The sequence below is a fragment of the Kitasatospora sp. NPDC048298 genome, assembly GCF_043201465.1.
GTDB lineage: Bacteria > Actinomycetota > Actinomycetes > Streptomycetales > Streptomycetaceae > Kitasatospora.
Window position 1 is genome coordinate 54,173 of the sequence record NZ_JBICYZ010000015.1, and the last position, 103,629, is coordinate 157,801.

Consider the following 103,629-nt stretch of genomic DNA (forward strand, 5'->3'; position numbering starts at 1 on the left):
GCCGTGCCGATGACCAGCCCCGGTATCCAGCGGGCCAGGCCCCTGGTCATGATGCCCTCCCCGCGCCGCGCCGAATGCTTCGTACCCCGCCGTATGCTACGGCCGCCGAACCAGCGCCCGCCGCCGCCCGCGCCCCCGCGAGCCCCTGCGCGCCGTCACCCGGGGGAGCGACAGTGCCTTGAGTCGTGCAATGCAGGTGCATCACGCTGCTGCTCGTGGACGGTGACGACGGTGCGGACCTCGAAGCGATTGCCGAGTACTACGAGACGCACGAACTGACCGAGGACGAGATCATGAGCGCCGAGCCGGGGGAACCGGTGGCGGCCGAGTCGGTGATGATCACCACCTCGCTGCGGCTGCCCAAGCCGGTGATGGACGAGGTCCGGCGCCGGGCGCGGGAACGGGGGCTGAAGCCGACGGCGATCATGCGGGAGTGGATCGAGGCCGCCATCGCGGACGCCGACGAGCCGGTGCCGCTCAGTGTGATCACCGCGGCGGTCGCCGAGTACCAGCACCGCAGGGCCTCGTGAGGCTCAGGCGGTGAGCGCGGGGGCCGTTGCGGTGGCGCGCAGGGCCTGGGCGTGGCGTTCCAGGAGCAGTGCGGCCACCTCGGGGCACGCGCCGAGGACGCCGGCCAGGACGTCCGCCCCGGCGGCCCCGGCGGCGGCCGCGATGCGGTCCGGCAGCAGCCCCGGGGCCAGCAGGTACGGGGCGACGGCGGTGCGCCCGGCGCCGGCGGCGCGCAGGGCGGCGAGCGCGTCGGGGACGCGCGGGCCCGCCGCGGAGGCGTAGGCGACCTCGACGCCCGCCCAGCCGCGGGTGCGCCGCCACTGCGCGGCGACCGCGCGGGTCGCCGCGTCGGCGGCCGGATCGGAGGAGCCGGCCGCCGCCAGCACGACCCCGGTACGGGCCCGCACCGCCGGCGAGCCGACCGCCAGACCGGCCTCGGCCAGCCGCCGGTCCAGGGCCGCGAGCAGCAGCGGCGAGGGGCCGAGGACGTCCGCGACCGGCAGCCGGGAGCCGGCGGCACGCAGCGCGGCCGGGATGTCGTGCTTGGCGTGGAACGCCCGGTTCAGCAGCAGCGGCACCGCCACCGCGTCCGCCAGCCGTCCCACCACCTGCGGGATCCGCGGCGCGCAGTGGTCCAGGTAGGCGGTGGCGACCTCGACGCCGGGCCGCCGTGCCCGCACCTCCTCCACGAGCGCGGCCACCGTCGCGGCGTGGCGCGGGTCGCGGCTGCCGTGGGCGATCAGGAGGAGGGCGGGCATCAGCGGTTCCTCACTTGCTCGCGGCCAGCAGCCCGCGGTTGCGCAGCACCCGGCGCTCGACCGGGGTGAACACCAGCAGCTCGATGGCGATGCCGACGAAGAGGATGAGGATGATGCCGAGCAGGACGCCCGACATGTCGGAGAACTCGCGCTGGTCCTCCAGGAAGCGGCCGAGTCCCCGGCCCAGGTCGGGCGAGGACGCGACGAGTTCGGCGGCCATCAGGGAGCGCCAGGAGAACGCCCACCCCTGCTTGAGGCCGGCCAGGTAGCCGGGCAGGGCCGCGGGGATGAGGACGTGGCGCGCCCCGGTGAGGCCGGTGGCGCCGAGGGTGCGTCCGGCCCGCAGGAACAGCGGTGGCACCTGGTCGATGCCGGCCACCAGCCCGTTGGCGATCGACGGGACGGCACCCAGCAGGATCACCGCGTACATCATCGAGTCGTTGATGCCGAGCCAGATGACGGCCGCGGGCACCCAGGCCACCGAGGGCAGCGACTGCAGGCCCTGCAGGACCGGCCCGATCGCGGTGCGCACCGGCCGGACCCGGGCGACGACCAGCCCGATCGGGGTGCCGATGACCACGGCGAGCAGGAAGCCGGACAGGCCCCGCCAGACGCTGGTCCAGATGATCGAGAACAGGGTGCCCTGGTACCAGAGGTCCTGGGCGGAGCGCCACACGTCCGCCGGGCTGGGCAGCTTGTACGAGGACGTGAGCTGCAGGCTGTACGCGCCCTGCCACAGCGCGAGCACCACGAGGACGCCGATCAGCGGCGGCAGGGCCTTGCCGCGCAGCGCCTCGCCGAGGGATCCGCGCTGGGTGGTGACGGCGTCGAGGGCGTCGAGGCCCGCGCCGACGTCGGCGGTGTCGCTCGCGCTCCCGGTGGGCTTGGTGAGCGTGGTGTCAGTGCTGGCCATGGCGGCGGATCTCCCCACGCAGTTCTTCGGTGATCTCGATGGACAGGTCGGCGACGCCGGCGGACTCGATGCGGCGCGGCTGCGGCAGGTCGATGTGCCACTCGCGGGCGACCCGGCCGGGGCGGGAGGAGAGCAGGACGACCCGTTGGGCGAGGCGGACGGCCTCGCGGACGTTGTGGGTGACGAAGAGGACGGACAGCTGCCGTTCGGCCCAGATGCGGGTGATCTCGTCGTGGAGGACGTCGCGGGTGATGGCATCGAGGGCGGCGAAGGGCTCGTCCATGAGCAGCACCTGGCTGCCCTGGGCGAGGGCGCGGGCCATGGCGACGCGCTGGCGCATGCCGCCGGACAGCTCGTGCACGCGCTTGCCGTACGCGCCGGCGAGGCGGACGAGTTCGAGGAGGCGCTCGGCCTCGGCGCGGCGCTCGGGGCGGGGGACGCCGGCCAGCTTGAGGGCGAGTTCGATGTTCCGGCCGGCGGTGAGCCAGGGGAACAGGGCGTGTTCCTGGAACATCAGGGCGGGGCGGCCGCCGGGCACCTCGATGGTGCCGGCGCTGGGCCGGTCGAGGCCGGCGACCAGGTTGAGCAGGGTGGACTTTCCGCAGCCGGAGGCGCCGAGCAGGGTGACGAACTCGCCGGGGGCGACGTCGAGGGTGATGTCGTCCAGGACGTGGGTCCGGGCGCCGGGTCGGCCGAAGGACTTGTGCACGTGCGAGATCCGGACGGCGGGCGCGCCGCCGGGGGCGTCGGCGCCGGGGGCGTCCGCCGAGGTGGTCAGTGCCGGAGTCATCCGGGCACCTCCTGCGTGAGTGGTCATGGGGTCCTCCGGGCGGGAGGGAGAGGTCTGGGCCGGGGCCCGGGCCCCGCCCGTCCCGGTGGGCATCGATCGGGGATCGACCGGGCGGGCGGGGGCCGGACCGCGGAGTCGGGACGGGCGGCGGCGCCGGGCCTGGCGGCGATGCCGCGGCGAACGGCGGTGCCGGTATGAATGGCCTTGCCGCGGGCGCTACTTGGCGCCGAGTCCGGCGTCCGCGACGGCCGGCCGGCCCTGGGCGGCGAGCACCTTGTTCAGCAGGGTGAGGTCGTAGATGCCGTTCAGGTTCGGCTTCTTGAGGAGCCCGGCGGTGACGGCGTGGTCGGCCTCGGCCTGGAGGGTGTTCGCCAGCGGGTCGTCCAGGAAGTCGATGTCGGCCCAGGCCGGGTCGAGGACGGCGGGCTCCAGGGAGTTGCCGGCCTCCTTCCTGATCGCCTCGTTGGCGTCGGCCTTGGCCTTGTCGGAGTTCGCCTTGATGAAGGCGTTGGTCTTCACCGAGCCGCGCAGCACGGCCTCCACCACGTCCGGGTGCTCCTTGAGGAACTTCTGCGAGACGATGATGTTGGTGATCACGAACTGCTTGTCCGGCCAGACGTCCTTCTCGTTGAGCAGGACCTTCGCGCCGAGCGTGACCAGCTTGGAGGCGGTGGGCTCGGGCACCCAGGCGCCGTCGATGGAGCCGGACTTGTAGGCGTCGGGGGTGACCTTGTTGTCGGTGCGCACGACCGAGACGTCACCGGCGCCGGAGGCCGCGTCGACCTTGTAGCCCTTGCCCGCGAGGTAGTTGAGCAGGGCGACGTCCTGGGTGTTGCCGAGCTGGGGCGTGGCGATCTTCTTGCCCCTGAGGTCGTCCAGGGAGGCGATCCTGTCCGGGTTGGCGACCAGCTTGACGCCGCCGGAGGCGGAACCGCCGATGATCTTCAGGGACTTGCCGTCGGACTTGGTGTAGCCGTTGATCGCGGGGGAGGGGCCGATCCAGCCGATGTCGATGGAGCCGGCGTTCAGGGCCTCGATCTCGGCGGGTCCGGCGTTGAAGACCTGGGTCTTGACCTGGGTGGAGCCGAGCTCCTTCTGGAATATGCCTTCCTGGAGGCCGACCAGCGGGGTGCCGTGGGTGAGGTTGGCGAAGTAGCCGATCCTCACCGTGTCCGCGGACAGCTTCGCGCCGGAATCCCCGGCGGTGGCCGCGGTGTCGGCCTTGGTGTCGGAGGACTTGCCGTCGGCCTGCGAGCCGTAGCCGCAGGCGGACAGCAGGGCCACCGCGGTCAGGCCGGCCGCGGCCGCGGCGGCGGGCCGTCTGATCCGCCCGGCGCGGGGGCGGGGGCGGCTATGGGCGGACGGGCCGTGCGGGGGCGTGCCGTGCGAGGGTGCCGGGTTCGGTGCCATGGTGAGTCCTGTTCGCGGACGGACCGTCAGGAGGCGGTCTCGGGCGGAAGGTGCGGAAGGTGGTGCGCGCGGCAGCGGTGTGCCGGGGCAGGCCGGGCGGCCGTGGGGGAAGCCAGCCCGGTGACAGGGCGAACTCAGCCCTGTCGGCCCGCACATCGGGTCAGGCCGCCCTGGCCGCTGCCGAGGACGCCGCTGCCGATGCGGCCGCCTTCCTTGTCCATGCCCGAGAACGCCTCGCTGGGCATCAGACCCAGTCCTCCTCGTCGGGTGTGCCGGTGGTGGGTGCGGTGTCGAAGGCCTCGCCCGCCATGCCGGCGGTGAGGGTGGTGCCGTCGGCCGGGTCGATGAGCAGGAACGATCCGGTGCGGCGGTTGTCGGTGTAGCTGTCGAGGGCCAGCGGCTCGGCGGTGCGCAGCACGATGTGGCCGATGTCGTTGACGTCCAGCCCGTCGGCGCCGGAGCGCTGTTCGAGGGTGTCGATGTCGATCCGGTAGGTGATCTCCTTGACCAGCGCCCGCACCGTCCGGGTGGTGTGCTTGAGCAGGACCTTGTCGCCGGCGCGCAGCGGACGCTCGTTGAGGTGGCTGACGGTGGCCTCGATGTCCTTGGTGGGGACGGGCGCGGGGCCGGCCGCGATGAGGTCGCCGCGGGAGATGTCGATGTCGTCGGCGAGGCGGACGGTCACCGACTGCGGGGCCCAGGCGAGGTCCGTCTCCCGGCCGAGCGCGTCGATCCCGGCCACGGTGGTGGTGTGGCCGGAGGGCAGGACCGTGACGGTGTCGCCCACCCGCAGGACGCCGGAGGCCAGTTGGCCGGCGTAGCCGCGGTAGTCGGGGTGCTCCTCGGTCTGCGGGCGGATGACGTACTGGACGGGGAAGCGGGCGGGTTCGGCGCCCGGGTCGCTGCCGACGGGGACGGTCTCCAGGTGCTCCAGCAGGGTCGGGCCGCCGTACCAGTCCATGTGCGCGGACGGCTCGACCACGTTGTCGCCGGCCAGCGCCGAGATCGGGACGGCCAGCACGTCCTTGACGCCGAGGGAGGCCGCGTAGGCGGTGAACTCGGCGGCGATGGCGGCGAAGACCGGCTCGGCGTAGTCGACCAGGTCCATCTTGTTGACGGCGAGGACGACGTGCGGCACGCGCAGCAGCGCGGCGACGGCGGCGTGCCGGCGGGTCTGCTCGACGACGCCGTTGCGGGCGTCGACGAGGACGACGGCGAGTTCGGCGGTGGAGGCGCCGGTGACCATGTTGCGGGTGTACTGCACGTGGCCGGGGGTGTCGGCGAGGATGAACCGCCGCCGCGGCGTGGCGAAGTAGCGGTAGGCCACGTCGATGGTGATGCCCTGCTCGCGTTCGGCGCGCAGGCCGTCGGTGAGCAGCGCGAGGTCGGGCGCCTCCTGGCCCCGGCTGCGGGAGGCGTGCTCGACGGCCTCCAGCTGGTCGGCGAGGACGGACTTGGAGTCGTGCAGCAGACGGCCGACGAGCGTGGACTTGCCGTCGTCGACGGAGCCGGCGGTGGCGAAGCGCAGCAGCGAGGTGGCGGCGGTGTGCTGGGTGGCGGTGCTGGTCATGGTTAGAAGTACCCCTCGCGCTTGCGGTCTTCCATCGCGGCCTCGGAGAGCTTGTCGTCGGCGCGGGTCGCGCCGCGCTCGGTGAGGCGGCTGGCGGCGATCTCGGCGATGACGGCCTCGATGGTGGTGGCGTCGGAGTCGACGGCGCCGGTGCAGGACATGTCGCCGACGGTGCGGTAGCGGATCAGCCGCCGCTCGACCGGCTCGTGGTCCTTGGGGCCGCCCCAGTCGCCGGCGGTGAGCCACATGCCGCTGCGGGCGAAGACCTCGCGCTCGTGGGCGTAGTAGATCTCCGGCAGCTCGATGCCCTCGCGCTCGATGTACTGCCAGACGTCGAGTTCGGTCCAGTTGGACAGCGGGAAGACGCGCACGTGCTCGCCGACGGCGTGCCGGCCGTTGTACAGCGACCACAGTTCGGGGCGCTGGCGGCGCGGGTCCCAGGCGCCGAACTCGTCGCGCAGCGAGAAGACGCGCTCCTTGGCGCGGGCCTTCTCCTCGTCGCGGCGCCCGCCGCCGAAGACCGCGTCGAAGCGGTTCTGCTCGATCGCGTCCAGCAGCGGCACGGTCTGCAGCGGGTTGCGGGTGCCGTCGGGGCGCTCGCGCAGGACGCCGCGGTCGATGAAGTCCTGGACGTGGGCGACGTGCAGGCGCAGGTTGTGCCGCGCGGCGACGCGGTCGCGGTAGGCGATCACCTCGGGGAAGTTGTGCCCCGTGTCGACGTGCAGCAGGGAGAACGGGACGGCGGCGGGGTGGAAGGCCTTGAGCGCCAGGTGCAGCATGACGATGGAGTCCTTGCCGCCGGAGAAGAGGATCACCGGGCGCTCGAACTCCCCCGCGACCTCGCGGAAGACGTGCACCGACTCGGCCTCCAGCGCGTCCAGGTGGGACAGCGCGAACGGGGCGTCGTCGGTCCGGACCGGGCTGTCCGTCGCGGTGGTCATGCCAGGCCCCTCTCGGTCAGGAAGACGTACAGCTCGGCGGCGGACTCGGCCACCTCGCGGCCCCGGGTCTGCAGGCGCAGCTCGGGGTCCTTCGGTGCCTCGTACGGGTCGTCCACCCCGGTGAGGCCGGAGATCTCCCCGGCGGCCTGCTTCGCGTACAGGCCCTTGACGTCGCGTTCGGCGCACAGCTCGACGGGGGTGGCGACGTGCACCTCCAGGAACTCGGTGCCGTTCGCCGCGTGGCGCTCGCGCACCGCGGCGCGGGAGTCCGCGAACGGGGCGATCACCGGGGCCAGTACCTTGACGCCGTTCGCCGCCAGCTTCTCGGCGACGAAGCCGATCCGGGTGACGTTGGTGTGGCGGTCCTCGCGGGAGAAGCCCAGGCCCTTGGAGAGGAACTCGCGGATCTCGTCGCCGTCCAGGACCTCGACCCGGTGCCCCTCGGCGCGCAGCCGCTCGGCGAGGGCGAACGCGAGGGTGGTCTTGCCCGCGCTGGGCAGCCCGGTCAGCCACACGGTGGCGCCGCGCTCGCAGGGTGCGGCCGTGGGGGCCGCCTCTGCGGCTCCGTCGGCGGCCAGGGTGTGAGCTGTCACGGGTTCTTCCTTACGCAGTGGTTGACGGTTCGTCCGACGGGTTCGTCAGAGGTGGATGCCGCACTCGGTCTTGCCGGAGCCGGACCAGCGGCCGGCCCGGGCGTCCTCGCCCTCGCCGGGCTTGCGGGTGCAGGACAGCGGGGAGCAGCCGATCGAGGTGTAGCCCTCCCACAGCAGCGGGTTGAGCAGCACGCCGTTGGCGGCGACGTAGGCGTCCACGTCCTCCTGGGTCCAGCGGGCGATCGGTGCGATCTTGACCTTGCGGCGCTTCGGGTCCCAGGACACCACCGGGGTGTTCGCCCGGGTCGGCGACTCGTCGCGGCGCAGCCCGGTCGCCCAGGCGTCGTAGCCGGCCAGGCCCCGGTTGAGCGGCTCGACCTTGCGCAGCGAGCAGCACAGGTCCGGGTCGCGGTCGTGCAGGTGCGGCCCCAGCTCGGCGTCCTGCTCGGCCACCGTCTTCAGCGGGGTGAGCGTGATGACGTTGACCGGCATCGTCGCGGCCACCGCGTCCCGCGTCCCGATGGTCTCCGGGAAGTGGTAGCCGGTGTCCAGGAACACCACGTCCACCCCGGGGAGCACCGAGGACGCCAGGTGGGCGACGACCGCGTCCTCCATCGAGGAGGTGACGCAGAACCGCGGGCCGAAGGTGTCCGCGGCCCACCGGAGGACCTCCTGCGCGCTCGCCTCCTCCAGCTCGCGGCCGGCCCGCTCCGCGACCGACGCGTGGTCAGGAACGGTGCTGCTCATGTGACGTACCCCCGTGGTCGGTCGGTGCCAGCAGGCCGAGGAACTTCAACTGGAAGGCGCGGCGGCAGCCGTGGCACTCCCAGGCGCCGTGCCCGGCCTCGGAGGGGCGCAGGTCCTCGTCGCCGCAGTACGGGCAGAAGAAGGGGGCGGCTCGTTCACTCATCGCCCACCTCGCTGCGCTCGGCGTTCGCTTCGCGAACGACACCCTGCTTGATCGGTTCCCTCTCCCCCGGCCTCCGGCCGGGGGTGCCCCCATCGCTCACTCACGACAGCTGCTCCTCGGTCGCCCGGGCCGCCCACTGGGCGAAGCGCTCGCCCTCGGCGCGGTCGGCCTGGTAGCGGGTCAGCACCCGCTCGACGTAGTCGGGCAGGCCCGCGCTGGTGACCTTGAGGCCGCGGACCTTGCGGCCGAAGCCGGCCTCCAGGCCGAGCGCGCCGCCGAGGTGCACCTGGTAGCCCTCGACCTGGTCGCCGTGCTCGTCGGTGACCAGCTGACCCTTGAGGCCGATGTCGGCGACCTGGATGCGGGCGCAGGCGTTCGGGCAGCCGTTGATGTTGATGGTCAGCGGCTCGGCGAAGTCCGGCAGGCGCTGCTCCAGCTCGTCGATGAGCGTGCGGCCGCGCTCCTTGGTCTCGACGATGGCGAGCTTGCAGTACTCGATGCCGGTGCAGGCCATGGTGCCGCGGCGGAACGGCGAGGGGGTGACCCGCAGGTCGAGCGCCTCCAGGCCGGCCACCACGGCCTCGACGTGCTCCTCGGCGATGTCGAGGACGAGCATCTTCTGCTCGGCGGTGGTGCGCACCCGGTCGCTGCCGTGGGCGGCGGCGAGGTCGGCGATCCGGCCGAGCAGCTTGCCGTCGACCCGGCCGACGCGCGGCGCGAAGCCGACGTAGAACCGGCCGTCCCGCTGCCGGTGGACGCCGACGTGGTCGCGCCAGCGGGCGGCGGGCTCGGCGGGGGCGGGGCCGTCGAGCAGCGGGCGCCCGAGGTACTCCTCCTCCAGCACCCGGCGGAACCGCTCCACGCCCCAGTCGGCGACCAGGAACTTCAGCCGGGCGCGGTTGCGCAGGCGCCGGTAGCCGTAGTCGCGGAAGATGCCGATGACGCCGCCGTAGACGTCGGGCACCTCGTCCAGCGGGACCCACGCGCCCAGCCGCACACCCAGCTTGGGGTTGGTGGACAGGCCGCCGCCGACCCACAGGTCGAAGCCGGGCCCGTGCTCGGGGTGGACCACGCCGACGAAGGAGACGTCGTTGATCTCGTGCGCGACGTCCAGCAGCGGGGAGCCGGAGACGGCGCTCTTGAACTTGCGCGGCAGGTTGGAGAAGTCCGGGTTGCCGATGAAGCGGCGCTGGATCTCCTCGATCGCGGGGGTGCCGTCGATGATCTCGTCCTCGGCGATGCCGGCCACCGGGGAGCCGAGGATGACGCGCGGGGTGTCACCGCAGGCCTCGGTGGTGGACAGGCCGACGGCCTCCAGCTTCCGCCAGATCGCCGGGACGTCCTCGATCCGGATCCAGTGGTACTGGATGTTCTGGCGGTCGGTCAGGTCGGCGGTGCCGCGGGCGTACTCCTCGGAGACCTCGGCGATCGCCCGCAGCTGGGGGACGGTCAGCCGGCCGCCGTCGATGCGCACCCGGAGCATGAAGAACTCGGCGTCCAGCTCGTGCGGGTCCAGGATCGCGGTCTTGCCGCCGTCGATGCCCTCCTTGCGCTGGGTGTAGAGCCCCCACCAGCGCATCCGGCCGCGCAGGTCGGCGGGGTCGATCGAGTCGAAGCCCCGGTGCGCGTAGATCGTCTCAATGCGTGTCCGCACATTGAGACCGTCGTCGTCCTTCTTGAACTGCTCGTTGGCGTTCAGGGGGGTGTGGTGGCCCATGCCCCACTGGCCCTCGCCGCGGTGGCGGGTCACCTTGCGGGCCGCCGCGGGGCGGCGCTCGGCGGCGCGGTCGGCCATGGGCTCGACGGTCTCGGGGGAGGTGGCCATGGTGAAGTCCTTCGGGGCAGGTGGCGCTGGCGCCGAATGGGTCGCGGGGCGTGCTCGGCCGTGCGGTGCTGCTCTGACCTGCGGATTTCTCAAGGCCTTGAGGGCAGTGACCGGGACCGGGCGGGCTCCTGCGCATCCGCTGCGGCGGGGATGGCGGGGAAGGTCGACGCCGGGTGCGGTGGTGCGGGCGGCGTTGGGCTCAGGTCACCGGACAGATGGCGCTGGACACGCGAAGGAGATCGACGTGGAGTCGACCTACCAAGGTGGTTCCGGCGCTAGACATGGCAAGAGATTCGCATGGCGCGGGACTCGCGGTCCACTAACATCCGAATAGTGGACGCTGAGGTTTCGTCATATGGGACACCCGGACGTTCCCGCCGCTCCCCGCCCGGACGCCCGGACGCACATCCCCGCCCCGGGGAGATCAACCGCGCGGCCCCGGCCCGATACGGTTGGCCCTGTGCAAGCAGCAGGCGATACGAGCAGACCGAACGCCGAGCGGCCCTCCCGACGCCGGGGCAAGGGCTCCCGGCGCGCGGCCAAACAGGCCACCTGGTACCGCACGGCGTGGGACCTGGTGAAGGACACCACCAACACCTGCGTCGAGTACCGGGTCACCGGGCTCGCCGCGGAGGCGGCCTTCTTCACCCTGCTGTCGATCCCGCCGCTGCTGCTCGGCCTGGCCGGCACCCTCGGCTACCTCGACCAGTTCCTCGGCGCGGAGACCATCGAGCGGCTCAAGCACGACATCGTCTCGGCCTCCGGCACGGTCCTGTCGGACTCCTCCGTCAACGACGTCGTGGTCCCGCTGCTCAACCAGGTGTTCGACACCGCCCGGCCCGACCTCGTCTCGATCGGCTTCCTGCTGTCCCTGTGGTCCGGCTCCAGAGCCCTCTACATCTTCATCGACACCATCACCGTCATGTACGGGCTCGACGGCAAGCGGGGCATCGTCAAGACCCGGCTGATGTCGCTCGGCCTCTACTTCGGCGCCCTGGTGATCGGCTCGCTGGTGCTGCCGCTGCTGATGGCCGGGCCCGGGCTGGTGGAGAACGCCGTGCCGGGGGTGGCCGGGCTGGTCGGCGCCCTCTACTGGCCGGTCGCGATCGTGCTGCTGATCGTCTCGCTGACCACCCTCTACCACCTGGCCGTCCCGGTCTCGACCCCGTGGCGCGAGGACATCCCCGGCGCCCTGGTCGCCCTGGTGGTGCTGGTCTTCTGCAGCGTCGGCCTGCGGGTCTACCTGGTCAGCTCGATCGAGGGCCGCTCGGGCGAGGGCCCCTCGGTGTACGGCTCGCTGGCGGCGCCGGTGGCCGTCCTGCTGTGGATCTTCGTGGTGGCGCTCGCGGTGCTCATCGGCGCCGCGATGAACGCCGCGATAGACCGCCGCTGGCCCACCCTGGAGACCGCCGACGCGCGCGCCGAGAACGAGCGCGCCCACGAGGAGGCGGCCGCCGCCGTGGTCCGCGAGGTCGCCGCCCGGCGGGCCGTCGAACGGGCCCGGCGCGCCCGCGAACTCGGGCTCGCCGAGGGCGTCGAGGAGGAGTGGGGCGAGGACGAGGGCGACGACGTCGACGCGCCCTCCGAGTACCCGGAGCGGTGGGCCGACGTGCTGGCCGCGGACAACGTGCGCGGGCGGCTCACCGCCCGCGGCGGGCCGCACCACCGGCCCGGACCGCCGCCGCCGGACAGCGACCGGCCGGCGGGGCCGCAGCCGGGGGGTGTGCCGGGGCCGCAGCCGGGCGGGCAGCCTGGAGCGCCTGGTGCGCAGCCGGGCGGGCCTGGTGCGCCTGGTGCGGCGGGTTCGCAGCCGGGGCCCGTGCCGGGGTTCCCGCCGCGGCCGCCCCGGCCGCCGTGGGAACAGCGGTAGGCGGGCGGACGACAGGAGACGGGCAGGGCCTCTCCCGCGGGTGCGGGGGAGGCCCTGTCGCGTCGGTGGGTCAGGTGGCCGACCGGGGGGCGGCCTGGTCCGGCGGGAGGCCGTGGCCGGGGTGCGGCTCGGCCGGGGCGGCGGGGGTGTAGGTGGCGGGGGTGTAGGCGGTGCGGGTGTAGGCGGCGGGGACCGGGCCGGTCGGGGCCGCCGGGTCCGTGGGGTCCTGGGCCTGCGGGTTCAGGGCCGGCGGGGTCGGGGCTGACGGGTCGTACAGGCCGTACGGCGACGGGTCGGTCGCGAGGGCCTCCGCCGCACGGCCCTGGGCCTGGGCCGGGAGCGGCTCCGGGGAGGGCTGGGGCGGGTCCAGCGCGGTGCGACCGGAGGAGTCGCTCAGCTTGATCAGCAGCGCCAGCATCAACCAGTTCGCCAGCAGCGACGAACCGCCCGCGGCCAGGAACGGCAGCGCCTTGCCGGTCAGCGGCACCAGCCCGCTCACCCCGCCGACCACCACGAACACCTGGAGCGCCAGCGCCGCCGACAGGCCGGTCGCCAGCAGCTTGCCGAACGGGTCGGTCAGGCCGATCGCGGTGCGCAGACCTCGCTGGATCAGCAGCACGTAGACCAGCAGCACCGCGGTCACCCCGGCCAGGCCCAGCTCCTCGCCGATGGTGGTGAAGATGAAGTCGCTGCGCCCGGCGAAGCCGATCAGCCAGGGTCGCCCCGAGCCCAGGCCGGTCCCGGTCAGGTGTCCGGTGCCCAGGCTGAACAGCGCCTCGGCGGGCTGCTCGGAGATCGCCTGGTCGTGCACCGGCTTGTAGTAGTCGAGCGGGTGCAGCCAGGCCTCGACGCGACCGTGCACGTGCGGCTCCACGGTGCCGACCACCGCCGCGCCGCCGACCGCCATCAGCAGGCCGAGCACCACCCAGCTGGTGCGCTCGGTCGCCACGTACAGCATCACGATGAAGACGCCGAAGAAGATCAGCGAGGTGCCCAGGTCGCGTTCGAAGATCAGCACCAGCAGGCTGACCACCCAGATCGCCAGCACCGGGCCGGCGTGCCGTCCGCGCGGCAGGGTCAGCCCCCAGACCTTCCGCCCGGCCAGCGCCAGCGCGTCCCGGGAGGCCATCAGGTACCCCGCGAAGAAGATCGTGATCGCGACCTTCACGAACTCGTCCGGCTCGAAGGAGAGCCCGAACAGCCGGATCCAGCGCTTGGCGCCGAAGCTGTCGCCCGGGGAGAGCACCGGCGCGGCCAGCAGGACCAGCGCACCCGCCATCAGCAGGTAGACGTAACGCTGGAAGAAACGGTGGTGCTTGACGAGGACGATCAGCGCGAGCGCCACCGCCACCGAGACGAACACCCACATCAGCTGGGACGGCGCGGCCGGGATCTTCTGGTAGTCGCCCTTCGCGGCGTGCGCGGCCTTGTAACTGAAGTCCAGCCGGTCCAGCAGCACCAGCCCGAAACCGGTCAGGAAGACGCCCAGCGGCAGGATCAGCGGATCCGCGTACGGGGCGAACCGGCGCACCGCCAGATGGGCCACCCCGGCCAGCGCGCCCAGCGACAGGCCGTGCACCAGCAGCCCGGGCGGCATCCGGCCGGTGAGCGCCAGGTCGGCGTCGATGTGTCCCGCCAGACAGACGGCCACCGCGAGGGCCAGCAGGCCCAGTTCGATGTTGCGGTGGCGCGCCGCGAGGCGGCGGCCGTCGCCGCGTGCAGTCGTTCGCACCTCTTGTCATCCCCTTGTCGAGCACGTGGCGGGTCTCGCCGACGGCGCATCCTGCCAGACGTTTGTGTCTTCGCCGCGGTTGCCGGAAGGAGCGGCAGGAGGGCAGAACTTTGCCTGGGCAAAGCTTTGTCGGGGTCGGGTAAAGCCTTGTTCAGGTCCGGGTATAGAGGCGGGCCCCGGATGCGGCGGGGCGGCCGCGCAGGGACATCATGGCCGGGCGCCGGGGTGCCCCGGCGCCGGGGCAGCCGACCCGGGGTTGCCGACCGGGCGGGGCCGCCGGGACGAGCGAGGTGAGCGGGCGGATGGACGCAGTGGTGCACGGCGCGGCGGGCGGCCTGGCGGGCGGCCCGGTGGGCGGCCTGGTGGGTGGCCCGGTGGGTGGCCTGGTGGGCGGCCCCGCCTCGGTGCTCGCCTACAGCGGGCCGCCGCCGTGGCGGTGGTCCGACCTGGCGACGTCCTGGACGGCGGAGCCGCTGGTGCTCACGCTGTCGGTGCTGCTCGCCGTCTGGTACCTGGCGGCGGTGCGCAGGGTCGGCCGGGTGGCCGAGGAGCGGACGGGCGGGGAGTGGGCGGCCGGGGAACGGGCGGTCGCGGGGGGCGGCGGAGACCGGCGCGACGGTGCGCGGCGCGTTGGCGGGCGGCCGGGGGCCGGGGCCGGGGGCGGGCGCTGGCAGCCCACCCGTACCGCGGCGTTCCTCGGCGGGCTGCTGCTGTGGATCTGGTGCACCTGCTCCGGCCTCGGCGTGTACGACCGGATCCTCTTCACCGACCGGGCCGTGCAGGTCGTCCTGCTGCTGATGGTCGTCCCGCTGCTGCTCGCGCTCGGCGCGCCGGTCTCCCTGCTGGTCGAGTCGGCGCCGGCGGCCCGGCGGGAGCGCCTCCTGCGGGCGCTGCGCAGCCGCCCGTCCAAGGTGCTGATGTTCCCGGCGGTCTCCACGGCGTTGCTGATGGCGCCGCCGTGGCTGCTCTACTTCACGCCCTGGTACGAGTGGTCGGTGTCCAGCGGGCTCGGGAACACGGTGCTGCACCTGGCGCTGGTGCTGCTGGGCCTCGCGTACTTCTGGCCGCGCCTGCAGATCGACCCGGTCGGGCACGAGTACCCGCACCTGGTCGGGCTGTTCATCACCTTCGCCGAGGTGATCTTCGACGCGGGGCTCGGGATCGTGCTGATCTACGGCGGGCACCTGGTCGCCGAGCACCACTACCTGGCGCTCGGGCGGCCGTGGGGCCCGAGCCTGGCACAGGACCAGACCTGGGGCGGCAACGCGTTCTGGGTGCTGGGTGACCTGGTCGGGCTGCCGTTCCTGGCCGCGCTGGTGCGGCGGATGGTCGTGCAGGGGCGGGAGGAGACCGAGGCGGTGGACGCCGAACTGGACGCCCGCTTCGCGGCGGCGGCCGCGCGGGCACGGGCGGCGGGGCAGCCGGAGGAAGAGGAGACGGGGATGCGGCCGTGGTGGCTGGACGACCCGAACCTCAAGCACCGGTACGGAAGAGGATAGGGCGGGCCAATTTTGGCCCGCTGAAGCCTCCCCGGCGCCCCCCTCGCCACGTTTCCGCAGGTCAAAAATAGGTTGGCCAAAATCCCCCGCCCCGCTAGCGTGTGACACATCCGGTTCGGGGGCCATTGGGCCGCCCGAGGAGTAGAGAGCAGGAGGTGAACCCCAGTGGTCGTTGTCGCCCCGATAGCTGCCCAGGGCAGCACTCGCGTTCACCTCCTTTCCCCGGCCGCCGGCTGAGCCCTTCACGCCAGCCGTAGCCCGCCGGGACCATCTCCTCCCGAAGGGCCACTGCGTTGTTCAACGCTGCCTCCGTTCCGTCGTTCTCTTCTCTCTCTTCCTCGTCCCCCTCGTCCTCCGCTGACGCCTCCGCGCTGGCCGGCTACGGCTGGACGCCCGAGCTCGCAGAGCTGTTCACCCCGTTCGGCGAGGCCGGGCTGCTCCCGGCCCGGATCGTCCGGGTCGACCGCGGCCAGTGCGACGCCGTCATCGCCGACCCGGAGACGGGCGAGTTGCGCACCGTCCGGTTCGACACCCGGCCGGTGGGCGACGCCGACATGATCAACTGCCCGTGCACGGGCGACTGGGCGGCGGTCGACCTGCACGCCCAGCCGATGGCCTCCGTCGCCGCCCTGATGCCGCGCTCCACCGCGATCATCCGCAAGGTGGCCGGCAAGCGCTCCGACGGCCAGGTGCTGGCCGCCAACGTCGACACCGTGCTGATCGCCTCCTCCCTCGCGACCGACCCCGACCTCGGGCGGATCGAGCGCTTCCTCGCCCTGGCCTGGGAGTCCGGCGCCGACCCGCTGGTCGTCCTCACCAAGGCCGACCTCGTCGACGACGCCGACTTCATCCGGTCCGACGTCGAGGCGGTCGCCCCCGGGGTCACGGTGGTCGTGGTGAGCGCCGAAACCGGCGAGGGCATGGACGTGCTCCGCGCCTGCATCCCCGGCACCACCGCGGTGATCGGCCAGTCCGGCGTCGGCAAGTCCACGCTCACCAACGCGCTCGTCGGCATCGACGTGATGACGGTCCAGGAGGCCCGCGCGGTCGACCAGAAGGGCCGCCACACCACGACCACCCGCGAGCTGATCCCGCTGCCCGGCGGCGGCGTGCTGATCGACACCCCCGGGCTGCGCGAGGTCGGCCTCTACGGTGGCGAGGGCGTGGACCTGGCCTTCGCCGACATAGCCGAGCTGGCCGAGGAGTGCCGCTTCCACGACTGCGGCCACCACACCGAGCCCGGCTGCGCGGTGCAGGCGGCGCTGGCCGACGGCACCCTGCCGCAGCGCCGGATGGACAGCTACCTCAAGCTCCAGCGCGAGAACGAGTGGATCGCCTCGCGCTCGGACGCCCGGGTGGCCAAGGCGCGGCTGAACAAGTGGAAGACGATCAACAAGTCGATGCGAGCCGCAGGAGGTCCGGTGAAGCGCTGACCCCCCGGCGCCGACCGGCCGCCGCGCAACGGCCGCCGGCCGGCCTCCGCCGGGCCCGCCCGTCTCAGCGGAGGTCGGCCGTCAGGCGGAAGCGCTGCAGCACCACAGGAGTGGTGTCGTCCACGGTGAACTCCGGGTCGTCGAGGGCGTCGAGCAGCTCCGGGCTGCTCCAGAACTCCTCGTGGGCCGCGCGCCACTCGGCCACGCTGGTGCACCCCTCGCCCTCGTCCAGGGCGTGCTGGAGGTCGACCTCCGCGAGCGGGACCACTCGGACGTCCGTGGTCTCGATCACGGCGACCCTGCGGCCGTCCGAGTCGAGGACCGCGGCGCACTCACCGGGCAGCGGCAGGGGCTCGCCCTCGTGCTCGTAGTCGGCGACCAGGCCGGTGGTGCTGGTCTTGGCGCCGTCGAGGATCGCGGCGACCAGCTGGTCCCGCAGCGGGCCGGGGAACGCGAACTCGGCCGGAGGCAGGGCGACGACGCGCGGGTCGTCCGGACCGGTGTAGGACTGCTGCTCACTCATGGCGCGAGGGTAGCGGCGGGACGGCCTACGGGCTCGCGAATTTCGGGCCCGGCTCCCGCGGCCGGGCCGCGGGAGCCGGTGGCCGGTGGGTCCGGTGGGCCGGGAGCTGGTGGCCGGTGGGTCCAGTGGGCCGAGAGCCGGTGGTGATGGGCTCGTGGGCCATGGGGCTATGGGCCGTAGGCCGTAGGCCGTGGGTTATGGCCCCACCGGGTGGCGGGTGGCGGGTGGCGGGTGGCGGGGCGGGAGGGGTGGGGGCGGGGGGAGGGGGAGGGCCCCCCGAAGTGGCGATCAACGGCAATGTCCGATTTCCGCCAGTCACCCCCCACCCAGTGCCGCAAACTGGACAGCGTGATCGACGACGACATCCGGTACCGAGCCGTGGACAGCCGTGACTCCCGCTTCGACGGGGTCTTCTTCACGGCGGTCACCACCACCGGCATCTACTGCCGTCCGAGCTGTCCCGCCGTGACTCCCAAGCGCGTCAACTGCGTCTTCTACCCCAGCGCCGCGGCCGCCCAGGGCGCAGGTTTCCGCGCCTGCCGGCGCTGCCGCCCCGACTCCGTGCCGGGCTCGCCCGAGTGGAACCACCGCGCGGACCTGGTCGGCCGCGCGATGCGTCTGATCGGCGACGGCGTGGTGGACCGCGAGGGCGTCGACGGCCTGGCCGGCCGCCTCGGCTACAGTGCCCGCCAGGTGCAGCGCCAGCTGACCGCCGAGCTCGGCGCCGGCCCCATCGCGCTGGCCCGGGCCCGTCGCGCGCAGACCGCCCGCCTGCTCCTCCAGACCACCGAACTGCCCGTCACCGACGTCGCGTTCGCGGCCGGCTTCGCCTCCGTCCGCCAGTTCAACGACACCGTGCGCGAGGTCTACGACCGCACCCCCAGCGGCCTGCGCGCCGAGGTCGCCGCCGGCCGCCGCGGCGCGACCCCGGCCGGCGGCCTCACCCTGCGCCTGGCCTACCGCGGTGCGCTCGACAGCGAGCACCTGATCGACTTCCTCGCCCTGCGTGCCGTCCCCGGCGTGGAGGAGGTCGTCCCCGGCGCGCGCCCCGGCGTGCGCGTGTACCGCCGCACCCTCGCGCTCCCGTACGGCCACGGCATCGCCGAGGTCGAGGGCCTGGCGCCGGGCGAGCCGCCCACCCGCGGCTGGCTCGACTGCCGCCTGCTGCTGACCGACCTGCGCGACCTGCCGACCGCCGTCCAGCGCCTGCGCATCCTCTTCGACCTGGACGCCGACCCGCTCGCGGTCGACGAGCAGCTCGGCGCGGACCCGCTGCTCGGCCCGCTGGTCCGCGAGCGCCCCGGTCTGCGCTCGCCCGGCCACGTGGACCCGCACGAGCTCGCCGTCCGCGCCGTCCTCGGCCAGCAGATCAGCGTCGTCGCCGCCCGTACCCTGGCGGGGCGGCTCGCCGAGAAGTACGGCACTCCGCTGCCCGAGCCCAGCGGCGGTCTGCGCCTGCTCTTCCCGACTGCGGCGGCCCTGGCCACCGCCGACCCCGAGGACTTCGCGATGCCCGCCGCCCGCCGCCGCGCGCTCACCGGCCTGTGTGCCGCGCTGGCCGAGGGCGTGGTCCGGCTCGACAGCGGGGTCGACCGGGAGGACGCCGCGGCCGGTCTGCTGGCGCTGCCCGGCATCGGCCCCTGGACGGTCGGCTACCTGCGGATGCGGGCCCTGGCCGACCCGGACGTCTTCCTCCCGAGCGACGTGGGCGTCAAGCACGGCCTGCTCCGCCTCGGCGCCGCCGGGGACCCGAAGTCCGCCGCCCGCGCCGCCGAGGCCTGGGCGCCGTGGCGCTCCTACGCCGTCCACCGGCTGTGGGCCGGTCCCGCCGGAACGGGCCCGGCCGGCACCGGTCCCGCCGGCACCGCCCCCGCGAGCAGCGGCATCAGCATCAGCACCAGCGCCACCGGCATCAGCGCCACCAGCACCGGAACGGAGAACGAACGAGCATGAGCACCACCGTCTACACCACCATGGAGAGCCCCTTCGGTCGGCTGCTGCTCAGCGGGGTGCTGCCGGAGGACGGCGGCCCGGCCGCGCTGGCCACCGTCACCGCGCCCGGCCAGAAGTACGCGCTGGCCGAGCCCGCCGACGACTGGGTGCTCGACCCGGAGGCGCTCGCCGAGCCGGTGGCCCAGCTGACCGACTACTTCGCCGGCAAGCGCACGGACTTCGACCTCCCGCTCGCGCCCGAGGGCACCGAGTTCCGCCGCAGGATCTGGGCCGCGCTGGACGAGATCCCGTACGGCAAGACCGTCACCTACGGCGAACTCGCCGTGCTGGCGGGGCAGGAGCCGCGCATGGTCCGGGCGGTCGGCGGCGCGGTGGGCGCCAACCCGCTGCTGATCGTCCGCCCCTGCCACCGGGTGCTCGGCGCCAGCGGGGCGCTCACCGGCTTCGCCGCCGGCGTGGACCGCAAGCGCTGGCTGCTGGACCTGGAGAGCGGCACCCTGTTCTGACCACCGGGGCCCGAGCGCTCAACCGGAGCACTCAGCTTGAGCGCTCAGCCCGAGCGCTCAGCCCGAGCGTCCAGCCGGAGCGCTCAACTCCTCAGCTCCACCCGCCAGTTGTTGCTGCGCATGAACCGCCCGGGCGGGAACTCGAAGTCCGTCTCGCCGAGCAGCGTGAACCCGGCCTTCGCGCAGACCGCGTTGGAGGCCGGGTTGTCCACGGACGGGAACGCGTGCAGGTGGGGGTGGGCTGCCTCGCGGCGGGCGGCCGCGACCGCCGCGCGGGTGGCGGCGACGGCGATGCCCCGGCCCTGGTGGCCGGGCAGCACGTTCCACCCCATCTCGTGGACGGTCCGCCCCTCCCACGTCCGGGTGCCGTAGCCGACCGACCCGACCGCCTCGCCCTCGGGCAGCAGCACGATCCGGTACATGCAGCCGAGCCCGGACGGGACGAAGTCCAGGTAGCGCCGGTGCCGTACGAGCAGTTGCTCCTCGCTCTCCGGCCCGCCGACGTGCTTCTTCATCTCCGGCGTGTTGATCCGGCGCAGCAGCGCGAGGTCGCCGTCCGCCCAGGGTTCGATCCGTACCTCCGCGGTGCTCATACGGGGACGGTAGTGCCGGGCGAGCCCCGGCGACCATCGGTTTTCACCCGGCCGCGGGCGCCTGCTCGGTCCCGGCGCCCGGCTGGCCGGCGCCCGGCTGGGCGAGGGCGCGGGCGAGCTGGTCCAGCGCGGGCAGGGCGTCGACGACCGCCGCGCGGTCGGCCGGGTCGAGGGTGTCGAGCGCGGCGGCGATCCGGCGCTCGTGGGCGTGCTGCCAGTCGTCCAGCTGCCGGCGTCCGGCCGGGGTGAGGGCGATCCGGGCGGTCCGGCGGTCGCCGGGGTCGGCCTGGCGGTCCACGAACCCGGCGTCGAGCAGCTTCCCGACCAGCCCGCTGACGGTGTTGGGGGCGAGACGCTGCCGCGCGGCCAGCTCGCCGACCCGCAGCGGGGCGGCGGCCAGCGTCTGGAGGAGTTCGACCTGCGCCATCGGCAGGGACTCCCACGGGTAGTCGGTGCGGATGCTGCTGCGCAGCGCGCGGCGCAGCCGGGTGACGGTGTCGGTCAGCTGTCGGGCGTGCTCGACCGCCGGGTCGGGGCTTCCGGTGGCGGGGTCGGGAACGTGTGGTGACGACGGCATGGCGGACAGCGTATCGCCTGGTGCGGGGCGGTTCTGCGGCCGGTTCGGGTCCCGTGGGCGCGCTGGGTCGTGGCTCTGTTGCGGGCCTCGCGGCAGGTGTCCGCCGGGCGCCGTCCGGCACTGTCCGTACCGCACTGTCCGTACCGCACTGTCCGTACCGCACCGTCCGTACCGTGGGACGCTTCCTGTCGCAGAGCGATCTGCTCGTAGCACGAACATATCTGTATCCGATATATTCGTGCCATGAACGCCACCGCCCTTGCCTCGCGGCTGCTCACCGAGCGGCCCCGGCCGCGCGGCATAGCCGGCTGGCGCCACGCCCACTGGCTCGCCGTCGGCACGGTCTGTCTCGGCGCCTTCCTCGGCCAGCTAGACGCCAGCGTCATCGCCCTGGTCTTCCCCGCGCTCGGCCGCCACTTCGACGCGGGCTTCGCCGCCGTCGAGTGGGTCGCCCTCGCCTACCTGCTGGTCCTGGTCGCCCTGCTGGCCCCGATCGGCTGGCTGTCCGACCGGGTCGGCCGCAAGACGATGTACATCGGCGGCTTCGCGGTCTTCGGCCTCTCCTCCCTCGGCGCCGGATTCGCCGGCAGCCTCTGGGTGCTGGTCGGCTGCCGCGCCGTCCAGGCGGTCGGCGCCGCGATGATGCAGGCCAACAGCGTCGCCCTGGTCGCGCGCGGCGTCCCCGGGCACGCGATGCGGCGCGCGCTCGGCATCCAGGCCTCCGCCCAGGGTCTCGGCCTGGCGCTCGGGCCCAGCCTCGGCGGGCTGCTGGTCGAACACGCCTCGTGGCGCTGGGTGTTCTGGGTCAACGTGCCGATCGCGGTGTTCGGCATCCTGGCGGGCTGGTACCTGCTGCCCCGCACCCGGACGGCCGACGCCCCGGCCCACCTCCCCGCCGGCGCCCCCACCGCCGTGCCGGGCCCCCGCCGGACCGATCCCCGAGAGGCCCGAGAGGCCCGAGAGGCCCGAGAGACCCGAAAGACCGGCGAATCCCGCGCCCCCCGAGACCCCGCCGCCCGCTTCGACCTGCCCGGCATGCTGCTGCTCACCGGGGCGACCACCTCGCTGCTGCTCGCCCTGTCCACCGCCTCCGGCCTGCCCCTGCCCGGCTGGGCGGTGGCCGCCCTGCTGCTCGCCTCCGCCGTGCTGGCCCTGGCCCTGGTGCGCCAGGAGCGGCGGGCCGCCCGGCCGATCCTGGCGCCCGGACTGGTCAACACCCCGGGTGTGCGTTCCGGGCTGGTGGTGGCGCTGATCGGCTACCTGCTGCTGTTCTGCCCGCTGGTGCTGGGCCCGGTGCTGCTCACCGGCGCGGGGGTGTCGACGGCGCACGCGGGCCTGGTGGTCACCCTGCTGCCCGCCGCGTTCGCGTTCGCCGCGACGGTCGGCGGCGGGCTGTTGCCCAGGGGCTGGTCGGACGTGACCAGGTGCCGCGCCGGTGCGCTGCTCGCGGCCGTCGGACTGCTGCTGTTCGCCCTGCTGCCGGCCTCGGACGTGTCGGCGCTCCCGCTGCTGGCCGCCGGCTACGGGCTGGGCCTGCTGCTGCCCGCCAACAACGCCCTGGTGATGCGGGCGATCCCGGCGCAGTGCTCGGCGGTCGGCGGCGGCATGGTGAACATGGCCCGCAGCCTCGGCACGGCGCTCGGCATGGCGCTCTCCGTCCTCGGTGTCCACCTGGCGGGCGCCGAGTCCGGTGGGCGGACGGTGCTCTTCGTCCTCGCTGCCGTCGCGGCCGCCGCCGCGCTGCTCACCCGGCCCGCCCGCCCCTGAGCCCCGCGGACCACGCCCAGCGAACCGCGCTCAGCGAACTGAGCCCCGCGAACCGCGCCGGAGCGCCCCGAGACGAGCCGGCAGAACCAGCCCCTAGGCGTCCGTACGGGCGTTCAGGATGTCCTGGGCCCGGTTCAGGCCGCGCCGCACCAGGGTCTCCAGGGCGTCCGCGCAGCGGTCCAACTCGCCCGGCAGGGCGGCCAGTTCCTCCTCCGAGAACTTCTTCAGCACGAAGTCCCCGACGCTCTGGCCCTTCGGCGGACGGCCGATGCCGAACCGCAGGCGGACGAAGTCCCGGGTGCCGAGAACCTCGCCGACCGAGCGCACGCCGTTGTGGCCGCCGGGTCCGCCGGCGCGCTTGAGCCGGGCGGAGCCGAACGGGAAGTCCAGGTCGTCCTGCACCACCACGAGCCGCTCGACCGGGACGCCGTGGCGGCGCAGCAGCGCGGCCACCGGGCGTCCGGACAGGTTGATGGACCACAGCGGCTTGGCCAGCAGCACCCGGTGGCCGTCGACGTCGATCTCGGCCACCCGGGTGGCGATGCCGCGGCGGCGGAACCGGGCGCCGTGGCGCTCGGCCAGGCGGTCCACGGCGAGGAAGCCCGCGTTGTGCCGGGTGAGCCGGAACCACGGGCCGGGGTTGCCCAGTCCGGCGATCAGCCAGGGGGCGTCGGGGGTCATGCGGGGAGTCTCCGGAGGGTGTGGGGGAGGACGGCGGACGGCCGGAGCGCGGCGGGGACGGTACGGGACCGTCCCCGCCGGCGCTCCGGCCGTCCGGGAAACGCACGGAACACGTCGCACGCGCGGCACACACACGGCACGCGCAGCACACACGGCCATCGCAGCACACGTGGAGCACGCGAAACGTGCGGAACATGCGAGGTGCGCGGAACACGCAGAGCGCGCGCCCCGCGGACGACCGCTCAGGAGGCGGGCACGCCGGGTTCGGCGCCGCGCTCCTTGAGCATGTCGGTCATCAGCTGGAGCTCGGAGGTCTGGGCGACCACCATCGTCTGCGCGAGCCGCTTCTCGGAATCGTTCCGGGCCTTGTCGACGTAGCCCTGGGCCATCTCGACGCCGCCCTTGTGGTGCTCGATCATCAGCTGGAGGTAGAACACCTCGGCGTCCCGCCCGCTGAGCGTGCGCAGCTTCGCGATCTGGGTGTTGGTGGCCATGCCGGGCATCAGCGAACCGTCGTGGGCCTGGTAGTCGTGGCCCATCTTCATCCACGCCATCGGCGTGGCGGTCGAGTGCTGGGACAGCCCCCACTGGTCCAGCCAGCCCATCATCATCCCGCGCTGGTTGGCCTGGGTGTTGATGATGTCGAAGGCCAGGGTGCGGGTCGGCTCGTCGGCGGTGCGGTCCCGGACGACGAACGACAGGTCCACCGCCTGCTGGTGGTGGGTCGCCATGTCGCGGGCGAACCCGGCCTCCGGGGAGTCGTCCGCGGGGACGGACAGCGTGGACGAGCCGGACGCGGAGGTCCCGCTCGCCACCAGGGCCGGCACCCCGAGCGCCAGCGCCACGGCGGCGGCCAGCGCGGCCGGCCACCACATGCGGCGGCGGCGCGGGGCCCCGCCCTCCTCGACGGCGTCCGCCGCGGCCGTTGCCGGGGCGGACGCGTCGGGGCGGCCGGCGTCGGCGGCGGTCACATCTGCCCCATGGTGCAGGAGGCGCCCGGCTCCTGGGTCTGCTTGCCCTGGACGTACTTGGTGAAGAACTCCTCCACCCGCGGGTCGGTGGCGCTGTCCACGATCAGCTGGGTGCTCCAGGCGTTCAGGGTGATGGTGCCCTGCTCGTCCGGGTACGGGCTCATCATCGAGTACGGGGTCTTCTTGACCTTGTCGGAGAGGATCTTGAGGTCGTCCGGGGTGGCCTTGCCGTTGTACGTCACCCAGACCGCGCCGTGCTCCAGCGAGTGGACGGCGCGCTCGTTCTCGAGCGGCTGGTCATAGACGTGGGCCATGCAGTCCGCCCAGATCGCGTTGTGGTCGCCGCCGACCGGCGGGGTCATCGGGTAGGTGACCTTGTCCTTGACGTGGGTGCGGCTCAGGTCGCCGAAGGTCTTCACGCCCGGGATGTCCGCGTTGGCGGCGACCTCCTTGTCCTTCTTCTTCTGGTTCTGGTCCATGACGATCCAGGTGCCGGTGGCGATCGCACCGACCACCAGCACACCGGCCGCCACCGAGGCGACGATCTTGTTGCGGCGGTCGCGGCGCTGCTCGGCGGCGCGCAGCTCGGCGATCCGGGCGCGGCGGTCGAGGCCGTCCTGCTTGCCGCCGGGCTTGTTGGACTGCTTGGAGGCGGAACCCATGGTGGTCGTCCTTGTCCCCGCCGCACCGGTCGGTGGCGGCGGTCAGCTGGAGTGAGAGGAAGGGCGGATCCGCCGGCGGCGCGCCGGCGGTGGGTTCCACTCAGGACCGGTGGACCTGGAGTTCGTGCAGGTCGGGAACCGGGTGCGCGCCGTCCAGCAGACCGGCGGGCACCACCCGGGGCGGCGCCTCGGGCGCGGTCGGGGTCAGCGGTGACACGGCGGGGTGCGGTTGCGGCGGCGGGTTCGGCAGCTGGGCGTCCTGCGGGCAGAACGGGTGGCTGGAGCAGCCGTTGTTGCGCGGCGGCTCGCCGCCGGCGGTGCAGAGGATCCAGTGCCCCTGCTCCTCGGCCGTCCGGTGGTGGTCCGAGGGCTTCGCGGACTTGGTGACCTTCGCGGCGCGGCCGGTGTAGGAGGTCTGCCCGGTGGCGACCTGGACGCTGACCACGCTGACCACGGTGACGGCGCTGACCGGGGCCCGGGGCGGCGCCGGATGGCCGGAGCCGTCCGCCGCCTTCGACTGGCCCGCGCAGGGCAGCAGCGTCAACAGGGTGACGAGCAGCAGGACCAACAGCCCACCCGCCGGGCGGCCCGCGGATGCGGCCCTCCCCGGTCGGGGCGAACTGGGGGCCGACGCGGTCATGCGCACATTTAATCAGCCGAACGAGTGATGCGATGCCCCCCATCGGCCCCCATTTTCGGCGGCCCGAGCGCCCGGATGACCAGGAAACGCCCTGCTCCGGACACATCCGGCAAGCACGGACGGAACGGAAGCGGACGAACCGATGACGCACCCGGCGCGGTCCGGCGAACCGGCTGGTGAGCGCGGTGGCCGGGACTTTCCGGTGGGTGTCCGGTTGTCGTCGAAACCCGGACAGGGTCCTCGCGGGTGGAGAACAATGTCGTCAGCCCGGCCCGCCGGGGCGGCGCGACCACGGAACGACCAGGAGCCGCCAGATGAGCAAGCAGGGTGCACCCGCAGAGCCGCACCGGCCGGACGACGGCTGGTGGGACGCCGTCTACGACGGTCCGGCGGGCACCCTTCCGGACACCCCGCACGCCGACCCCGGCGACGGCAGCGTGGACGACTGGTTCGACACGGCGGTCGGGCTCATCGGGCAGCAGCGGTCGGCGGAGCCGGAGCCGGAGCCGGCGTCGGCGTCGGGGTCGGTTGCCGAGGCTGCGGCGGAGCCTCCCGCGGAACCCGACGCCCCGGCGGGCCCGGACGCCCGGGACAGCATCGACGACTGGTTCGACACCGCGGTCGGCGTGATCGGCGGCGGATCGGTGGGGATCGGGCGACAGCGGACCTCCACGGAGACCCACCGGTTCCCGGCCCCCGCCTTCGCCGACGACACACCGAAGGCCGCGCCCACACCGAAGGCCGAGCCCGCACCGGAGCCCGCGCCCGTCCCTGAACCCGAGCCCGAGCCCGAGCCGACGCCCGAGCCCGAGCCGACGCCCGAGCCCGTCCCTGAGCCGGCATCGGCAGCCGAACCCGCTCCGGAGCCCACGACCGCACCCGTCTCGGACCCGGTCACGCTGGAGAAGCCCACCCCGCCGCCCGCCCCCGAGCCGGAACCCGAGCCCGAGCGCACCCCCGAACCGGAACCGGCCCCCACCTCCGACCCGGATCCCGAACCAGAGCCCGAGGCCCCCGCCCCCGCTCCCACCCCCGAGCCCGAACCCGTCCACACCCCCGAGCCCGACCCGGAGCCCGCGGCCCAGGCCGTCCTCGATCCCCGCCTGGCCGTCCGCGCACCGCTCGCCGACGGCGGCGCCGCCGTCCCGCACGTCGGCGAACGCCCCCCGACGTACGGACCCGAGCCGACCGCCGTACCCGAGGCGGACCCGGGCGCCCTGCACGCCCTCGTACCGGACACCGTGCTGGACGGCGCCCAGTACGGCCCCACCGTGCTGCGCGCCGCCTCCGTCCGGGGCGACTCCGCGCGCTACCGGGGCGAGCCGCGCCGCGACGCCCTGCTGGTCACCCGGTTCGGCGAGGGCCCCGACGGCCTGCTGCTCGCCGTCCTCGGCGGCTTCGACCGTACGGGCGGCGGCGCGGAGGCCGAGGCGCCCGCCCCGGAGGCGGTCGCGGCCGCCACCGGCGAGGCGTGCCACCAGCTCGCCGCCGCGATCGGGCGCAGCCGGGCCGGCCTGGCCGCCGACCTGCGTGACGGCGCCCGCGACCGGCTCCGCTACGGCCTCCAGCGGCTGGCCACCGGCGCGGCCGCCCCGCTGCGCGCCCTGGCGCCCCGGCCGGAGGAGACGCCGTCCCCGGCCTCGCTGCACTGCCTGCTGGTGTCACTGGACCCGGGGGCCGGCTACCGCGCGGCCTTCGGTGTCGGCCCGGGCGGGCTCTACCTGCTGCGCTCCGGCCACTGGATCGACGCGTACGCGGCCCGCCTGCTGCACCACCCGGACGGTCAGCCGCCGGTGCCGGAGGCCCCGGTGCCCGGCCCGCGTCCGTTCCGCTTCCGGCTCGTCCCCGCGACGCCGGGCGACATCCTGCTCCTCTGCACCCCGGGTCTCGCCCGCCCCGTCGCCGACGAGCCGGCCGTCGCCCACTTTCTGTCCACCCACTGGACCCACCCCCACCCCCCGGGCACCGTCGACTTCCTCCGCCAGGTGCAGGTCCGTGCCAAGGGCTACGCCGACGACCGCACGGCCGCCGCCATCTGGACCGAGTGACACCGCACCGGCCAGGGCCGGAACAACCAGGGCCGGAACAGCCAGGACCGGCCGGGCCCGGGGCGCGTCAGGCGCGCAGCAGGATGCCGGTGACGGCGGTGGCCTGGGTGAGGGCGGCGGGGCGGTGGGCGTCCGGGAGGCCGATGGCGACGGGGACGGCGAGGCCGTCGAGCAGGGCGCGGATCTGCACCGCGCGGTCGGCGGCGGGCCCCGGGGTGAAGTGGCCGGCGGCGGCGCCCTCCTCGATGAGGGCGACCAGGTCGGCCTGCCAGGGGGCCTCGATCTCCTGCTGCCCCTGGCGGATCTCGGCGCTCGCGGGGGAGCGGCCCCACACCTCGACCCAGAGGATCCAGCGTGGGTCGCCCGGGCCCTCCGGCAGGTAGAGGCGCAGGTAGGCGTCGAGGCGCTGCCAGGGGTCGAGGGCGCGGTCGGCGAGGGCCTCGCGGCGGCGGGCGCCGAGCTGGTCCTCGCTCCAGCGGAGGGTCTCCAGCAGCAGCTGGTCCTTGCTGCCGAAGTAGTAGAGCAGGTGTCCGGCGCTCATCTGGAGCTGTTTGCCGAGCCCGGCCATGGTGAGCTTGGCGAGCCCGTGTTCGGCGATCGCGGCCCGAGCGGTGGCGAAGACCTCCTCGCGGGGGCGGGCCGGCCGGCGCGGGCGGGGGTCGGCCATGTGCGGGTCTCCTCGGTGGAACGGCGCTCGGAAGGCTGCCCGGGTGGGCGCGCGGGGCGCCCACCCGGGTGGGGCGTCAGAGCGCCTTCGGCTGCTGCTGGGTGATGCAGTGGATGCCGCCGCCGTTGGCGAAGATCTCGCGGGCGTCCACGAGTTCGACGGTGCGGCCCGGGTAGGCCTCGGCGAGGATCGCGGCGGCCTCCTGGTCGCGCGGGTCGTCGAAGGCGCACAGGACGACCGTGCCGTTGGCCACGTAGTGGTTGATGTACGAGTAGTCGACCGGCTCGCCGTCCTCGTCCAGCAGGACGGTGGGGGCGGGCAGTTCGACGACCTCCAGCGGCCGGCCCTGGGCGTCGGTGGAGGCGCGCAGGACGGCGACCAGCTCGCGGCAGACCTCGTGGTCCGGGTGTGAGGGGTCGGGCTGGACGTGGGCGACCACGACGCCCGGGCGCACGAAGGAGGCGACGATGTCGATGTGTCCGCGGGTGCCGAACTCGTCGTAGTCGCGGGTGAGTCCGCGCGGCAGCCAGATCGCCTTGGTGGTGCCGAGGAAGGCGTGCAGCTCGGCCTCGACCTCCTCCTTGGTCCAGTCCGCGTTGCGGCCCTCGCCGAGCTGGACGGTCTCGGTGACCAGCACCGTGCCCTCGCCGTCGACGTGGATGCCGCCGCCCTCGTTGATCAGCCGGGAGGCGAAGCGCTGGACCTCCGTCAGTTCGCTGATGTGCTCGGCGATGTGCTGGTCCTTGTCCCAGCGGGCCCAGGACTGCGCGCCCCAGCCGTTGAAGATCCAGTCGGCGGCGGCCAGCGAGCCCTTGCCGTCGATCAGGAAGGACGGGCCGATGTCGCGCATCCACGCGTCGTTCAGCGGGCGCTCGACGATCTCGACCCGCTCGGAGACGTACTTGCGCGCCTCCTCCGTCTCGCCGGTGTTGACGATCAGCGTGACCGGCTCGTACCCGACGATGGTGTCGGCGACGGCGGCCCAGGCCTGGCGGGCGGCGTGCAGCTGCTCGGGGCCGTCGAACGTCGGGTTGGCGGTGGGGAAGGCCATCCAGGTGCGCTCGTGCGGGTGCCACTCGGCGGGCATCCGGTAGCCGAGCGAGGCGGGCGTGGGGGTGGTCATCATCAAGTCCTAAGGGAATCCTGGGCCTTGGCCGGATCGTCGGGGGTCAGAGGAAGTAGAGGCGGCTGAGCGAGACGCTGTCCGCGGGCTCGGAGCGCAGCGGCGAGCCGTCCAGCGAGACCAGCCCGGTCTCGGTGACCTCGACCTGGCCGATACGGGCGTTGCGCACCATGTCGCGCGGCCCGATGCCGCGGGTGTTGCGCACGCCGACCCGGCGGCGGCGGGTGGGCAGCCCGTCGGCGGCCTGGTCGAGGTAGGCGCCGTCGGCGGCGGCCTGGGCGACGAAGGCCACCGAGATGTCGGCGGCGGTCGCGCCGTGGGCGCCGAACTGCGGCCCCAGGACGAGGGGTTCGCAGCGGTCGGTGGAGGCGTTGGGGTCGCCGACCACGCCGTACGCGGGGAAGCCGGCCTTGAGGACCAGCTGCGGCTTGGCGCCGAAGTGGTCCGGGCGCCACAGCACGATGTCGGCGAGCTTGCCGACCTCGATCGAGCCGACCTCGTGGGAGAGGCCGTGGGCGATGGCCGGGTTGATGGTGAGCTTGGCGATGTAGCGCAGCACGCGCTCGTTGTCGTCGCCGCCCTCCGTCGTCCCGTACGAGCCGGTGCCGTCGAGCGGGCCGAGTTCGGCCTTCATCTTCCCGGCCATGGCGAAGGTGCGGCGCACCGTCTCGCCGGCCCGGCCCATGCCCTGGGCGTCGGAGGAGGTGATGCCGATGACCCCGAGGTCGTGCAGCACGTCCTCGGCGCCCATGGTGCCGGCCCGGATGCGGTCGCGGGCCATCGCGGCGTCGCCGGGCAGGTCGGGCTTGAGGTCGTGGGCGGAGACGATCATGTCGTAGTGCTCGCCGAGGGCGTCCCGGCCGAACGGCAGCGTCGGGTTGGTGGAGGAGCCGATGACGTTCGGCACGCCCGCCATCTTCAGCACGTTGGGGACGTGTCCGCCGCCGCAGCCCTCGATGTGGAAGGCGTGGATGGTGCGGCCTTCGAGGACCTTCAGGGTGTCCTCGACGGAGAGGCACTCGTTCAGGCCGTCGGTGTGCAGGGCGACCTGCACGTCGTACTCCTCGGCGACCCGCAGCGCGGTGTCCAGGGCGCGGGTGTGGGCGCCCATGTCCTCGTGCACCTTGAAGCCGGAGGCGCCGCCCTCGGCCAGCGCCTCGATCAGCGGGGCCTCGTCGGAGGACGAGCCGCGGCCCAGGAAGCCGATGTTGACGGGCCAGGCGTCGAAGGCGTTGAAGGCGTGGCGCAGCGCCCAGGGGGAGTTGACGCCGACGCCCCAGACCGGGCCGAACTCCTGGCCGATGATCGTGGTGACGCCGGAGGCCAGCGAGGCCTCCATGATCCGCGGCGAGAGCAGGTGGACGTGGGTGTCGATGGCGCCGGCGGTGGCGATCAGGCCCTCGCCGGAGACGATGGTGGTGCCGGTGCCGACGACCACGTCCACGCCGTCCAGGGTGTCCGGGTTGCCGGCCCGCCCGATCGAGGCGATCCGGCCGCCGATCAGGCCGATCGAGGTCTTGCGGATGCCCTGGGCCGCGTCGATCACCAGCACGTTGCTGATCACCACGTCGCAGGTGTCCCGGACGGCGGCGGGCTTGAGGTGCAGGCCGTCGCGGGCGGTCTTGCCGAAGCCGGCCAGGAACTCGTCGCCGGGCGCCTGGGAGTCGGACTCCACGCGGACGATCAGTCCGCTGTCGCCGAGCCGGACGCGGTCCCCGGCGCGCGGGCCGTGGACGGCGATGTAGTCGTGCGGGGTGATCGAGGTCATTCCCCCACCTCCGGGTCGTCGAAGCTGGTCAGGTAGCCGGTCGCGCGGGCCTTCGCCAGGGCGGCCTCCTTGGCGCCGGGCGCGTCCAGCGGGCCGTCCACGAGTCCGGCGAAGCCGATCGCGACCCGTTCGCCGCCGATCGGCACCAGGCCGACCTCGACGGTGGCGCCGGGGTCGAAGCGCACCGAGGAGCCGGCCGGGACGGCCAGGTGGGTGCCGTAGGCGGCGGCCCGGTCGAAGGCCAGACGCGGGTTGGCCTCGAAGAAGTGGAAGTGCGAGGTGACCGAGATCGGCACCCGGGAGGTGTTGTGGACGGGGAGCAGCAGCGTCTCCTCGACCGGGTCGTAGCCGGTGCCGTCGCCGATCAGCGCGCTGCCGGGGGCCTCGTCGCCGAGCGAGCCGGCGCCCTTGAACGGGTCGTTGACGACGGCGAGGCGGGTGCCGTCCTCGAACACGGCCTCGACCTGGACGACGGTGACCACGTCCGGCACGCCGGGCAGCACGTCGGCGGCGGTCAGCACGGAGCGGCCGGCCTCGATGGCCTCGGCCAGGCGCCGGCCGTCGCGGGCGGCCTCGCAGACGGTGTCCGCGATCAGGGCGGTGGCCTCGGGGATGTTGAGGCGCACGCCCCGGGCGCGGCGGGCGCGGGCCAGTTCGGCTGCTGTGAAGATCAGCAGCCGGTCCCGTTCGGTGGGGGTCAGTCGCACGGTTCCTCGCTCGCGGGTCGTCGGGCCCCTCGGGCAGGCAGGGGGCGTCGGCTCGGGCCTCGGGGGCCGCCTGGGGAGATGTTAGAACGTCGTTCAAACATCTCGGGTCATTGAACCCGGACCGGGCCGCCCTGTCCAGCGTTGCCGCTCCGCGGGCGTTCGGCCTGCCGGGCGGGGGATGGGGGTGAGGGGCCCGGCGGGGGAGCGGGGGCGACGGCTCCGACGGGGTCGTGGGCCGGCGCCCGGGCCCGGCGCGCGGAGGGAGCGGGGCAGGGGGCACGTGGTCGGGCGTGCGGTCCGTACGGGCGCCGGGTGTGCGCGGGATCGGGCGGGGGCGTCCTCGAAAACGGCCTCTGCGCTTCGCAAACCTGTCCGGCGCGGGCAGTTGGATCACGCGAACCACCCCGTGCCCCTTTCACCCCACGTGATCGGACGCACACTGTTGCAAACGCCGTCAACTGGGCATGAGGATGAGTGGTCAGAACGAGGGGGCCACCCGGCCGGCGGGGGATCCGGAGGCGGGGGGCCCGGATTCCAGGGCGGGGGCATGTGTTGATGGACGGTCAGTCGCGATTCCCGCGGCAGCGGACGAGTTCCGGCGACGCCTACCGGTCCGGGCCGGTCCAGGGGCCGGTCGTCGGCACCGGGACGACCCTGCCGGGCACGCCGGCTCCGGGGTGTGCCTTGCACCGGCGGTTGCACCTCACGCTCGACCCGGCGGACCTGGTCGGGGTGGGCGCGGTCAGGCACCGGCTGCGTTCGGCGCTGAGCCACTGGGGGGTGCCGGAGCTGTCCGACACCGCCGAGCTGCTCTCCTCCGAACTGGTCACCAACGCGCTGCTGCACACGGGCAAGGGCGCGGTGTTCGACGCGGTGCTCGGCACGGACCACCGGCTGCGCATCGAGGTGCAGGACGGCACCAGCAGACTTCCCGGGCGCCGCCGCGATCCGGAGGCCGAGTACGCCACCTCGGGGCGCGGCCTGCAGCTGGTGGAGGCGCTCGCGGACTCCTGGGGTGTGCAGCTGCGCGGCGACGGCAAGGTCACCTGGTTCGAACTCGCCACGCCCTGAGCCGCGCACCCGTCGACGCCCGGGACCTGCGCCCTTGCGGTTCCGGGCCGCCATCGCCGGCATGGTCGTACGATTGTTCGTCGTCGATTGATTCGCTGTCGAAGCAAGCCCTGAACAGAAGGCGGAACGGAAGGTTTCCGGCCCGTTGGCATTGCCGCTCGGCCGAACATTGGCCAGGATGGTGGGAATGTGTGTCCACGTGCGGGAAGCAGCGGGGAGACCGAACCTCGACTGGCCACCGTCCGTCGCACCGTCCTATCCAGCACGACCCATCACACCGCCACGCGGCCCGTCCGGACGGTCGGCGCGGTCCGCCACGGCAGCGGCAGGAGCAGCATGCCCACTGAGCCCGAGTCGCCGGGGCCGGCGCTTCCTCCCGGCGCGTCGCCCGTCGTCGAGCCGCGAACGGTAGAGCCGAGGACCGTGGAGCCGAGGACCACCAAGCCGAGGACCGTGGAACCGCGCACCGCCGAGCCGAGAGCCGTGGAGCCGGGAGCCGTCGGACCGCGCGTCGCCGAGCAGCCGGGCGCCCCGGAGCCGCGCACCCCCGGGAGCGGCCGGGTCAGGCCGCCCGCCCAGCCCTCGCGCCGCGGCTCCGCGGTGCGCCCCTCCCCGAGCCTCGCCGCCGCCCGGCTGGCGCCCGTGCTCTCCGGGGGGCTGCCGCCCTCCACCGCGGACACCATGCCGGACTGGCTGGAGCCCGCGATGGCCGCCAACGGCATCGGCTCCTTCGACTGGGACATCCGCCGCGACGTCCTGGAGGGCGACCAGCGGGCCTGCGCGATCGTCGGGCTGGACGCCCTGGAGCGGGTCCGCTTCGACCGCACCGCCGCCTCCTTCCTGACCCTGCTGCACCCCGAGGACGCGCCCGTGGTGCGCCGCCGGGTCGAGCGCGCGGTCGCCGAGCTGGGCCAGTGCGGCGCCTACTACCGCACCGTCGGGGCGAACGGCGGCATGCGCGCGGTGCGCTTCCGCGGCCGGGTGCTCGCCGACGCCTTCGGCCGGGCCTCCCGGATGGTCGGCTTCGTCTGGGACGCCACCGTCGAGCTGCACAAGCGCGACCACGCCGACCGGATGGCCCTGCTGCGCGAGGAGCGCTCCCGGTTCATCAAGGAGGCGGCGCGCGCCCTCTCCGAAGCCGTCACCGTGCGTGACGTGGCCCGGGTGTTCACCGAGCTGCCGCTGCCCGGACTGCCGCCGGACGGCCTGGTGCTGGCCTCCTTCGAGGCCGGACGGGCCCAGATCCTCGGCGCCTCCGGCTACCGCGCCGACACGCTGGCCGTCTGGGACCGCACCGTGCTGCCGGCCGGCCACCCGGCCGCCGAGGCGCTGCGCCACCGGGCGCCGGTCTTCGTCTCGACCCGCGAGGAGTTCCGCGACCGCTACCCCGAGGTGTGGGAGCCGACCAGCCGCGGCGGCCGGGGCTCCTGGGCGTACCTGCCACTGGTCGCCAGCGGCCGGGCGATCGGCGTCTGCGTGGTCAGCTTCGACGACGAGCGCGAGCTGGACGCCGACGAGCGCACCCTGCTGTCCACCCTGGGCGGGCTGGTCGCCCAGTCGCTGGCCCGGGCCCGGCTGCACGACGCCGAGCACGAGCTCGCGGCCGGCCTCCAGCGGGTGATGCTGCCGCGCACCGTCCCGTCCGTCCCGGGCGTGACCACCGCCGTGCGCTACCTCGCGGCCGGCTCCGGCCTCCAGATCGGCGGCGACTGGTACGACGTGGTGCCGCTGCCCGGCGGGCACGTCGGCCTGGTGATCGGCGACGTCCAGGGCCACGACGTGCACGCCGCCGGGATCATGGGCCAGCTGCGGATCGCGCTGCGCGCCTACGCGGCCGAGGGCCACCCGCCCGCCGCCGTGATGGCCCGGGCCTCCCGCTTCCTCGCCGACCTGGACACCGACCACTTCGCGACCTGCACCTACGCCGAGGTCAACGTGGACTACGGCGTGGTCTACGCGGTCCGGGCCGGCCACCTCGACCCGGTGGTGCGCCGCGCGGACGGGACCGCCGCCGTGGTGCCGGTGGCCGGCGGGCTGCCGCTGGGCATCGACCCGGACCAGGAGTACCGCGTCACCCGGTTCAGCCTGGACCCGGGCGAGACCGTGCTGCTCTGTACCGACGGCCTGGTCGAGGCGCGCGGCATGGACCTCGACGAGGGCGTCGCCCGGCTCACCCGGACGCTCGCCCGCCCGCTGCCGGACGCCGCCGAGGCCGCCCGCGACCCGCTGGAGGAGCTGGCCGACCGGATCGCCTCCCAGGCCGCCGACTCCAGCGAGCGCGAGGACGACATAGCGCTGCTGCTCCTGCGCTGGGACGGCCCGGCCGGCGGCCTGGCCGCCCAGCAGCTGCGCCGCCGGATCGGCCAGGCCGACCTCGCGCGGGTCGCCGAGGTCCGGGCCGAGCTGCGCGACGCGCTGCGCCGCTGGGGCGTCGCCGAGTTCATCGACACCGCCGAGCTGCTCTCCTCCGAACTGGTCACCAACGCCATCCGGCACACCGACCGGGACGCCATGTTCACCGCCCGGCTCTACCGGGAGCCGGAGGCGGACGGTGGCCGGGCCCGGCTGCGGGTCGAGGTGGAGGACGAGTCGGACCTCTGGCCGACCCGCCGCACGCCGGGGGAGCAGGCCTCCTCCGGACGCGGGCTGATGCTGGTCGAGGCACTCGCGGACTCCTGGGGCGTGGAGCCGCGCGGCTCCGGCAAGCGGATGTGGTTCGAGCTCAGCGGGACGGCGTCGGCGGCGGCCTGAGGCCCCGTCGGCTCGGGCCGCCCGGCACCGGAGGCTCAGCCGAATTGCTGCTCGAGGGGCCTGTTCGGCGGCTGGGAGTACTTCGTCCCGTTCGGGTTGGACGGCGCCGCGAGGGTGTGGGAGGCGCCGCCGTGAAGGGATTCCTTGCGGCGGCGGCGCTCCTCGGAGCGCTCCCGGGAATCCGGGCCGGCGGCGGGGGAGGCGGATCCCCGGCAATGTGCTGAGGAGAGGGATTTCTGACCCGGTGACGATCGCACTGTCATAGGAATGCGCGGCGGATTGTTCCTGGAATGACGGGCTTTTCGAACCCGATATCGCACAGGCTTTCGTCAACGCCGCGTGACGCGAGGGCAGCCGCCGCACATGTCCTGCGGATCCGCGGTGTAGACGAGGCAACAACTGGCCCGGGACCGCTCCGGGCCCGGGGCGCAGTCCGCCCTGGGCGCCGGGGGCGCGAAGCCGGCGCCCGGAGTGAAGGGGGCCGGAGCGGGGGCGGGTCGGTCGTCCGCGCCGGGCGTGTGCGCGGGGTCGAGGGGCTCGCCGGGCGCCAGCAGCGCGGACAGTTCGGCGCGCGCCCGCTCCTGCTCCCCGAGCAGCCCGCCCGCGTAGCAGAGCCCCTCCACCACCGCGTCGGTGGCCATCGCCCACAGCACCCGGGGTCCGCGCCGCGCCTCCGGGCCGAAGGCGGTGAGCACGGGGGCCAGGAAGGCGCCCAGCGCGGACCGCAGCGCGGCGGCCAGCGCCGGCTCGTCCGGCACCGCCCCGGCCTGGCCCGAGCCGGCCGCCGGATCCTCCGGCAGGCAGACGAACTCCGCCGGGCGGACGGTCAGTTCGACCGCGTCGGGGTGTCGGCGCAGCGCGACGTCCCCGAGCGCGAGCAGCGGGACGCGCCGCTCCAGGAACCACGGCAGCGTGAACAGCAGCGAGACCGGCCAGACGAAGCGGTGCAGCCCGAAGCCGGCCGCGACGTCCGGGCGCAGCGGCCGCCCGTAGCGGGCGAGGCCCTGCCGGGCGTCGTGGGCGATCAGCTCGCGGACCGTCTCGGGGCGGGCGGCGAGGTCGGCGGCGGTCAGCCAGCCGTCGCCGTGCCGGGGCCGGGCGCAGCGCACCGTCAGGATGGGGGTGAGCCCGGACAGCCGGTGGTACGAGGGCGCGCCCGGGGTGGTGGGCGCGGGAGCGGGGACGGGGGTGCGCGCACCGGTGGTACGGGGGGCGCGCGGCGTGGGGCCGGGCCGGGTGCTCGCGGTCATGGGCGGCCCCATCGGGTCGACCGGGGCGCCCATGGTCCGCCCGGCGGTGCCCGGCGGCGGTGGCGCGCCGGACGCGGCCGGACCGGGGCATGGCGGTGCCCGGGGAACGGCAAGGCGACCTGGCCGGGGTACTGCTCCCCCCGGCCAGGTTAGCCTCACCTTAGCTGATTGTCCCCCCGGTCTCGCTCGCGGTGCGTCCGTCCGTGGGAGCCCCCGGCGTGCTGCGGGGCCCCAGCTGGCGCGCGAGCCAGACCGGCACTCCGCCCAGGGCGGCCACCAGCCGGGCCGCCTCGGCCCGCAGCCGCGCGGCCTCGGGCGGCTCGGACACCTCGGCGAGCGCGGCGAGCGCCGGCGCCACCCCCACCGTGAAGCCGAGTTGCTCGCGCAGCCGCAGGGAGGCGTCGAAGCCCTCCCGGGCGTTCCCGCGGTCCCCGCGGGAGAGCGCCAGTGCGGCCAGGTGTCGCCAGGTGTACGAGCGCAGCAGTTCGTCCCCGCGCTCGCCCGCGCCGTCGTGCGCCCGGCGGTAGGCGATCCAGGCGGCGCTGCGGTCGCGCAGCAGGTTCTCGGCGACCAGCCCGCGCCGGAAGTCCAGCAGCGGGCGGCCCGGGGCGTCCGGCGGCAGCAGGGCCGAGGTGCGGCCGAGCGCGGCCTGCGCCTCGTCCAGCCGGTCCCGCGGGCCGAGCACGCTCGCCACGTACGCGAGGAAGCCGCGGGCGCAGGCGGCGGCCGCGCGCTGTTCGGTGCCGGAGGCCAGCGCCTCCGCCAGGCGCAGCGCCTGCTCCGCCTGGGTCCAGTTCGCGGCGGTGAACAGGCACTGCTCGATGAGGAGTTCGGCCCGCCCCAGGGCCGCGGCCGGGTCGTGCTCGGCGGCCGGTCGCAGCAGTTCGGCGGCCTCCTGCCAGCACCCCCGGGACCTCAGCCGCCACACGGTGTCACCCGGCTCCTCCGCTGCCGCCCGCCCCCGCCCCTCCGGGCCGCTCGGGTCCCATCCGTGCTCCGACAACGCCACCTCCTTGTGTGCGCCATCCGGCAAGGGCGCGGACCCGCCCCTGAGGCCCTGCCGCCACGACCCGTGCGCATGACGACGACAGGGCGAAAGGCCCGCGCTGTGGCCGCAATTCAACACGGGGGTGAGCTTGTGCACCAGATCACGAGCGAAGGTTGTTGCTTTTGGAGGAAAAATGATCTAGGGGTGCGCACGGGGGGAGACGCGGAGGAGGGGGAAGGGGGCCGCCCCGCCGGGCGGCCCGGTGGGTCAGGAGGTCCAGCCGGTCTCCATCAGGGCCTCGGCGGCGCCGTTCGCGGGCTGCGGCACACCCGCCAGGTCCAGGCTGAACAGGGCGACCAGCAGCTGCTCGCCGCGCACGGTGGCCTGGTGCGAATAACCCGCGAGGGTGAACATCGCGGCGGCCATCTCCTCGGCGTGCAGGGTCTGCAGCCACAGGCACTCGACCGACTTCACGTCGGCGGGCTCGGTCCAGGTGTCCACCTGGGCGACCATCCGGCTGCCCAGCAGGGTGACCCCGTCGCGCTCCTGGGCCTCGGTCAGCTCCAGGTCGTCGAAGCCGAGCCACTCCAGGTAGCGGGCGGCGGTGAACACCGCGTCCTGCGAGGTGCGCACCGGGTGCGGGCGGAACGGCGTGCGGTGGCGGAACGGGCGGGAGCGGCCGGCCGCGGGCGGCGTGGGCGGGGCCGGGGTGGGCACGTTCACCGGGTGGGCCGGGTACGGGCGGGCGGCCTGCGGGCCGGGGGCGGCGAGCGGGGCGGCGGTGCCGGTGCCCAGCCGGGTGGCGCGGTCGACCGGCAGCCGGACGGTGGCGCCGCAGTTGCAGGTGAACTCGGGCTGCGGCCACTGGTCGGAGCGGCCGCAGTGCGGGCAGCGCATGCTCAGCCAGGAGTCCTCCCAGGAGCGGAAGCGCACCTGCACCGGCACCCCGCCGCGCAGCAGCGGCACCTTGAGCGAGGCCCCGCACGGGCAGGGCAGGGACGGCGGTTCGTAGAGGTGCTCGCGGCGGCAGGCGGGGCAGCGGATGGCCCGGGCGCCACCGCCCGGCCCCGGTCGCGTGGGGTCGTGTCCGGTGAAGTCGTCGGGCAGTCCGGCCATCGCGGGCTCCGTCCGTCGGTGTCGGGTGGGTGGGACGATTCCCATGCTCCCCGAAATGTCCGGCGCCGGACGCGGAATGGGGCAATCCTCAGGGACGGATCAGGGGCTCCTGCCCGCTCGGGTCGGAGTGGAATCCTTCCGGAGGGGGATGCCCGGCGGGCCGGACCTGGACGTTCATCCCGCGGACCAGCGGGCCAGGTCGGCGGGGGTGTCGAGGTCGTCCGGGACGGCGACGTCGGCGCACTCGACCAGGACGAGCTCCGCCGCGTGCGCCGTCAGCAGGGCGCGGGCCCCGGCGTCGCCCCGGGCGCCCGCCGCCGCCTCGGCGAAGTGCCGGGCGCCGATCAGCACCGGGTGCCCGCGCCGCCCGTCGTAGGCCGCGGCGGCCAGGTCGGCGCCCGCCCGGTGGGCGGCCAGCAGCCGGGACACCGCGGCCGGGGTGACGCCCGGGGTGTCCACCAGCATCACCAGCGCCGCCGAGGCGTGCGGCGGCAGCGCGGCCAGGCCGGCCCGCAGTGAGGTGCCCATGCCCTGCTTCCAGTCCGGATTGCCGACCAGCCGGCAGCCCGGCAGGTGCGCGGTGGCCCGTACCCGGTCGCCCTGCGCGCCCAGCACCACGGTGACGTCCGCGCAGCCGCCGGCCCGGACCGCCGCCGCCGCGTGCTCCACCAGCGGCCGGCCCCCGTACCGCAGCAGTGCCTTGGGGCGCCCGCCGAGGCGGCTCCCGCCCCCGGCGGCGAGGATCAGGGCGGCGACCGGGCCCGGCCCGGCGGGTGTCGGTGGTGTCTGCATGGGGCCAGCCTGCCCGGTCGGGGCCGGGGCGTGCGCGGCGGGGGCCGGCGAGGGGGCGCCGCGTCCGGTGGCCGGACGCCCTCGCGGGGGAGGGGGTGTGAGCGGGTGTGAGCTTCGACATGCTCCGGGCCGTCGCGTGGCGTCGGCTTGACCTGCTCTCGGGGCGGCTGATCTGCTGGTTCGCCGTCAACCCGCCCCTGACCCCGGGAGTTCTCCGTGCCCGCCCGCCGCTCCACGCTGTCCGCCGCCACCGTGTTCCTGATATGCGCGCTCGCGCTGGTCGGCTGGTTGATCGGCGGCCGAGACCACAAGTCGACCGGCCCCAAGGCCGACGGCGGCACCACCGCCCCCGCCGCCGGGGCCACCGGCACCAGCCCGCTGCAGAACCCGGACGGCACCAAGCCCGGCCTGGCGCCGCTGACCACCCCCGAGGAGCAGAAGGCCGGCCGGGACGTCATAGCCAAGGTCGCCACCGCCGCCGTCGGCACCAAGGACGGCTACGACCGCAACGAGTTCGGCCCCGCCTGGACGGACAGCGTCGACGGTGTCCCGTTCGGCGGCAACAAGTGCGACACCCGCAACGACCTGCTCGCCCGGGACGGCACCGGCGTCGAGCACAAGGACGGCTCGGACTGCACCGTCACCGCGATGACCATCTGGGACCCGTACACCGGCAAGAGCGTCCAGTGGACCAAGCAGCAGGCCTCCAAGATCCAGATCGACCACGTCATGCCGCTGTCCTACGACTGGCAGATGGGTGCCGGCAAGTGGGACAAGGCCAAGCGCGTCCAGATCGCCAACGACCCGCTCAACCTGATCCCCGCCGACGGCTCGCAGAACGCCTCCAAGGGCGACTCCGGCCCGGCCACCTGGCTGCCCGCCAACACCGAGATCCGCTGCTCCTACGCGGTGCGCTTCGCCCAGGTCTCGCTGAAGTACCAGCTGCCCGTCTCCGAGGCCGACAAGAAGGCCATGCTCCAGCAGTGCGGCGGCTGACGAAACGTTGATCCCGTGAAGCCGGGGGCGGGTGCGGTGTGCGCGCGGCGCGTGCCGGGTGGTACTTGTGGGCGGTGGCCCCGATGATCCCCCGGCTCCCCCGCCCGCCCGGGCGCACCCTGCCCGCCCTCGCCGCCGCACTCGCCCTCGCGCTGCCGAGCGGCTGTACGGGCGCCGCCCCCGGCCCGCCCGACCGGCCGCCGCTGGCCGAGCGGGTCGCCGCCACCGCCGCGCCCGCCCTGCGCGCGCTCTACGACCAGCGGATCGACTGGCGGCACTGCCCCGACGAGGACGGCGACGACCCGGACCGGGCCGCCGTGCGGTGCGCCACCCTCAAGGTCCCGCTGGACTACGCCGACCCGGGCGGGCCCACCGTCGACGTCGCCCTCGCCATGGTGCCCGCCGCCGACCGCGCGCACCGGCTCGGCGCCCTGCTGCTCAACCCCGGCGGCCCCGGCAACTCCGGTGTCGACATGGTCCGTTGGGGCTGGAAGGGCTACCAGGGGCCGCTGCACGACCGGTACGACCTGGTCGGCTTCGACCCGCGCGGCGCCGGGGACACCACCCCGGTCCACTGCCTGGACGACCGCACCCGCGACCAGTGGGACGCCACCGACGACCCGGCCTACGACCACGGCCGGATCCTCGCCGAGGCCTGCCGCGCCCGGCACGCCGACCTGCTCCCGCACCTCGGCACCCGCGACACCGCCCGCGACCTCGACGTCCTGCGCGGCGCCCTCGGTGAACGCCGGCTGGACTTCCTCGGCTTCTCCTACGGCACCCACCTCGGCGCCACCTACGCCGAGCAGTTCCCCGACCGCACCGGCCGGCTCGTTCTCGACGGCGCCGTCGACCACGGCGCCCCCGCCGCGCGGCTCGGCACCGAACAGGCCGCCGCCGCCGAGGCCGGGCTCCGGGCCTTCGCCGCCGCCTGCGCCACCGACGACGGAGCGGCCTGCCCGCTCGGCGCCGACCCCGCCGCCGCCCCGCAGCGCCTCGCCCGCTTCCTCGACGGACTGCGCGACCACCCGCTGCGCGCCGCCGACGGCCGCGCGCTCACCGCCGCGCTCGGCTGGGACGCCGCCCTGGACGTGCTCTCCGACGGCCGCCGCTCCTGGCCCCGGCTGCGCGAGGCCCTCACACCGGCCGTCACCCGGGGCGAGGCCGAGGGCCTGCTCGCCCTCGCCGACGGCGCCGACCGCCGCGACGAGGACGGCCGCTACCGGACCCCGGCCGACGCCTTCGCCGCCATCTCCTGCGCGGACGGCCCGCCCCCGCCCACCGACGCGGAACTGCGCCCGGCCCTCGCCGAACTCGCCGCCCGCGCCCCGCTGGTCAGCGGCCACGACCCGGTGGGCACCCTGCTCGACCCGGACTGCCGCCCCTGGCCGTTCCACAGCCCCGAGCCGCCGCGGCCGATCCGGGCGGCGGGCAGCGCCCCGATCCTGGTGATCGGCTCCACCGGCGACCCGGTCACCCCGTACGCCTGGGCGCAGCGGCTCGCCGCCGGGCTGGAGCACGGGGTGCTGCTCACCCGGGACGGCGACGGGCACACCGGGTACGACAAGAGCGGCTGCGTCCGGGACGCGGTGGCCTCCTACCTGGTGGACGGCCGGCTGCCGGCGTCCGGGACGCACTGCCCGTCCGACTGAGGCAGTGGGGACGGGAGAGGGGGCGTGCCGCGCGAACGCGGTACGCCCCCTCGGGGGTTCGGGCTCAGGAGGTGGGGGCCGTCAGGTCGTAGAAGGTGGTGGAGCCGATGGTCTTCGCCGTGTAGTGCGCCGTCACCCAGGACTCGATCTGGGCGGACTCGCTCTGCTGCCCGCCCTCGTCGCCGCCCGCGCCGCCGCCGAAGCCGCGGTGGGAGCCGCCCGCGCCGATGAACCAGTGCACCTTTCCCTCCTCGACGTACTTCCGGAAGCCGGCCAGGGTCAGCGAGGGGTCGGTGCCGTTGAAGCCGCCGAGGGCCATCACCGGTTCACCGGTGGCGAGTTGGTAGCCGGCCGCGGTCTGCGAGCCGATCGTGGCGGCCGCCCAGGTGTAGTGGTCGGCGTTCTCCTCGATCATGGCGGCGACCTCGCCGGTCACCTTGGGTCCGTCGAGCAGCCCGCCCATGCCGCCGGGCGGCGGGCCGCCGGCCGTGCCGCCGGTGAGGCCGCCCGGGGCCTGGGGGTCCGGCACGCCGGGGACGCCGTCGGAGCCGGTGTCGGTGCCGGTGCCGGTGCCGCGCTCGTGGCGGCCGTTGGCGTGCTCGGAGCCCGTACCGCCGCCGCCGAAGCCCTGGGCGCCGTTGAAGCCCTGCCCGCCGGTGAAGCCCCGGGCACCCGGGAAGCCCGGCAGGCCGCCCTGGCCGCCCTGGCTGTTCTGACCAGCCTGGCCGTTCTGCCCACCCTGGCCGAACCAGCGCCCGTTGCCGCCACCGGGGAAGCCCTTCGCGCCGTTGCCGCCCCTGCGCCCCATGCCGCCGGGCCCGGACGCGCCGTCCACGCCCGGCCCCGCGGTCACGATCGAGCCGGTGTGCGGGGTGTTCACCGTGTCCACCGCGTACGCCGCCGGTCCGCCGAGCGCCGCCGCCACGCCCACCAGGCCCGCCACCGAGGCGATCCGCGCGCCGGTCCGGCCGGAGGTCCGTCCGGCCACCTGCCCGGTGACCAGCGCGGCCGCCGCCACCAGACCGCCGACCAGCACCGCCCAGCGCAGCCACGGCAGGAAGCCCGGGCTGCGGCCGAGCAGCACGAACGCCCAGACCGCCGTCACCGCGAGCGTCCCGGCCAGCACCAGCGCCCAGGGCAGCCGGTGCCGGGCCCGCCACAGCCCGTCCACGCCCATGCCGACCAGCGCCGCGACCGCCGGGGCCAGCGCCACCGTGTAGTACTGGTGGAAGATCCCGGACATGAAGCTGAAGATCAGCGCGGTGGACAGCAGCCAGCCGCCCCAGACCAGGAAGGCCGCGCGGGCGGTGTCGGTGCGGGCGTGGCGGCGGGTCGCCCAGAGGCCGACGGCCAGCAGGATCAGCGCGGCCGGCAGCAGCCAGGCGATCTGCCCGCCGATGTCCGTGCCGAACATCCGGGTCAGCCCGGTCTCGCCCCAGCCGTGGCCGCCGCCGTGCGCCGTGGCGCCGCCCGGCAGGTCCAGCCCGGCCGGCATCCGGCCGCCGCCGCCCACGCTGCCGCGTTCGTTGCCGTCGACCCGGCCGAGGCCGTTGTAGCCGAAGGTGAGCGAGAGGAAGCTGTTGTCCTGCGAGCCGCCGATGTACGGGCGGGCCGAGGCGGGCATCAGCTCGACGACCGCCACCCACCAGCCGCCCGAGACCAGCAGCGCCGCGCCCGCGAGCAGGTTCTGGCGCACCCGCCGCCAGAACCCGGTGGGCGCCGCCACCAGGTAGATCACCGCGAAGGCGGGCAGCACCAGGAAGGCCGCCAGGGTCTTGGTGAGGAAGGCGAGGCCGAACATCACCCCGGTGAAGACCAGCCACCGGGTGCCCGCCGCCTCGACCGCCCGCACCAGCCCGTACGCGGCCAGCGTCAGCAGCAGCACCAGCAGCGCGTCCGGGTTGTTGAAGCGGAACATCAGCGCCGCGACCGGGGTGAGCGCCAGCGCGGCGCCCGCCAGCAGACCGCCCAGCGGGGAGAAGCGGCGGCGCACCGTCGCGTACAGCACGCCGACGGTGGCCGCGCCCATCAGCGCCTGAGGGGCGAGGACCGACCAGGAGGAGAGGCCGAAGACCCGCGCCGACAGCGCCATCGGCCACAGCGCGGCCGGGGGCTTGTCGACGGTGATGAAGTTCGCCGAGTCCGAGGAGCCGAAGAAGAAGGCCTTCCAGCTCTGGGAGCCGGCCTGCACGGCGGCCGAGTAGAAGGAGTTGGCCCAGCCGGAGGCGCTCAGGCCCCACAGGTAGAGGACGGCGGTCGCGGCCAGCAGCGCGAGCAGGGCCGGGCGCACCCAGCGCGGGTCGTCCGCGCGCCCGCGCCAGGCACGGGCGGGGAGGGTGCGCAGCCGGCCGGACCAGGAGGCCGGGCCCTTGGGACCGGCGGCCGGCAGGGGCTGCTCGGGGAAGAGCGGTGCCGGGCCCGGCCGGACCGGGGCCGGCACCTCCGGCGGCGGGTGGTTCGCGGCCTCGGGCCACGGTTCGCCGGCCGGAGGGGAGTAGCTGCTCGTGGTCATGCGCCATACGGTGGGTGGCGCGGCTGAGAGAACCGTGAGACGGGGCTGTGAGACGCGTGTGATCCGGAACGTCAGGCGGACGGCGGCATGGTGAGGTGCTTGCCCAGCCACTCAAGGGCCGGGGGGATCTCCCGGGTCCAGGTGTGGAAGTTGTGGCCGGCGGTGTCCAGGGTGATGGTGGACATCTTGGTGGGGGCCTTGAAGGCGGCGACCATGGCCTTGGTCTCGTCGTAGTTGTTCTCGTCGTACGCGGTGGTCAGCAGCAGCGAGACGGGGGCCGCGGGCTGGTTCTTCAGCCGCCACAGCAGGTCGTTCTCCTGCTTCAGTTGGGCGCTGCCGCCGAACAGGTCGCCGGTGGTCGCGTCGTGGGCGGCGCTGTAGTAGCCGGAGAGCGCGACCGCCGCGCGGTAGGCGTCGGGCTTGCGCAGCGCGAACTTGAGCGCGCAGTAGCCGCCGGTGGAGTTGCCGATCACCGCCCGGTTGGCCGGGTCGGTGCCGATCCGGTAGGTGGTGGCGAGGGCCTTGGGCAGGTCGGAGGTGAAGAAGGTCTCCACCTGGGGGCCGTTCGGCACGTCCACGCACTCGGTGTCCCGGTCGCCGACCAGGGTGGGGCGGGTCATCACCAGGACGGTCGGCGGCAGTTTCTTCTGCTCTATCGCGTCCAGCGTCGACGCCGGGTACTGCATCAGCGAGATCAGCTTCTCCGGGGTGCCCGGGTAGCCGGTGAGCACCAGGGCCATCGGGAAGCGCTGCTTGGCGTAGTCCGGCTGGAAGTACTGCGGCGGCAGGTAGACGTACGCCTCGGTGGTCAGCCCGCTGCCGGCCCCCCGGACGTCGACCTTCTGGATCTGGCCGGAGCGCTCAGGGTCCGAGCCCTGCGCGGAGTAGAACTTCTGCTCACCGGTGACGGCCACCCCGGAGGCGTTGGGCTGGTGGTCGACCACCGTGCCGAGCCCGCCGCTGGTGCCCAGCAGGTCCGTCCAGGAGCTGTAGAAGCCGAAGTAGCTGTTGGCGATCAGACCCATCGCGGCCAGCACCGACACCTGGGTGGCCAGGAACGCGCCGATCCGGCCCAGCCACGCCTTCCAGCCCTTCCCGCCGAACCGCGGCCACAGCCACATGGTGGCGGCGAAGACGGCTATCGCGAGGAGGGAGGCGATGATCTGGAGCGGGAGTCCGGTGAGACTGAGCACGGGCCCGATCGTAGTTGACCTCCGTGAACGGCCCGGGGCGGCCCCTTCCGGTGGCCGTCCGAATCGGGTTGACCGGGATGGTTCGTGCTCGGCAGCATGTCGCCCGACGCGTACGGGGAGTGCGCTGGGATGACGGTGGGGTGGGGTCATGGAGTTCAGGGGTAGGGCTGTCCTGGCGGTCGGCGGGGTGCTGCTGCTGGCGGCATGTTCCGGCGGGGGCGGCGAAGGGGCGGCGGCGCCGAGCACTTCGGCGGCGGTGCCGAGCGCTTCGGCGACGCCGTTCGGTACGACGCTCGCCCAGTCCCTGGAGCCGGTCGGTGCCGGGCTGGCGAAGGTGGCCGCGGCGACGACGATGAAGGAGGTAGAGACCGCGCTCGCCGTCACCGAGTCCAACGCCGACCGCGCCGTCCGGAACCTGAAGGCCGCCGCCGCACCGGACGGGGCCGACGCGGCGCGCACCGAGCTGGTGGCGGGCCTGGACAAGCTCTCCTCCGAGGCGCTGACGATCCGTACCAACCTCAACCTCAAGAAGTACTGCACGGTCGGCGTCATCCGGGCGCAGCTCGGCGGCGGCCAGGGGGTGGTGGCGATCCCCGCCGCGCTCGCCAAGCTGGCGACGGCCGGCCAGCAGGCCGCCTTCACCGTCCCGCAGCTGCCCAAGCCGCAGCCGACGCCGCGTGTGCTGGAGAACGGCACCCTGGTCCGTGACGGCGGGAGCAACGGCAAGGGCACCTTGGAGGTCAAGAACAACAGCGCCACGGACGTGGTCTTCACGATCGGGGTGGACGGCACGTCGGTGGCCTCGGTGTACGCGGCCAAGGGGAAGGAGGCCGTCATCGAGGGCGTCAAGGCGGGCTCGTACGACTTCTACTACCTCGCCGGGGAGGACTGGGATTCCGACGAGAAGCAGTTCTGGCAGAACTGCCGTTCCGTCAAGTTCTCCGAGAAGTACGACTTCAAGCCGGCCGGGACGACCTGGACGATGACCCTCGGCGCGAAGGAGGGCGAGGGTACCCCCGCCAAGACCGAGTCGGGGAGCGTGGCCACCGCCCCGCAGCCATAACCCCGGCCCGTAACGGGCATACCGGGACGGGTCGTTGCCGCTGGGTGGCACAACAGGCCATGGGGAGTGGCGAGTTCGGTCACAATCCTTGACCCATTGAAGTGGCCATGGCACTTTCGTGCGGCGCGGGCGTCGGCGACCAGTCGTACACCCCGCGATCCCCCACAAGGAGAGCCATGTTCAAGAGGATTGTCGCGGTGGCCGGTACGAGCGCCGTCGTCGCGGGCGGGCTGGCCTTCGCGGCCGCCCCCGCGCACGCCGTTCAGGCGGCCGACCTGACCTCCACCATCGCCCTGAGCAACTGCTCGGCCTCGCTGGTCCGTTACCCCACCTCGGTGGCCGGCGACCGCGCGCTGATGCTCACCAACGGGCACTGCCTGCCGACCATGCCCTCGGCCGGCCAGGTGATCCAGAACGCCACCGCCAGCCGCAGCGGCACCCTGCTCGACGGCGCGGGCAACAGCCTGGGCACCGTCCAGGCCGACAAGGTGCTCTACGCGACGATGACCGGCACCGATGTCGCGCTCTACCAACTCACCGACACCTACGGGTCGATCACCTCCAAGTACGGTGCCACCGCGCTGACCATCAGTGACACGCACCCGACCGACGGTGCGTCGATGTACATACCCTCGTCGTACTGGAAGCAGGTCTGGAACTGCTCCGTGAACGGCTTCGTGCCGACCCTGCGCGAGGACGAGTGGACCTGGCACGACTCGCTGCGCTACAGCTCCGGCTGCAACACCACCCACGGCACCTCCGGTTCGCCGATCGTCGACTCCGCCAGCGGGCGGATCATCGGCATCAACAACACCGGCAACGACGACGGCGCCATGTGCACCCTCAACAACCCGTGCGAGGTGGCCGCCGACGGCACCACCAAGGCCTACAAGGGCCAGAGCTACGGCGAGGAGACGTACTGGTTCACCACCTGCCTGAACTCCTCCACCCGGGCCATCGACCTCAACACGGCCGGCTGCCTGCTCACCAAGCCGGCCGGCAGCGGTGCCGTCACCGTCACCAACCCGGGTAACCAGTCCACCACCGTGGGCGGTTCGGTCAACCTCCAGATCAGCGCCTCCGGCGGCACCGCCCCGCTGTCCTACGCCGCGACCGGCCTGCCCGCCGGGCTGTCGATCAACTCCTCGACCGGTGTCATCGCCGGCACCGTCTCCGCCGCCGGCAGCTCCACCGTGACCGTCACCGTGACGGACGCGGCGGGCAAGTCGGCCTCCACCAGCTTCACCTGGGCCGTCTCGACCGGTGGCGGCGGCTGCACCCCGGCGCAGCTGCTGGGCAACGCGGGCTTCGAGACCGGCAGCGCCACCCCGTGGACGGCGTCCAGCGGCGTGGTGGACAGCAGCACCTCCCAGGCGGCCCACAGCGGCTCCTGGAAGGCGTGGATGAACGGCTACGGCTCCACCCACTCGGACTCGCTGTCGCAGACGGTGAGCATCCCGGCGGGCTGCAAGGCGACGCTGAGCTTCTGGCTGCACATCGACACCGCCGAGTCGGGCAGCACCGCGTACGACAAGCTGGCCGTGTCGGTCAACGGCACCACGCTGAAGACCTACTCCAACGTGGACGCCGCGGCGGGCTACCAGCAGCGCACCTTCGACCTGTCGTCCTACGCGGGCCAGTCGGTCACGGTGAAGTTCGCCGGGACCGAGGACGCCTCGCTCCAGACCAGCTTCGTGATCGACGACACCTCCGTCCAGACCGGCTGAGCCCGGACCGGCTCCTGACGGGCCGGTGAACCAGGACGGGTGAGGGGCCCGGTGGCTACGGCTGCCGGGCCCTTCTCGTGGCGGCCTCCCTATCCTGGTCGGATGATCAAGCCCATCGAGCTGGTGATATTCGACTGTGACGGAGTCCTGGTGGACAGCGAGGTGATCGCCGTCCGGGTGCTGGTGCGGCTGGGCCGGGAGTACGGCTGGCCGCTGACCGAGGCGGAGGCGATCGAGCGTTTCGTCGGTCGGTCGGAGCCGGCCAACAACGCGCTGGTCGCCGAGCGGCTCGGGGCGGAGGTGGCGGCCGTGTGGGGCAGGCGCTTCCACGAGCTGCACGCCGAGGCGGTCGACGCCGGGCTGACCCCGGTGGACGGCCTGCCGGAGGCGCTGGCCGCGATCACCCTGCCCACCTGCGTGGCCTCCAGCGGCACCCACGAGAAGATGCGCCACACCCTGGGCCGGACCGGCCTCCACGACCACTTCGCCGGGCGGATCTTCAGCGCCACCGAGGTCGGGCGCGGCAAGCCCGCGCCCGACCTCTTCCTGCACGCCGCGCGCTCGATGGGCGTCGACCCGGCCGCCTGCGTGGTGGTCGAGGACAGCCGGCCCGGCGTGGAGGCCGCCCGCGCCGCCGGGATGCGCGCGCTCGGCTACGCGGGCGGCGTCACGGCCGCGGAGCGGCTGGCCGGCCCCGGCACCGTGGTCTTCGACGACATGCGGGACCTGCCCGGGCTGATCGCCGCGGGCGCCGTCCACCGGGGGTAGCGGCTCGCCCGACACATCCCGAGCGCTATATTGAACACGTTCAGATGTGGCTCGAAGGGTGGGGGACGCATGGAGGTCTGGGCGCGCAGGGTGATCGCCTGGATGGCGACATGGGCGGCACTCCTGGTGGCGCTGCCCCTGATGGTGCTGCTTCCGGGTCGCTGGGGGGAGCCCGACCGTCAGCGGACGCTCGGGCTCCTGTGGTGGCTGCTCGTGTTCATCGGCCCGTTCGTGGCCTGCGCCGCCAACCGGCGGTGGATCCACGCCGACGGACGGAAGCCCGGGGGAGCCGGGCGCAGGCGCTGACCCGGGGCCGCGGCGGCCTTCGGTCCCGGCGCCAATTCGGTTGCCGGGCCCGGTCCGCGGCTGGCAGGGTCGGGCACCATGGCCTCCTCCCGCAAGCTGCACCCCGACGAACTGGACATCGACGAGTCGCTGGTGCACCGGATGGTCGCCGAGCACTTCCCCCAGTGGGCCGGCCTGCCGGTCGAGCCGGTGACGCCGACCGGGACCAGCAACGCGATGTACCGGTTGGGCGCGGAGCTGGTGGTGCGCATCCCGCGGATCCCCGGGGTGGTCGAGGAGATCGCCAAGGAGGACCGCTGGCTGCGGCGCCTGGCCCCCCGGCTGCCCGTCCCGGTGCCGGTCCCGCTGGCCGTGGGCGGGCCGGTCGACGGCTGCCCCTGGCCCTGGTCGGTGCTGCGCTGGCTCGACGGCGCCACCCCGGTCACCGGGCGGATCGCCGAACCCGGGCTGCTGGCCCGGGACTTGGCCGGCTTCGTGACGGCCATCCGCCGGATAGACCCGGTCGGCGGGCCCGCCGCCTACCGCAACGAGTCGCTGGCCGAGCGCGACGCCGAGACCAGGAAGGCGATCGCGGCCGTGCCGGACCTGGTCGACGCCGCCGCCGCGACCGCCGCCTGGGAGCACGCCCTGGACGCCCCGGCGCCCACCGGCCCCCCGGTCTGGCTCCACGGCGACCTCCAGCCCGGCAACCTGCTGGTGGGCCCGGACGGTCGGCTCGCCGCCGTCATCGACTTCGGCTGCGCGGGCCTCGGCGAGCCGGCCGTCGATCTGATCCCCGCCTGGTACGTCCTGCCCGCCGCCGCCCGCGAGACCTTCCGCGCGGCCGCCGCCCCCGACGACGCGGCCTGGGACCGCGCCCGCGGCTGGGCCCTGTCCATCGCCCTGATGGAGGTGTCCTACTACCGGGACAGCGACCCGAGGATGACCTCCATCGCCCGCCACGTGATCGCCGAGGTCCTGGCCGACCACGCGTAGCGGGCCGGCCGCTCCCCGCCCGCGCGACGGCGGGCGGGGAGCGGCCGGTGGCTCGTCACCAGGACCAGAGCGCGCCGGACTGGCCCTTGTACTCCCACTGCTGGGCGTTGGCCCCGTTCGCGCCGGAGGAACTGGTGATCTCCAGGACCTTGCCGCTGTGGTTCCGGATCACCGCCCGGTTCGACCGGACCGACTCCACCCGCCACTTCGCGCCGTCCTGGCCGTTGCACGACCACTGCTGGGCCTCGGCGCCGTTCGAGGTGGAGGAGCTCTGGATCTCCAGGCACTTGCCGCTGTGGGCGTTCACGAGGTTCCAGTAGCCGTTGCCCGCGGACTGCCACTGCCACTTCGAGCCGGCCTGGCCCTTGCAGTCCCACTGCTGGGCCCTGGCGCCGTTCGCGGTGGAGGAGCTGGTGATCTCCAGGCACTTGCCGTTGTCGTTCTTGATCTCGATCGAGGCCGTGAGGCCGGCGTGCGAGTCGGCGAAGGCCTGGCCGCCGCCGAGGCCGGTCAGGGTGAGCGCCAGGGCGGCGACGCCGATGCCGACGGCGGAGCGCCGGGTGTTGCGGAGTCCGTTGCTGGACATGGATGGTCCCCCTTCGAGGGTGTCGGTGTTGGTCGCGTCCGCCACTCGATCCCCCGTGTCGGACGCACCATCAGCTTGCCGACTCCACCCGGTGGTTGTCGTTGGCATGCGGTCCACTGCCGCTTGGTTCAGAGTCCACCGCCGGCCGTCACGGCGCCGTGGCGGTAGTCGCGGGGCGGCAGGCCGTACGCGCCGCGGAAGGCGCGGGTGAAGTCCGCGGCGCGGGGGAATCCGCAGCGGGCCGCGATGACGTGGACGGGGGTGGCGGCCAGAGCCGGGTCGCCGAGGTCGCGGCGGGCCCGTTCGAGGCGCTGGCGGCGGATCCAGGCGGCGACGGTCTCCTCCTCGCCCTCGAAGAGGCGGTGCAGGTAGCTGACCGAGATGTGGTGCGCGGCGGCGACGGCGCCGGGGGCGAGGTCCGGTTCGTGCAGGTGGGCCCGGATGAAGGCCCGGATGCGCTGGACCAGGGCCCGGCGCCGGCTCTCCGGCGGTACGGCGTCCTCGGCGTCGAGGTGGTGGGCGAGCGTCGCCGTCACCAGGTCGAGGGCGGCGGTGCCCAGCCGGGGCGCGTCGCCGGTCCGGTAGGCGCCGGGGTCGGCGGCGATGCCGGTGAGCAGCTGGACGAGCAGGGCGCCCACGCCGGTGTCCCCGGGCATCCGGCGGGCGATCAGCGTGTCGGTCCGGCCCGGCGGCAGCGGCAGCGCCTGTCGGGGGAGGCTCAGCCAGGCCCCGCGGATCCGCCGGCTCGGATCGTCGGTGCTGACTCGGAGGGCGATGGGCCGGGTGCTGTCGTACATCACCAGGTCCCGCGGGCGCCACTCGCCGCGGTCGTCGGACCGGGCCGCGGGCCCGGCGTCGGCGATCGGGACCGAGAAGAGGTAGAGCTCCGGGTCGGAGGAGCGGATCAGGCGCGTCGGCCGGCGTACGGTGATCGGCGGGCTCTCCATGTTCCAGAGCCGCAGCTCGCCGAGCGTCAGGACGCGCAACTCCGCCCGGAAGTCGGCGGCGTGTTCGCTGCTGGCCTCGATCGGCGCGTTCATCCCGGCGAGTCGGTGCCGCCAGTGCTCGAAGCGGTCGGATGGTTCCACGTCCTCGGTCCGGTACACCGACTCGGCCAGCATGCTCGCCCTCCCCGACGCGTGCTTCCCTGTCCCGGCATTGTCACACTGCCGACAACCCCGGCCGGGGGCGGACTTGGTGAAGGTTCAGGGGCGGTCCCGGGTCACCCGGTGCTGCCACTCCCGGGTGAACACCACGGAGCCCGCCTCCAGTGCCCGCAGTTGCACGATGCTGATGAAGTGTCCGGCGTCGCAGCGCAGTTGGGTGCGGGTCTGGACGGTGACGTCCCAGCCGATGTCGGGCCGCTCCAGCCGGACGGTGTGGTCGGTGCGGGCCTGGGCGCTGAGCGGGGCGCCGGTGAGCACGCGGTAGGCGGTGACGGTGTGCTCGTCGCGGACCAGGCCGTCGGGGTGGGTGCGGGTGCCGTCGCCGGCGGGGGAGAGTTCGGTGCGCCACTCGTGGCGGCCGATGTCGTGCACGGTGAGGTGTTCGGGCCGGGCGGTGAGAGGCTCGGTGAGGTGGACGTCGAGGGGGTCGGGCAGCTCCGGGGTCTCGAAGGTGACGGGCGGGGCGCCGACGTCGGCGGCGAGGTGGCGCACCGGCAGGCTCAGGGTGGAGCGGGACGGGTCGACGCCGTACCCGGTGTCCTCGGCCGGGGGCCACACCCAGGGCCAGTAGACCGAGGAGAGGGCGAGGCGCAGCCGGTGCCCGGCGGGGAAGGTCCAGGCGCAGGCCGCGAGTTCGACCTCGGCGTCCGGCCCCTCGGCGGCCAGGACGCCCCGGGTGACCAGCTCGGAGGTGCCGTCCGGGCCGACGGCGCACAGCCGCACCGCGACCTGGGCGGGCGCGCTGTCCTCGCGCAGCCGCAGCCGTACGGTGGGGGCGCCGAGCAGTTCGACCGGCTCGGGCAGCGGCTGGGAGTCGAAGCAGACCGAGCGGCCGTCCTCCTCGCGCTGGTCCGGCGGCCGGTCGGCGGGGCGGCCGTGCGGGACGTAGGCGCCGGCGTTGAGGCCGGTGTGCTGCGGGGAGCGGACCCGTACGTACCGGTCGTCGGAGGCGGTGCCGGCGGTGCTCAGCGGCCCGTCCAGGCCGTAGTGGATCTCGCGGACGTCGGGGGAGGGCCAGGCCTCGTCACCGGTCCAGCGGGTGCCGAGCCAGCTGCGCAGGGCGGGTTCCTTGAGGGCGCCGGTGTCGATGCCGCGCAGCCAGTGGTCCCACCAGCGCAGGGTGTCGGGCAGGGCGGGCTCGGGCAGGCCGTGCGGCCAGGGGCCGATCAGGGCGCGGGCGGTGGGGGACTCGGCGAGCAGCCGCAGCACGAAGGAGCAGGACGGGTCGCCCCAGCCGGTCACCGCGAGGGCGGGGACGGACACCGGGACGGTGGACTCGCCGGCCGCGAGCCAGTCCTCGACGGGCGGCCGCAGCGATTCCAGCCGGGCGAGCCAGGCGGTGCGCCAGGCGTCGCCGACGTGCCGCGGGTCCGGCGGCAGGGCGGCGTCGGCGATCAGCGTGGTGAGCCGGTTGTGGAGGTCGGCGGCGAGTACGGCTCCGCCGAGCCGGTGGCCGCCCTCGGGGCAGGCGGTGACGACGGCGCCGACGGCCCCGGGGGTCCGGGCGGCGAGGCGCAGGGCGGTGGTGCCGGCCGTGCCGACGCCGAGCAGGCCGAGTCGGCCGTTGCACCAGGGGCGGCGGGCGAGCCAGTCGACCACGGCGGTGCCGTCGGCCAGCTCCTGCGCGCCGCCGGGCTCGCCGGGGGTGCCCTCGGAGTTGCCGTGCCCACGGGTGTCGACCCGGACGGCGGCGTAGCCGTGGCCCGCGTACCAGGGGTGGCGGCGGGAGTCCTCGGCGGCGGTCCGGTCGCTGAGGCGGCCGCCGGAGTACTCCAGCAGTGCGGGGCCGGGTTCGCCGCCGACCGGCCGCCACAGCCGGGCGGCCAGTCGGGTGCCGTCGGGCAGCGGGACGCGCAGGTCCTCGCGGGTGGTGTGGAAGGGGTAGGACGGCATGGCCGCTCCCATCGGTCCCGGGCGTCGGCGTCGCGACGGTTCGGTACTTCGACAGTAGGGGAGGGCGCGGTCCTTGGCCTGATGAGAGGGGCCAGGCCGAGGGGGCGCCGCCGCCGGAGACGGGGCGCCCCCTCGGGTGCGCGGCCGGTCAGGACTTGCTCAGCCAGGCGGTGGCGTTGAGGGCGAGGGCGGCGTCGGTGCCCGCCGGGTCGTCCCAGCCGTTGTACAGGGTGTTGCCGGACTGGCCGGTGCCGTCGTCGATCGGGGAGCTGTCGCCCCAGATCGCGACCCGGCCGGAGCCGAAGGTGCTGGTGACGAAGAACGCGCCGGTGTTCCCGCTGTAGCCGGTCCGGTAGACCAGGCCCTTGACGTTCGGGTTGTCGGCGGGCTTGAGGGTGAAGGTGGTGCCGTTGCGCAGGATCGAGCCGGTGACGGTGCCGAAGGAGCCGTGCAGCACCGGGTCGGTCGCGTCGTTGACCGCGCGCGGGTTGTCGGTGGTGATGTTGAGCAGGTCGACCGAGAAGCCGAAGGGGTCGTTGTTGTTCACCCCGTTGCTGGTCAGCAGGTCGTTGATGATCTTCGGGGAGTCCCAGCCGTCGTTGTTGCGGTCGCTGTTGACGTGGTCGGAGACCAGGAAGAGGCCGCCGCCGTTCTTCACGAAGTTCATGATCGCGGTCTTCTCGCTCGCGGAGAACCTCGTGTTGGGCTCCGGGATCACGAAGGTGTCGAAGTTGGCGAGGTCGAGCGCGGCGCCGGTGCCGTAGCTGATGGTGGAGCCGGCCGGGAGGGTCTTCAGGCTGTACTGGCCGGTCTTCTGGAGGGCGACGCCCCAGGCGGACAGCGCGCCGGTCCAGCTCTTCTCGGTGGTGGGGTTGGCGTTCTGGGCGAGCGGGTCGGGCTGGCTGGTGCTGATGATCCAGTCGGCGTTGCCCGCGGTCTCGGCCTTGCTGTTGTCGAACAGCACCCGGTGCGGGGTCGCGCTGACCGCGGCGGCCCTGGCGGTGGGGGTGGCGGGCGCGGCGGTGGCGGCGGGGGTGGTGAGGCCGGCCGCGAGCAGCGCCGCTCCGGCGAGGGCGGCAGCGGTTCGAATACGGATCGTCATGAGCCGTTCCTCCGTGGGGAGTTGAGGGGGCAGCGCTCAGGTTTCGCGCGTAGAACGGGAGTATCCGCGCGTAGAGCGCGTGGTGAAAGTCCCCGGAGGTTACGAAGCCCTGTATGAGTCGTGACGATCTTCGGGAGGGGGGTGGAGACGAAGGGAGACGAATCCGTAATTGCGCATGACTTGCAACTGCGCGCACCGAGGCGGAAAGATGGCCCAGCTTCGACCGCCCGACCGAAAGGACACGACGATGACCGCCCCCCGATGGCGCGACCGACTCACCCGTGAGGAGTGGATCCGCCTGGCCGGAATGGGCGGCTTCATCCTCGCGCTGCACGTCATCGGCTGGTTCACGCTGCTCGCCCTGGTGGAGCCCGAGCACTACGACGTCGGCGGCCAGGTGTTCGGCGCGGGCATGGGCCTGACCGCCTACACCCTCGGCATGCGGCACGCCTTCGACGCGGACCACATCGCCGCCATCGACAACACCACCCGCAAGCTGATGGGCGAGGGCAAGCGTCCACTGTCGGTCGGCTTCTGGTTCTCGCTCGGGCACTCCTCGATCGTCTTCGGCCTCTGCGCGCTGCTGGCCTTCGGCATCCGCTCGCTGGCCGGCCAGGTGGAGTCCGACGACTCGACGCTGCACGAGATGACCGGCCTGATCGGCGTCACCGTCTCCGGCACCTTCCTGCTGCTGCTCGGCCTGATCAACCTGGGCGCCTTCAACGGCATCCTCAAGGTCTTCCGCCGGATGCGCCACGGTGACTACGACGAGGCGGAGCTGGAGCGCCAGTTGGAGCGGCGCGGGCTGATGAACCGCATCCTCGGCCGGGTCACCAGGGCCGTCACCAAGCCCTGGCACATGTACCCGGTCGGCCTGCTGTTCGGCCTGGGCTTCGACACCGCCACCGAGGTGTCCCTGCTGGTGCTGGCGGGCGGCGCGGCGGCCTTCTCGCTGCCCTGGTACGCGCTGCTCACCCTGCCGATCCTGTTCGCGGCCGGGATGAGCCTGCTGGACACCATCGACGGCTCGTTCATGAACTTCGCGTACGAGTGGGCCTTCTCCAAGCCGGTCCGCAAGATCTACTACAACCTGACCGTCACCGGGCTGTCCGTGCTGGTCGCGCTGGTGATCGGCTCGATCGAGCTGATCGGCCTGCTCGGCGAGAAGCTGGACATCACCAGCGGCCCGATCGCCTGGGTCGGCGGGCTCGACCTCAACTTCGTCGGCTACGCGATCGTCGGGCTGTTCGTGCTCACCTGGGCCGCGGCGATCGCCTACTGGAAGTTCGGCAACGTCGAGGAGAAGTGGTCGGCCGGGCTGGCCGCCGGTGCCGCCACCACCGCCACCACCGCCGCGAAGTCCGAGTAGCGCGCGTACCGAACCGAGGGGCCGGTGACCGGGGTCTGGTCACCGGCCCCTCGGGGCTTTCCGGGCCCGGGCCGACGGGCGGGCGGACGGACGGATGGGCGGATGGGCGGATGGGCGGGGCCGGCGGCGGTGTTACTTCAGCGCGGCGAGCACCGCCTGCGCCATCACCCGCTCGCCGGTCGCGTTCGGGTGGAACGGCACGGCGGGCGAGCCGGGCAGCGCGCCCTCGATCCAGCGGTCGTCCGAGCAGACGTCGTGCCCGAGGGTCGGCGTGGCGGTGTCCACGTAGGTCGCGCCGTTGGCGGCGGCGGTGGACTTCAGGGCGGCGTTCAGCTTGTCCAGCACGCCGTGCATGTACTCGACGTCGCCCGGGGTCACCGGCTGGCGCAGGACGCACTTCGAGCCGTCGGCGGGCAGCACGGACGGGTAGCCGACCAGCAGCACCCTGGCGCCCGGCGCCTTGGCGTGGATCCGCCGGAGGGTGTCGGCCAGCTGCGGGGCGATGGTGGTGCGGATCCGCTCGGCCAGGTCGTCGGTGCCGTAGCGCCAGGACATGCTGCTCCAGTCCCAGTAGCCGTGGTGGTAGACGTCCTTGCAGGGCGTGCCGAGTGGGTTGACGACGGCGCCGGCGATGCAGGTGGCGACCAGTTCGCCGAGGCCGAGGTCGCTGGCCGCGAGGTCGTTGCCGCCGATCCCGAGGGTGACCAGGTCGGTGTCGGCGGTCACCGAGTCCAGCTGGGGGTCGTTGACCCGGATGAAGGCGTCGTACTGGGGCTGGGTCATCGCCTTGATCTTGGCGGCGGAGCAGGTGGCGTCGGTGTACGCGCCGGCCTTGAGGGCGGCGGCGACCAGGTGGCCGTAGTTGCGGTCGGAGCGCAGGCACAGGCCGGCCGACTGGCCCGGCACGCCGGCGCCCGCGGCGTAGGAGTCGCCGAGCGCCACGTAGTGCTTCGGCGCCGGGGTGGCGGCCTGGGCGGCGGTGGAGGTGAGCGCGAGCGCGGCGCCGAGGGCGACGGCGGCGAGTGCGGTGGAATTCCGGAGGTGCCGGGATTTCCGGGCAGGGCGGAGCACGGTTCCTCCTGGGGGGAGAGAAACGACGGGTGGGGGTCGTGCCGAGCCGGGCCGCAGCTACTCGCAGGTAAGTTACTGCCAGGTTTCCCGGGCGTCCATGGTTTGCGCAGAAATTGCCGATATTCCGTCAGACGGCCCCGGACGGCATTTCGCAATTCGCCCGACCACGGGCCGCGCGGCTATCGACGGCAATTCCGAAACGCCCCGGAGCGGAATTCGGCCCGACGGTTGTCACCCGCCGGTTGACCGGACCTCGCCGCAGACCGCAGTATCGGGCGCACAGCGACGGCGTGTCCCGGGCGCGCCGCCACCGCGAGCCGCGACGGAGGACTGCGCATGGCCCTGGACGCCGACGTCATCGTCATCGGGGCGGGCCTCGCGGGCCTCGCCGCCACCGCCGAACTCGCCGACGCGGGACGGAAGGTGATCCTGCTCGACCAGGAACCCGCGGCCTCCTTCGGCGGCCAGGCGCACTGGTCCTTCGGCGGCCTCTTCCTGGTCGACTCGCCCGAGCAGCGCCGGATGCGGATCCGCGACTCGCACGCCCTCGCCTGGCAGGACTGGCTCGGCACGGCCGGCTTCGACCGGCCCGAGGACGCCTGGCCGCGCCGCTGGGCCGAGGCGTACGTGGACTTCGCGGCGGGCGAGAAGCGCTCCTGGCTGCACGGCATGGGCGTGCGGTTCTTCCCGGTGGTCGGCTGGGCCGAGCGCGGCGGTTTCCTCGCCGACGGGCCCGGTAACTCGGTGCCGCGCTTCCACATCACCTGGGGCACCGGGCCCGGGCTGCTGGCGCCCTTCGTCCGCAGGGTCCGGGCGGCCGCCGCGCGCGGCCTGGTGGACCTGCGCTTCCGGCACCGGGTCACCGGGCTGTCCGCCACCGCGGGCGCCGTCGACACCGTCACCGGCGAGGTGCTGGTGCCGAGCCCGGCGGGCCGGGGCGAGGCCAGCTCGCGCGAGGTCGCCGGGAGCTTCGAACTGCGCGCCCAGGCCGTGGTCGTCACCTCCGGCGGCATCGGCGGCAACCACGACCTGGTCCGCAAGGCCTGGCCGGCCCGGCTCGGCACCCCGCCCGCCAGGCTGCTCTCCGGCGTGCCCGCGCACGTGGACGGACTGATGCTGGAGATCGCCGGCCGGGCCGGGGCCAGCCTGATCAACGGCGACCGGATGTGGCACTACACCGAGGGCATCGAGAATTGGGACCCGATCTGGGCCCGGCACGGCATCCGCATCCTGCCCGGCCCCTCCTCGCTCTGGCTGGACGCGCGCGGCGAGCGGCTGCCCGTCCCGCTGTTCCCCGGTTTCGACACCCTCGGGACGCTCGAACACATCATGTCCACCGGGTACGAGTACACCTGGTTCGTGCTCAACCAGCGCATCGTCGAGAAGGAGTTCACCCTCTCCGGCTCCGAGCAGAACCCCGACCTGACCGGGAAGTCGGTGCGCGGCGTGCTCGGGCGCGCGCTGCCCGGCGCCCCCGGGCCGGTCCGCGGCCACCTGCGGCACGGGCCGGACTTCGTGGTCGCCGGGAACCTCGCCGACCTCGCCCGGGGCATGAACGCCAGGGCCGGCGAGCCGCTGATCGACCCGGACGGGCTGCGCCGCACCGTCGAGGACCGCGACCGGCAGGTGGTCAACCCCTTCGCCAAGGACCTCCAGGTCACCGCGATCCACGGCGCCCGCCGCCACCTCGGCGACCGGCTCATCCGCACCGCCGCCCCGCACCGCATCCTCGACCCGGCCGCCGCCCCGCTGATCGCCGTCCGGCTGAACATCCTGACCCGCAAGTCGCTGGGCGGACTGGAGACCGACCTGTCCTCCCGGGTGCTGCGGCCGGACGGCGAGGTGCTGCCCGGGGTGTACGCGGCCGGCGAGGCCGCCGGGTTCGGCGGCGGGGGCGTGCACGGGTACCGCTCGCTGGAGGGGACCTTCCTGGGCGGCTGCCTGTTCTCGGGCCGTACGGCGGGACGGGCGGCGGCGCGGGCGGTCGGGTAGCGGGGTGCGAGGAGCGCGGGAGCGCCGGGGTGCGGAAGCGCGGCACAGGGCGGGCGGGGGAGGGGCGAGCGGGCCCCGCGACCCGGTGCGCCCCCTCCCCGGTCGGGGGCGCACCGGCTGCCGGGCCCTCGGTCAGGCGTTGCGGCCGAGGGTCTGCGAGGGCGAGTGCCCGTACACGCGGCGGTAGTCCGCGCTGAACCGCCCGAGATGGGTGAAGCCCCAGCGGCACGCCACCTCGGTCACCGTGCCGGTGGCCCGGCCGTCGGCGATGGCGAGCAGGTCGTGGTGGGCGCGGTCGAGCCGTACGCGCCGCAGGTAGGCCAGCGGCGTGGTGTCCAGGTGGCGCCGGAACCCCTCCCGCAGGGTGCGCAGGCTGACCCGGGCGGCCTGGGCGATGTCGGCCACGGACAGCGCCTCGTCGGCGTGTTCGGCGCAGTAGTCGGCGGCCCGGCGCAGCGCGCTCGGCAGCAGCGCGCAGCCGCGGTCGGCCGTCTCCCGGCCCAGCGAGTGGGGTTGGGCGTCCAGCAGGCCCTCGACCAGCAGCTTCTCGAAGTGCTGCAGGCCCAGGCGGGACTGGCGGCCCAGCGCCGAGACGGCGAACTCGCGGAAGGCCCCGGCCAGTTCGAGCCAGGACCGGACGGCCGGGTCGGCCGGGTCGAGGACCGGCGCGAAACGCAGCCGCTCCTGCGGCAGGTCGCCCAGGCGGACGGCGAGCGCCTGCTCCACCGTCTGCCGGGACATCGCCAGGGCCCCGTTCAGGGCTGCGGCGTCCCACTCCATGGTGACCCGGTCGCCCGGCCCGGCCACGGACCGCGCGGACGCCAGCTCGGTGCCGTTGGCGACGACCCGGCCGCCCCCGGCGTACGGCAGGATGACGTTGTAGAAGTCCGGCAGCTCCCCGGTCCGCAGGCACACCGGTGCCCCGTACCCGAGGTCGTAGAGCGCCACCGGGCCCTCGTGGAAGGACCGGAACCGGCCCGGGAGCCGCTGTTCGCCCAGCACCGTCAGCCGGTGCGGGGCCAGGTGCTCGCCCACCACGTGGCGGAGCTCCTCGATGCTGTTCCCCTCGTACAGCGAGACCGGACCGGTCGTGGGTCTGGGCGGTGCTGTTTCGGTGACCACGGATTCCCCCTGGGCCGTGAGATCGACGCCGTGGGACCGCAACCCGATCGGACCCCCCGATCCGCCGCCCCCGGCCTGAACCCCCCGATCTACACCCCGGGAGCGACAATCCGGCGGCGACACTCCGGCGGCGACACTTCGGGAGTGGCGTCCCGGTGGCCGACATCTACTGGTCTGTGCCTCCGGGGCCCGTCTCCTGGGTCCTTGCCGGCTCCGCGTAGGTCCGAGGGACAGGGCCCCGGCGGCCGTCCGCCGGGACCCGCGGCCGGGGCGCCGGTGGGGTGACGGGTACAGTGCGGAGGCCGGTGCGCAGCGCGCCGCCGACCAGGAGGGGTCAGGAGAACCGATGAGCCGCCGAGACCGCGACGGTGCCCGGGACCGCAAGCGGGGCGCCGGCGCCCCGGTGACCGTCACGGTCTGCCGGGGCTGCTGCTGCGGCACCGAGGCGAAGCACCCCGGGGTGGACCACGCGGGCCAGTACGAGCGGCTGCGGACGGCGGTGGGCTCGGCGGGCCGGGTCCGGGCGGTCACCTGCCTGGACGTGTGCACCCAGTCCAACGTGGTGGTGGTCGGCCCCTCCACCGAGGGCCGGGCGGCGGGCGGCCGGCCGGTCTGGCTGGGCTTCGTGCTGATGGACGAGATGATCGACGACATCGCCGCCTGGGTGCGCGCGGGCGGTCCCGGCCTCGCCGATCCGCCGGGGCTGCTCGACCTCCAGCTGATCTCGGTCTCCCGGCGGGTGCGCGAGGGTCTGCCCGAGTGAGACGGTGCTCCGGCACTACGGGCTGATCGTCAGATCGTATCCACCGGGGACGGAGCAGGGCCTGTCCCCGGGTCGTCACCACTACCATGACCGGTGGCGTCGGACCGTCCCGGACGGCGCCGAGCCGTCTGCGCGCGAGGGAGGAAGCCGATGACGACGGTCTGCCGCATCTGCGCGGGCACCGGCCGGACCGCCGGGCTCAGCTGCCGGACCTGCCAGGGCACCGGCACCACCGAGGTGGGCGGCGGGGGCGGCAACTGCTTCCTCTGCGACGGCACCGGGGTGTACGTGCGCTACCGGGTGGACGCGACCGGCGCCAAGCACGCCTACCGGGACGAGATCTGCCGCACCTGCGACGGCACCGGCAACCGGGCCGCCACCCAGTGGGACGAGCCCTCCGGCTGAACCCCGGTCACCCGCGCGGGCGGCCCCGCCGCCACCCGACGGACCCTCAAGCCGAGGGGCGGAAGGGGGCCATGATGCGGCGTCGGAACGGTACGGACACGCCCTTTACCGAACCATGGTCGAACATTGGCGTTCGAATGGGGGGTACGCTGCGACCCGTTCACCCGCCGTCCGTGCGTGATCAACGCGCCGCTGGAAGAGTCCCGCGCATGGATATCCCCAACATGGGCGTGCCGGCCAAGCTTGCCGACCGCATGAGCATGGCCGAGCAGCACGAGTACCTGCGGGCCCGCTTCTCCCGCCGCCGGATGCTGCGCGCCGGTGCCGTGACCGTGGGCGCCGTCGCCGTCGGCGGCGCGCTGGGCGGCGGGACGGCCTTCGCCGCCCCGGCCGGCCCGCAGCTGCTGACCGGTGGCACGACCGACGGCATCGACGGGTCGCTGGTCGCGCCGATCGGCCGTCACCTCCAGTTCGGCCCGGAGCCGGACACCCAGTTCCGCATCTCCTGGCAGGTGCCGGCCCCGGTCAAGAAGCCGTTCCTGCGCTTCGGCAAGACCCCGTGGGAGCTGAGCCACAAGGTCCAGGCCGAGGTCCGCGCCCTGCACACCCCGGCGCTGACCCCCACCGGCCAGCCGGTGGACCAGTACTACCTGCACGTGGCGCTGGAGGACCTGCGCCCCGACACCACCTACTACTACGGTGTCGGCCACGAGGGCTTCGACCCGGCCTCGCAGCAGCAGATCTCCACCCTGCACACCTTCCGCACCGCGCCCTCCCGCGACCACCGCTGGGGCAAGGTGTACGAGCCGTTCACCTTCACCGCCTTCGGCGACCAGGGCGTCAGCGCGCACGCGGCCGGCAACGACCACATCATCAAGGCCCAGAACCCGGCCTTCCACCTGCACGCCGGCGACATCTGCTACGCCGACCCGGCCGGTTCCGGCACCGACCCGGACAAGTCCGTCTTCAACGCGAAGACCTGGGACGACTTCCTGGTGCAGACCGAGACGGTCGCCGCCGAGATCCCGTGGATGGTCGCGTACGGCAACCACGACGTCGAGGCCTGGTACTCGCCGAACGGCTACGGCGGCGAGAACGCCCGCTTCTTCCTGCCGGACAACGGCCCGGACCCGCGCGCCGTCCCCGGCGTCTACACCTTCCGCTACAAGAACGTCGGCGTCGTCTCGCTGGACGCCAACGACGTCTCCTACGAGATCCCGGCCAACCTGGGCATCTCGGCGAACAAGCAGACCAAGTGGCTGGAGCGCACCCTCAAGGACCTGCGCAACGACGAGACCATCGACTTCGTCGTGGTCTTCTTCCACCACTGCGCCTTCTCCACCACCGTCGCCCACGCCTCCGAGGGCGGTGTCCGCGAGGCCTGGGTGCCGCTGTTCGAGAAGTACCGGGTGGACCTGGTCATCAACGGCCACAACCACATCTACGAGCGCACCGACGCGATCCTCGGCAACAAGGTCTCGAAGCAGGTGCCGAGCGGCGCCACCATCGAGCCGGCCAAGGACGGCGTGGTCTACGTCACCGCCGGTGCGGCCGGCCGCAGCCTGTACAAGTTCGACGTGCCGGACACCTACGAGGGGCACGAGAACCACCAGGACGAGGTCAAGACCTACTACTGGAGCAAGGGCAGGGTGAAGACCCCCGAGACCATCCAGTGGTCGCGGGTGCGCTACACCGGCTACTCCTTCATCAAGGTCGACGTCACCCCGAAGCACCTGGGCCAGAAGTCGGTCATGAAGGTCACCGCGCTCGCCGAGGACGGCACGCAGATCGACAACTACACGATCCTGCGCGAGGTCGGCGAGGGCTGGGACTCGAACCGGGACGACGACGGCCAGGGCGGCGGCTGGGGCTGGTAGTCCCGTCGGGCCCTGGGGAGCCCCGGCGCCGGAGGTCCGGCGCCGGGGCCCGTGCACGTCAGCGCCGGGGTCCGTACATGATCACGCCGACCCCGGCCAGGCAGATCAGCGCGCCCAGCACGTCGTAGCGGGTCGGCCGGAAGCCGTCCACCGCCATGCCCCACAGCAGCGAGCCGGCCACGAACACCCCGCCGTAGGCGGCCAGCACCCGGCCGAAGTGGCTGTCCGGCTGCAGCGCGGCGACGAAGCCGTACGCGCCGAGCACCACCACGCCGATGCCGGCCAGCCACCACGGCCGCGACTCGCGCACGCTCTGCCAGACCAGCCAGCAGCCGCCGATCTCGGCGAGAGCGGCGAGGGCGAACAGGGCGACGGAGCGCAGGACGGTCATGGCCGCCCAGCGTACGTGGTCAGCTCTGGCGGTAGGTGGCCAGGAAGCGGCCGATCCGGTTGATGGCCGTCTCCAGGTCGTCGGCCCGGGGCAGGGTGACGAAGCGGAAGTGGTCCGGGCGGGGCCAGTTGAAGCCGGTGCCCTGGACGACGTGGATCTTCTCGCGCAGCAGCAGGTCCAGCACGAACCGCTCGTCGTCGACGATCCGGTGCACGGCCGGGTCCAGTCGGGCGAAGGCGTACAGCGCGCCCTTGGGCTTGACGCAGCTGACGCCGGGGATCTCGTTGAGCGCCTTGACCGCGATGTCGCGCTGCTCGGTGAGCCGGCCGCCGGGCAGCACCAGGTCGTTGATGGACTGGTGGCCGCCGAGCGCGGCCTGCACGGCGTACTGGGCGGGCACGTTGGGGCACAGCCGCATGCCGGAGAGCATGGTCAGGCCCTCCAGGTAGTCGGTGGCGTGCTGCTTGGGGCCGGAGACCACCAGCCAGCCGCTGCGGAAGCCGGCCACCCGGTAGGCCTTGGAGAGGCCGTTGAAGGTGAGCGTCAGCACGTCGTCGGCCAGCGCGGCCAGGCAGTGGTGCTCGGCGCCGTCGTAGAGGATCTTGTCGTAGATCTCGTCGGCCAGCACCATCAGGTGGTGGCGGCGGGCCAGGTCGAGGATGCCCTCCAGCAGTTCCTTCGGATAGACCGCGCCGGTGGGGTTGTTGGGGTTGATGACGACGATCGCCCTGGTGCGGGCGGTGATCTTGGCGGCGATGTCGTCGAGGTCCGGGTACCACTCGGCCTCTTCGTCGCACAGGTAGTGCACGGCCTTGCCGCCGGCCAGCCGGACCGCGGCCGTCCAGAGCGGGTAGTCGGGCATCGGCACGAGCACCTCGTCGCCGTCGTCCACCAGCGCGGTGACGGCCATCTGGATCAGCTCGGAGACGCCGTTGCCGAGGTAGACGTCGTTGACGGTGACGCCCTGCACACCGCGCTGCTGGTAGTACTGCACCACCGCGCGACGGGCCGGCAGGATGCCGCGCGAGTCGCTGTAGCCGTGCGCCGCGGGCAGGTTGCGGATGATGTCCTGGATGATCTCCTCGGGCGCCTCGAAGCCGAACGGGGCGGGGTTGCCGGTGTTCAGCCGCAGCACGCTGTGCCCGGCCTCCTCCAGGGCGTTGGCCTGGTCGACCACCGGGCCCCGGATCTCGTAGCACACGTCATTCAGCTTGCTGGACTGCCGAAACTCCATCTGCGGCCTCCCGACCGTCACCACCGCTCCGTTGCTTCAGCTTTGTTCTACCAAGTGTGTACTTGGAAAGTCCAACCTCTTGGCTATGCTGATCCGCATGTCACGCCGAAGCTACGACCAGTACTGCGCCGTCGCCCGCGCCCTGGACGCGGTGGGGGAGCGCTGGAGCCTCCTGATCGTCCGTGAGCTCCTCGGCGGCCCGCGCCGCTACACCGACCTGCACGCCGACCTGCCCGGCGTCTCCACCGACATCCTGGCCGCCCGGCTCAAGCAGCTGGAGGGCGACGGGCTGATCCTCCGCCGCCGGCTGGAGCGGCCCGCCAACGCGATGGTCTACGAGCTGACCGGGCGCGGCCGCGAACTGCGGCCGGTCGTCGAGGCCCTGGGGGAGTGGGGCCTGGCCGCCCTCGGCGAGCAGCGGCCCACCGACGCCGTCCGGGAGCACTGGTTCACGCCCCGGAAGCCGGAGGAGGAGGCGGCGGTCGCGGCCGGCTGACGGCCGTGCGCCCACTCGCCGCGGTGGACGGCGGGGCCGCCGCGGTGGGGCGGTGGGGGCCGCTGCGGTGGGCGGTGGGGTCCGCTGCGGCCGAGGGCGGGCACGCACGTACGATCGTCGGATCGTCGAACCGCCTTGGTCGGCCCAGGAGAGCGGAGGCCAGCCCGTGCCCACCCCCTACCGCAGCTACGTCGCCGTCGGAGACTCCTTCACCGAGGGCATGTGCGACGACCTGCTGCCGGACGGCCACTACCGGGGCTGGGCCGACCGGGTCGCCGCGGCACTGGCCGCCGAGAACGGCACCAACTTCCGGTACGCCAACCTCGCCGTCCGCGGCAAGCTCATCGGCCAGATCCACGACGAGCAGCTCGCCCCCGCCGCCGCGATGGGCGCCGAGCTGGTCACCCTGGCCGGCGGCCTCAACGACGTGCTGCGCCCCGGCTGCGACATCGCCACCGTCGAGCGGCAGCTCGGCCGCTGCGCCGCCGAGCTGCGCGCCACCGGTGCCACCGTCATGCTGTTCACCAGCACCGACCCCACCCGCCGCCTGGCCGGCAGCGCCCGGCTGCTGCCCGCCATCCTGCGGCTGAAGGCCTTCGTCCAGGAGCTGGGTCGGCAGGACGGCTTCGCGGTGGTCGACCTGTTCTCCGCGCCCTGCTTCGACGACCGTCGGCTGTGGGCCGAGGATCGCCTGCACCTGTCGCCGGAGGGCCACCGCCGGGTCGCCGAGGGCGTGCTGGAGGCGCTCGGCCGCCCCGCCGCCTTCGACTGGCGCGCCCCGCTGCCCGCCGCCGCCCCGGCCGGCCGCGCCGATCGACTGCGCGAGGACGCCCGCTGGCTGGGCACCCACGTCGGCCCGTGGATCGGCCGCCGCCTCACCGGCCGCTCCTCCGGCGACGGCCGCCCGGCGAAGCGGCCGGAGCTGCTGCCGTACCGCTAGGCCCTCCGCTAGGGCCGCCGCTGGGCTCCCGGGGCCGTCGGGTCCAGGACCAGGCTCGCCATCGGGGCGTGGGTGGTCCAGCCGAGCGCCGTGTAGAGCGCCTGTCCCTCCGGGGTGCCGACCAGCACGCCGGTGCGCGCGCCCCGCTCGTACGCGGCGCACTGGAGTGTCCGCATCACCAGGGCGCCCAGGCCCCGGCGGCGGTGCTCGGGCGCGGTGGTGATCTGGTCCGGTACGGCCACAGGCCCGGCCAGGCCCGCCTGGCCGCGGGCGGCGAGGTGCCCGTCCTCGGTGCGCACCAGCACCCGGAGGACCCCGCCCCGCTCCCAGGCGGTCACGGTGTACCCGGCCGGGGCCCCGGGCCGCTCGGCGGTGAGCGGGACGCTCATGAGGAAGCCCGGTACGTCCATTCGCCACCGCTCGTCCAGCCAGGGGCGCACGGTGTCGTCCTCGGCGAACAGCTTCAGCCAGGTGGTCGGCGCGGTGACGGTCTCGGCGAGCTTGCGGACCTCGGCCTCGGTCGGCTCCGGCAGCACGTGCCGGCCCACCTCGCCGACCGGTGCGCCGACGTCGATGCTCCAGCCCCAGGGCTGGTCCACCGGCTCGGCGGAGCCGCGCGAGACGGCCCAGCCGGAGATCCACATCCGGACCAGCTCCCTGACGTCCGGGTCCCGCATGCCGTCCACCTCCGCGTGTAATGGTCTCTAGTGAGCTGCATAACTTACCGGCGCGGAGGGTCGTCTGCCCAGTAGGATTTCCGGGTCCACGGCGCCGCCCGGCGCCCGACTGCTGGAAGGACCCCGGAACGTGCGCGAGACCGAGTCGCCGCAGGACCCCACGGCGGCCGCGCCGAACCCGCTCCGGGCCGACTGCGGCAGCTGCTTCGGCCTCTGCTGCGTCGCCCTGCCGTTCGCCGCCGGCACCGACTTCGCCATGAACAAGCTGGCCGGAAGCCCCTGCCACAACCTCCAGGCCGACTTCCGCTGCGGCATCCACACCCGGCTGCGCGACACGGGCTTCCAGGGCTGCACCGTCTACGACTGCTTCGGCGCCGGGCAGCGGGTCTCCCAGGTGACCTTCGGCGGCCGCAGCTGGCGCGAGGAGCCGGACAGCGCCAAGGCGATGTTCGACGTCTTCCCGATCGTGCGGCAGCTGCACGAGCTGCTCCGGTACCTCACCGAGGCGCTCACCTTCGCCCCCGCCCTCCCCGTCCACGACGAACTGCGGCGGGCGCTGGCGGAGACCGACCGGCTGGCCGGCGGCACCCCCGAGGAGATCCTCGCCGTCGACGTCCCGGCCCACCGGCAGCGGGTCAGTGAGCTGCTGCTGCGCGCCAGCGAGCTGGTCCGCGCCGCCGTCCCGCGCCGCCGCGAGCACCGGGGCGCCGACCTCTTCGGCGCCCGCCTGCGCGGCGCCGACCTCCAGGGCGCCAACCTGCGCGGCGCCCTGCTCGTCGCGGCCGACCTCTCCGGCGCGGACCTGCGCCTCGCCGACCTGGTCGGTGCCGACCTGCGGGACACCAACCTGGCCGGCGCGGACCTCAGCACCGCCCTCTTCCTCACCCAGGCCCAGCTCGACGCCGCCCGCGGCGACGCCACCACCCGCCTCCCGGACGCCCTCGCCCGGCCCGGCCACTGGCCCGAGACCGCGCCGGCCCCGGCGGCCAGGGGCGACTCCGGACCCCGCTCCGGAAAGGGCGGCGGCCGCCCCGCCCGGGGCAACCGCCGCCGCTGACGCCTGCCGGCGCCTCTACTGGCCCACCCGGCCGTCGACGCACTCGCGCAGCAGGTCGGCGTGGCCGCAGTGGCGGGCGTACTCCTCGATCCGGTGCACCTGCAGCTCCCTGATCGAGATCCGCTCCTTGCCGACCCGCTCGCCCAGGTCCGGGTAGCCAGCCAACTCGGCGTCCAGCGCGGCCTGTTCGCGCTCCAGGTCGCGGAACGCGGCGTCCGCCACGGCCTGCTCGCCGACGGCCCCGTCGAAGTCCGCGTCCCGTGCGCCGTACAGCTTGGGCAGCGGCTCGCCGTCGGTGATCCAGTTCCGCCAGTCCCGCTCCACCTCGGCCAGGTGCCGGACCAGTCCGAGCAGCGACATCGTCGACGGCGGCACCGAGCGGCGGGCCAGCTGCTCCGGGGCCAGGCCGTCGCACTTCATCCGCAGGGTCAGCCGGTAGTTCGTCAGAAAGTCCTGGAGTGTGGCGAGTTCACCGTCAGGGCCGGGGCCTTCGTTGTCGCGGGGGTCGTCGTCCGGGTCGGCCCACATGTCGGGGTGGACGGTCGCCTCGGTCCATCGCGCGGGTTGTTCGCTCATGCCGTGCATCGTCGGTCTCGGCCGTCCCTCCCCGCCACCGGTTATCGCCCCTCCGGCCCGGTGGGCGCCCGCGCGCTCAGCCGGTCAGCAGCCGCGCGCGCAGGGCGTCGGCCTGCGCGCGGTCGATGCCGAGGGCGCCGGTGAGGTAGGCCTCGACGGAGCCGTGGCGGTCGGCGAGGTCGGCGAGGGCGAGCCGGATCACGGTCTCGGGGGCGCGCCCGTAGCCGGGCCAGCGCAGCGTGCGGCCCGGGTGGGCGGCGTGCCACTCGGCGACGAAGTGCGCGGTGGCGAGCTCGGTGAGGGCGAAGTCGGCGGCGATGACGTCCTCGTCGACGCCGAGCAGGGTGAGCAGCAGGGCGGCGATCAGCCCGGTGCGGTCCTTGCCGGAGGCGCAGTGGAAGACCACCGGGGCCTCGGCGGCGGTGATCACGTCCAGGGCCCGGCGGATCTCCTTCACCCCGTCCTCGGCGACCTCGGCGAAGCGGTCCGCGAGGTAGCGCCAGGGGTCGAGCTCCGGGTCGATCTCGGCCTGGTCGTACGGGCGGTGCTCGATCGAGAGGTTGTGGTACTCCAGGCCCTCGAACTCGGGCACCCGGCCCTTGGCGGCGATCTCCCAGGGGTAGCGCAGGTCGATCACGGTCCGTACGCCGAGCGCCCGCAGCCGGTCGAGGTCCGCCGGGGAGGTGAGCTTGCCGAGCGAGTCGGAACGGTAGAGCAGTCCCCACCGGACGGTCCGTCCGCCGGCGGCCGGATAGCCGCCCAGGTCGCGGAAGTTGTGCAGGGCGTCGAAGGAGTGGTGGCGCGTCGTCATGCGCGCACTCTAGAAGAAGGCCTCAGGCCCCGGCGGGCGGGTAGCCGTGGGCGAGCAGGTCGAAGGCGCGGGTGGCGTCCCCGACGGCCTCGGCGTGCAGGTCGTCGGCGGTGCGGCCGTCCTGGATGCGGCGCCAGTTGTGCAGGGCGAGGACCCGCTGGGTGGCGGTGACCTGGGCGGCGAGCAGGGCGGCGGTGAGCTCCCGAGGCCCGGGCAGCCCGGGGTCCTCGCGCAGCGCCGAGGCCAGCGACTGCTCGGCGCGGGCCACGTACTCGCCGACCCGGGCGGCCAGGCTGGGAGTGCCGTAGACCAGGCCGGTGAAGGCGAGCACCGCCGGGTGGTCGTTGAGGCCGGTGACCGGGTCGCGCCGGCCGAGGCCGGCCAGGAAGTCCCGCAGCAGCGCGTCGAGCACCGGCTCGCCGGGCAGCCGGGTGCGGACCACCTCCGCGGACTGCTCCTGGTGGTCGGCGAAGCGGTGGACGACCAGGTCCTCCTTGCTGGGGAAGTAGGAGAACAGCGTCGGCTTGGAGACCTCGGCGGCCGCCGCGACATCCGCCACCGAAACCCGGTCGAAGCCGTGCTCGAGGAAGAGCGCGATGGCCGCCTCCGAGATGGCCCGCCTGGTCCGCTCCTTCTTCAGCTCCCGCAGTCCGGTCATGCGGCTCAGGCTAGCAGCGGGCATTGACCGGGGCAGGTTTTGGACCCGGTCGCCCGTCGGGTGTGTCCCCGGCGGACGCGCCCCGGAGGACGGGCCCCTACACGCTGCGGTCGGCGAGCACCTCGCGGACGACGTGGCGGGCGTTGGCGGTCAGTGCCTGGTCGGTGTGGCGGTAGTACGGGATCGTCACCAGGGCTATGGAGAACGCCCAGGCCCGGCCGCGGGCCCACATGGCCTCGTCCGCGCCGAGGGCGGCGCGGAAGGCCGGGCGGGCGGTGGCGGGCAGCAGGTTCCAGGCGGCGATCAGGTCGGCGGTCGGGTCGCCGACGCCCATCAGGGCGAAGTCGAGGACGGCGGAGAGCCGGCCGGTGGGGGCGACCAGCAGGTTGCCGGGGGTGAGGTCGCCGTGCGTCCAGACCGGCGGCCCGGCGTACTCGGGCAGCCGAAGCGCCTTGTCCCACAGGGCGGTTGCGGCCGCCGTGTTGATCGAGCCGGCGAGCTGGGCGATGGCCGCGCGGGTGGCGCCGTCCCGGGAGGCGAGCGGGACGCTGCGCTGGGAGGGCGGGGCGCCGGTCGGGTCGGCGGCGCGCAGCGCGTTGACGAAGCCGGCCAGGTCGCCGGCCAGGTCCCCGGGCGCGGCCAGCGAGTTGACCACCGGGTTGGCGCCGCCCAGCCAGCGCAGCACCGACCACTGCCACGGGTAGCCGGCGGCGGGCCGGCCGACCTCGAGCGGTGCCGGAACGGCCAGCGGCAGTCGTGGCGCCAGCCGGGGCAGCCACTGCCGCTCCCGCCGCAGGCCGTCGGCGGCCCAGGCCACCAGCGGCAGCCGGACGGCGAGTTCGGGCCCGAGGCGGAACATCGCGTTGTCCGCGCCGGGGGCGGAGGCGGAGGTGATCGGGAGGCGCTCCCACTGTGGGAACTGGGCGGCGATCAGCCGCCGCACCAGGGCCGCGTCGACCACCGGTCCGTCGGGGTGCATCCGGGTGGCAGCGCACATGTCCGGCAGCGTACAGCGCCCGATCGTTTCCGTTCAGCAGGATTCCCGAACTGCGCACGTTCCGAGGCCGGTTCGGGGAGGATCCGCCCGATCACGGCCCGCCGGAAGGCGGCCGGCCGAAGCCCCGGCGCCGCCGCCCCCGTCGGAGCGCGGCACCGCGCCACGCCCGGCCGTCCCGGGGGCGCCCGGGCGTCGCCGTCGGCACCTGCCAGAATGCAGGGCGTACGGCGAAAGCACTGATGGAGAAGGTGACCGGCTTCGTGACCACGCCAGTCGAACAGGTGGCCCGGCAGGCCCAGCAGGCGATCGAGCGGAAGATCGCCGAGGAACTGGGCGTCCGCGAGGGGCAGGTGAAGGCGGCCGTCGAACTGCTCGACGGCGGCGCGACCGTCCCGTTCGTGGCCCGCTACCGCAAGGAGGTCACCGGCTCCCTGGACGATGCCCAGCTGCGCGCCCTGGAGGAGCGGCTGCGCTACCTGCGCGAGCTGGAGGACCGCCGGGCGGCCGTCCTGGAGTCGATCGAGGCGCAGGGCAAGCTGGACGACGCGCTGCGCGCCCGGGTGCTCGGCGCCGACTCCAAGGCCCGTCTGGAGGACATCTACCTGCCGTTCAAGCCGAAGCGGCGCACCAAGGCGCAGATCGCCCGCGAGGCCGGCCTGGAGCCGCTCGCGGACACTCTGCTCGCCGACCCGTCCCAGGACCCGGCCGCGCTGGCCGCGCAGTACCTGAACGAGTCGGTCGCGGACGGCCCCGCCGCGCTGGAGGGCGCCCGGGCGATCCTGGTCGAGCGCTTCGGCGAGGACGCCGACCTGGTCGGCTCGCTGCGCGAGCGGATGTGGACCCGCGGCCGGCTGGTCGCCAGGGTCCGGGACGGCAAGGAGGGCGACGGCGCCAAGTTCGCCGACTACTTCGACTTCGCCGAGCCGTACACCAAGCTCCCCTCGCACCGCATCCTCGCGATGCTGCGCGGCGAGAAGGAGGAGGTGCTCGACCTCGACCTCTCCCCGTACGACGGCGAGACCGAGGGCGACCTGCCCGGCGAGAACGACTACGAGCAGCGGATCGCCGCCCGCTTCGGCATCGCCGACCGCGGCCGCCCGGCCGACAAGTGGCTCGGCGACACCGTCCGCTGGGCCTGGCGCACCCGCGTCCTGGTCCGGCTCGGCATCGACCTGCGGTCCCGGCTGCGCGCCGAGGCCGAGGACGAGGCGGTGCGGGTCTTCGCCGCGAACCTGCGCGACCTGCTGCTCGCCGCCCCGGCCGGCACCCGCGCCACCATGGGCCTGGACCCGGGCTTCCGCACCGGGGTGAAGGTCGCCGTGGTGGACGCCACCGGCAAGGTCGTCGCGTACGACACGATCTACCCGCACCAGCCCGCCAACAAGTGGGACGCGGCGCTGGCCACCCTGGCGGCGCTGGCGAAGAAGCACGACGTCGACCTGGTCGCGATCGGCAACGGCACCGCCTCCCGGGAGACCGACAAGCTCGCCGAGGACCTGCTGGGGCGCCACCCCGAGCTGAAGCTCACCAAGGCGATGGTCAGCGAGGCCGGCGCCTCGGTCTACTCGGCCTCCGCGTTCGCCTCGCAGGAGCTGCCGGACCTGGACGTGTCGATCCGCGGCGCGGTCTCGATCGCCCGCCGGCTCCAGGACCCGCTGGCCGAACTGGTCAAGATCGACCCCAAGTCGATCGGCGTCGGCCAGTACCAGCACGACCTGAGTGAGGTGAAGCTCTCCCGTTCGCTGGACGCCGTGGTCGAGGACTGCGTCAACGCCGTCGGCGTGGACGTCAACACCGCCTCGGCGCCGCTGCTCACCCGGGTCTCCGGGATCACCGGCACGCTGGCCGACAACATCGTGGCGCACCGCGACGCCAACGGCCCGTTCCGCACCCGCCGGCAGCTCAAGGACGTCTCCCGGCTCGGCCCCAAGGCCTTCGAGCAGTGCGCAGGCTTCCTGCGCATCCCCGGCGGCGAGGACCCGCTGGACGCCTCCAGCGTGCACCCCGAGGCCTACCCGGTGGTGCGCCGCATCCTGGCCGCGACCGGCGGGGAGCTGCGCGAACTGATCGGCAACGGCGAGCGGTTGCGCGCGCTGCGCCCGGCGGACTTCGCCGACGACACCTTCGGTGTCCCGACCGTCACCGACATCCTCGGCGAGCTGGACAAGCCGGGCCGGGACCCGCGCCCGGCCTTCCGCACCGCGACCTTCAAGGAGGGCGTCGACAAGATCGGCGACCTGGAGGTCGGCATGGTGCTGGAGGGCGTGGTCACCAACGTCGCCGCCTTCGGCGCCTTCGTGGACGTGGGCGTCCACCAGGACGGGCTGGTGCACGTCTCGGCGCTGTCGCGGAACTTCGTCAAGGACCCGCGCGAGGTGGTGAAGCCCGGCGACATCGTCAAGGTCCGGGTGCTCTCGGTGGACGTGCCGCGCAAGCGGATCGGGCTGACCCTGCGGCTGGACGACGAGGTCGGGCGCGAGCGCGGCGGGGACCGTGGCGAGCGGCAGGCCCGCCCGCCCCGCCAGGAGCGCCGCGGCGGCGGCCAGGGCAGCCAGAGCGGCCAGGGCGGCCAGGGCGGCCAGGGCGGTCGCGGCGGCCAGGACCGGCGCGGTGGCGGCCAGGGCGGGGAGCGCGGCGGCTTCGGCGGCGGCGCGCCGGCCAACAGCGCCATGGCGGACGCGCTGCGCCGGGCCGGCCTGGCCGGCGGTGGCGAGGGCGGCTCGGGCGGTCGCCGCTCCGGGCGGCGCTGAGCCGGGCCCTCGACCGACCACGGCCCGGGGCCGGGGGGGGGGGCCCCGGGCCCCCCCCCCCCCGCCGGGGGGGCGCCGGGGGGGCGGGGGGGGGGGGGGGCGGGGGGGGGCCCCGCGGGGGGGGGGGGGGCGGGGGGCCCCCCCCCGCCCCGGGCGGGGGGCGGGGGGCGGCCCCCGGGGCCCCCCGGCCCCGGGCCGTCGTTGACCGTCCGGACGTTCAGGCCAGGATCTTCTCCTTGGCCTTCTGGTACTCCTCCTCGGAGATCGCGCCCTTCTCCTTCAGCTCCGCCAGTTTCGCCAGGTCGTCGACGTGGCTGCGGCCGCCGCCCTCGGGCCCCGACGCCGCCGCGTCCCGGACGTAGGCCGTGAACGCGGCCTGGTTCTCCTGGGCCTGTTGGATGTCGCGCTTGGTCATCGACTGCCCGCGTGCGATCAGGTACACGAGGACGCCGATCAGGGGAAGGATGATCACCAGGACGAGCCAGCCGGCCTTGCCCCAGCCGCTGAGGTCGTGGCTGCGGAAGATGTCCGTGATGATCTTGAACAGCAGGAAGAACCAGAGCACCCAGAGGAAGAACTCCAGCATCGTCCAGAAGATGTTGAGCACCGGGTAGTCCACGGCCAGTGAGGTGGTGTCCATGGCTGAGTAATACCACCGCAAAACGGACATCTTCACTCGGTGTTCGGCCGTTCAAGTGACCTTCGGCAGCCGCGGGAATAGCCGCCCGGGCCGGGGTTTCACCCCACTCCGGCCCGCCGGCGCAGCTCCACGGCCAGCGCGACCAGCTCGCCCCACCAGGCGTCGTGCCCGGTCAGCAGCAGCCGCTCGGCCTCCGCGGGCGGCACCGCGCGGACCTCGACCACCTGCTCGCCGTCCGCCGGGTTGGTCGGCGCGGAGTCCAGCACGACCTCGGCCCAGCCCCACAGCCAGGCCTTCTCCGGGTGCGGCTGCCACGGCCGGTACGGCACCGGGTCCTCGGTGCGGCAGCGGTGGGCGCCCAGCCAGCGCGGCTCGCCGAGCAGCCGGGCGCCGGCCTCCTCCGCCAGCTCGCGGGCGAGGCAGGAGGCGATGCTCTCGTCCCGTTCCCGGGTGCCGCCGGGCAGGAACCAGTGGTCCCGGTCGTCCCGGCAGAGCACCACCCGGTCGTCCGCGAAGCCGACCAGGTGGATGTTGGTGACCAGTGCGTCCGGCGGCAGCTCGGTGGAGAACCGGGCGTCGAACCGCCCCCAGCTCCAGTACTGCGGCGCGTGCAACGCCGGGAACAGTGCTGCTAGTTCGGTTGATCTGGCAGAGGCATCGGCGCGGTTCGCGGTGTCGGTCATTCCGTGATCGTAGTGCCGGCCGGGAAACGGCGGGGGGCGGTCGGGTGGACGAGGGCAATGTCGGAGGTGGAGATGGCGCGCGGGCGGCGCGGGCGCGCCCCCTCGGTCGGTGCGCCGACCCAACTGCCCAGTGAGATCTCGGCGGTGATGCCGGGACCGAAGCCGGCGATCAGCCCGGTGGTGCCCTCGGGCACGCCGCCGTCGGCGAACAGCCGGGCCAGGGCGTCGAAGACCACGGCGCTGGCGATGTTGCCGCGTTCGGTGAGCGTCGCCCGGCTGTAGCGGAAGGTGGCCGGCTCCAGGTCGAGGAAGCGGCACAGGTCGTCCAGGATGCGCGGGCCGCCCGCGTGCACGATGTAGAAGCCGAGCCCGGAGACGTCCCAGCCGTGCTCCCCGGCCAGGCCGCGCAGCGCGGGCGCGAGCATCTCCATCGTGCCGGGCACCCGCTTGTCCAGCCGGAAGTGGAAGCCGGTGTCCTTCACCCCGTACGAGATCCAGTCCTCGGTGTGCGGGACGAGGTGCGAGCCGTTGCGCTCGACCTGGACGCCGCGCCCGCCGTTCCCGCGCATCACCACGGCGGCGACCGCGTCCCCGAAGAGGCCGTTGGAGAGCAGCGAGCCGACGCCGAGGTCGGTCGGCTGGTAGCAGAGCGAGCAGAACTCGCAGGCCACGATCAGTACGTTGGCGCCCGGGTAGGCGCGGCAGAAGTCGTGGGCCCGGTTGACGGCGGCGCCGCCGGCCGCGCAGCCGAGCTGGGCGATCGGCACCTGGCGGGTGTCGGAGCGGAAGCCCATGGTGTTGATCAGCCAGGCGGTCATCGACGGCATCATGAAGCCGGTGCAGGACACGTAGACGATCAGGTCGATGTCACCGGCCGTCAACTCGCCGTGGTCGAGCGCCCGTTCGACCACCTCGGGGACGCGCCGCTTGGCCTCGCGCTCGTACAGCTCGTTGCGGACGGTGAAGCCCGGGTGGGCGAGGGTCCGCTCGATCGGCTGGACCAGGTGCCGGGTGCGCACCCCGGTGTTCTCGATCAGCCGCAGTGCCAGGCCGAGTTGCGGGTGCCCGGCGTGCAGGGTGCGGGCCAGGTCGAGGGTCTCGTCGAGGGTGATGACGTGCTCGGGTACGGCGATGGCGGGGCGGCAGAGTGTTGCCATGGGTGCGGGGTCTCCCCAGTGCTGCGGGAACGGTGGGTCGAGGGGAGGCGCTACCAGGCCACCGGCAGGGTGCGCGGGAAGCGCCAGATCGAGCCGGAGTCCCAGTCGAGTTCGGCCGGGTCGACGGCCAGCCGCAGCCGGGGGAAGCGGCGCAGCAGGGTGCCGATGGCGACCTGCAGCTCCATCCGGGCCAGGTGCGAGCCGAGGCAGTGGTGCTGGCCGTACCCGAAGGCCATGTGGGTGGGCGCGCCGCGGTCGAGGTCCAGTTCGTCGGGGCGCTCGTAGACCGAAGGGTCCCGGTTGGCGGTGAGGTAGGAGACGTGCACGGCCTCGCCGGCCCGGATCGGCGTGCCGCCCAGCTCGACGTCCTCGGTGGCGACCCGGGCGATGCCGACGCCCTGGCGGAACGGGATGAAGCGCAGCAGCTCCTCCAGGGCGCGGGGCAGCATGTCCGGCTGGGCGCGCAGCTTGGCGAGCTGCTCGGGGTGGGTGAGCAGGGTGTAGCCGATGTTGCCGAGCTGGTAGGTGCTGGTGTCGTGGCCGGTGACCAGCAGGACCATCGCCATGACGGTCAGCTCGTCCGGGGCGAGCAGTTCGTCGCCGTCGCGGGCGGTGGCGAGGGCGCTGATCAGGTCCTCGCGGGGGTGGGCCCGGCGTTCGGCGGTGAGCTCGGTGAAGTACGCGCGCAGGGCGGCCTTGGCGGCCTCCTGGCCGTCCCGGCTGCCGGGGCCCATCCGCATCATCGCCACGGCGTGGCCGCGCAGTTCGGTGCGGTCGGCCGCGGGGATGTCCAGCAGTTCGCAGATGGTGGCGAGCGGGAGGCGGCCGGCCAGGAAGTGCATCAGGTCGGCGGGGGCGCCGTGCTCGGTCATCTCGTCGAAGTAGCCGTCGACGGTCCGCTGGGTGGCCGGGCGCATCCGCTCGACCTGGCGGTTGGTGAAGGCCTGGGCGACGAGCCGGCGCAGCCGGTTGTGGGCGGGCGGGTCCATCAGGTTGATCGCCTCGGCCTGGGCGATCGGGGCGGGCGTCATCCGGGGCAGGTCGCGGCCGATGCCCGCGGCGCGGCTGAACCGGCGGTCGGTGGTGACGGTCCTGACGTCCTCGTGGCGGGTGGCCAGCCAGGCCTCGCCCTCGCCGTGCGGCAGCCGGATCCTGGCGACCGGGGCTTCGGTGAGCAGCCGCTTCAGGAGGGGGTCGAACTCCAGGCCGTCGGTGTGGTGGAAGGGGCAGTCCCACACGGAGGTTTTGGTGGTCACGGGCCGGTCCAGGTGTGCTCGTCATGCCGGGGTGGCGCCCGAGGTGATCGGTCCGGTTCGGGCGTGGACATGCAGATGGTGCCCCATGAAATGGCAAAAAGGGGAGTTCGGTGCGGAGTTAACTCAAATGAGTGAGATTCGGCTGATAGTCACGCGAACTGGTGCACGGTAGATATGAATTGACGGTCAGCCGCCGCCCGGCGCGACCAGCCCGGTCTCGTACGCGAGCACCACCGCCTGCGCCCGGTCGCGCAGGTTGAGCTTGGCGAAGATCCGCGCCACGTGGGTCTTCACCGTCGACTCGCTGAGCGTCAGTTCGCGCGCCAGCTCGGTGTTGGACAGCCCGCGGCCGAGCAGCGCCAGCACCTCCGCCTCGCGCGGGGTGAGCGGCGCGAGGTCGCGGTGCAGCGGCGGGCCGTCGGCGCCCGGGGCCGGGCGCGGCGCACCGGCCGCGAAACGCTCGACCAGGCGGCGGGTGATCGAGGGGGCGAGCAGCGCGTCCCCGGTGTCCACCAGCCGTACGGCGGCGGCGAGGTGGGCCGAGGTGACGTCCTTGAGCAGGAAGCCGCTGGCCCCGGCGGACAGCGCGGCGTAGACGTAGTGGTCCAGGTCGAAGGTGGTCAGCATGATCACCCGGCAGCCGGGCACCTGGGCCAGGATGCGCCGGGCGGCCTCCAGGCCGTCCATGCCGGGCATCCGGATGTCCAGCAGCGCGACGTCCGGGCGGTGCAGGACGGCGGCGGCCACCGCCTCGGCGCCGTCGCCGGCCTCGGCGACCACGTCGATGCCGCGCGCGGTGAGGATCATCCGGAAGCCCGTGCGGACCAGCTCCTGGTCGTCCGCGATCACCACCCGCGGGCGGCTCTCCTGCTCCGGCTGCCGGCTCCGGCCCGGCTGCTGGCCCTGCGCCGCGTCCATGGCCCCCTGCTCCACGTCCATGCTCCCCTCCGTCACGGCCGGTCCAGCGGGATGCGGGCACGGACCCGGAAGCCGCCACCGATCCGGCGCCGGGCGTCCAGGTCCCCGCCGTACACGGCGACGCGCTCGCGCAGGCCGATCAGCCCGCGCCCGGCGCCGTCCGCCGGCCGCGGGGCCGGACCGGGTGCCCCGGACAGCACGCTCGGGCCGCTGTTGAGCACCTCCACCCGCAGGTAGTGGTCCGCGTAGCGCACCGTCACCTCCGCCGTCACCCCGTCCCCGTGCTTGAGCGCGTTGGTCAGCGCCTCCTGGATGATCCGGTACGCCGTCACGTCGATGCCGCCGGGCAGCGGCCTCGGCTCACCGGAGATCCGCACCTCGACCGGCAGCCCGGCGAAGGCGAAGCGGTCGATCAGCGGGCTCAGCCGGCTCAGGCCGGGCTGCGGGGCGAAGCCGTCCCCGGCCGGCTCCTCGCCGCCGTCCGCGGCGGGGGCGAGCAGGCCCAGCAGGTGCCGCAGCTCGGTCATGGTGTCCCGCCCGGCGGCCTCGACCGCGGCCATCGCGGCCGCCGCCTCCTGCGGCATGGTGGCCAGCACCTCGCGCGCGGCCCCGGCCTGCACCACCATCAGGCTCACGTTGTGGCTCACGATGTCGTGCAACTCGGCGGCGATCCGGGCCCGTTCGGCGTCCACGGCGGTACGGGCGGCGCGATCCCGCTCCCGTTCCAGCAGCCAGCCGCGCTCGCCGATGGCCGCCCGGTGCAGCCGCCGCGCCCGGGCGAGAGCCACCGCCAGCCAGCCGGCCGCCGTGCCCGCAGCACCGGCCGTCGCGACGGCCGCCCACTCCCACCCCGTTCCCCACACGGCGTCAGCCTCCCAGGCCACACGGTGATCCACATCATCCGGGGGTGCCGCTCCCGTACATCCCCGGTACTACGGCCGCCCACGGTTACACCCGGGGTGGGACGTACGGACGAGGGCCCCGCCCCTACGGTCGTCCACCATGAGCAACGACCACGACGGGACCTCCCGGCCGGACGACGCGCAGGTCGTCGTCGAGCTGTCCGGGGTCCACAAGGAGTTCGGCGACGCCAAGGCGCTCGACGGCCTCGACCTGCGGATCCGCGCCGGCGAGGCGGTCGCCGTGATGGGCCCCTCAGGGTGCGGCAAGTCCACCCTGCTGAACATGGTGGCCGGGCTGGACCGGCCCACCGCCGGCACCGTCCGGGTGCACGGGCAGGACCTCGGACAGCTGAACGAGCACGGGCTGGCCCTGTTCCGTCGCCGCCACATCGGCATGATCTTCCAGTTCTTCAACCTGATCGACGACCTCCCCGCCCTCGACAACGTCGCCCTTGCCGCCCAGCTGACCGGCACCAGCGCCCGCCAGGCCCGCCGCCGCGCACTGGAGCTGCTGGACGAACTCGGCGTCGCGCACCGCAAGGACGTCTACCCGGCCACGCTCAGCGGCGGCGAACGCCAGCGCGTCGCGGTGGCCAGGGCCCTGATGAACCGCCCGGCCCTGCTGCTCGCGGACGAGCCCACCGGCGCACTGGACAGCCGCTCCGGCGAGCAGGTGATGGACCTGCTGATCGACCTCAACCAGATCGGGCAGACCCTGCTGATCGTCACCCACGACCCCAAGCTGGCCACCCGCTGCGCCAACCGGCTGGTCGAGGTGGCGGACGGGCGCGTGGCGAACGAGCGGATGCTGGAGGCGTCCGCATGACCGGCGCCGTCTGGCGCGCCTCGCGGGCGGCCGTGAAGCGCCGCCGGGTGCAGACCGTCGTGATCGGCCTGGTCGTCTTCTGCGCCACCACGACCGTGCTGCTCGCCCTCGCGGTGATCAGCGCCGCCCGGGCCCCCTTCGACGCGGCCTTCGGCGAGCAGCGGGGCGCTCACGTCGTCGCGGCCTTCGACCCGGCCGCGGCCTCCGCGGAGCAGCTGGCCGCCACCGCCCACCGGCCGGGCGTCGAGGCGGCCGCCGGGCCGTTCGACCAGGTCACGGTGCAGATCCCCATCGACTGGGTCGGCAGCCCGCCCGGGCCGCTGACCCTGGTCGGCCGCGCCGACCCGGCCGGGCCGGTGGACCGGGTGGAGCTGCTCTCCGGCCGCTGGGCCGCCGCACCCGGCGAGGTGGTCCTCAACTCGCTGTTCGGCGGCGCGGCGGACCGGCTCCTGAACACCCCGATCCCCATCGGCGGCGGCCGACAGCTCACCATCGTCGGCTTCGCCACCAGCATGAGCCAGAGCGCCGGCGGCTGGGTCACCCCCGAACAGGCGACCGCCCTGCACCCCACCGGCCGCCAGATGCTCTACCGCTTCACCGACGCCGCCGACGAGCAGCGGCTCGCCTCCGCCCTGGCCACCGCCACCGAGGGCCTGCCCGGGGACGCGGTCGTCAGCACCCAGTCGTACCTGGTGCTCAAGGACGCCTTCTCGGCGGGCGCCGACTCCTACCTGCCGCTGATGACGGTCTTCGGCGTGCTCGGCCTGGTGGTCTCCGCGCTGATCGTCGGCAACGTGGTGAGCGGCGCGGTGGTCTCCGGCTACCGGCACATCGGCGTGTTGAAGTCGATCGGCTTCACGCCGCGCCAGGTGGTCACCGTCTACCTGACCATGGTCTCGGTGCCCGCGGTCGCCGGGACCGTCCTCGGCACGGCGGCAGGCTGGGTGGCGGCGCACCCGATTCTCAAGTCCGCCTTCTCCGGCATCGTCACCGGCACCGCCGTGATCGAGCCCGCCGGCTGGCTGCCCGCCGCCACCCTGGTCAGCGTCCCGCTGCTGGTCGTCCTCGCCGCCCTGGCCCCCGCCTCGCGCGCCCACCGGCTCCCCGCCGCCCGGGCCATCTCGGCCGGCAGCACGCCGCGCAACGGCCGCGGGCTGAAGGTCCAGCGCTGGCTGAGCGGCACCCGGCTGCCGCGCGCGGTCAGCCTCGGCCTCGGCCAGCCCTTCGCCCGCCCCGCCCGCACCGCGCTGACCATGTCGGCGATCGTGCTCGGCGTGGTCACCGTGACGATGACGACCGGTCTGAGCAGCACCCTGACCCGGTTGGTGGACCACACCGACGGCCACACCCACGTCAACGTCCAGACCGCCCACTTCGCGGGCAACAAGGTCGCGCCGAGGCTCACACCCGCCCAGACCGAGGCGATGCTGCGCGCCGCCCCCGGCGCCGAACAGGTCAGCACGCGCGGACTGGTCCAGGTGGGGCTGGTCGGCCACAACCAGCCCGCGTTCGCCGACTTCTACGGCGGCGACGACATCGTCGACTCCAAGCGGCTCTCCGTGGTGGACGGCCGCCCGGCGACCGGCCCGAACGAGATCGAGGCCGGGCCGTCCTTCCTCCGGCAGCACGGCCTCAGGGTCGGCGACAAGCTCACCCTGTCCCTGGACGGGCGGCAACTGCCCGTCACCCTCGTCGGCGAGGAGTCCGAGGGCAACCCCCGGGCGTTCGCCTCCAACGACGCCACCAGGGCCGCCCTCACCGACGACCCGCACGTGGTCGAGTACGACGTGAAGCTCGCCAAGGGCGCCGACGCCGAGGCCTACCGCAAGGCCGTGACGGACGCCGACCCCAGCCTCTCGGCCTCGGTGTTCGCGCCGAACCTGGCCGGGCCGATCGCCGCGGTCATCGCCTTCACCACGATCTTCACGGTGCTGCTGTCGGTGGTCGCCTCGCTCGGCGTCTTCAACACCCTGCTGCTCACCGTCCGCGAGCGCCGCCGCGACCTCGGCATGCTGAAGTCGATCGGGATGACACCCCGGCAGGTGGTCGCGATGACGGTCACCTCGGTGGCCTGGCAGGGCTTGGTCAGCGGGATCATCGGCATCCCGGTCGGGGTGGTGGCCCACCGGCTGATCTCCGAGAACGTGGTGACGATCGTCTTCCCGGAGGAGACGATCGACGTCTGGAACGCCCCGCTGCTCGCCGGCCTCGCGCTCGCGGGCGTCGCGATCGCCGTCCTCGGCGCCCTCGTCCCGGCCCGCTCGGCGGCCCGGCTGCCGATCGCCGAGGTGCTGCACAACGAGTGAAGCCGCGGGGGTGTGGACCCCAGGTGCGGACGGCCGGTCGGACACCCCGACCGGCCGTCCGCGTTGTCCGAGCTTGCGGTATCGTCCGCCGCGTCTGTCATGGCGCTGACGGATGCTCAATCCACGGTGTGAGGGCCCCTATCATCGCGCCATGGCCACCGCTGAGCTGATCCGCATCGTCTCCCGCTCCTCACCCATGGCACTGGCCCAGGTCGAGCGGGTCCGCACCGAACTCGCCGCCCTGCACCCGGGCCTGCGCACCGAGGTGGTGCCCGTCACCACCTCGGGCGACCGCTGGACGGGTGATCTCGCCCAACTCGGCGGCAAGGGCGCCTTCACCAAGGAGGTCGACGCCGCACTGCTCGCCGGAGAGGCCGACGTCGCCGTCCACTGCCTCAAGGACGTACCCGCCGACCGCCCGCTGCCGGCCGGCACCGTCTTTGCCGCCTACCTGCGCCGCGACGACATCCGCGACGCCCTCGTCCACCCCGGCGGCCTGCCGCTCGCCGCCCTCCCGCCCGGCACCCGGATCGGCACCTCCTCCGTCCGCCGGGTCGCCCAACTCGCCTCCTCCCACCCGCACCTGGAGTGCGTCCCGATCCGCGGCAACGCCAACAGCCGGCTCGCCAAGCTGGAGGCCGGGGACGTCGACGCCCTGCTGCTCGCCGTCTCCGGCCTGGAGCGGATCGGCGAGCAGGCCCGGATCACCGAGGTGCTCGGCATCGAGGCGATGTGCCCGCCGATCGGCGCCGGCATCCTCGTCCTGCAGTGCCGCGAGGGCGACGAGGCCACCATCGAGGCCGTCACCGGCCTCGGCCACCACGACACCTGGCGCGAGGCGGCGGCCGAGCGGATGTTCCTGCACGCCCTCCAGGGCCACTGCAACAGCCCGATCGCCGGCTACGCCAACGCCGAACGCGACGGCCGGCTGTCCCTGCGCGGCCGGGTCTTCACCCCGGACGGCAAGCAGGTGCTGGACGCCCACGAGTGGGCGGGCGCGCTCAGCCCCGAGGACCTCGGGACGTCGGTGGCCCTGGCGCTCAAGCGGCAGGGGGCGCAGGAGCTGATCTCCTCGATCCCGCACTGACCCGGGGAGGGGGGAGGGGCCGGGTCGGGGCCACAGCGGCGGCCCCGACCGCCGCTGGCTTCCCGGCCCCGGGGCGTTGCGTTCTCGGCCCCGCTGCTTCCGCCCCGGCCACCTCGGGCCCCGCCCACGGCCGCCCTGAGTCCTGGCACTCCACCTCCGGTTCCTCGCCCCGGCTCCAAGGGCCGGAGCAGGCGCGACGCGCGACCTCACACTGGGGTGGTCGTTGCGGCGGGCGCGCGGTCGCGGGGTGACCGTACGGTGACGGTCCGGCATTTCTCCTCGTCCCCGGGAGAACCGGGCGGGCGCGAGGGGCGTCCGTTTCAGGCGTGATCAGTGCGGTGCTCGGCGGGATGCCGATGTTCTGGCCCGGGCTGCTGCTCTCGCTGGTGCCCGCGGCCCTGTTGAACCGGCCGGTGGGGCGGCTGCTGCGGGCCCACTGGGCGGTGGGCTTCGTGCTGCTGCTCGGGCTCGGCGGGGTGGTCGTGGCGATGCTGCTGCCGGACGCCTTCCGGCTCTCGGAGGGCGGCATCCGGCACTGCGCCGTGGAGGGCGGCCGCCCGCGTTCCCCGTACGAGTTGCTGCACGTGCGGCACATCGAGCTCAAGCTGGCGACCTACGCCCCGGTCGGCTTCGCGGCCGCGCTGGCGGGCACCCGGCGGCGGGCGGTGGTGGCGCTGCTGGGTGCGGCGGCGCTGCCGTTCGCGGTGTCGGCGCTGCACTACGCGCTGCCGGCGATCGGGCGGGCCTGTGACGTGCAGGACGTCTGGGACGGGGTGCAGGGGGTCGTCCTGGGGGCGGTGCTGGGGCTGGTGGCCGGGCCGCTGCTCCGGGCGGTGCGGTCGCGGTCGTGGTCGCGCGCGGCCTGAGCCGCACCCTGAGCCGCACCTGAACCGTGCCCTGGACTACTGGTCGAGGAGCGGGAAGAGCCGGGCGACGGCGGCGACCGGCCGGGCCTCGGCGGGTCGGGTGGCCGGGTTGGTCTCGCGGTCGCGGTAGCGGGCCAGCACCCGGCGGACCTCCTCGCCGACGGCGGCCAGTTCGGCGGGCGTCAGGTAGACGACGGCGCTGAAGGCCTCGTCCTGCTGCCACTCGGCGGGGGCTTCGCCGCGCCGGGCGAGCCAGCGCTGGTAGCTCTCGTCCTCCAGGCCGCGCGCCAGTTCTCCGAACTCTCCGCCTCCACCGGGCTGTTGGGTCGTCGGCAGCCGCCACGGCCGGGCCCGCCCGTCGGTGGCGGGGGCTTCCTCGATCAGCCCGTACCGGGCCAGCTGCCGCAGGTGGAAGGAGCAGAGGCCCGAGCTGAGGCCGAGTCGGGCGGCGGCCTCGGTGGAGGTGACGGTGCCGTGTTCGGTGAGCAGTTCCAGCAGCGCGGTGCGGACGGCGTGCTCGGGGAGGGGGCCGGTTCTGACGAGGTCTTCGGTCACTTTGCAAAGCCTGCTACTTTGCAAAGTCGACAGCAAGCCCAGCCCCTCGAAGGAGCGCCCGTGTCCGAGCCGAGCGAACGCCCGTCCGTCCTGCGGATCACCGAGGTGGGGGAGGAGATCCTGCGCCGCACCTGCCGGACGGCCACCGAGGAGGACTTCGGCAGCGAGCGGCTGGCCCGGCTGATCGACGACATGTTCGCCACCATGTACGTCGCCGACGGTTGCGGCCTCGCCGCCAACCAGGTGGACGTGGACCTGCGCCTGTTCGTCTACGACTGCGTCGACGACGACGGCGTCCGGCACGCCGGCCACGTCCTCAACCCGGTGGTCGAGGAGCAGGAGGCGGGCCGCGCGTTGATCGAGGAGACCGAAGGCTGCCTGTCCGTCCCCGGCGCCCGCACCAAGCTCGCCCGCCCGGCCCGCACCGTGGTGCACGGCGTCGACCAGCACGGCGAGCCCGTCGTCATCGAGGGCGCCGGCTACTTCGCCCGCTGCCTACAGCACGAGACCGACCACCTGAGCGGCGGGCTCTACATCGACCGGCTCTCCGTCCGCGACCGCAAGCGGATGATGAAGCAGACCGCCGACCGCCGCGAGAAGGTCTTCGCCCAGCGCGCCGCCAAGGCCGCCAAGCTGGTTGAGGCCGGCCGCCAGGACGGGCCCCTGCCTCGCTAGGATCGCGCCACGGTTACCTGGCGTCGGTGTGGCCGGAGGGGGATGGAGATGCCGGACGGCATATTCGTGGTGTTCTGGTCGGTGCCGCTGCTCCTGGTGGCGCTGCTCTGCTTCGCCGTGCTGCGGGAGCACGGCACGCCCCTCGCCAAGCGGGCCTCCTGGGTGTTCCTCGCCATCGCGGCACTGCCGGCACTGATCCTGGCGATGTGCGTGGCGCTACTCCTAATCGCGCTTGTCCGGTCGCTCGTGGCCGGTTGAGCGGCACCCGCGGAACCAGGGTGAGCCGGTGACCGAGCCCGCGTACCTTGCCCACCTGGCCTACTCCCAACTGCGCCTCCTGTGCGGCGAGATGGTTTCCCTCGGCCTCCCCGACGGCATCCTCGCCCGGTGCTCCGTCCACCACCGCCCCCGTGGATCAACTGCCGCACCTCTTCGCGCGCCTGCCGCCGACCGGAGCGTCACGGCCTGAATCACCTGGACGGGGCACGAGCCCGCGCGGGCGGGCATTCGGTCGGGGACGATCGAACCGTTCCCCAGCCCGGCCGATCCTTCCGCGATCCGCGTTTCCGCCCCGGGCGAGCGGGGTCATCCGGAATGCCGAAGGAGCGCCCCATGGGCCGCTACATCACGGACGTGAACATCCTCGCCCCCTACGGAGACCAGCTGGTCCACGTGCCCAGTGGCTGGAACAAGCTGGACACCGACCTCAACAGCGGCGTGGGGGGTGCTTACGTCTACCTCGTCTACGAGCGGGCTGACCAGGACCAGGAGCGCCCGATCACGGACATCCGCATCCTCAAGGGGGACGAGAAGACGCCAGAGGGCTACCAGAAGATCCTGGTGGATCTCAACAAAGGTGCCTCCGACGCAAAAACGGGCAAGCCACATCCGCTCTTCATGGCTGTGACCCGTGAGAAGGGCAAGGGCCGCAAGGCCATTGAGGACCTGGTGATCACGTCCTGGTCCAAAGACGACAGTAACCCTGCCAAGCCGATTGACCCGCCGCCTGGTTACAGCAGGATCAAGCCCGATCTGAATGACGGCGTCAGCAAGGACACCAAGGACCCCGACCACGGCATCAGAACGACGTGGCTCTACCTCGATCGCAAGCCCGCCGTTCAGTCATGAGAGTCCCTCGCTGGGGGATCCGCGCCGTACTCGTCGCCGTCCCGGCGGCCGGAGTGCCGCCCCTTGCCGCCGCCCCACCCGCTTCGGCGGCGAACTGTCCGACCCTGGACACCCGGCTGGCCTGGTACGGCGACAACCGCCAGAAGCTCCAGGACTTCATCAACGCGACCGGCAGCTGCGCCCACCCCGACGCCCACCCGCTGGCCCTGTTCGACTGGGACAACACGCTGGTGAAGAACGACGTCGGCGACGCGATGATGTCCTGGTTGCTGCGCAACAGCAGGATCCTCCAACCCGCCGGCAAGAAGTGGACGTCTACCAGCCGCTACCTGACATCCGACGCCGCCACGGCGCTGAGCAAGGCCTGCGGGGATGCCACCGCCGCCGGTAGCCCCCTCCCCACCGCCACCGACACCGGGTGTGCGGACGAGATCCTCTCGGTGTACGACGAGCACACCACCACCGGCGGCAAGGCGGCCTTCGCGGGTTTCGACCACCGGCGCATCAACCCCGCGTACGCCTGGGGCGCCCAACTCCTCGCCGGGTACACCGCCGAGGAGGTCAAGGCGTTCGCCGGCGAGGCCCGCGCGGAGAGCCTGGCGGCGTCCCCGTCGGACTCCGCCCAGGCGATCCGCACCGTCTGGGTGCGGTATTACGAGCACATGCGCGACCTGGTCGGCACCTTGCAGAAGGCCGGCTTCGACACACGCGTCGTCTCCGCCTCCCCGGAGCCCGTGGTGCAGGTGTGGGCCGAAGGCCTCGGCTTCGCGGCCGACAAGGTGATCGGGGTCCGCAACAAGACCGAAAACGGCAAGCTGACGGCCCACTTGGCCGACTGTGGCGGCGCAGAGGCCGACTCCGTGATCACCTACATCGACGGCAAGCGCTGTTTCGTCAACCAGGAAATCCTCGGCATCAAGGGCCAGGCGGCCTTCCAGGAGGCCCCCGAGGCCAAGCGCCAGGCCTTCGCCGCCGGGGACTCCACCACCGACGTCACCTTCGTCGGCGACGCGACGGGGATCCGCCTGGTGATCAACCGGCAGGCGCCCGAGCTGATGTGCCACGCGTACGCCAACGAGGACGGCAAGTGGCTGGTGAACCCGATGTTCATCGACCCCCTGCCCGCCAGGCCCTGCCCGTACCCCTGCTCCACCACCGCCTACACGGCGTCGGACGGCACGGCGGGGCCGGTGCACGACGACAGCGGGCACGTGATCCCGGACCAGGTGGACGCCGTTCACTGAAAGGGAAATCTTGCTCCCGAAAATGCAGATCCTGTACGAACTCATGGATCTTTCAAGCACTGCACCTCACAGTGATCGGGCGTAGCCTGAGAGTGGTGCCGGAATGCGGGTGTCCGCCCCGCAGTGGCCTGCAGACCGGGTGTGATCGTGCCGCCCGTGGCAAGCGGCCGGGCACCTCAGGAGGCATGACCAGGGAAGGGGTTCGTCATGGGATTCAGTCACGTGGACGCGGTGATGGCCGTACCCGACCAGCCGAATCAGTTCTTCGTGTTCAGTGGCAGCGACTATCGGACCGTCGAGATCGAGGTCAAGAGTTCGCATCCGTATCCGTGCAACATCATCTACCAGGGAACCCTCAAGGAGGACTGGCCCAGCCTGTCCGACTTCTCCTCGGTGGACGCCGTCATGAAGGTCCCCGACGGGAGCAACGAGTACTGGGTCTTTTCCGGTGACCGGTTCGTCCGCATCAACGTGGCGAACGGGGAGGGACATCCGGACACCAAGACCTACGGGCCGGCGCCGCTCAGCGAGTGGACGTGCATCGCCGGCGACTGATCGCGCCGTTCACCACCCAGATTTCTGGCGCCTTGTCGAAACCGGCCGCTCGACCGGGGAATCCGGCCGAGCGGTCCGTGCGCCCCATCCATGGAGACGAGATGAGTGACAAGACGGTCCCGACCGACCTGCCGCAGTCCCTGAAGGACGCCATGAAGCGCCAGCCGCCGAAGGGAGGGCTCAAAGCGGTCAAGCACGTCGTCCTCCTGATGCAGGAGAACCGTTCCTTCGACCACTACTTCGGCAAGGGCTTCGACGGCGTGCGGGGCTTCGAGGACCGCAACATGGTCCTACTGCCCGACGGCAAGACGGCGGTCAAGCAACAGCCGGGCTCCGACGGGCCGCAGCGGTGGCCGATCCCCGGCAAGGACACCGACAACGATCTCAATCACAACTGGGAGGGCGGTCACGAGGCCTGGCACGAGGGTTGGTACGACCGCTGGGTGGCGGCCAAGACGGCAGCCACGATGGGGTTCTACGACCAGCCCGAGGTGGTCGGGTTCTACCGGCAGCTGGCCAACGCCTTCACCATCTGCGACGGCTACTACTCGTCCGTGATCGGCGAGACCACCAGCAATCGGAACTACTTCTTCTCCGGATTCGGCGGCTGGGAACCCACGGGGGTGCGGGTGACCGGTTCCGAGGCCCACGTGCGGGAGAAGACCGGGAGCAAGGAGGCCTACAACTGGACGAGTTACCCGGAACTCCTGGAAGCCGCCGGGGTTTCCTGGCAGGTCTACCAGGAGTGGGACAACTTCTACGACAACAACCTGGAATTCCACGAGGAGTTCCGGAGGATCGCCCTCAAGGTTCTGGGGGGTAGTAGCAAACTCAAGAACCGGCACAGCCTGTACAACTTCTACCACCCGACGGACAACGACAGCTCCCCTCCTGGGCCGGACGACATCAGCCAGGCCGATCTGGACGCCCTGGATGCCGAGGTCAAGAAACTCTCCCCCTCCGAGCGGAGCCTCTTCGAGCGCGGGTTGCGCCGTCAAAGGCCCGCCAAGAACGGAGGCGGCGTCGACAGCATCCGTGGCTTCGTCCAAGCGTTCGCGGACGACGTCACTGCGAACAAGCTGCCGCAGGTGTCGTACCTGCTCGCCTCGGCGCGGGATTCGGAGCACCCGGGGAACTCGTCACCGGGATTCGGTCAGCAGGTCGCCTACCAGGTGCTGGACGCCATCGCCCAGAAGCCCGAAGTGTGGGATTCCACCATCGTGTTGATCAGCTACGACGAGAACGGCGGCCTCTTCGACCACGTCCCGCCGCCGGTGCCGCCGTGGCGGTGGGCCGACGAGCTCGTGGACGGCGTACCCATCGGGCTGGGGACCAGGGTGCCCATGATCGCGGTGTCCCCGTGGACGGTCGGCGGCTTCGTCAACTCGCAGATCTTCGATCACACTTCGCAGGTCCGCTTCCTGGAGAACTGGCTGGGCGTGCACCAGCCGGCCATCAGCCGGTGGCGTCGTACCGTGGCGGGGGACCTCTCCTCGGTCTTCGACTTCGGCCGCACCAAGCCCGTGAGACGCCTGCCTGCCGAGTTCAAGACCCGCTGGGCGCGGCCGCTGCCCTACCAGCCCGACGCCCACGGGACGTTCGACGACGACACGCAGAACTTCATCCTGCGGATGCACAACAGCGGGAAGGAAAGCGTGCACCTCACGCTCTACCCGTACGCCGGTGAGTTCGACGTCCCTCATCACTTCGATGTGCTCGGTGTCGAGGTCGAGGGCGTCCCGGTCAAGGACGGCGCCTACAACTTCACCCTCGTCGGCCCGAACGGCTTCCGGCGCGAGTTCGCGGGCAAGACCACCGGCGACTCGGCGCTGGTCGGCGTTGCCACGACGGTGGACGAGAAGGCTCTGGAACTGAAGCTCACTGTCACCAACCGGGGCTCTACGCCCGTCAAGGTGAAACTCGCCCGGACCGAGGGCGGGTACGGCGACGCCGACCCGCAGGAGAAGGAAATTCCCGCGAACGGGCTGCCGGTAACGATGACTTGGGAAGCCAAGGACACTCACGGCTGGTACGACGCAACCTTCACCACCATGGAGAAGGGCTCCACCTACCGGCGCCGCTTCATGGGCCACATCGAGAACGGCAAGCCGAGCATCGGCGGCTGACACGCGCGGGCCGGACCCGTACAGAGCGGATCTGTCGATACGCCAACGGCCCGCCGCCCGGTAGGCGGTGGGCCGTTGAGGGGAGGTCCGGTCGGTCAGACCTCGGCGGTGGCGGCGAACTTCACGAAGGCGTCCCACGAGGCCGGCTCGAAGGCCAGCTGGGGGCCGCTCTTGTCCTTGGAGTCACGGACGTGGACGACACCCGGGGTCTCGGCAACCTCGACGCAGTTGGCGTCCTCGTTGGTGCTGTAGCTGCTCTTGAACCACGCCAGCTCGGCCATGCCTACCGCTCTCCCAGAATCGCTTCGATCAGGGCCAGGGACTCCTTCAGCCCCAGGGCCTGGGCCCGGATACTGCTGTACCGTGCGGCCATATTACGGACTTCCACCGGGTCCGTGATCAGACGATTCACGTGCTGCGCCGCGACATAGCCGATCTGCGGCCGGTTGGGCGGGGTCAGCAGCGTGAACGAGCCGCTCATGCCCGCGTGGCTCATCCGGTCGAGCGGCATGACCTGGAGTTCGGGGCCCCGCATCTGCCCCACCTTCAGTAGATGTTGGAGCTGCTCCTTGTGCACGTCCCACCCGCCCAGTGGGCGCCGCAGCACGCTCTCGTCGATCACCCACGTGACCACCGGCAGGGGCCAGCGGGTCAGGATCTCCTGCCGGGCCAGTCGTGCGGCCACCCACTCCTCGATCTTCTCGGGGGAGAGGATCGGCCGACGCATCTCGTACAGAGCGCGGATGTACGCCTCGGTCTGCAGCAGTCCCGGGATCACCATCGTTTCGTAGTTGTGGATCTCGATGGCCCGGTGTTCCTCCGATGTGAAGGCCTTGGAGTAGGCCGGATGACGCTCGCTCATCCGGATCTTGGCCTTCATCACATCGTCCGCGATGACCTTCAGGGCGCCACCGGCGTTGATGATCGGGTCTACCATCGTCAGGAACTCGACCCTCGCCGTTCGCACACCTCGCTCCATCGCGCCGATCTGCTCCTCGCTGTAGCCGGTCAGCTTGGCCAGCTCCTTCTGCGTGATGCCGGCCCGCGTGCGGAAGTGCTTGATCAGCTTGCCCACCGCGCTGTAGAACTCCGCGACCCCGTCCGAGTTCTCCGCCGTCTCGCCGTCATCGAACACCGTGCGCTCGACGCCAGCCATGAGTACCACCTGCCCTTGCGATCGATTGATCCGGGCCGACCGTCATGTCGACCCTTGGTGTCCGTACAGGCACTCTCCGTGCCTGCCGGGATCCTGGTCAGCGTACTTCCGCCTCGCCACGCTTGATTGCCATGACGACGGACATCCCCCTCGACAACCCCCGGTCCCGCACCGCCCTCCTCGCCGCCACCCCCAAGGGCGCCGCCATCGGCCGCCGCCTGGCACGACGTCAACTCACCGACTGGGGGCTGCACTCCACGCACACCGAGCCCTTCCACTGCGCGCTGCTGGTCATCGCGGAGCTGGCCGCGAACGCGATCACGCACGGACGCATTGCGGGGCGCGGGTTCGAGCTTCACCTCTCCCTCACCACCTCCGTGCGCCGGGGCACCACCCTGCGCATCGAGATCAGCGATCCCCGGGGCGACAGGCTCCCCATCCTCCCCGTCGTCCACACCCCCAACGCCCAGAGCGGTCGCGGCCTCACCCTCATCGACGCGCTCTGCGACCGCTGGGGCACCATCCCCCGCCACCCCAACTCCAAGACCGTCTGGGCCGAACTCGACCTCGCCGCCACCGCCCCCGATGCCCCCTGAACCCCGGCATAGCCCCACCCCAACACCCCGATGAACCAACAGGAGTGGGAAGTCGACCAGGCCGACTTCCCACTCCTCCGACATCCGAGATTTATGGGATATCCCCGTGTCGACGGCCGCTGCCAGGATGTGGCGTACGGAGCCGAACACTCCGGCCGGGCTTCGCGGGGGAGCGCCCGGCCGCCGTTTCGAAGGAGGAACCCACACCCATGAACATCCGCCGACTGGCCGCCACCGCGGCCGCCGCGGCCGTGCTGGCCCCCGTGCTCGTCCTCGCCGCCGGCACCCAGGCGAACGCCTACCCCAGGACGTTGTCGAAGACGGAGCAGTGCACGGCGGCGTACAACGTCAACTACTGGGTCGGCGGCGCGGCCTTCGCCCGCACCCAGTGGTACGCCTGCATGGCCTGACCACCTCCGCAGCCCCCGGCGCCGGCCGGGGGAAGCCCAAGGGAGTGGGAAGTCGGCCCGCCCGACTTCCCACTCCCTTGGCGTGATGCCTGTGCGGCCGCGCTTCGGCCCGGTGCGGTCCCTTGCTTCACGGACTCACCATTCCCAGGCCGGCTCCTCGAAGGCCTCGGGTTCGGTGACCCAGCCGGCGTTCAGGACGAGCCGTGAGGTGCGGTGGATGGCGAGGAAGCCGAAGGGGCGGTCGAATCGGGCGGTGATCCTGCGGGCGCGGTAGCGGTACTGCGGCGGCAGCCCTGCAGCCGCCACGCTCAGCGCGGTGACGCTCGCGGAACGGAAGCCGCGCTCCCCGAACGTGGCGGTGACCGTCTGGGCGGCCGCCCCTACCGCCAGCGGATCGTTGCTGATGGCGGGGAAGTGCCCTCGGGTTCGGTCCGTCGCCGTCCGGAGGCCGAACAGGTCGGGGTCTTCGAGGAGATCGTGGCGGGCGGTGACGGTGAACGGCACCGTCTCCACCAGCAGCTCCGGTGTGCCGTCGAGGCTGGGAATGCGTTCGACGGTCAGCCCGGGGCCTGGAGTGCCGTAGGGGAGTCGGTCGCCTGGGAGCACCGACCTGCGGTCGTCGAGGGTTCGTACGGCTGCGGGTAGTACCTGCCCGGGCGAGGCGTCCTCGGTTCCCAGGAACAGGTGGACGTCGATTCCTTGGGCCCCGAGGACCTGCAGTACGGTGATCGGGCCGATCGGGGTCTGTGCGACTCCCACCCGGTCGAGCAGTGCGGTGGTCCGGAACAGCCCGGCCAGGTCTCTGCCCCGCCAAGGGCCCGCCCCCGCCTCCAGGCCGGCACGTTCGAACGGGCGGATCCAGTCGGTGCGGACCGTCAGGACGCCGGCCAGCACCACCCGGGTGTCGGTGTCGACGTCGACGGGCATCGACGCGATCTGGCCGTCGGTGCACGTTGCAGCCCAGGCGTCGAGTCGAGCCTGGTCCGAGACCGCGTCGCCGGTGAGCTGTTGGTGGACGTGCTCGGGGAGCTCGGCGAGCCAGCCCGGTTCGAGCGGCAGCGTCTCGTCGGTCCACAGGCCGAGCGCACTCCGCATGCCCGGCATCGCATCGATCGCGGCCGGCAGGCCCCGCGCCTCCTCCGCGGCGTGCTCCGCCGGGATGCCGACGGCGTCGGCGAGTTCACCGCGGGCGGGGCCGGCGGCGCCGTGCGCCAGCAGGGCGAGCAGCGGCCACACCCCGGCGGTGGTGAAGGCCGTGCCGCCTTCCGGTAGCGCGGAAGCCCAGCGCGCGGTCAACGCGTTGACGGCCCGGACGGTGGAACTGCGTGTCATCCCCACCCAGGCCCACCCCAGCCCCACCCCTTCGAGGAACACCTGTTCCCGGGAGCGTAGGGCCGGTCCGCCCGTGGCGGCCACCGAGTTGATTCGCCGCCGGTCGCTCAGCCGCTCAGCCGCTCGGGCTGCGGGGGCCGCGGACGGCGACGGCGACGGTGAGCAGCGCCGCGAGCGAGAGGCCCGCCGCTGTGAGGAAGGCCGCCCGGTAGCCGCCCAGCACGTCGTCACCGGCTGTGGCGGCGACGGTGGACAGGACCGCGAGGCCGAGTCCGCCCCCGACCTGGAGCGCGGTGTTGAACAGGGCGCCGGCCAGGGCCTGTTCACCGGTTCCCGCGCCGGACAGCGCGGTGACGTTCGCCGACACGAAGGTCTGCGAGAGGCCGATGACGAGGACGACCAGGAGCGGCAGGATGACGGCCCAGTAGTTCGCCCCGGGGCCGACCAGCGAGAACAGGGCGAGGCCGATCGTGTAGCAGGTCAGGCCGAACAGCATGAGCCGCCGCGCGCCCAGCCGCGGGAGCAAGCGCCCCGCGACGAGAGGCAGGAGGGTGCCGCCGACGGCCAGCGGCAGGAAGGCCACGCCCGTGGCGAGCGGGCTGAACCCGAGGACGTTCTGCAACAGGAGTGCGGCGAAGTAGTTCACCCCGACCCAACCCGCGTACATGAGGACGGCGACCGCCAGGGCCGCGGCGAGGTTCGGCCGCTTCCACACCGCCGGCGGGACGAGCGGCTGGTCCGCCCGGCGCTGCCAGAGCCCGAAGCCGGTCAGCAGGGCCACCGCGAGCGCCGCGGCCGTCCAGCCGGGAGCATCGGCCGCGTTCGCGCCGAGCCGGGTCGAGGCGAAGGAGAGCCCCAGCAGACCGACGGTCACCAGCGCCGCACCGGGGAGGTCGAGGCGTCCGTGGGCACGGTCCACGGGCGTGTCCGCGGGGATCAGCGCGAGCACACCCGCGATGAGCGCGACCACCACCAGGACGTTCACGGCGAACATCGACCGCCACCCGATCGACCCCGCCAGCGCGCCACCCACGACCAGCCCGAACGCGAGGCCGACGCCGCCCATGGCGCCGAACGCTCCGAGCGCCCGCGACCGCCCCGGTTCCGTACGCCACAGGGCGCCGATCAGGCCGAGTGCGGCCGAGACGGTCACCGCCGCACCGGCGCCCTGGACCGCGCGGGCCGCCACGGCGAGCAGCAGCGAGTGCGAGGCCCACACCACCGCGGACGCGGCGGCGAACACCGCCATCCCGCACAGCAGCGCCCGGCGCCGCCCGTACAGGTCGGCGGCCCGCCCGGCCACCATCAGGAAGCCGGCGAACATCAGGGAGTAGGCCGAGACCACCCAGGAGAGCTGCCCGGGGGAGGCGTTCCAGTCCCGTGCCATCTCGGGCAACGCCATGTTGACCGACGAGAGGTTCATGATGTCGAGGGCCTGGGCGGTGCACAGAACGGCCAGTACCGCCCCGGAGCCACCGGAGCCACCGGAGCCACCGGAGCCACCGGAGCCACCGGAGCCACCGGAGCCACCGGAGCCACCGGAGCCTTGAGATGCCGCCCGGAGGGCGGACGCGTCCAGAGATTGCGATGTCGTCACGCATCCAGTCTCTGGAGTACGGCTCGGGCCGGGAAGTATGCACAACGAAGTGCCATACTTCCCAAATGGATAGTGTCACCTCATCTCGGAACGTCGCCAAGGCCGCTGACGCCGGCACCACGGTGCAGCTGGAGCAGGGCTGCACGACCCGCCGGGTCTTCGACCTGGTCGCCGACAAGTGGATGCTGTCGATCCTCTGCGTGCTGTCCGAGGGGACCGCCCGCTACAGCGCACTGCAGCGGGCAGTCGTCGGGATCACCCCCAAGGTCCTCACCCAGCACCTGCGTTCACTGGAGGGCAACGGGCTGCTGACCCGCACCGTCTTCCCGGTCGTCCCGCCGCACGTCGAGTACGAACTCACCGACCTCGGACGATCCCTCAGGCAGGCCCTGCAGCCCCTCCTGGCCTGGGGCGAGTCCCACCTCGACGAGATCGAGCAGGCCCGGAGCACCGGCTGAAGCCCGCGGCGTCGCGGCGGCCGGGACTGATCCTTCCGCCTGACCTCCCGTGCCCTCGTCTCCCGCGGCGGCGTTAAGCCGCTGACGATCGCTCGAAGTGCGAAGGAGACCGCCGTGGAACGACGCCGAATCCGCAACGCCGTCCTGAGCGGCGCGTGCAGCGCCGCGGCGGCCGTCGGCGTGCTCGTGCCGGCGCAGCCCGTCCAGGCGCAGCCCGTCCAGGCCGCCGAGGGCTACCCCCGCCCCGCGCTTCCCGTCGTGACGGACCAGGCGTTCCAGGACGAGGCCCTCCAGGCGCACAACCAGTACCGCGCCAGGCACAACTCCCCGCCCCTGACGGTCGATCCGGAACTCGTCGAGTACGCCAAGCAGCGCGTCATCCACCTGAGCACCGGTCGCAGGCTCGACCTGGTGCACGAGGGCCGGGTCAAGGGCGCGGGAGAGAACGCGTGGTGGGGCTGGAGCGGCCCCCTCGAACTGGGCATCGACCCGGCCCCGGCGCGTTCCGCGGTGGACGCCTGGTACAAGCAGGGCGGCAACTACCGGTTCGACAAGCCCGGTTACGACCAGAACCCGGGCACCGGCCTGTTCACCCAGGTGGTCTGGAAGGCCACGACCCGCTTCGGTTGCGCCCGCGCCGCGGGGGAGGGGACGGGCGAGACCAAGGACGGCCTGGAGTCGTACATCGTCTGCCTGTACAAGGTGCCGGGCAACGCCGGAGACCCGGCCGCCTACCAGCAGAACGTGCTGCCTCCGGTGGACAACTGACCGCAGGCCGCGGGGGAGTGGAAGCGGGCCGGGCCGCCTACGCCGCCTGGGCCTACGGCGCCACGCGGGCCCGCAACTCCCGTAGGTCGCCAGGGGTGTTCACGGCGCACCAGAAGCCGTCGGTGCGGTAGCCGGCCAGCTGTCCCAGCCGGACGAGGTGCGGCAGCGTGGTGTCCGCGTGGTCCCCTTCGTCCGGAAGCAGGGGGACCACACCGGGTGCGAAGGCGTACACCCCGCCGTTGACCGTGCAGCCGGGTGGGGGTGGCGCCGCGAGCTCGGCGACCCTCCCGCCGGCGTCGCAGACCACCGTGCCGTGGGGCAGCCGGGGCGGGACCAGGGCGACCGTGGCCAGCGCCCCGCACCGTACGTGGTGAGCGGCCAGCGCGGTGAGCGGGAACTCGGCCCAGATGTCGCCGTAGACGGCGAACCACGGCTCCCGCGGCGCCGGAAGCGCGCGGGCGGCGAGCTTCAGCCCGCCGCCCCGGCCCAGCGGGAGGTCCTCCACGACCACGGTGGTGCGGACCGGCAGGGCCGCCGTGCGCACGTAGTCGGTGATCACCTGCGAGCGGTAGCCCGCCGAGACGACCACCGTCTCCACGCCCGCGGCGGCGAACCGGTCGATCTGGTGGCGCAGCAGCGGTGCGCCGTTCACCTCGACCATCGGCTTGGGGCACAGGTCCGTGTACGGGGCGAGCCGGCCGCCGCGCCCGCCCGCGAGGATCACGGCCTGGCGGATCGGGGACGGGGGAGGGGACGTGGGAGGGGGCGAGGGAGTCGGGGGAGTCGGGGGAGGAACCTCCGGTGAGCACGTTCCCGACCTCATTCCCGACCTCCCGGGAGCGACGGCGACACGGGCGGCCCCGACGCACCGTGGACAGCTACCCGACCCGATCACCGGGGAATCCCCGCCCCGGCCGAACTGTCGGGGCGGGGATTCCGTGTGGGACTCCGTGCGGGTCAGCTGGTCGGGTCGAGGCGGAACCGCTGGTTGTCGGCGGCCAGCCACTCCCACTGCCGGAGCTGGACGCCGTTGCGCTGGTCGGCCGGGCCGCCGGCGACGTCGAGGACCTTGCCGCTGTGGCGGGCGGTGAGCCGGTAGTGGCCGTCCCCGGCCGGTTCGACGCGCCACTGCTGGCCGGCGGCGCCGGTCCACTGGGCCTGGACGATGGCGGCGCCGTCGCCGGTGGACTCCTGGTCGACGGTGAGGGCCTTGCCGCTGTGCTGGGCGATGAGGCGGTAGTAGCCGTCGGCGACGGGTTCCAGGCGCCACTTCTGGTTGCTGCCGTTCAGCCACTCCCACTGGTGGACGAGGACACCGTCCTGGGTGGCCGCGTAGCCGCCGGCGACGTCCACGGCCTTGCCGCTGTGCTTCGGCGTCAGCCGGGCCTGGGCCGGCACGGAGCCGGAGCCGGAGGCGGGGGAGGTGGTGGTCTCGCCCTGCACCTCCGGGTACTGGGCGTGGTGGAAGGCGTCCCCGTCGAACTTCAGCTGGGTGGCCACCACACTGCCGTCCGCGCGCAGGGTGCGCAGCCCGTACGAGCCGACCCAGAGCGCACCGGCGGTGTTCTTGGGCGTGACGAGCCGCCGGGTGAGGGTGCGGGAGCGGAACTCGGAGACGGAGGTGGAGCTCTCGTAGCCGAGTTCGGTGCTGACGGTGGCCGAGACGGTGGCGCCGATGCCGAAGACCTTGACGCCGGCCTCGGCGGTGACGCTGACGGCGGTGGAGGCCTGGAAGGTCTCGCTGCTGGTTTTCTCGACGCCGACGGTCACGGCGTCCTCGACCGTCTGGTCGCTGGAGGTGCGGTTGTCGTTGAACAGCAGCAGCGACCACCAGGCGCGACGCTCGATCGTGTAGTACGGGGAGTTCTCCACCCGCCAGGCCATGGACTTGGCGTCGTCGCGCACGGCGGTGAGCGGCACCCGGACGCGGTGGTCGGAGACCGCGGCGGTGGCGGCGGCCGGCCGGGTGCGGCCGGTCAGCTGCGGCGGGACGGGTGTCACCTCGGTGTGCTCGGAGGGCAGCGGCAGCAGCAGCGCGTACAACTCCGGTGCCCGGGAGGGCTTGTCGTAGCCGCCGAGCGCGACGAAGGACTCGGAGGCGATCACCGCCTTGGTGGCCCCGGGGCTGTCGTCCACGAAGCCGGTCGGGGCGGCGATGCGCCAGGCGCTGAAGTCGTACTTGCCGCCGCCACCGCCGTCGTCCCAGAGCAGGTCGCCGGCCTCGACCGGGATGGTCAACTCCTCCTTGACACAGACGACATCGTCGAGTGACGGCTTGTCGTACGAGTTGACGAAGACGTTGCCCAGCGCCCGGTACCCGGGCGGCGGCACCGGCCGCCAGCACGTACCGTCCGTCTGCCCGCCGGTCTTGGTGTCGTCCCACACCCACGTGTAGTCCACCGGCCGGGCGAGCAGGCTCCCGCCCGTACCGGCGGCCTGGCGCACGCACGGCGCCGCCACCACGCCGTTGGCGTCCGTCAGCGACGGCAGGCCCACGCTGCCCAGCGCCTGGAAGCCCTCGGGGGGCAGCGGGTGGTAGAACGCGCTGGAACGGCGCGTCCGCTTGCCCTTCGTGTCGAAACCCAGGCGGAAGCTGGTCGTGAACGCGATCTCCAGATCGCCCAGACGCAGGACGGCAGGGGGCATGCGAGGTCTCCGATCGGTCGGCCGGGGTGCGTTGCGCACGTACCGTACCCGGGGGTCATCGGCCGCTTCCGACGGTTGGGGGGAGCAAGTCGTGGGGTGTACGAAGTTGGTCAACTTCGATTTCCTGAAGTCGCTTTATGGGATGTGATCGGCGACGATTCTGATCGTTTCCGGTCCGACTGGACCGTGCTGCGGCTCCGGGTCGACCCTGACGGAAGATCAGGGGGTGGCGGCGTCCCGCCCCTGATGCCCCGGGCGGGCGTCGCCGGAAGACTCGTCGCCGGGCCGGAAACCGCCGGCCGGGGGACGAACAGTCTGGAGCCGGACGCACATGAGTACGAACGTGAACGCGTGGAAGAGTCGGAGCCGTTGGGCCGTCCTGGCCGCCGCCGGGGCCCTGGCGACCGCGCTGACGGTCGGGGTGGGCGCGCCCGCCCTCGCCGCTGCGCCTGTCTCCTCCGCTGCCTCTGCTTCCGCTGCCTCTGCTTCCGTACCGCCGCTGGACCGGGCGGCGATCCGCGCCGCCCTCGCCCAGCGGCCCGCCGCCGACGTCTCCGCCGCCTTCGTGCGGGTCACCGGTTCCGCGGGGAGGTTCGAGGGCACCTCGGCGGAGGGCGGGATGTCGGTGGACCCGCGGGGCAGGTTCCGGATCGGGTCGATCTCGAAGATCTTCACCGCCACCGTCGTCCTCCAACTCGCCGCCGAGGGGCGGATCGACCTCGACGGCAGCGTTCGGCAGTACCTCCCGGACTTCCCCTACGAGGCCGTCACGGTGGGGCAGTTGCTCAACCACACCAGTGGACTGCCCGCCGGCGACGGCAAGGCCTGGGGCGACGGCACCACCGGCTGGTTCGCCGAGCACCGGCTCGACTCGGCCACCCCCGAGGAGGTCGTCGCCACGATGAAGGGCCAGAAGCTGGGCTTCGACCCCGGCACCGCCCAGCAGTACAACGGCATGAACACGTTCGTCGCCGGGCTGGTCGTCGAGAAGGTCACCGGCCACCGCTACGCCGACGAACTGCGCGACCGGATCATCCGCCCGCTCGGCCTGCGCGACACCGACCTCCCGGACGCCGACGACCCGCGGCTGCGGCACCCCGCGACCCACCCGTACCTGACCGTCCCCGACGCCGACGGCGGCTCGCACCGGGCGGACGTGACCGAGCAGAGCCCGTGGCCCTGGGCGGAGGGCGGCATGATCTCCAGCGCTTCCGACCTGGAGCGCTTCATGACCGCCCTGTTCCGGGGGCGCCTCCTCCCGCCGGCCCAGCAGGAGAAGCTGTTCACCGTCCCGGACGTGCCCCTCGCCCCGCACAGCAGCCACTGCGGGGGCGCCGCGTGCATGAGCATGGGGCTCGAACGCCTCGCGTCCGACGGCATCGTGGTCTGGGGCAAGACGGGCTCCCGGCCCGGCTCCACCAGCGGCGTCTTCGCCACCCGGGACCTCGCCCGTACGGTCGTGTACTCGACCGACCCGACCGCGCTGAAGGGCGCCGAGACCCCGTACGTCATCGGGCTGGTGAAGTCCGCCTTCGGCCTGGCCTCCATCGGCTGACGCCTCGGCTCCACCGCTGGGCCGACGGCGGGCTGGCTCGCGCGGGGGAGGGGAACCGGCCTCGGGGCGGACGTGGGGCGGGGGTGCTGTCCGGGACGGTGGACACATGCTGAAGAACATCCCGGTGGGTGACACCGAACGCCCCGTGCCCCGGTGGGCCCTGCGGCTCGCCAAGGCCCTCCCGTTCGTCGTACTGCCGCACTGCCTGTGGCGGCTGCCGTTCGCGTTCGACTTCCGGATGGGGACGGTCGACCCGACCGCCCCGGCCTACGTCTGGTGGTGCACGCCGTACGTGATCGGCCTGAGCGTGGTCACCGAGGCGCTGACGATCCTGACCCTGGGGCTGGTCAGCGGCTGGGGCGAGGTCTTCCCGCGCTGGGTACCCGTGCTGCGCGGCCGCCGAGTGCCACCACTCGCGGCACTCGTCCCGGCCGTGCTCGGCGGCCTGACCCTGGTGGCCCTCTTCGGTGGCATGCCCCTCGCCTGGCTGGGCGTGTTCAAGGAAGTCGGCTACAGCAACGCCTGGTGGATGGCCCTCGGCCGGATCTGCACCTCGACGGCGATGCTCTGGGGCCCCATCACTCTCGCCCTCGCCTGCTCCTACTACCACCGCCGCCGCCACGCGGGCCGACCCCTCTCCACCGCAGCATAGGAAGTCGGCCAGGCCGACTCCCTGCGCAGCGGCGGCGCGCCGCCCGGCCCCGACTCCCTGCGCCGGCCGCGATGCCCCCTGAACCGTTCACCCGCCCTGCAGCCCGCCGCCTCGCGGCCCGCTGCGTGAGAAGTCAGCTGGGTCGACTTCCTGCGCAGGGGTGTTGCGCTGCTCGGCCTCGACTCTCTGCGTCGGGCTGTGATGCCGTCCTGAACCGTTCACCTGCCCAGTGGCCCGCCGTCTCGCAGCCCGCTGCGTGAGAAGTCGGCCAGGCCGACTTCTCACGCACCAACGCCACGCGCCCAGCGCCAGCCGGAACCCACGGGCGAGGGCGAAGAAAGCTTTCCTCAATTCCCGGGCCCCTCGCGCTACCTGCCGCCCAACCCGCCGTTGCACAGGAAGTCGGCCAGGCGACTCTGCTGGCGAAGTCGGTTGGGGTGAGTGTGGGACAGTAAGTTCCTTCCGGTTTTGGTGGGTTGGCGGTTTGCGGGGTGGGTTGTGC

Annotated in this window: 96 protein-coding genes and 2 pseudogenes (1 of these 98 running past the window's edge); 42 read left to right on the forward strand and 56 right to left on the reverse strand. The window is 73.5% G+C overall.

Translation table 11 applies throughout. From position 1 onward, the window contains the following. Positions 1-50, reverse strand: partial view of a DUF6463 family protein gene (locus ACGF0D_RS14770; RefSeq protein WP_392869103.1) — the 5' end (the start) only. It extends 340 nt beyond the left edge of the window; only the first 50 of its 390 coding nucleotides appear in the window; its start codon is at positions 48-50; its stop codon lies beyond the left edge, outside the window. Between the two features lie 165 nt (positions 51-215). Between ACGF0D_RS14770 and ACGF0D_RS14775 the strand changes: the two genes are divergently transcribed. Continuing rightward, positions 216-530, forward strand: coding sequence for a hypothetical protein (locus tag ACGF0D_RS14775; protein WP_392916081.1), 315 nt, complete (start codon positions 216-218; stop codon positions 528-530). 3 nt (positions 531-533) lie between these two features. Here ACGF0D_RS14775 and ACGF0D_RS14780 read toward each other — a convergent pair whose 3' ends face one another. The 11 genes from ACGF0D_RS14780 to ACGF0D_RS14830 all read right to left on the reverse strand — a co-directional run bounded on the left by ACGF0D_RS14780 (position 534) and on the right by ACGF0D_RS14830 (position 10,503). Next, complete coding sequence (locus ACGF0D_RS14780; protein ID WP_392916084.1) at positions 534-1,268, reverse strand: sirohydrochlorin chelatase; 735 nt, start codon at positions 1,266-1,268, stop codon at positions 534-536. 10 nt (positions 1,269-1,278) lie between these two features. Then, positions 1,279-2,181: an ABC transporter permease gene (locus tag ACGF0D_RS14785; RefSeq protein ID WP_392916087.1), complete on the reverse strand. Its 903-nt coding sequence runs from the start codon at positions 2,179-2,181 to the stop codon at positions 1,279-1,281. Continuing rightward, positions 2,168-2,971, reverse strand: a complete 804-nt coding sequence (locus ACGF0D_RS14790) for an ABC transporter ATP-binding protein (protein ID WP_392869095.1) — start codon at positions 2,969-2,971, stop codon at positions 2,168-2,170. Before ACGF0D_RS14790 ends, ACGF0D_RS14785 begins: the two co-directional genes overlap by 14 nt. Before the next feature lie 216 nt (positions 2,972-3,187). Further along, positions 3,188-4,381, reverse strand: coding sequence for an aliphatic sulfonate ABC transporter substrate-binding protein (locus tag ACGF0D_RS14795; protein WP_392869093.1), 1,194 nt, complete (start codon positions 4,379-4,381; stop codon positions 3,188-3,190). Between the two features lie 244 nt (positions 4,382-4,625). Then, complete coding sequence (locus ACGF0D_RS14800; protein WP_392916090.1) at positions 4,626-5,951, reverse strand: sulfate adenylyltransferase subunit 1; 1,326 nt, start codon at positions 5,949-5,951, stop codon at positions 4,626-4,628. A 2-nt stretch (positions 5,952-5,953) separates the two neighbouring features. Continuing rightward, complete coding sequence (gene cysD, locus ACGF0D_RS14805; RefSeq protein WP_392869089.1) at positions 5,954-6,892, reverse strand: sulfate adenylyltransferase subunit CysD; 939 nt, start codon at positions 6,890-6,892, stop codon at positions 5,954-5,956. Continuing rightward, the gene (cysC, locus tag ACGF0D_RS14810) at positions 6,889-7,470 is read right to left on the reverse strand and encodes an adenylyl-sulfate kinase (protein WP_392916238.1); all 582 of its coding nucleotides are present in this window, start codon (positions 7,468-7,470) and stop codon (positions 6,889-6,891) included. The genes cysD and cysC overlap by 4 nt, the downstream gene beginning before the upstream one ends. A gap of 60 nt (positions 7,471-7,530) precedes the next feature. Then, positions 7,531-8,232 carry a phosphoadenylyl-sulfate reductase gene (locus tag ACGF0D_RS14815; protein ID WP_392916093.1) on the reverse strand — a complete coding sequence of 234 codons (702 nt, stop codon included), beginning with the start codon at positions 8,230-8,232 and terminating at the stop codon, positions 7,531-7,533. Beyond that, positions 8,213-8,395 (reverse strand): hypothetical protein, encoded by a 183-nt coding sequence (locus ACGF0D_RS14820; RefSeq protein WP_392869085.1) that lies wholly within the window; start codon positions 8,393-8,395, stop codon positions 8,213-8,215. The genes ACGF0D_RS14815 and ACGF0D_RS14820 overlap by 20 nt, the downstream gene beginning before the upstream one ends. Positions 8,396-8,495: 100 nt before the next feature. Continuing rightward, entirely contained in the window at positions 8,496-10,220 is a 1,725-nt protein-coding gene (locus ACGF0D_RS14825; protein ID WP_392916096.1) for a nitrite/sulfite reductase, read from the reverse strand. A 199-nt stretch (positions 10,221-10,419) separates the two neighbouring features. Next, positions 10,420-10,503: a putative leader peptide gene (locus ACGF0D_RS14830; RefSeq protein ID WP_318264789.1), complete on the reverse strand. Its 84-nt coding sequence runs from the start codon at positions 10,501-10,503 to the stop codon at positions 10,420-10,422. Positions 10,504-10,680: 177 nt separating this feature from the next. Between ACGF0D_RS14830 and ACGF0D_RS14835 the strand changes: the two genes are divergently transcribed. Next, positions 10,681-12,090, forward strand: a complete 1,410-nt coding sequence (locus ACGF0D_RS14835; RefSeq protein WP_392916098.1) for a YihY/virulence factor BrkB family protein — start codon at positions 10,681-10,683, stop codon at positions 12,088-12,090. A 70-nt stretch (positions 12,091-12,160) separates the two neighbouring features. On the opposite strand, the gene ACGF0D_RS14840 is transcribed toward ACGF0D_RS14835, so the two are convergent. Further along, on the reverse strand, positions 12,161-13,822 hold the full coding sequence (locus ACGF0D_RS14840) for an FtsW/RodA/SpoVE family cell cycle protein (RefSeq protein ID WP_392916100.1): 1,662 nt from the start codon (positions 13,820-13,822) through the stop codon (positions 12,161-12,163). 302 nt (positions 13,823-14,124) lie between these two features. Here ACGF0D_RS14840 and ACGF0D_RS14845 point away from each other — a divergent pair, with 302 nt between their 5' ends. Together ACGF0D_RS14845 and rsgA are read left to right on the forward strand one after the other, a co-directional pair. Next, the gene (locus ACGF0D_RS14845) at positions 14,125-15,321 is read left to right on the forward strand and encodes a cytochrome c oxidase assembly protein (protein WP_392916103.1); all 1,197 of its coding nucleotides are present in this window, start codon (positions 14,125-14,127) and stop codon (positions 15,319-15,321) included. Positions 15,322-15,614: 293 nt separating this feature from the next. Then, entirely contained in the window at positions 15,615-16,754 is a 1,140-nt protein-coding gene (gene rsgA / locus ACGF0D_RS14850; RefSeq protein ID WP_392916106.1) for a ribosome small subunit-dependent GTPase A, read from the forward strand. A 64-nt stretch (positions 16,755-16,818) separates the two neighbouring features. On the opposite strand, the gene ACGF0D_RS14855 is transcribed toward rsgA, so the two are convergent. Further along, complete coding sequence (locus ACGF0D_RS14855) at positions 16,819-17,277, reverse strand: ASCH domain-containing protein (protein WP_392869073.1); 459 nt, start codon at positions 17,275-17,277, stop codon at positions 16,819-16,821. Positions 17,278-17,574: 297 nt separating this feature from the next. Here ACGF0D_RS14855 and ACGF0D_RS14860 point away from each other — a divergent pair, with 297 nt between their 5' ends. Then, positions 17,575-19,230: a DNA-3-methyladenine glycosylase 2 family protein gene (locus ACGF0D_RS14860; RefSeq protein ID WP_392916109.1), complete on the forward strand. Its 1,656-nt coding sequence runs from the start codon at positions 17,575-17,577 to the stop codon at positions 19,228-19,230. After that, positions 19,227-19,736: a methylated-DNA--[protein]-cysteine S-methyltransferase gene (locus ACGF0D_RS14865; protein ID WP_392869070.1), complete on the forward strand. Its 510-nt coding sequence runs from the start codon at positions 19,227-19,229 to the stop codon at positions 19,734-19,736. The genes ACGF0D_RS14860 and ACGF0D_RS14865 overlap by 4 nt, the downstream gene beginning before the upstream one ends. An 83-nt stretch (positions 19,737-19,819) precedes the next feature. Here the strand turns inward: ACGF0D_RS14865 and ACGF0D_RS14870 are convergent, their stop codons facing one another. Together ACGF0D_RS14870 and ACGF0D_RS14875 are read right to left on the reverse strand one after the other, a co-directional pair. After that, the gene (locus ACGF0D_RS14870; protein ID WP_392916112.1) at positions 19,820-20,329 is read right to left on the reverse strand and encodes a GNAT family N-acetyltransferase; all 510 of its coding nucleotides are present in this window, start codon (positions 20,327-20,329) and stop codon (positions 19,820-19,822) included. A 43-nt stretch (positions 20,330-20,372) separates the two neighbouring features. Then, positions 20,373-20,906 carry a MarR family winged helix-turn-helix transcriptional regulator gene (locus ACGF0D_RS14875; RefSeq protein ID WP_392916115.1) on the reverse strand — a complete coding sequence of 178 codons (534 nt, stop codon included), beginning with the start codon at positions 20,904-20,906 and terminating at the stop codon, positions 20,373-20,375. A gap of 243 nt (positions 20,907-21,149) precedes the next feature. Here ACGF0D_RS14875 and ACGF0D_RS14880 point away from each other — a divergent pair, with 243 nt between their 5' ends. Continuing rightward, the gene (locus ACGF0D_RS14880) at positions 21,150-22,673 is read left to right on the forward strand and encodes an MFS transporter (RefSeq protein WP_392916118.1); all 1,524 of its coding nucleotides are present in this window, start codon (positions 21,150-21,152) and stop codon (positions 22,671-22,673) included. 93 nt (positions 22,674-22,766) lie between these two features. On the opposite strand, the gene pth is transcribed toward ACGF0D_RS14880, so the two are convergent. From pth to ACGF0D_RS14900, 4 genes are all read right to left on the reverse strand, one after another. Continuing rightward, positions 22,767-23,354: an aminoacyl-tRNA hydrolase gene (gene pth / locus ACGF0D_RS14885; protein ID WP_392869062.1), complete on the reverse strand. Its 588-nt coding sequence runs from the start codon at positions 23,352-23,354 to the stop codon at positions 22,767-22,769. 242 nt (positions 23,355-23,596) lie between these two features. Further along, positions 23,597-24,325, reverse strand: coding sequence for a DUF305 domain-containing protein (locus ACGF0D_RS14890; RefSeq protein ID WP_392869060.1), 729 nt, complete (start codon positions 24,323-24,325; stop codon positions 23,597-23,599). Next, the gene (locus ACGF0D_RS14895) at positions 24,322-24,987 is read right to left on the reverse strand and encodes a DUF3105 domain-containing protein (RefSeq protein ID WP_392869058.1); all 666 of its coding nucleotides are present in this window, start codon (positions 24,985-24,987) and stop codon (positions 24,322-24,324) included. Before ACGF0D_RS14895 ends, ACGF0D_RS14890 begins: the two co-directional genes overlap by 4 nt. 100 nt (positions 24,988-25,087) lie before the next feature. Then, positions 25,088-25,555, reverse strand: a complete 468-nt coding sequence (locus tag ACGF0D_RS14900; protein WP_392869056.1) for a hypothetical protein — start codon at positions 25,553-25,555, stop codon at positions 25,088-25,090. Between the two features lie 386 nt (positions 25,556-25,941). On the opposite strand from ACGF0D_RS14900, the gene ACGF0D_RS14905 reads away from it, so the two are divergent. Then, positions 25,942-27,675 carry a hypothetical protein gene (locus tag ACGF0D_RS14905; RefSeq protein WP_392916121.1) on the forward strand — a complete coding sequence of 578 codons (1,734 nt, stop codon included), beginning with the start codon at positions 25,942-25,944 and terminating at the stop codon, positions 27,673-27,675. Between the two features lie 67 nt (positions 27,676-27,742). On the opposite strand, the gene ACGF0D_RS14910 is transcribed toward ACGF0D_RS14905, so the two are convergent. The 4 genes from ACGF0D_RS14910 to ureA all read right to left on the reverse strand — a co-directional run bounded on the left by ACGF0D_RS14910 (position 27,743) and on the right by ureA (position 31,940). Beyond that, complete coding sequence (locus tag ACGF0D_RS14910) at positions 27,743-28,342, reverse strand: TetR/AcrR family transcriptional regulator (protein ID WP_392869052.1); 600 nt, start codon at positions 28,340-28,342, stop codon at positions 27,743-27,745. A 76-nt stretch (positions 28,343-28,418) separates the two neighbouring features. Beyond that, complete coding sequence (locus tag ACGF0D_RS14915; RefSeq protein ID WP_392916124.1) at positions 28,419-29,468, reverse strand: agmatine/peptidylarginine deiminase; 1,050 nt, start codon at positions 29,466-29,468, stop codon at positions 28,419-28,421. Between the two features lie 43 nt (positions 29,469-29,511). Beyond that, positions 29,512-31,233, reverse strand: coding sequence for an urease subunit alpha (locus ACGF0D_RS14920; RefSeq protein ID WP_392869048.1), 1,722 nt, complete (start codon positions 31,231-31,233; stop codon positions 29,512-29,514). Beyond that, positions 31,230-31,940 (reverse strand): urease subunit gamma, encoded by a 711-nt coding sequence (ureA, locus tag ACGF0D_RS14925; RefSeq protein WP_392916127.1) that lies wholly within the window; start codon positions 31,938-31,940, stop codon positions 31,230-31,232. The genes ACGF0D_RS14920 and ureA overlap by 4 nt, the downstream gene beginning before the upstream one ends. Positions 31,941-32,636: 696 nt before the next feature. Here ureA and ACGF0D_RS14930 point away from each other — a divergent pair. Beyond that, the gene (locus ACGF0D_RS14930; protein ID WP_392869044.1) at positions 32,637-33,011 is read left to right on the forward strand and encodes an ATP-binding protein; all 375 of its coding nucleotides are present in this window, start codon (positions 32,637-32,639) and stop codon (positions 33,009-33,011) included. A 423-nt stretch (positions 33,012-33,434) separates the two neighbouring features. Further along, a complete protein-coding gene (locus ACGF0D_RS14935) occupies positions 33,435-35,762 on the forward strand; it encodes a SpoIIE family protein phosphatase (RefSeq protein ID WP_392869042.1) in 2,328 nt (775 codons plus the stop codon). 329 nt (positions 35,763-36,091) lie between these two features. Here the strand turns inward: ACGF0D_RS14935 and ACGF0D_RS14940 are convergent, their stop codons facing one another. The 4 genes from ACGF0D_RS14940 to ACGF0D_RS14955 form a co-directional block, all read right to left on the reverse strand. Further along, on the reverse strand, positions 36,092-37,012 hold the full coding sequence (locus ACGF0D_RS14940) for a (2Fe-2S)-binding protein (protein ID WP_392916129.1): 921 nt from the start codon (positions 37,010-37,012) through the stop codon (positions 36,092-36,094). A gap of 160 nt (positions 37,013-37,172) precedes the next feature. Next, complete coding sequence (locus tag ACGF0D_RS14945; protein WP_392916132.1) at positions 37,173-38,015, reverse strand: hypothetical protein; 843 nt, start codon at positions 38,013-38,015, stop codon at positions 37,173-37,175. Between the two features lie 252 nt (positions 38,016-38,267). Continuing rightward, positions 38,268-39,116 (reverse strand): hypothetical protein, encoded by an 849-nt coding sequence (locus ACGF0D_RS14950; protein WP_392869036.1) that lies wholly within the window; start codon positions 39,114-39,116, stop codon positions 38,268-38,270. Positions 39,117-39,290: 174 nt separating this feature from the next. Beyond that, a complete protein-coding gene (locus ACGF0D_RS14955) occupies positions 39,291-39,908 on the reverse strand; it encodes an NTP transferase domain-containing protein (RefSeq protein WP_392869034.1) in 618 nt (205 codons plus the stop codon). Between the two features lie 216 nt (positions 39,909-40,124). Between ACGF0D_RS14955 and ACGF0D_RS14960 the strand changes: the two genes are divergently transcribed. Further along, a complete protein-coding gene (locus tag ACGF0D_RS14960; RefSeq protein ID WP_392916134.1) occupies positions 40,125-40,904 on the forward strand; it encodes an HNH endonuclease family protein in 780 nt (259 codons plus the stop codon). 83 nt (positions 40,905-40,987) lie between these two features. Then, positions 40,988-42,556, forward strand: a complete 1,569-nt coding sequence (locus tag ACGF0D_RS14965; RefSeq protein ID WP_392916137.1) for an alpha/beta hydrolase — start codon at positions 40,988-40,990, stop codon at positions 42,554-42,556. 64 nt (positions 42,557-42,620) lie between these two features. Here ACGF0D_RS14965 and ACGF0D_RS14970 read toward each other — a convergent pair whose 3' ends face one another. Next, positions 42,621-45,068, reverse strand: coding sequence for a glycosyltransferase family 39 protein (locus ACGF0D_RS14970; protein WP_392916139.1), 2,448 nt, complete (start codon positions 45,066-45,068; stop codon positions 42,621-42,623). A 71-nt stretch (positions 45,069-45,139) separates the two neighbouring features. Beyond that, positions 45,140-46,261, reverse strand: a complete 1,122-nt coding sequence (locus ACGF0D_RS14975) for an alpha/beta hydrolase (RefSeq protein ID WP_392869026.1) — start codon at positions 46,259-46,261, stop codon at positions 45,140-45,142. A 148-nt stretch (positions 46,262-46,409) separates the two neighbouring features. Here ACGF0D_RS14975 and ACGF0D_RS14980 point away from each other — a divergent pair, with 148 nt between their 5' ends. From ACGF0D_RS14980 to ACGF0D_RS15000, 5 genes are all read left to right on the forward strand, one after another. Further along, entirely contained in the window at positions 46,410-47,324 is a 915-nt protein-coding gene (locus ACGF0D_RS14980) for a hypothetical protein (protein ID WP_392916142.1), read from the forward strand. A 176-nt stretch (positions 47,325-47,500) separates the two neighbouring features. After that, positions 47,501-49,051 (forward strand): putative Ig domain-containing protein, encoded by a 1,551-nt coding sequence (locus ACGF0D_RS14985; protein WP_392869022.1) that lies wholly within the window; start codon positions 47,501-47,503, stop codon positions 49,049-49,051. Positions 49,052-49,153: 102 nt separating this feature from the next. Next, the gene (locus ACGF0D_RS14990; RefSeq protein WP_392869020.1) at positions 49,154-49,819 is read left to right on the forward strand and encodes an HAD family hydrolase; all 666 of its coding nucleotides are present in this window, start codon (positions 49,154-49,156) and stop codon (positions 49,817-49,819) included. Between the two features lie 69 nt (positions 49,820-49,888). After that, entirely contained in the window at positions 49,889-50,125 is a 237-nt protein-coding gene (locus ACGF0D_RS14995; RefSeq protein ID WP_392916144.1) for a hypothetical protein, read from the forward strand. A 78-nt stretch (positions 50,126-50,203) separates the two neighbouring features. Next, positions 50,204-51,100: an aminoglycoside phosphotransferase family protein gene (locus ACGF0D_RS15000; RefSeq protein WP_392916147.1), complete on the forward strand. Its 897-nt coding sequence runs from the start codon at positions 50,204-50,206 to the stop codon at positions 51,098-51,100. Between the two features lie 55 nt (positions 51,101-51,155). On the opposite strand, the gene ACGF0D_RS15005 is transcribed toward ACGF0D_RS15000, so the two are convergent. The 4 genes and pseudogenes from ACGF0D_RS15005 to ACGF0D_RS15020 form a co-directional block, all read right to left on the reverse strand. Beyond that, positions 51,156-51,686, reverse strand: a complete 531-nt coding sequence (locus ACGF0D_RS15005; protein ID WP_392916150.1) for an RICIN domain-containing protein — start codon at positions 51,684-51,686, stop codon at positions 51,156-51,158. A 128-nt stretch (positions 51,687-51,814) separates the two neighbouring features. Next, the gene (locus ACGF0D_RS15010) at positions 51,815-52,807 is read right to left on the reverse strand and encodes a helix-turn-helix domain-containing protein (protein ID WP_392869012.1); all 993 of its coding nucleotides are present in this window, start codon (positions 52,805-52,807) and stop codon (positions 51,815-51,817) included. Positions 52,808-52,891: 84 nt separating this feature from the next. After that, on the reverse strand, positions 52,892-54,745 hold the full coding sequence (locus ACGF0D_RS15015; protein ID WP_392916153.1) for a CocE/NonD family hydrolase: 1,854 nt from the start codon (positions 54,743-54,745) through the stop codon (positions 52,892-52,894). A 157-nt stretch (positions 54,746-54,902) separates the two neighbouring features. Then, positions 54,903-55,847: pseudogene (locus ACGF0D_RS15020) on the reverse strand (hydrolase); the annotation flags it as partial. A gap of 247 nt (positions 55,848-56,094) precedes the next feature. Between ACGF0D_RS15020 and ACGF0D_RS15025 the strand changes: the two are divergent. Further along, entirely contained in the window at positions 56,095-57,216 is a 1,122-nt protein-coding gene (locus ACGF0D_RS15025; RefSeq protein ID WP_392869008.1) for a HoxN/HupN/NixA family nickel/cobalt transporter, read from the forward strand. A 132-nt stretch (positions 57,217-57,348) separates the two neighbouring features. Here ACGF0D_RS15025 and ACGF0D_RS15030 read toward each other — a convergent pair whose 3' ends face one another. Further along, positions 57,349-58,287, reverse strand: coding sequence for an SGNH/GDSL hydrolase family protein (locus tag ACGF0D_RS15030; RefSeq protein WP_392916155.1), 939 nt, complete (start codon positions 58,285-58,287; stop codon positions 57,349-57,351). A gap of 336 nt (positions 58,288-58,623) precedes the next feature. Between ACGF0D_RS15030 and ACGF0D_RS15035 the strand changes: the two genes are divergently transcribed. Next, positions 58,624-60,279 carry an FAD-binding dehydrogenase gene (locus ACGF0D_RS15035; RefSeq protein WP_392869004.1) on the forward strand — a complete coding sequence of 552 codons (1,656 nt, stop codon included), beginning with the start codon at positions 58,624-58,626 and terminating at the stop codon, positions 60,277-60,279. 132 nt (positions 60,280-60,411) lie between these two features. On the opposite strand, the gene ACGF0D_RS15040 is transcribed toward ACGF0D_RS15035, so the two are convergent. Then, on the reverse strand, positions 60,412-61,401 hold the full coding sequence (locus tag ACGF0D_RS15040; RefSeq protein ID WP_392916158.1) for an AraC family transcriptional regulator: 990 nt from the start codon (positions 61,399-61,401) through the stop codon (positions 60,412-60,414). A gap of 346 nt (positions 61,402-61,747) precedes the next feature. Between ACGF0D_RS15040 and ACGF0D_RS15045 the strand changes: the two genes are divergently transcribed. From ACGF0D_RS15045 to ACGF0D_RS15055, 3 genes are all read left to right on the forward strand, one after another. Further along, positions 61,748-62,164 (forward strand): (2Fe-2S) ferredoxin domain-containing protein, encoded by a 417-nt coding sequence (locus ACGF0D_RS15045; protein WP_392869000.1) that lies wholly within the window; start codon positions 61,748-61,750, stop codon positions 62,162-62,164. A 150-nt stretch (positions 62,165-62,314) separates the two neighbouring features. Then, positions 62,315-62,569 carry a hypothetical protein gene (locus tag ACGF0D_RS15050; RefSeq protein WP_359912273.1) on the forward strand — a complete coding sequence of 85 codons (255 nt, stop codon included), beginning with the start codon at positions 62,315-62,317 and terminating at the stop codon, positions 62,567-62,569. A gap of 209 nt (positions 62,570-62,778) precedes the next feature. Then, complete coding sequence (locus ACGF0D_RS15055) at positions 62,779-64,446, forward strand: purple acid phosphatase family protein (RefSeq protein ID WP_392868998.1); 1,668 nt, start codon at positions 62,779-62,781, stop codon at positions 64,444-64,446. 58 nt (positions 64,447-64,504) lie between these two features. Here ACGF0D_RS15055 and ACGF0D_RS15060 read toward each other — a convergent pair whose 3' ends face one another. Together ACGF0D_RS15060 and ACGF0D_RS15065 are read right to left on the reverse strand one after the other, a co-directional pair. After that, positions 64,505-64,837 carry a YnfA family protein gene (locus ACGF0D_RS15060; RefSeq protein ID WP_392868996.1) on the reverse strand — a complete coding sequence of 111 codons (333 nt, stop codon included), beginning with the start codon at positions 64,835-64,837 and terminating at the stop codon, positions 64,505-64,507. Between the two features lie 19 nt (positions 64,838-64,856). Then, the gene (locus tag ACGF0D_RS15065; RefSeq protein WP_392868994.1) at positions 64,857-66,071 is read right to left on the reverse strand and encodes a pyridoxal phosphate-dependent aminotransferase; all 1,215 of its coding nucleotides are present in this window, start codon (positions 66,069-66,071) and stop codon (positions 64,857-64,859) included. Between the two features lie 97 nt (positions 66,072-66,168). Here ACGF0D_RS15065 and ACGF0D_RS15070 point away from each other — a divergent pair. Together ACGF0D_RS15070 and ACGF0D_RS15075 are read left to right on the forward strand one after the other, a co-directional pair. Continuing rightward, positions 66,169-66,522: pseudogene (locus tag ACGF0D_RS15070) on the forward strand (winged helix-turn-helix transcriptional regulator); the annotation flags it as partial. A 211-nt stretch (positions 66,523-66,733) separates the two neighbouring features. Further along, complete coding sequence (locus tag ACGF0D_RS15075; protein WP_392916161.1) at positions 66,734-67,507, forward strand: SGNH/GDSL hydrolase family protein; 774 nt, start codon at positions 66,734-66,736, stop codon at positions 67,505-67,507. 8 nt (positions 67,508-67,515) lie between these two features. Here the strand turns inward: ACGF0D_RS15075 and ACGF0D_RS15080 are convergent, their stop codons facing one another. Beyond that, positions 67,516-68,184: a GNAT family N-acetyltransferase gene (locus ACGF0D_RS15080; protein WP_392916163.1), complete on the reverse strand. Its 669-nt coding sequence runs from the start codon at positions 68,182-68,184 to the stop codon at positions 67,516-67,518. A gap of 130 nt (positions 68,185-68,314) precedes the next feature. Between ACGF0D_RS15080 and ACGF0D_RS15085 the strand changes: the two genes are divergently transcribed. Further along, entirely contained in the window at positions 68,315-69,241 is a 927-nt protein-coding gene (locus ACGF0D_RS15085; protein WP_392916166.1) for a pentapeptide repeat-containing protein, read from the forward strand. Positions 69,242-69,256: 15 nt separating this feature from the next. On the opposite strand, the gene ACGF0D_RS15090 is transcribed toward ACGF0D_RS15085, so the two are convergent. The 4 genes from ACGF0D_RS15090 to ACGF0D_RS15105 all read right to left on the reverse strand — a co-directional run bounded on the left by ACGF0D_RS15090 (position 69,257) and on the right by ACGF0D_RS15105 (position 72,283). After that, entirely contained in the window at positions 69,257-69,826 is a 570-nt protein-coding gene (locus ACGF0D_RS15090) for a DinB family protein (RefSeq protein ID WP_392916169.1), read from the reverse strand. Positions 69,827-69,893: 67 nt separating this feature from the next. Next, positions 69,894-70,628: a tyrosine-protein phosphatase gene (locus ACGF0D_RS15095; RefSeq protein WP_392916171.1), complete on the reverse strand. Its 735-nt coding sequence runs from the start codon at positions 70,626-70,628 to the stop codon at positions 69,894-69,896. A gap of 22 nt (positions 70,629-70,650) precedes the next feature. Further along, entirely contained in the window at positions 70,651-71,286 is a 636-nt protein-coding gene (locus tag ACGF0D_RS15100) for a TetR/AcrR family transcriptional regulator (RefSeq protein WP_392868982.1), read from the reverse strand. A 97-nt stretch (positions 71,287-71,383) separates the two neighbouring features. Beyond that, a complete protein-coding gene (locus ACGF0D_RS15105; RefSeq protein WP_392868980.1) occupies positions 71,384-72,283 on the reverse strand; it encodes an aminoglycoside phosphotransferase family protein in 900 nt (299 codons plus the stop codon). A 260-nt stretch (positions 72,284-72,543) separates the two neighbouring features. On the opposite strand from ACGF0D_RS15105, the gene ACGF0D_RS15110 reads away from it, so the two are divergent. After that, positions 72,544-75,033, forward strand: a complete 2,490-nt coding sequence (locus ACGF0D_RS15110; RefSeq protein WP_392916174.1) for a Tex family protein — start codon at positions 72,544-72,546, stop codon at positions 75,031-75,033. A gap of 217 nt (positions 75,034-75,250) precedes the next feature. Here ACGF0D_RS15110 and ACGF0D_RS15115 read toward each other — a convergent pair whose 3' ends face one another. From ACGF0D_RS15115 to ACGF0D_RS15140, 6 genes are all read right to left on the reverse strand, one after another. Beyond that, the gene (locus ACGF0D_RS15115; protein WP_392868976.1) at positions 75,251-75,673 is read right to left on the reverse strand and encodes an SHOCT domain-containing protein; all 423 of its coding nucleotides are present in this window, start codon (positions 75,671-75,673) and stop codon (positions 75,251-75,253) included. Between the two features lie 98 nt (positions 75,674-75,771). Continuing rightward, a complete protein-coding gene (locus ACGF0D_RS15120; RefSeq protein WP_392916177.1) occupies positions 75,772-76,356 on the reverse strand; it encodes an NUDIX hydrolase in 585 nt (194 codons plus the stop codon). Continuing rightward, positions 76,353-77,513 carry a type III polyketide synthase gene (locus ACGF0D_RS15125; protein WP_392916179.1) on the reverse strand — a complete coding sequence of 387 codons (1,161 nt, stop codon included), beginning with the start codon at positions 77,511-77,513 and terminating at the stop codon, positions 76,353-76,355. Before ACGF0D_RS15125 ends, ACGF0D_RS15120 begins: the two co-directional genes overlap by 4 nt. A gap of 50 nt (positions 77,514-77,563) precedes the next feature. Continuing rightward, a complete protein-coding gene (locus ACGF0D_RS15130; protein ID WP_392916182.1) occupies positions 77,564-78,769 on the reverse strand; it encodes a cytochrome P450 in 1,206 nt (401 codons plus the stop codon). Positions 78,770-78,955: 186 nt separating this feature from the next. After that, on the reverse strand, positions 78,956-79,687 hold the full coding sequence (locus ACGF0D_RS15135) for a response regulator (protein ID WP_392916240.1): 732 nt from the start codon (positions 79,685-79,687) through the stop codon (positions 78,956-78,958). Between the two features lie 32 nt (positions 79,688-79,719). Then, on the reverse strand, positions 79,720-80,571 hold the full coding sequence (locus ACGF0D_RS15140) for a sensor histidine kinase (protein WP_392916185.1): 852 nt from the start codon (positions 80,569-80,571) through the stop codon (positions 79,720-79,722). Between the two features lie 118 nt (positions 80,572-80,689). Here ACGF0D_RS15140 and ACGF0D_RS15145 point away from each other — a divergent pair, with 118 nt between their 5' ends. The 4 genes from ACGF0D_RS15145 (at position 80,690) to ACGF0D_RS15160 (ending at position 85,674) form a co-directional block, all read left to right on the forward strand. After that, positions 80,690-81,415, forward strand: coding sequence for an ABC transporter ATP-binding protein (locus ACGF0D_RS15145; RefSeq protein ID WP_392868966.1), 726 nt, complete (start codon positions 80,690-80,692; stop codon positions 81,413-81,415). Continuing rightward, on the forward strand, positions 81,412-83,721 hold the full coding sequence (locus ACGF0D_RS15150) for an FtsX-like permease family protein (RefSeq protein WP_392916188.1): 2,310 nt from the start codon (positions 81,412-81,414) through the stop codon (positions 83,719-83,721). Before ACGF0D_RS15145 ends, ACGF0D_RS15150 begins: the two co-directional genes overlap by 4 nt. A gap of 151 nt (positions 83,722-83,872) precedes the next feature. Next, positions 83,873-84,808, forward strand: coding sequence for a hydroxymethylbilane synthase (gene hemC, locus ACGF0D_RS15155; protein WP_392868962.1), 936 nt, complete (start codon positions 83,873-83,875; stop codon positions 84,806-84,808). 326 nt (positions 84,809-85,134) lie between these two features. Continuing rightward, positions 85,135-85,674, forward strand: a complete 540-nt coding sequence (locus ACGF0D_RS15160; protein WP_392916191.1) for a hypothetical protein — start codon at positions 85,135-85,137, stop codon at positions 85,672-85,674. A 36-nt stretch (positions 85,675-85,710) separates the two neighbouring features. Here ACGF0D_RS15160 and ACGF0D_RS15165 read toward each other — a convergent pair whose 3' ends face one another. Then, positions 85,711-86,229 (reverse strand): helix-turn-helix domain-containing protein, encoded by a 519-nt coding sequence (locus tag ACGF0D_RS15165; RefSeq protein ID WP_392916194.1) that lies wholly within the window; start codon positions 86,227-86,229, stop codon positions 85,711-85,713. Positions 86,230-86,289: 60 nt separating this feature from the next. Between ACGF0D_RS15165 and def the strand changes: the two genes are divergently transcribed. The 6 genes from def to ACGF0D_RS15195 all read left to right on the forward strand — a co-directional run bounded on the left by def (position 86,290) and on the right by ACGF0D_RS15195 (position 91,957). Beyond that, positions 86,290-86,904: a peptide deformylase gene (gene def, locus ACGF0D_RS15170; RefSeq protein ID WP_392916197.1), complete on the forward strand. Its 615-nt coding sequence runs from the start codon at positions 86,290-86,292 to the stop codon at positions 86,902-86,904. A gap of 48 nt (positions 86,905-86,952) precedes the next feature. Next, a complete protein-coding gene (locus ACGF0D_RS15175; protein ID WP_392916200.1) occupies positions 86,953-87,162 on the forward strand; it encodes a hypothetical protein in 210 nt (69 codons plus the stop codon). 354 nt (positions 87,163-87,516) lie between these two features. Continuing rightward, positions 87,517-88,032 (forward strand): hypothetical protein, encoded by a 516-nt coding sequence (locus tag ACGF0D_RS15180; RefSeq protein ID WP_392868947.1) that lies wholly within the window; start codon positions 87,517-87,519, stop codon positions 88,030-88,032. After that, a complete protein-coding gene (locus ACGF0D_RS15185; RefSeq protein WP_392916203.1) occupies positions 88,029-89,276 on the forward strand; it encodes a haloacid dehalogenase-like hydrolase in 1,248 nt (415 codons plus the stop codon). Before ACGF0D_RS15180 ends, ACGF0D_RS15185 begins: the two co-directional genes overlap by 4 nt. A 207-nt stretch (positions 89,277-89,483) precedes the next feature. Next, entirely contained in the window at positions 89,484-89,831 is a 348-nt protein-coding gene (locus ACGF0D_RS15190) for a hypothetical protein (RefSeq protein WP_392868943.1), read from the forward strand. 101 nt (positions 89,832-89,932) lie between these two features. Continuing rightward, positions 89,933-91,957: an alkaline phosphatase family protein gene (locus tag ACGF0D_RS15195; protein WP_392916205.1), complete on the forward strand. Its 2,025-nt coding sequence runs from the start codon at positions 89,933-89,935 to the stop codon at positions 91,955-91,957. A gap of 95 nt (positions 91,958-92,052) precedes the next feature. Here ACGF0D_RS15195 and ACGF0D_RS15200 read toward each other — a convergent pair whose 3' ends face one another. Together ACGF0D_RS15200 and ACGF0D_RS15205 are read right to left on the reverse strand one after the other, a co-directional pair. After that, positions 92,053-92,238 (reverse strand): DUF397 domain-containing protein, encoded by a 186-nt coding sequence (locus ACGF0D_RS15200; RefSeq protein ID WP_392916208.1) that lies wholly within the window; start codon positions 92,236-92,238, stop codon positions 92,053-92,055. 2 nt (positions 92,239-92,240) lie between these two features. Next, on the reverse strand, positions 92,241-93,113 hold the full coding sequence (locus ACGF0D_RS15205; protein ID WP_392916211.1) for a helix-turn-helix domain-containing protein: 873 nt from the start codon (positions 93,111-93,113) through the stop codon (positions 92,241-92,243). Between the two features lie 131 nt (positions 93,114-93,244). Between ACGF0D_RS15205 and ACGF0D_RS15210 the strand changes: the two genes are divergently transcribed. Together ACGF0D_RS15210 and ACGF0D_RS15215 are read left to right on the forward strand one after the other, a co-directional pair. Beyond that, positions 93,245-93,709 (forward strand): ATP-binding protein, encoded by a 465-nt coding sequence (locus ACGF0D_RS15210; protein ID WP_392868936.1) that lies wholly within the window; start codon positions 93,245-93,247, stop codon positions 93,707-93,709. A gap of 209 nt (positions 93,710-93,918) precedes the next feature. Continuing rightward, entirely contained in the window at positions 93,919-94,119 is a 201-nt protein-coding gene (locus tag ACGF0D_RS15215) for a hypothetical protein (protein ID WP_392868935.1), read from the forward strand. Between the two features lie 135 nt (positions 94,120-94,254). On the opposite strand, the gene ACGF0D_RS15220 is transcribed toward ACGF0D_RS15215, so the two are convergent. Together ACGF0D_RS15220 and ACGF0D_RS15225 are read right to left on the reverse strand one after the other, a co-directional pair. Next, the gene (locus ACGF0D_RS15220) at positions 94,255-95,451 is read right to left on the reverse strand and encodes a serpin family protein (protein WP_392916213.1); all 1,197 of its coding nucleotides are present in this window, start codon (positions 95,449-95,451) and stop codon (positions 94,255-94,257) included. Between the two features lie 115 nt (positions 95,452-95,566). Continuing rightward, positions 95,567-97,048, reverse strand: a complete 1,482-nt coding sequence (locus tag ACGF0D_RS15225) for an MFS transporter (RefSeq protein ID WP_392916216.1) — start codon at positions 97,046-97,048, stop codon at positions 95,567-95,569. A 65-nt stretch (positions 97,049-97,113) separates the two neighbouring features. Here ACGF0D_RS15225 and ACGF0D_RS15230 point away from each other — a divergent pair, with 65 nt between their 5' ends. Together ACGF0D_RS15230 and ACGF0D_RS15235 are read left to right on the forward strand one after the other, a co-directional pair. Further along, positions 97,114-97,506, forward strand: coding sequence for a winged helix-turn-helix transcriptional regulator (locus ACGF0D_RS15230; protein ID WP_392868932.1), 393 nt, complete (start codon positions 97,114-97,116; stop codon positions 97,504-97,506). 114 nt (positions 97,507-97,620) lie between these two features. Next, on the forward strand, positions 97,621-98,274 hold the full coding sequence (locus ACGF0D_RS15235) for a CAP family protein (protein WP_392916219.1): 654 nt from the start codon (positions 97,621-97,623) through the stop codon (positions 98,272-98,274). Positions 98,275-98,326: 52 nt separating this feature from the next. Here ACGF0D_RS15235 and ACGF0D_RS15240 read toward each other — a convergent pair whose 3' ends face one another. After that, positions 98,327-98,998, reverse strand: coding sequence for an NDP-sugar synthase (locus ACGF0D_RS15240; protein ID WP_392916221.1), 672 nt, complete (start codon positions 98,996-98,998; stop codon positions 98,327-98,329). 233 nt (positions 98,999-99,231) lie between these two features. Beyond that, positions 99,232-100,920, reverse strand: a complete 1,689-nt coding sequence (locus ACGF0D_RS15245; protein WP_392916224.1) for an RICIN domain-containing protein — start codon at positions 100,918-100,920, stop codon at positions 99,232-99,234. Between the two features lie 331 nt (positions 100,921-101,251). On the opposite strand from ACGF0D_RS15245, the gene ACGF0D_RS15250 reads away from it, so the two are divergent. Both ACGF0D_RS15250 and ACGF0D_RS15255 read left to right on the forward strand, forming a co-directional pair. Beyond that, positions 101,252-102,475, forward strand: coding sequence for a serine hydrolase domain-containing protein (locus ACGF0D_RS15250; protein ID WP_392916227.1), 1,224 nt, complete (start codon positions 101,252-101,254; stop codon positions 102,473-102,475). A 106-nt stretch (positions 102,476-102,581) separates the two neighbouring features. Continuing rightward, positions 102,582-103,127, forward strand: a complete 546-nt coding sequence (locus ACGF0D_RS15255) for a hypothetical protein (RefSeq protein ID WP_392916230.1) — start codon at positions 102,582-102,584, stop codon at positions 103,125-103,127. Positions 103,128-103,629: the final 502 nt, after the last annotated feature.

Coding starts and splice junctions, on each gene's coding strand:
- ACGF0D_RS14970 (WP_392916139.1), bottom strand. CDS start 45,068: ATGACCACGAGCAGCTACTCCCCTCCGGCCGGCGAACCGTGGCCCGAG.
- ACGF0D_RS14830 (WP_318264789.1), bottom strand. CDS start 10,503: ATGTCTAGCGCCGGAACCACCTTGGTAGGTCGACTCCACGTCGATCTC.
- ACGF0D_RS14875 (WP_392916115.1), bottom strand. CDS start 20,906: ATGCCGTCGTCACCACACGTTCCCGACCCCGCCACCGGAAGCCCCGAC.
- ACGF0D_RS14845 (WP_392916103.1), top strand. CDS start 14,125: ATGGACGCAGTGGTGCACGGCGCGGCGGGCGGCCTGGCGGGCGGCCCG.
- ACGF0D_RS15050 (WP_359912273.1), top strand. CDS start 62,315: ATGACGACGGTCTGCCGCATCTGCGCGGGCACCGGCCGGACCGCCGGG.
- ACGF0D_RS15150 (WP_392916188.1), top strand. CDS start 81,412: ATGACCGGCGCCGTCTGGCGCGCCTCGCGGGCGGCCGTGAAGCGCCGC.
- ACGF0D_RS14980 (WP_392916142.1), top strand. CDS start 46,410: ATGGAGTTCAGGGGTAGGGCTGTCCTGGCGGTCGGCGGGGTGCTGCTG.
- ACGF0D_RS15255 (WP_392916230.1), top strand. CDS start 102,582: ATGCTGAAGAACATCCCGGTGGGTGACACCGAACGCCCCGTGCCCCGG.
- ACGF0D_RS15005 (WP_392916150.1), bottom strand. CDS start 51,686: ATGTCCAGCAACGGACTCCGCAACACCCGGCGCTCCGCCGTCGGCATC.
- ACGF0D_RS15055 (WP_392868998.1), top strand. CDS start 62,779: ATGGATATCCCCAACATGGGCGTGCCGGCCAAGCTTGCCGACCGCATG.
- ACGF0D_RS15180 (WP_392868947.1), top strand. CDS start 87,517: ATGGGCCGCTACATCACGGACGTGAACATCCTCGCCCCCTACGGAGAC.
- ACGF0D_RS15045 (WP_392869000.1), top strand. CDS start 61,748: ATGAGCCGCCGAGACCGCGACGGTGCCCGGGACCGCAAGCGGGGCGCC.
- ACGF0D_RS15175 (WP_392916200.1), top strand. CDS start 86,953: ATGCCGGACGGCATATTCGTGGTGTTCTGGTCGGTGCCGCTGCTCCTG.
- ACGF0D_RS15245 (WP_392916224.1), bottom strand. CDS start 100,920: ATGCCCCCTGCCGTCCTGCGTCTGGGCGATCTGGAGATCGCGTTCACG.
- ACGF0D_RS14880 (WP_392916118.1), top strand. CDS start 21,150: ATGAACGCCACCGCCCTTGCCTCGCGGCTGCTCACCGAGCGGCCCCGG.
- ACGF0D_RS14950 (WP_392869036.1), bottom strand. CDS start 39,116: ATGGCCGGACTGCCCGACGACTTCACCGGACACGACCCCACGCGACCG.
- ACGF0D_RS15145 (WP_392868966.1), top strand. CDS start 80,690: ATGAGCAACGACCACGACGGGACCTCCCGGCCGGACGACGCGCAGGTC.
- ACGF0D_RS15200 (WP_392916208.1), bottom strand. CDS start 92,238: ATGGCCGAGCTGGCGTGGTTCAAGAGCAGCTACAGCACCAACGAGGAC.
- ACGF0D_RS15205 (WP_392916211.1), bottom strand. CDS start 93,113: ATGGCTGGCGTCGAGCGCACGGTGTTCGATGACGGCGAGACGGCGGAG.
- ACGF0D_RS14820 (WP_392869085.1), bottom strand. CDS start 8,395: ATGAGTGAACGAGCCGCCCCCTTCTTCTGCCCGTACTGCGGCGACGAG.
- ACGF0D_RS15015 (WP_392916153.1), bottom strand. CDS start 54,745: ATGCCGTCCTACCCCTTCCACACCACCCGCGAGGACCTGCGCGTCCCG.
- ACGF0D_RS14780 (WP_392916084.1), bottom strand. CDS start 1,268: ATGCCCGCCCTCCTCCTGATCGCCCACGGCAGCCGCGACCCGCGCCAC.
- ACGF0D_RS15100 (WP_392868982.1), bottom strand. CDS start 71,286: ATGACCGGACTGCGGGAGCTGAAGAAGGAGCGGACCAGGCGGGCCATC.
- pth (WP_392869062.1), bottom strand. CDS start 23,354: ATGACCCCCGACGCCCCCTGGCTGATCGCCGGACTGGGCAACCCCGGC.
- ACGF0D_RS14895 (WP_392869058.1), bottom strand. CDS start 24,987: ATGGGTTCCGCCTCCAAGCAGTCCAACAAGCCCGGCGGCAAGCAGGAC.
- ACGF0D_RS15065 (WP_392868994.1), bottom strand. CDS start 66,071: ATGGAGTTTCGGCAGTCCAGCAAGCTGAATGACGTGTGCTACGAGATC.
- ACGF0D_RS14800 (WP_392916090.1), bottom strand. CDS start 5,951: ATGACCAGCACCGCCACCCAGCACACCGCCGCCACCTCGCTGCTGCGC.
- ACGF0D_RS14870 (WP_392916112.1), bottom strand. CDS start 20,329: ATGAGCACCGCGGAGGTACGGATCGAACCCTGGGCGGACGGCGACCTC.
- ACGF0D_RS15090 (WP_392916169.1), bottom strand. CDS start 69,826: ATGCACGGCATGAGCGAACAACCCGCGCGATGGACCGAGGCGACCGTC.
- ACGF0D_RS15185 (WP_392916203.1), top strand. CDS start 88,029: ATGAGAGTCCCTCGCTGGGGGATCCGCGCCGTACTCGTCGCCGTCCCG.
- ACGF0D_RS15125 (WP_392916179.1), bottom strand. CDS start 77,513: ATGGCAACACTCTGCCGCCCCGCCATCGCCGTACCCGAGCACGTCATC.
- ACGF0D_RS14795 (WP_392869093.1), bottom strand. CDS start 4,381: ATGGCACCGAACCCGGCACCCTCGCACGGCACGCCCCCGCACGGCCCG.
- hemC (WP_392868962.1), top strand. CDS start 83,873: ATGGCCACCGCTGAGCTGATCCGCATCGTCTCCCGCTCCTCACCCATG.
- ACGF0D_RS15060 (WP_392868996.1), bottom strand. CDS start 64,837: ATGACCGTCCTGCGCTCCGTCGCCCTGTTCGCCCTCGCCGCTCTCGCC.
- ACGF0D_RS14990 (WP_392869020.1), top strand. CDS start 49,154: ATGATCAAGCCCATCGAGCTGGTGATATTCGACTGTGACGGAGTCCTG.
- ACGF0D_RS14955 (WP_392869034.1), bottom strand. CDS start 39,908: ATGCAGACACCACCGACACCCGCCGGGCCGGGCCCGGTCGCCGCCCTG.
- ACGF0D_RS15025 (WP_392869008.1), top strand. CDS start 56,095: ATGACCGCCCCCCGATGGCGCGACCGACTCACCCGTGAGGAGTGGATC.
- ACGF0D_RS15210 (WP_392868936.1), top strand. CDS start 93,245: ATGACGACGGACATCCCCCTCGACAACCCCCGGTCCCGCACCGCCCTC.
- ACGF0D_RS14915 (WP_392916124.1), bottom strand. CDS start 29,468: ATGATGACCACCCCCACGCCCGCCTCGCTCGGCTACCGGATGCCCGCC.
- ACGF0D_RS14910 (WP_392869052.1), bottom strand. CDS start 28,342: ATGGCCGACCCCCGCCCGCGCCGGCCGGCCCGCCCCCGCGAGGAGGTC.
- ACGF0D_RS15000 (WP_392916147.1), top strand. CDS start 50,204: ATGGCCTCCTCCCGCAAGCTGCACCCCGACGAACTGGACATCGACGAG.
- ACGF0D_RS15135 (WP_392916240.1), bottom strand. CDS start 79,687: ATGGACGCGGCGCAGGGCCAGCAGCCGGGCCGGAGCCGGCAGCCGGAG.
- ACGF0D_RS15250 (WP_392916227.1), top strand. CDS start 101,252: ATGAGTACGAACGTGAACGCGTGGAAGAGTCGGAGCCGTTGGGCCGTC.
- cysD (WP_392869089.1), bottom strand. CDS start 6,892: ATGACCACCGCGACGGACAGCCCGGTCCGGACCGACGACGCCCCGTTC.
- ACGF0D_RS14920 (WP_392869048.1), bottom strand. CDS start 31,233: ATGACCTCGATCACCCCGCACGACTACATCGCCGTCCACGGCCCGCGC.
- ACGF0D_RS15195 (WP_392916205.1), top strand. CDS start 89,933: ATGAGTGACAAGACGGTCCCGACCGACCTGCCGCAGTCCCTGAAGGAC.
- ACGF0D_RS14825 (WP_392916096.1), bottom strand. CDS start 10,220: ATGGCCACCTCCCCCGAGACCGTCGAGCCCATGGCCGACCGCGCCGCC.
- ACGF0D_RS14865 (WP_392869070.1), top strand. CDS start 19,227: ATGAGCACCACCGTCTACACCACCATGGAGAGCCCCTTCGGTCGGCTG.
- ACGF0D_RS15190 (WP_392868943.1), top strand. CDS start 89,484: ATGGGATTCAGTCACGTGGACGCGGTGATGGCCGTACCCGACCAGCCG.
- ACGF0D_RS14985 (WP_392869022.1), top strand. CDS start 47,501: ATGTTCAAGAGGATTGTCGCGGTGGCCGGTACGAGCGCCGTCGTCGCG.
- ACGF0D_RS14995 (WP_392916144.1), top strand. CDS start 49,889: ATGGAGGTCTGGGCGCGCAGGGTGATCGCCTGGATGGCGACATGGGCG.
- ACGF0D_RS15010 (WP_392869012.1), bottom strand. CDS start 52,807: ATGCTGGCCGAGTCGGTGTACCGGACCGAGGACGTGGAACCATCCGAC.
- ACGF0D_RS15230 (WP_392868932.1), top strand. CDS start 97,114: ATGGATAGTGTCACCTCATCTCGGAACGTCGCCAAGGCCGCTGACGCC.
- ACGF0D_RS14905 (WP_392916121.1), top strand. CDS start 25,942: ATGAGCAAGCAGGGTGCACCCGCAGAGCCGCACCGGCCGGACGACGGC.
- ACGF0D_RS14860 (WP_392916109.1), top strand. CDS start 17,575: ATGTCCGATTTCCGCCAGTCACCCCCCACCCAGTGCCGCAAACTGGAC.
- ACGF0D_RS15115 (WP_392868976.1), bottom strand. CDS start 75,673: ATGGACACCACCTCACTGGCCGTGGACTACCCGGTGCTCAACATCTTC.
- ACGF0D_RS15220 (WP_392916213.1), bottom strand. CDS start 95,451: ATGACACGCAGTTCCACCGTCCGGGCCGTCAACGCGTTGACCGCGCGC.
- ACGF0D_RS15215 (WP_392868935.1), top strand. CDS start 93,919: ATGAACATCCGCCGACTGGCCGCCACCGCGGCCGCCGCGGCCGTGCTG.
- ACGF0D_RS14855 (WP_392869073.1), bottom strand. CDS start 17,277: ATGAGTGAGCAGCAGTCCTACACCGGTCCGGACGACCCGCGCGTCGTC.
- ACGF0D_RS15105 (WP_392868980.1), bottom strand. CDS start 72,283: ATGTGCGCTGCCACCCGGATGCACCCCGACGGACCGGTGGTCGACGCG.
- ACGF0D_RS15080 (WP_392916163.1), bottom strand. CDS start 68,184: ATGCGGGACCCGGACGTCAGGGAGCTGGTCCGGATGTGGATCTCCGGC.
- ACGF0D_RS15120 (WP_392916177.1), bottom strand. CDS start 76,356: ATGACCGACACCGCGAACCGCGCCGATGCCTCTGCCAGATCAACCGAA.
- ACGF0D_RS14940 (WP_392916129.1), bottom strand. CDS start 37,012: ATGACCGCGAGCACCCGGCCCGGCCCCACGCCGCGCGCCCCCCGTACC.
- ACGF0D_RS15035 (WP_392869004.1), top strand. CDS start 58,624: ATGGCCCTGGACGCCGACGTCATCGTCATCGGGGCGGGCCTCGCGGGC.
- ACGF0D_RS14785 (WP_392916087.1), bottom strand. CDS start 2,181: ATGGCCAGCACTGACACCACGCTCACCAAGCCCACCGGGAGCGCGAGC.
- ACGF0D_RS14790 (WP_392869095.1), bottom strand. CDS start 2,971: ATGACTCCGGCACTGACCACCTCGGCGGACGCCCCCGGCGCCGACGCC.
- ACGF0D_RS14965 (WP_392916137.1), top strand. CDS start 40,988: ATGATCCCCCGGCTCCCCCGCCCGCCCGGGCGCACCCTGCCCGCCCTC.
- ACGF0D_RS14815 (WP_392916093.1), bottom strand. CDS start 8,232: ATGAGCAGCACCGTTCCTGACCACGCGTCGGTCGCGGAGCGGGCCGGC.
- ACGF0D_RS15095 (WP_392916171.1), bottom strand. CDS start 70,628: ATGACGACGCGCCACCACTCCTTCGACGCCCTGCACAACTTCCGCGAC.